Here is a 115,343-nt window from a genome sequence, read left to right as displayed (position 1 = left end):
CCAAATGAATATAAACCATTAAAAAATTTTCTATAAAATATCGAAAAAATAAATGCTCTCCCATCTCTGAAAATGCCGGAAAACCAGCAAAAATAAGGGCAAAAAAACTTTTTTAAAAAAAATTCAAAAAAGTGTTGACAATTACCACAATTTATCATATACTGTACAAGCAGTCGCGAGTGAGACAAAAACAAACAAGCGACACGCTGGATACGGGGTCTTAGCTCAGCTGGGAGAGCATCTGCCTTACAAGCAGAGGGTCACAGGTTCGAGCCCTGTAGGCCCCATCCATTTCAATTAAATATGGCGGAATAGCTCAGTTGGCTAGAGCACACGGTTCATACCCGTGGTGTCGAGAGTTCGAATCTCCCTTCCGCTACTCTGAAACCCTTGAAGAATCAAGGGTTTCTTTGTTTTTGGTTTGAGTACCTCAAATCATTCGTAGACTTTCCTGCCTCCCCGTGGTATACTTTTGCTATACCATGAAAGCAGGAGGATTTAAGCCATGTATGCAGAATTTACAGATGACCTGATCACAGGAAATGAAATGATCGACAGCCAGCACAGAGAGCTGATCAGCCGGATCAATGACCTCTTAGTCAGCTGTGAGAACCGTTCCAACCAGAGCGGAGCTGCCAGATTATTAAATTATCTGGCAGACTATACGGATTTCCATTTCAAAGAGGAAGAAGCATTCCAGAAGGAAATCGGATATCCGGGCCTGAAGGAGCACCTTGAAAAGCATGAGGAGCTGCGCCGTACCGTACAGGAGCTTCACGATATGCTTACAGACGAAGAAGGCCCTTCTGATGCCTTTGTTTCCAAGGTGGCAGAAAATGTAAGAGACTGGCTCTACTACCACATCAAAGGCTTTGACCGTTCTGTGGCAGAGTACAAGTATATGCGCGACAGCGCCGACCGCATCTAACTGAATTTTTGCACAGCAAAAGCCCGGCCATACCTGATCAGCCGGGCTTGTTTCTATCTGTTATTCTTCTATATTTTTCTTAAGAAGTCCAAGAATCAGGCATCCTGCGACAGCTCCTCCCATCACAGCAGCCAGATACATAAGAGGATTTCCAATGGTAGGTAGTACGAAGATGCCGCCGTGAGGCGCCCTTAAGGTACAGCCGAATGCCATGGAAAGGCCTCCTGCAGCCGCCGCTCCGATCCCACAGGCAGGAATCACGCGAAGGGGATCCTGTGCTGCAAAGGGAATCGCTCCCTCTGTGATAAAGGATAGTCCCATAATATAATTTACAACGCCGGACTGGCGTTCTTTTTCTGTAAACTTCTTCTTAAAAAATGTGGTGCACAGGGCAATCGCGATCGGCGGAACCATACCACCGGCCATCACTGCAGCCATTACCTCAAAATTCCCCTCTGCCAGCTGGGCAGTACCAAATACATAGGCCGCTTTATTAAAGGGACCTCCCATATCAATAGACATCATAGCCCCCAGTACCATTCCAAGCACAATACGGCTGGCACCGCCCATTCCATTTAAGAAATGTGTCAGTCCATCATTGATCATACCCATATATGGGTTGATCAGTGTAGTCATTACAGCAGCCACAAAAATTCCAAGCACCGGATAAAGAAGCACCGGCTTGATACCTTCTAAGGATTTGGGCAGTCTGGAAAAAATCTTTTTAAGCCCCAGCACCAGATAACCGCCAGCAAAGCCTGCAAAGAGAGCTCCGAGAAAGCCTGCATTTACATCACCGCCCGCAGGATTTGCAAAGGTACAGCCCATTTTCGCCACCATACCAGCTACCATACCTACTGCAAGTCCCGGACGGTCTGCGATACTCATGGCAATGAAGCCTGCAAGGATCGGGAGCATCATTCCAAAGGCCTGTTCGCCGATGGTCTTTAAATATGCAGCCAGAGGGGTATTTTTTCCAAAATTGGACGGATCAATGGAATAATCGTCAAGCAGAAACGCTAACGCAATGAGGATGCCGCCACCGATCACAAAGGGAAGCATATGGGATACGCCGTTCATCAGATGCTTGTAAATGGTTCTTCCAATACTTTTATCTCCTTCCGCTTCTGCCTCGGAGGTTCCGCCCTCATGGTGATATACCGGCACTGTACCGCTGACTGCTCTCCGGATCAGCTCTTCTGCCTTGTGGATGCCGTCTGCCACCGGAACCATGATAACGGGCTTTCCGTCAAAACGCGCCATTTCCACATTCTTATCTGCCGCAACAATGATTGCTTCTGCCTCCCTGATTTCCTCTTTCGTAAGAATATTCTGAGCGCCGCCGGAACCATCCGTTTCTGCTTTCAGGGAAATCCCCAGTTTTTTCCCTGTATTTTCCAGATTTTCAGCAGCCATATAGGTATGGGCAATTCCTGTGGGACAAGCAGTGACTGCCAGCACGCGAAAGCCTGTTTTTTCCGGTTCTGCTGCCTTTTCCGGTTCATCCATTTCTTCTTTCTTCCCAAACCGCTCCGTTTCCGCCTGATCGATAACCTCCAGGAACTCCTCCTTTGATCCTGCATGGATCAGAGCTTCCTTAAAACCAGGATTCATCAGCAGGGTGGAAAGCCGGGATAATGCCTCCAGATGTACATCTTCTCCTCCTGCCGGAGCTGCGATCATAAAAATCAAATTGGACAGAGAGCCGTCAAACGCCTCATAATCCACACCCTCAGGCACTGTTATGGCTGCCAGCCCCGGTTCCTTTACTGCTTCTACCTTTGCGTGGGGAATGGCAATCCCTTCCCCGATTGCTGTGCTCCCCAGGCTTTCTCTTGCAAGAATCCCTTCCTTATAACCGGCTCTGTCATTCAGCCTCCCCCCTGCATCCATAAGGGCGACGAGACGATCAATAGCCTCCTCCTTGGAAGCTGCCTTCACTCCCAGTTCAATGCTTTGCTTTTTCAACAATTCTGTGATCCGCATCCTCTACTTCCCTCCATTTTCTGTAAGCTGTGCAAACAGCTCCATGATCATTTTTCTGCTTCCCATACCATCTGAAAATGCCGTCGCTCCTCCGCTGGCCGTTCCCAGACGCAGCGCATAATCGTAATCTCCTGTTTTTAAATATCCTGCCAGAAATCCCGCCACCATGGAATCGCCTGCTCCTACGGAATTTTTCACCGTTCCGCGGCACACTCCCAGTCTGTGGACTTTTCCATTTTCATCGACCAGGATTGCTCCGTCCTTTGCCATGGACACCAGCACATTGACCGCTCCCCGGTCTTTTAGGCTCATGGCGCCATCGATGATCTCCTTCTCCGTCTTTAGTTCCTTTCCAAAGATCTGCCCCAGCTCATGGTTATTAGGTTTGATCAAAAAAGGCTTTAATGGAAGTACCTCTGTCAGCAGATCCCGTTCTGCGTCTACAGCAATGCACACGCCCCGATCCTTTAACTGTTCCATGATCCTACGGTAAATATCATTTCCCACAGCAGCCGGTATGCTTCCGGAAAGCACCAGCACATCCCCGCTCCCTAAACGGTTCAGCTTTTCAAACAGCGCTTCCACATCCTCAGGCCGGATATCCGGGCCCATCCCGTTAATCTCCGTTTCTTCCTCCGATTTCAGTTTCACATTGATACGTGACATTCCACTTTTTACATGGATAAAATCGGATGAGATCCCAAATGCTTTTAACCCCCTTTCAATTTCTTTTCCCGTAAATCCGGCCACAAACCCCAGAGCTGTGCTCTCAACTCCCAGATTTGCCAGCAGCACAGAAACATTGATCCCTTTTCCTCCACAGAAAATATCTTCCTTTACTGTACGGTTGACCTTTCCCTGAGCAAAATGATCCACAGCGATCACATAGTCCAGAGCCGGATTAAAGGTAACTGTGTAAATCATATGTCATCTCCCCTTGTTTATAAGAAATTTAATTTCACATCTATACTATAGTACGATATTTATTTTTCGTCAATATTATTTCTTACGAAATTTTATTTCTCTTATATTTTCATCACTTCAAACAAAAAGACGGCCTCTGCCTGTCAGATACCGTCTCTTTTTTGTACATTTTACCTATATTTCGTTTTTATCCGAGGAAATAGCTTCCTCATGGCGGCGGATATGTTCCATAGCATCCTTCTTTCCCGCCCGCAAAAGAAGATATAAAATTTCAATCACCGCCGTGGCTGTGACCCGTGAAAACCAGAATTCTTCTGTAAGAAGCTTCTCTCTGGTGGCCGTAATAATTTTATGATCACAGATCGAAGCCAGAGGCGAATCCGGGTTATTCGTGATCAGCACCAGCGTACTCCCATTTTCTTTTGCTCCCTGAGCCAGTGTGTTTAACCGCCTGGAAAAACCGGAATTGGAAATAAGGAGCACCACATCCTCCGGCCCCAGATTAAAGGTATAAGCTGCCTGCGTTTCCCAGATGTCTCCGGCCACAGACGGAATACCCAGCTGATTAAACTTAAAAGCGCCGTCCAGAGCCACAGGGATCGTATTTCCCACTGCAGCCAGCTGAACCATACGGGCCTTTTCCAGCTTTTTAAGGATTTCTTCCAGGCTGTGTATATCCATCATACGGACCGTTTCTGTCAGCTCCGCAACCTTATTTGCCAGAATATTGTTAAGTGACTGGGACAGATTCTCCCGGTCAATATCATTTGTCACCTTCCGGCTGTCCTGTTCTTCCCTGAGCACCTCTCTGGCCAAAGCCAGCTTTAGGCTCTGGAATCCCTTAAACCCGCATCTGCGACAAAATCTGGATACCGTAGCGTCGCTTGTGCCGCTGGCTCTTGCCAGCTCCCCCACCGTCATATCTACTGCCTGGGCCTTGTGCTCCATGATATAATCCGCAATCTTCTTTTCCGCCTCAAAAAAGCTGTCATAGAAAGAACAGATCACGCCTAATACGCTTCGTGCTTCACTCATGCCATGTCCTTTCATTTACATGTAAATTTATTTCATATAATAATGATAACACAAGATACATAAAATGAAAAGACGCAGTTTGCAGGGCAACTTCTTAAAGCTCTCGAAACTTTATTAAGATTTCTGTCCAGCTCTTGTTTTTCCATTTTTACCGTGCTATAATTTTGCACATCTACAAATTTTAACAGTTCCTTTACATTCGTTTTAAACTCTTAGAAAGGGAAACAGTTCTATGAAACGAGTTTGTGATTTCTTCCGCAAATACAGCCATATATGGCTTTTAAGTTATTTTTTTATCTATATTCCCTGGTTCTGTTATCTGGAAAAAACAGTGACACGCGATTATCATCTCATGCACGCCCCTCTGGATGATCTGATTCCTTTTAATGAATATTTTATCATTCCCTATCTTCTCTGGTTTGCTTTTGTAGGAGTGACGCTGATTTACTTCCTTATTAAAAGCAAAGAGGATTATTACCGGATGTGCACCTTTCTGTTTTCAGGCATGACCATCAGCCTGATCATCTGTACCTTTTTTGAAAATGGTACCAGTCTGCGTCCGATTCTTGACCCCGATAAAAATATTTTTACTGCTGCCGTGGCTGCTCTGTACCGTACCGATACCTGTACAAACGTATTTCCGAGCATCCATGTATACAATTCCATCGGTACCTATATTGCCATCCATAAAAGCCCTCTGTTTCAGGGAAAAACTGCCTTAAAGGCAGGCGCAGCCATTTTAACCGCAGCGATCTGTCTTTCTACTGTATTTTTAAAGCAGCATTCCGTGATCGACGGAGTCGGCGCAGGAATTATGGCTGCTATGATGTATCATCTTGTTTATGCCTGCAGCCCTGTGGAAGAAGAAAAAAAGATTGTGGAAAAAATTTTAGAATAAGGATCATGGCTGCAAATAAACCAAATAAGCCGCCGGGAAAGCATATCATTTCGCTTCCCCGGCGGCTCTTTTACTTTAGTTAGTTAAATCCATAAAACTTCTGTGTGATCTTGTATCCCAGGATCAGCAGCTCTCTTCCGCCCTTTCCCGGCAGGTTACAGCCCTGTCCCAGAAATCCCCAGCGCAGACGCAGCCACAGAGGGAAATTCTGCTTTTTGAGCCCATTCCACAACTCCTTCTTTTTAGCCAGATTCTCCGCAGTCCCTGACTTGATCGCCAAAACGGAGCAGACAGTCATCATAATTTCCAGATACTGGATCATGTAATGGCGCAGCTTTGGATTGGATATTTTAGTGGCATCATAGTAACCGAGCATGAGCCTCGTAACCCTGAGCTGCTGGTCAATGCGGCCGATCATCACGGATTCATTGACAGACTGATCCGTTCTTCCGATAAAATAGCGGTAAAAATTCACATCCAGATAGTACATATTTTTTACATGGGGAAGGGGCTGGTAGACGAAAATATTGTCTACATAAAAGGTATGCTTGGGAAGCTCCAGCCCGCATTCCTTTAAAAGCTGTGTCCGGTAAATTACGGAATGCATGAGTATGTACTGACCGATCATGAAAAATTTTACATCCTTCCATCCAAAGACGCAGTCCTTTGGAAAGGCGGTATGGTATTTCATCACCTTTTTACGTCTTGCTCCCTCTTTTTCGTATACGAAATTGGTCACCAACATATCCAGAGCTTCCCCCCGGTAAACGAACCGACGCAGGGTTTCCAGAACCTTCTGATATGCTTCCTCATTTACCCAGTCGTCGCTGTCTACGACTTTGAAAAATACGCCCGTTGCATTTCTCAATCCCGCATTGACAGCTTCGCCATGACCGCCATTTTCCTGATGGATCGCGCGGCAGATACCGGGATAGCGCTTTTCATATTCATCTGCGATCTCAGCCGTCCGGTCCTTTGTGGAACCGTCATCTACGATCAGAATCTCCACCTCATCCCCTCCAGTGAGAAGAGAACGGATGCAGTGCTCCATATAAGCTTCTGAATTATAACAGGGTATCGCTACTGAAAGTAATTTCACGTTTTTTCCTCCTTGCATGTATACAGATAAGGACGGCAGGCAGCTTTAGCCGAAGGCCAGCAGGGCTGCCCCATTGGCAGCCGCGTGCATCAGCACCGCCATCCTGTATTTTCCCCAGGGACATTTCTCATATCCCCATGCCAAAACAAAGCCCAGTAAAAAAGCGTAAAGGCCCTGAATCATGTTTCCGTGGTAAAAGCCAAAGGCCAAAGCCGAAAGAAAAGCTGCTGCTTTCGGCCTAAGCTTTCTTCTTAGAAGTCCATAAATACCCAGCCGGAATACCGCCTCCTCCATCATGGGAGCCGCCGCCAGGGTAAGCGCCAGATAATAGGACCGGCTCATACGCTCTGCTGTCTGTACTTCCCCATAAGAAATCATCCATCTCTCGGGCCAGGGGATCAGACGGACCAGTATATTTCCTGCCAAAGCAGCAAGCACCGTCCCAAGGAGCAGCCTCTGCCACCCCGGAGGGAGAAATGATTTCTTTTCCACCATCTGTGTATTCCTCAGTATGTCTGTATTTTGCTGCATGATGCCAGTATATCACGGGTGCATTTCTTTTTCCAGTATCTTTTTTCGTTGCATTTTCAGAGATAATAAATTAAAATAGATATAACAACACCGCATACAAAGAGAGGGACTGAATATGGCAAAAAAACGCATTGTAATGGCTATTGGCCACAAGGATATGGGAACTAATCTTCCGGAACAGAAGGAAGCAGTACAGCGCACTGCAAAGGTGATCGCCGACTTTATCCAGGAGGGCTGGCAGGTCGCTATCGTGCACAGCAACGCCCCGCAGGTCGGCATGATCCACACTGCAATGAACGAGTTCGGACGCCAGCATGACGGCTACAGTTCTGCCCCCATGTCTGTCTGCTCCGCCATGAGCCAGGGCTATATCGGCTATGATCTGCAGAACGGCATCCGCGCCGAGCTGATCCGCCGGGGCATCTATAAGCCTGTAAGCACTGTTTTAACTCAGGTAACGGTAGATCCTTATGATGAAGCCTTCTATACTCCTGTAAAGGTGATCGGAAGAGTGATGAACCGTGAAGAAGCAGATGAGGAAGAGGCAAAGGGAAATCATGTGAAGGAGGTGGAAGGAGGCTTCCGCCGTATCGTGGCATCTCCCCATCCTGTAGCCATTGTAGAGATCGACGCCATCAAGGCTCTTTTAGATGCTGATCAGATTGTCATCGCCTGCGGCGGCGGCGGTATTCCGGTTATGGAACAGGGGTACAATCTCCGGGGTGCCAGCGCGATCATTGAAAAAGATCTGGCAACAGGCCTTCTGGCAAAGGAAACCGATGCCGATGTAATGATGATCCTTACCAGCGTGGACAATGTTACCTTAAATTACGGTACAGACCATGAAGAGCCCATCAAAAACATGACCATCGACCAGGCGAAGGATTACATCAGCCAGGGACAGTTTGAATTTGCCTCCATGCTTCCAAAAATCTCCGCATCCGTAGACTTTTTAGAGTGCGGAAAGGGACGCAAGGCAATTATCACCTCTCTTGACAAGGCCGAAGATGCTTTGAAGGGCGAGGCAGGAACGACTATAAACGGATAACTGGATATACTGTCAATTCTGAGGGAGCCCATAGGGCTCCCTTTATTTTCTGCTTTAGAATTTTACCATACAACAAAAGGATGCTGCAAAACAAAACTTATATGTTCTATTTCTGCAGCATCCTTTGAAAATTTTAAGCGTTCTTCACTGTTGCAATATCAATCAGTGTCAGATCCTTGGCCCGGTTCTCCAGACTGGTCACAAGTGCTCTTGCCGTATCCAGGGCAGTCAGGACATTTACGCCTGTCTCAATGGCATTGCGGCGGATGATAAAGCCGTCATGGCTGCGCTCTGCTCCCTGAGCCGGGATATCCACGATCAGGTCGATCTGATGGCCCAGTACAAGATCCAGGATGTTCGGAGATTCCTGCTCCAGCTTGCGGATCTCATATGCCTTTACTCCGTGGGCATTTAAGGTGCGGGCGGTGCCTCTGGTAGCGAAAATCTGATATCCCACTGCAATAAAGCGGCGTGCGATCTCTACAGCCTCTTCCTGCTCGCTCTCACGGATAGTCATGATCATCTTCTTATACTTAGGCAGGCGGATTCCTGCACCCTCAAATGCCTTATACAGAGCCTCGTTAAAGGTCTTTGCAATACCGAGGCACTCTCCGGTGGACTTCATCTCAGGTCCCAGGCTGATATCTGCGCCCCGGATCTTCTCAAAGGAGAATACAGGCATCTTGATGGCGATATAATCGGCTGCAGGCTGCAGGCCCGGCGTATAGCCCAGTTCTCTAATGGTATGTCCGCAGATGATCTGGGTTGCCAGAGGAACAATGGGGATACCTGTTACCTTACTGATATAAGGCACCGTACGGGAGGAACGTGGATTTACCTCGATGATATATACATCCTCGCCGTCTACAATAAACTGGATATTGATCATTCCCTTTACATGAAGGGCTCTTGCCAGCTTGGCTGTGTAGTCCACAATGGTTTCCACATTTTTCTCTGTAATATCCTGTGCCGGGTAAACAGAGATACTGTCGCCGGAATGGATACCGGTACGCTCGATATGCTGCATGATGCCGGGGATCAGGATGTCTGTACCGTCACAGATAGCGTCTACCTCAATCTCCTTACCCATGATATATTTGTCTACCAGGATCGGATGCTCCTGAGCAATCTGGTTGATGATGCCGATAAATTCATCAATATCCTCATCATTGATGGCAATCTGCATTCCCTGTCCGCCAAGCACATAGGAGGGACGGACCAGAACTGGATACCCCAGCTTATGAGCAGCCTCTTTTGCCTCCTCGGCAGTAAATACCGTATGGCCAGCAGGTCTCGGGATACCGCACTGCTCCAGGATGGCGTCAAAGCGTTCTCTATCCTCAGCCGCATCTACATCCTCAGCCGCTGTTCCAAGGATCGGAACGCCCATTTTCATCAGGGCTTCTGTGAGCTTGATGGCTGTCTGTCCGCCAAACTGAACCACTGCTCCGTCTGGCTTTTCGATATCAACAATGCTCTCCACATCTTCCGGTGTCAGAGGCTCAAAATACAGCTTATCCGCAATATCAAAGTCCGTACTTACGGTTTCAGGGTTATTGTTGATGATGATGGTCTCATAGCCTTCTTTGCTGAACGCCCAGGTGCTGTGTACGGAACAGAAGTCGAACTCGATTCCCTGTCCGATACGGATGGGACCAGAGCCTAAAACGAGAACCTTTTTTCTGCCCTCTGTTCTCTCTGCCTCATTGAAGCTTCCAAAGCAGGAATAGTAGTATGGAGTTTCTGCGGCAAACTCTGCGGCACAGGTATCTACCATCTTATAGGCAGCACGGATATTATTGTCATAGCGCAGCTTCTTGACAGCGCTCTGCTCCATCTTTGTTAGTCTGGCAATCACATTGTCAGGATACTCAATGCGCTTTGCCTCAGCAAGCAGCTCAGGAGTCAGCTCCTTCTTTCCTTCTCCTACTGCCTGAAGCTCCTTCTCCATCTCTACCAGGATCGCCAGCTTGTCAATAAACCAGAAGTCAATGCGGGTGATCTCATGGATCAGGCCGTATGGGAAGCCACGGCGCAGCGCCTCGGCAATTCGCCAGATCCGCATATCATCCACTTTATAGAGGTCATTTACCAGCTCCGTATAGGAAAGCTCTGTAAAATCATAGGACAGAAGGCAGTCTACATGCTGCTCCAGGGAGCGGATGGCCTTCATCAGGGCGCCCTCAAAGTTGGTGCAGATACTCATAACCTCGCCCGTTGCCTTCATCTGGGTTCCCAGAGCACGCTTAGCGCTGATAAACTTATCAAATGGAAGTCTCGGCATCTTTACTACGCAGTAGTCCAGCATAGGTTCAAAGCTTGCGTAGGTTTTCTTTGTAACGGCATTTTTGATCTCATCCAGAGTATAACCCAGAGCTATCTTTGCAGCCACCTTTGCGATGGGATATCCGGTCGCCTTGGAAGCCAGGGCAGAAGAACGGCTCACACGGGGATTTACCTCGATGACGCAGTATTCAAAGCTGTCGGGATTTAAGGCATACTGTACATTACAGCCGCCGGTGATCCCCAGCTCGCTGATGATGTTTAAAGCAGAGGTACGAAGCATCTGGTACTCCTTATCTCCCAGTGTCTGGGAAGGAGCCACAACGATACTGTCTCCGGTGTGTACGCCTACCGGGTCAATGTTTTCCATGTTGCAGACAGTAATCACATTTCCGGCTCCGTCGCGCATAACCTCATACTCGATTTCCTTCCAGCCTGCGATGCAGCGCTCTACCAGCACCTGTCCCACGCGGGAAAGGCGGAGGCCGTTTTCAAGGATTTCCGCACATTGCTCCGGATTGTGGGCAATACCGCCGCCGGATCCGCCCAGGGTATAAGCCGGACGAAGCACTACCGGATAGCCGATCTTTGCTGCGATCTCAAGACCTGTCTTTACATCCTCCACGATATCAGAAGGAGCCACCGGCTCACCGATCTTTTCCATGGTTTCCTTAAACATCTCACGGTCCTCGGCCTTTTTGATGGTCAGGGCTGTAGTTCCGATCAGGCGCACATTGTGCTCTTTAAGGAAGCCTGCGTCTTCCAGCTCCATGGCAAGATTTAAGCCTGCCTGGCCACCCAGAGTAGGAAGAATACTATCCGGCTGCTCCTTTAAGATTAACTGCTCTACCACCTCTACAGTCAGGGGTTCAATATATACCCGGTCTGCAATATCCTTATCTGTCATAATAGTCGCGGGATTGGAGTTTAAGAGCACAACCTCAATGCCCTCTTCTTTTAAAGAGCGGCAGGCCTGTGTGCCTGCGTAGTCAAATTCAGCCGCCTGGCCGATTACGATAGGGCCGGAGCCCAGCACCAGAACTTTTTTGATCTCAGGATTCTTTGGCATCAGTCATTTACCTCCATCATTTTCAGGAAACGGTCGAACAGGTATCCGGAATCCAGGGGGCCTGGGCAGGCCTCCGGATGGTACTGCACGGTGAAAATGTTCTTTCCTGTGTATTTTAAGCCTTCGTTTGTTCCGTCATTGACATTGATAAATGCAGGTTCTGCGATTTCAGGGGAAATAGTTGCATTATCAACCGCATAGCCGTGATTCTGGGAAGAAATGTAAACTCGTCCTGTCTCCAAATCCTTCACCGGATGGTTTCCGCCTCTGTGGCCGTATTTTAATTTATAGGTGTCCATGCCGTTTGCAAGGGCCATGAGCTGATGTCCCAGACAGATGGCAAAAATCGGCACATTGGAGTCATAAAGTTTCTTTACTTCCTTAATAATAGCCGTATTTTCCTTTGGATCGCCGGGGCCGTTGGAAAGCATGATGCCATCCGGGTTTGCTGCCAGCACCTCCTCTGCCGGTGTGTCCGCCGGGTAAACCGTTACCTCACAGCCTCTCTCATTTAAGGAACGGGCAATATTTTTCTTTGCTCCAAAATCCATGAGAGCCACTTTTTTTCCGGTTCCGGGAAGAACGTATTTTTCCTTTGTGGTAGTCTTTAAAACAACACCTTCTACGGAGTAATTTCTGATCCGCTTTAAAACCTCAGAGTGGTCTGTATACTCTTTAGTCGTGATCATGCCGTTCATGGTTCCTTTTTCTCTCAAAAGCTTTGTAAGTGCTCTTGTATCAATGCCGCTGATACCTGGGATATCCTGCTCCTTTAAGAAATTCTGAATGGTGTCTTCGCTGCGGAAGTTACTTGGGATCCTGGATAATTCCCGGACAATGTAAGCGTCCGGCCATGCTCTCTCTGATTCCATGTCTTCACGGCAGATTCCGTAGTTTCCAATAAGTGGATAGGTCATAACTACTGCCTGGCCTGCGTAAGACGGGTCAGTGAGCACTTCCAGATAACCGGTCATAGAAGTGTTGAACACGATCTCACTGATCACTTCACGCTCTGCTCCAATGCTGGTGCCGGTGAACACAGTGCCGTCTTCCAATATAAGGTATGCTTTCATATGGGGGTACCTGTCCTTTCTTATGTGTGTTTGTTGGGGATTGGAAATGTGTTAAGCATCTCCAGGGACCGTATTTCTGCGTCAGCCCAAATTGTAAAGATTATACTTTATTTCATTTTATTTTTCAATGGCTTGGAATCCTAAATTTTTTTGTGGTAATCTAATCTTTTTTTGCATGAAACTTGCTTGTACAGATCAAGGCAGAAAAACAGGGCAGAACGCACTGTTTTAACGTCTCTGCCCTGTTTTGGATTTCTTATGAAAATTTCAGAATATTCTCCTCAGCCTTTGCAACGATTCCATCCTTTTTGTTCATAGTAAATGCGGCTCCGCTTGGGAAGATCACCGGAGTCACCAGAGATTTGCCCTTTGCCTTTACTGCCTCTAAATCTACCACTACCAGAGTCTGGCCCTGCTTTACCTTGGCGCCCTGCTCTACCTTTACGTCAAAGCCCTCGCCGTTTAACTCTACTGTATCCATACCGATATGGATCAGGCACTCTACCCCGTCCTTTCTTCTGAGGCCATATGCATGACCGGTTGGAAAAGCTGCCGTTACCTCTGCGTCAAATGGTGCAACTACCTCGCCCTCTGTCAACTCAATGGCAAAGCCGTCTCCCATCATCTTGGAAGAAAATGCCGGATCTGCCACTGCTGTGATATCCATCAGTGTTCCTCCTGCCGGTGATACAAACTCCGATTTCTTTTTTCCAAATAAAAATCCCATATTGCTCCCTTTCCTGATCTCCTGCTCCAACGGATGCAGCGCACCCTGCAGGAATCATTTCCCTTTATTCGTTCCTTAACAGTATAACTCATTTTGGGAGGAATGGGTAGTTAATTTTTCCTAAACTATTCACATGCTCAACTGCCCCTACACCAGCTCCGCCATCCTTGTAATCCCTACATAGATATGGGATATCCGGTACCAGGTGGCAAAATCCACCACTCCCGTCTGGGGAAGGCCGAAAATGCTCTGAAATTCCCGCACCGCAGCCGCTGTGCGCGGGCCGTAGATGCCGTCGGGCGCTACTCTGGGGATCGCTGTATAAACAGTTGCTATGACGTCCAGCTGTTCCTGAAGCTGGCGCACCTTAGGGCCGGAGCTTCCCTGGCTTAAATCAGAGCCGGGCCATGAGGCAGGAATGCCTGAGATCTGCTCGGCAGTATTGATATAAATAGAATCACCATAGAAATAGCGTAAGATCTCTATGGGACTGTAGCCCTGCTTTCCCAGGTCACAGGATCCCCATTGCGTCATCCAGCCTTCACAGCTGACCTGCCTTCCGTCGCAGTACTGGGTCAGAATCGGCTGACGGACGCCGGGACGGGACAGATAGGCGTCAAAAATTTCATCCACTACCTGAGAAATGCTCTGGAAAATATTTCTGCCGTAAATCCATTTATGGTCAAAGGCTGTAGATGAGGTGATGGTAAAATCATAGCCCTGATTTCTGTACCACTCGGTGTACACACGATTTAGGGTAAAGGACATAATCGCCAGTACATTAGCGGTAATGGAGCTTTCCGGCCAGGTAGAGTAAATTTCACTGCAGGCTACATTTTTAATATAGTCCCGATAGGGAACGTAATAGTTTTTAGCGGTAGAGTCCGTGGGAACGCCATCATGAACCACTATGGTCTGGGGAATTACCACACGGCTTAATACGATTTCTCCGCTTTCATTGACCGGTTTGACCTCATCCTCCGCAATCTTGGGCGGATAATTACCGTAAAGGGTATGATCCGGAATCACTACAGGATCTTCGGGAGGCTGCTCCTGCGCCAAGGGTGTCATAGCCGCAGGCTGGATCGCATTGGAATCTGCTAAAATCTCTGTGCCGGAAATCGCCAGAGGCTCAAATCCCTCTGCGCGGACGATGAGATCGTACTCTGAATAGGGCTGGATGATTCCTGGATTCAGGCTGTATTCCACCGGAGGCGCAGGAAGGGAGAGCTGTTCTGTCTGTCCGGAGGAATTGGTGCTTACTTCCTCCATCACCCGATCCGGCTCTCCCTTTGTGCTGATACTTATGGTTGCATTTTTAATTGGAAAGTTGTTCTGAATATTGACTACATTGACCTGTAAGAAACCTCTGGAATTTGTTTCCTGAGCTTTTACCATTTGAAACCTCAAAAAATCCTTGCTTACTTACAATATAAGCAAATTTTTCCTGATTATGACTGCAAATAAGAAAAACCGCTCTGTTTTTCTGTCCTGTCCTCATTTCAACTCCAAGATTCCTTCTTCCCAGATGACGGCATCCATTAAAAGATCATGGGCTTCCCAGGGGATTTCCGCCTCCATCAGACGCCCTCTGCAAAGCACGGCCCAGGGGCCGGGAACGGATCGCAGAAACCTATCGTAAAAACCGCCTCCATATCCCAGACGCCGGCCGTCCTCAGAGCAGGTCAGACACGGAACAAGTGCCAGCGAAATTTCTTCCGGCTCTATGATCTCGGCAGCTTTCTCCGGCTCCTCAATGCCATAGCTTCCGGGATACAATTCGCCAAGAGAACGGATCTGCCGTGCCTCCATGATCCCCTTTGAAATGCATTTTGGCACAGCCACCCGCTTTCCCTGATCCAAAGCAGCCTGAATCAGCGGTTTGGTATGAATCTCCCCGGCAGTTCCCACAAAGCAGAATATCGTTTCTGCCTTTTGAAAATATTTCCAGTTTAAAATCCATTCCCGGATACGCTTATCTGCCCAAAGGCAGTACTCCGGATCCAGATGAGCGTTTTTTTCTCTGATCTGTTTGCGCAGAATCTGTTTTTTGGTATTTATCTTCTGAGTTTCCATTGGCTGAAACCCCTTTTTATTTTTACGTGAATGTATGCCGGAAGCCCCCGCGTTATAACAGGATCTCCTTTATCCATTTATTTAGTTATTATATGGAAGAAATCCAGATGTGTCAATTCATCCGCCTTTTTAGTAACAAAGAACCGTTCCCCCCACGCTTCCCTCTGCTTTATCAAAGACAATTACATTTCCATATCCCATGCAGCCCGCTGCCTCCGTAAGATCTGTGGGGGAATTAACCTCCTGATGGCAGAGGATGACTACAAGCGTTCTGCTTCCGTCAACAATCTCCACAGCCTCAGCCATAGACGGCGGATAGGTGATTCCCTTAAGAACAGACGTTACCGGAACCAGGGATGCGTGAAGCTGTCTTTCCTTTCCCTTCTTTCCGCCTCCGATTACAGTAATCATGGACTGAAAGCCCTGTCCTTTCTTTTGCAGACAGAGGCGGTCTCTGGTTTCATACCGGTTATAATGGCGAGCGATCTTTCCCTGCTTCATTTCTCCTTCGCAGTCCGGGCTGATAAAGAGAAGCTTTACCTGTGCCTTTTCTCCTGTGAAGCAGGCACAGCCATTTTCATAAACTGCCTTTCCTGTCTCACTGAAATTCCAGAACTGCTCAAAGGTATGTTTTCCCTGTCCATAGAGCTCGTCTGCTATCACAAAAAGGCCGTCTTTTAAAGAAATCACTTTGCGGTTTACAAATACGCCCTTGTGCATATATCCCAGATTTCCGCCCTGAACCAGGCTGTATCCGTTTTTCTGCTTATACTGCTGCTTGACCGGCTGAGAAAGCTTAGAGCATTCCCAGGAATCCTTACACTGTGTAAAAAATTCGCCATCTACCGTAACTGTATTGTGCGCATCCGGATCTTTAAATTCAAATCTTCCCCGATCCATCACATAGGTATAACGGCCGGAATCGGTCAGGATATCCTCGCCTCCCAGAATAAGATCCACATGAAGCTTATCAGAATGTCCATGGCCTGCTCCCATGGTTCCGCAGTGAAAATGGAGCAGATCTCCGTCCTCATTCCAGGAACTCCGGATATAATAATTTCCGCTGTCCTCCAAAGCCGCTGATACAAAATCCGGTTTCCGGCATTCCATACGGCTGTATTCCGCTGCGCCGTTCACCCCTACATCCCAGAGACTTTCAAAATCCAGCTCCTTAAAACCTCCGAATTTCAGTACCGGATCTTTTAACAGGTAGGCTGCAATACTCATATAATCTCTTAAATCCATATCATCACTGTCACCCATGATGATCTGGCGGTGATCCGGCCTCATCCATGCCAGATTTGCATAAGCCATCCTTCTTACGGCGTCGCAGATCCGTTCTGAAACAGCAATCCCATTCCGTTTTGCCAAAAGGAGCACATCCTCATAGCAGTGAAAAACCTCGTTGTGATACATAGGAGATTGCTCCCACTGTACGCCGTCGTCAAAAATCTGCATTGCTGCCTCTGTTTCCAGACGTTCCAATGCAATAGAGGTAAAACGATCCCTTGTTTCCTGATCCGGCATCTGGATTCCGATCTCAAACAGGCCGTGGTTTTCCATCACTCCCCAGTTACTGATATAGCGGTAGGGCGAATGCATCTGTATAATATACTCCCCGTGCTCCCTGAGACAGCATTCAATCTTTTCCGCCCTTTCATCCGTCATTAAAGGACTGTCTTTAAAATACCGCAGCGCCTTAACCCAGTTTTCGCCCCGGATCCCCACCTCTAAAATCCGCCATGTAGTCTGCTCTGTTTCCGATGTGCGCTTTACATGGTCAATGAAATCCATAAGGAGACGGAAAAAATGATGCTCATATTTTGAGTCTCCTGTAAGCCAGTACGCCTGTCCCAGACAGATCAGAAAACGGTGCCTGTTAAACTGAAAGGTAAATTCCGGGTCATTTCCCGGGCGGTACTCCCAATCAATGGGGCGATCCTCCGGAAATGTCACTGGCTCCCAGGTACGCTCTAAGTCATGATCCAGATCAAACAGAAAATAATTCCTGCAGACCTCATCTGCCACCCGTATAATATGGGCGCAGTCCTCCGGATATCTTTCCCGGCAGACTGCAGCTGTTTTTTCAGGATCATCAAAGAAAAAGTATTCATTTCCTCTCTCAAAAAGTTTCTTTGCTGTCATCCTTATTCCTTTCCGGCCGTTTCATGCCGTATATGATATTTTACCAGTATACGTTCCAGTCCTTATACATCCTTGTCAGCGCTTCCATATAGAAGTAATCACCCCACAGGTTGCACTCATCCACTCCATAGTGGTTACAGGTATTGTAAGGCGAGTGATTAGAATAGGTGCTGTGAAGCACTAGGCCGTTGGAGCTGTCAAAATCCTTTACTGCATACTTTTCCGTTAAGGACTTCATAAATCTGGCTGCCAGAGAGCGGCACAGAGCGCCCTTTTCCGGCTCTACATACTTTGCCATTTCAAGCAGGCCGCAGGCTGCAATCGAAGCAGAGGAGGAATCTCTTGGCTGGTCATCCCCATCACCAAATTCCAGATCCCAAAAGGGAACCAGATCCTCAGGAAGATGCTCCAGATAGTAATTCGTCACGCCCTCAAAAACGGGTATATAGCTCTCCCTTTTCGTATATTTATAGCCAATAGCCGTCCCGTAGATCCCCCATGCCTGCCCTCTGGCCCAGGCGGATCCGTCCCGGTATCCCTGACAGGTAGCGCCGTGATCCGGCTCTCCTGTTTCACGGTTAAAGAAAAACGTATGCCAGGTAGAAAAATCCGGACGGATTACATTGGAAAGGGCCGTATGGATGTGACGCTCCGCAATCTCCTTATATCTGGGATCTCCCGTTTCCTGAGAAGCCCAGTAAAGAAGCGGCAGATTTAAAAGGCAGTCAATGATCAGCCTGTAATTATCCGGAGCATCAAGAGGCCCCCATGCCTGAATAAACTGGCCCTTTTCGTGAAAGCGTGTAATCAGCTCCTCAGCTGCTTTCAAAGCGGCTTCCCGTCCCACTCTGCTTCCCGTAAGCTTGTAGCCTGCCACGCAGGAAGGGGAATACATAAAGCCCAGATCATGTGTTTCCACATCCTGTTTTTCATTGATCCGCTTTAAAAAGCTCGCCATCTGGAGCTCGCCCGCCTTTTTTAAAGCCTCATTGCCCGTATGTTCATAGGCAAGCCATATTTCCCCGGTCCAAAATCCCGGCGTCCAGTCCACATTTTCAGTAGGCGCATAAAAACCGTTTTCGCTGTACGCCTTCTGGAAATGGTCTGTAAACTGATCCAGATTTCTTATTACCTGACTGCAGGCCGCATCCAGAGCCCGGCCTGCCTCTTCTTTTGTAAGCTCCGGCATTTTTTCCAGAGCATCCCATGATATCCAGCTCATAATCTGTTTCCTTCCTGCTTTATGCATTATTTTAATCCCGTATCATCCCTTTACGCCGGAAGCTGCTACGCCCTCAACAAAATATTTCTGCAGAGACAGGAATACTATCAGCACAGGGATCAGACTCAGCACAGAAGCAGCCATGATCAGACCGTATTCAGAACCAAACTGGCTGATAAACATACGCAGTCCCAGCTGCAGGGTCTTTTTTGACTCTGTCGTCAGATAGATCAATGGTCCCAGGAAATCATTCCATGTATTTACAAAGGTAAAGATCGTCAGGGTTGACAGAGCAGGCTTTGCAAGTGGAAGCATCACCCGGTACCAGATCCGATACTCGCTCATGCCGTCAATTCTGGCTGCCTCGCAAAGTTCTGTGGGAATCCCTTCATAAAACTGCTTCATCATAAATACGCCAAAGGCGGAAAATGCCTGCAGACAGATAATTGCCAGATGCGTATCTGCCAGTCCCATGGAACGCATCATCATAAACTGCGGAACCATGTAAACCTGCCAGGGAACAGCGATAGTTGCAATATACGCCAGAAATAAAACGTGCTTTCCCTTAAAATTCAGCTTTGAAAAGGCATATGCCGCAAAGCTACTTGTAAGAAGCTGTAAAAAGGTTACGATCAGCGTCAGCTTCACCGTATTAAGCACAAATTTAAGCAGCGGGATCCTGGTCCAGATATCTACATAATTCTGCCATCTGGGATTAGTTGGAATCCACTGGATCGGGAAAATAAATACGTCCTTATCCAGCTTAAAGGAAGCTGAAAGCATCCAGGCAAAAGGTACCAGCATCAGAAATGCCAGAACAATAAGCACAATATAGAGAGCCGCCCTCATCATCCTTGTTTTTGTATTTTTTATCTTCATTTGAGGCCTCCTCCTTTAATTTGCATATTTCTTTTCCCCACGGAACTGTACCAGGGTAATAGCAAGAACAATAAGGAACAGTACCATGGCTACAGCGCTTGCGTAACCCAGATTCCAGTTGCGGAAGGCTTCCTCGTAAATGTGGTATACCAGGACAATGGCAGACTCATTTAATACGCCCGTGCTTCCTCCTGCCAGCATATATACAATGTCATATACTTTAAAGCAGTTGATGGTAAGGATAATGGTAACAAAAAAGGTGGTCGGCTGAAGCTGGGGCCAGGTGATATAGCGGAATCTCTGCCATGTATTGGCTCCATCCAAGCTGCATGCTTCGTAAAGCTCTCCGTTGATCCCCTGTAAGCCTGCCAGATAGATCACCATGTAGTATCCCATATTTTTCCATACAGAGAACAGGATTACGGTGAACATAACCCAGTCCTTGTCTGCAGACCATTTTGGCAGCTCCTTCGCCGCAACGCCCAGATTATAAAGGATCATATTTACAGGACCGCTTTTGGCAGGGGAAAACAGCATATTCCACACAGCTGCTACTGCAACCAGAGAAGCTACATAGGGGAAAAAGCTTACCGTACGGAAGAAGTTGCGTCCTTTTACCTTCTGATTTAAAAGAACTGCCAGCCCAAGGGCTACTGCCAGAGTAAAGGGAACCGTAGCCACGCAGTATACAACTGTATTTTTAAGGGAAGCAAGGAAACGCTTGTTTCCCACCATCTGCATAAAATTGTCCAGGCCCACAAAATCCATCGGGTTATTGCCATCCCATTTGAAAAATGCCAGTATAAAAGCAAACAGCACAGGGCCCAGAGTAAAAACGGCAAAGCCGATAAAGTTAGGAGCGATAAAGGAGTACGCGATCAAATCCCGCTTTGTCTGACGGCTGAACCGCTCTCCTGTCTTTGCCTGACGTATTTTATCACGGATCTGATCCGCCTTTTTTGCCAGCTTTACCTTTTTTTTCATATCCGTTTCTTCATCTGCCTGCTTCAAAAGAGCTGCAAGCCGCGGCTCCAGAATATCCAGTTTTTCCCTGACCCTTGCAGGATCAACGGCTTTTGTCTTTCCCATATTCATCTACCTTTCTTTAAATGAGGCAGGCGGTAAATCCCGTCTGCCTCGTTTTCAGCTCTGTCTGTCCGTATATGTTTTTCTTATTCACCCAGAACTGCAGCTACACGTTCATTCATATCTGCAATTCCTTCTTCTACGGTCATGTTGCCTGCCATGATATTGTCATGAGCCTCATTTAATACAGTTTCTACCTCAGGGCTCTTTACATCAACCGGCATCTCCAGATACAGGTTCACTGTTTCAAGAGCAGCCTTACTGTTTTCATCTTCCGGGAACCCTTCTGTGGATGCGATCGTATTCATGGTTTCCTCTGTCATAATCGCCGGGAAGTTTCCGGTAGAAGCTAAAACTGCCGCTCCCTCTTCACCGCAGACAAACTTCATGAAATCCCATGCAGCTTCCTTATTCGGTGCGCTTGTAGGAATGCTTAAAGAAGTGATCTGGGCAGCGGTAGAACCTGCCTCTACGCCTTCCGGATGAGGGTACTTTACAATACCCCAGTTTGCACAGTCTATATACTCGCCGGATTTTACCTTATCAATCAGAGTAGAGATAAACCAGGTACCCATATTCATCATACCTACATTACCCTGGGAGAATGCGCCTGAATAATGAAGATTTGAGGTCTTTAAGGTTGCATAATCCTGACATACGCCATTTTCCTGCTCGTCTAAAATAATATCATAGTATGGCTTTAAATAATCATAATTGCCGTCCAGGATCGTGTGCTCTCCGTCAATCATGCCAAACATCTGAACCGTACTTCTCCAAACATGATAGTGAGATCCATATACCTCCTGTCCCGGCTCTGTATTTGTAAGCTTCTTTGCAATCTCATCATACTGCTCCAGGGTCATATCATTGGTGGGATACTCTACCCCTGCATTGTCAAATACATCCTTGTTGTAATATACAACCCAAAAATCACTCTTAAATGGCAGCTCATACATCTTTCCGTCTACTTTTACCTGATCGGTCAACCCCTTGTAGCCGCTGAGATCCACGCCATCCTTTTCAATATAAGGATCCAGAGGCTCTAACACTCCCTTATTTACCAGAGCCATATATCCCGGTACATCCTTAATGGAAACCACATCGAAATCTGCTCCGTTTCCGGTCAGCTGTGTCGTAAGAACCGTACTGTAATCAGAGCTTCCCAGATCTACCAGTTCTACCGTCACATCCGGGTGCGCCTTTTCATAGGCTTCTACCAGAGCTTTGTAGTATACGGTCAGGTCTTTATCCCACATAGCCCATTTTAAATGTGTTTTTCCGTCTGCTGCCGCCTCTGTCTCCTCTGCCTTTGCTGCGGTTGTATCCGCTGCTGCCTCTGTCTCCTTGTTCTCTGTCTTTGCTGCTCCGCCCCCGCAGGCTGTAAGGCTACCCGCCATGGAAACTGCCAACGCTAAACTTACAATACGTTTTTTCATCATCTTCTCCTCCTTGATCCATCATATTTTTTGTTTATCCTGATGTTGTGCCTTTATTATACAGGCAGATTCCCTAAGACTGAATGTAAAAACAACCAAAAAAACTGTGATTTTTTCTGTAATTTTTCTCTTTTCCATTCTTCCCGTAAAAAAGCTGTACTTTTCTATGATTTGCAGTCTTTTCTTATAATTGTATTCATTTGACAAAAAATAGCTTTCCTATTATAGTATTTTATGAATAATACATACCAGAGGGGGGACTATTTTTCATGCTGCAATCCGTATTTCCAAAAACCATACGCGGAAAAATCATACTCTATACGGCTGCCGTAACCTGCTCCATTGCTGTATTTACGGTAACCATCTGTTCCTTTGTTTTTCAGTCCTTTCTCCAGAAAAATCAGATACAGACTTCCGAATACAGTCTTGAGGTTATCTGTAACAGTACAGCGGCCGATTTGGAAAATATCCTTTCCTTTTATAAATGGTGCTCCTTTAACACAGATATCGCCGCCTATCTGGACGGTTTTGAAAATCTGTCCCAGATGCCCTCGATCTCTTCCAAAAATTCCGGCCTACGCAGTGTGGCACTTCGTACCTATGACCGTCTGAAGGAAGAGTATTACAATACTCATTCTTCCTCCTACATAAACCGGGTTATCATATCTCCCTTAAACAGCTGCAATTATATGCAGATTTCTGATACCACCGCTGTGTCTTCCGCACATTCTTTATCTGACCTTACAGGCACGGACTGGTTTCAGACCATCCTTTCAGAAGATGGGATGGACAACAGCACCTTTATGGAGGATCCATTTCTTCCCGGAAGCGGTTTAATGGTCCTTCCAGCTGTCTCCGCCTTGTCCGGACGCTACAGCTCCCATCAGGCCGGCTGGATCTATATGTCGATCTCAGACCGGCTGATCCTTGACTACTTAAAATCTTTCCCCTTAAATCCGGATTCATTTCTCTGCCTTACCATCGGAGGCAGAACCTGGCTTTATGAAAATGACCGTTTAAAGTCCTGTGACTGGAAATTTGAGCCGGTAAAGGACTTAAGTGAAAATGCCTTTAACAGTGATACCTTCGTTTCGCTCTGCCGTCTTCCGGATGGATCCGAACGCGTACTGCTCTCCTGCCCCATTGGAAATTATGGCTGGAGCATCTCTCTGCTTTTATCCCAGAGCGCTATGAAGGCTCAGAGCACCCTTTATGCGGTCATTCTTTCCGGTATTGCTGTCTTCATCCTTTTCATCGGTCTCTTGCTTTTTGTACTGTTAAACCGTTCCATCGGACGTCCTGTAAAAAAACTGCAGCATCGGATCCAGGCCATTGCTGGAGGCGATTTTTCTCTGGATCCCTCCATACAGCGGGAGGATGAATTTGGAGCCATTGGTACCGGTATCAACCGTATGTCACAGGATCTGGCTGCTCTGATCCAGAAGCGGATACAGGACGAAAAGGAACGCAAGGATCTGGAATACCGGATTCTTCAAAGCCAGATTAACCCCCATTTTCTTTACAATACATTAAACTCCATCAAATGGATGGCTACCATCCAGGGCGCATCCGGTATCAGCGAGATGACTACGGCTCTGGCCCGGCTATTAAAAAGCATTTCCAAGGGTTCCCATAATAGGATTACCTTGAGGGAAGAGCTGAATCTGGTGAAGGACTATTTTCTGATCCAGCAGTACCGTTACGGCGGCAGTATCTCTCTGGAATGTGAAATTTCGGAAGAAGCCCTCTATGACTGCCTGATCCACCGTTTTACCTTGCAGCCTCTCATAGAAAATGCTCTTTTCCACGGAATTGAACCAAAGGGCTGTGCAGGAAAAATCCGCATCAGCGCTAATCTGGACAGAGAAGCTGCCAGACAGCCCCGTCTGATCATATCGGTATGGGATAACGGGATCGGCATGGATGCGGAAACCATAAAACGAGTTCTTTCCGGCACCCAAAAGCCCACTGCGGACTTTTTCCGGCAGGTGGGAATCAACAATGTAAACCAGCGGATCCGCTACGACTGCGGCCCGGAATACGGTATTTCCATTGAAAGCGTACCGGGAGAATACACATGTATGCATATTACGCTGCCATACGAAACGGCACAGGGAGAGATATTATGATAAAATTACTGATTGTTGACGATGAACCTCTGGTTCAGATCGGAATAAAATCCATGCTCCGCTGGGATGAGCTTGGCATAGAGGTCTGCGGCACTGCCATGAACGGAAAAGCCGCTCTGGAAATGATCCGGCAGTACCGGCCTGATATCGTGATTACCGATATCAAAATGCCTGTTATGAACGGACTGGAGCTGGTCAAAATATGCAGAGATGAGTTTGGCCCCATCCCTCTATTCATCATCCTTACAAGCTTTGAAGAATTTTCTTTGATCAAAGAAGCTATGAGCTATCAGGCAGTCGACTATCTGATCAAGCTGGAGCTGGATCCCGGATCGCTTAAATCGTCCATTGAAAAGGCATCCGAACGTCTGGAGGAGCTCAAAGCCAAGGAATCCTTCCGTCAAAATCAGGGGCGCCCTACTCTTTTAAGCTACCATGATAAATTTTTCATGCGTCTTCTTCATAACCTTTTTGAAAACAGGGATCAGTTTTCCATTCAGTCCAGGGATCTGGGACTGGATTTTTCTGCCAGACAGTATCTGGCCTGTCACGGCGAGCTGCTAAGCTGTGTTTCCGAGTCTCTGGATCCGGAAGGCCAGATAAACCTTTATTCCAGCAGCCTGCAGATGATGCGGGAAATCCTTACAAAATATGCGGGCTGTTATGCGATCGCCCTGGATAAAACACGTTTTGCCCTGATCTTTCATTTCCCCGATGAACAGCCGGAAATGGAAACCGTGCTGGAAGCGCTCAATAACGGCCGTTCCATGATCCGTAATTATTTTAATGTTGAACTAAGCGCCGGGATCGGAGAACCGGTGGATGATCCCTTAAAGATCAGCATTTCTTATCAGGAGGCCAGACAGGCCTTTAATCTCTGCTCTCCTGACGCCCCATTTGTACCTTTTACCCAGACTGCCTCTTCTTCCATAAGAGATTCCTTTAATCTGGCTGTTTTTAAAGAAGATCTGACCAGGGCCTTTGAAGAGTTTGATACAGACGCCCTGTATGACACCCTGACCGTGATCTCTCAGCTCTTTGCAGCGAATCCTCAAAAGCTGCTCCAGACTATGGACGGAGCCTGCAGCATTTTATATCTGGCTCTCTCTCTTCTTCCGGAAGGTGAGGAAATACTAAGCGGCATCTTTTCTGCCAGTCCTGACGGCTACCGCTCTATTTACCGGATGAAGGATGTGTTCCAGATTGTCCGGTGGTTAGAGCAGCTCAGAGATGGACTCTGCGAAGCGTTAAAAACCCGCCGAAAGACCTATAAAGACCATGTGATCTTAAATGTGCAGAAATATATTTTAAACCACATTGAGGAGCATCTTTCTCTTAATGAAATCGCCGCGGTCTTTGGGCTGAGTCCTAATTACCTGAGCACTCTTTTCAAAAAGACCTGCTCCATGGGTTTTTCCGAATATATCACCCAGCGCAAGATCTCCCGGGCCAAACCCCTGCTTTTAGAACAGGATTTAAAGATCTATGAGGTGGCTGACCGCCTCGGCTTTGAAAGCGCCTTTTACTTTAGCAAGGTATTTAAAAAGGTAGAAGGAATCTCTCCCAGAGAGTTTGTCCAGGCTCATATGAACGAACCAAACACCCACACCATTTTGGAGGAATAACACTATGTTTTATGAAATTGCCGCTTCACCCAAGCTGCCACTTACCCCCTTTATCCCCTTTTCCCCTGCACGCTGCCGGGAATTTTGGGAGGCTCTTCCTTCTTCCCTTAAAAACAGGGCCGTGGAAGACGCAAAGGCCCTCTGTCCGGTAGTATGGCCTCAAATCCTGGCCTGTGACTTTTTAGAATACACCCGTTCTGGAAACAGGATCCGGTTTGAGGATAAGCAGTTTGCCCGCCGGACTGCCCTCGGAACCCTGGTTCTGGCAGAAGCATGTGACTATAAGGGAACTTTTCTGGATGATATCATAAACGGAATTTATCTTATCTGCGAAGAAACTGCATGGCAGCTTCCCCCCCATAATTCCTACATCCGTGATACGCCTTCCCTTCCTCTGCCTGATCCCTCACGTCCTGTCATCGATCTTTTTGCTGCTGAAACAGGGGCCGTGCTGGCTGTAGCTGTATGGCTTTTGAGGGATGAACTTCGCGCCGTAAGTCCCCTGATTGAAAAACAAGTAGTACGCTGTCTGAAGGAACGCATCCTTGAGCCTTATTTAAAGGAGCATTTCTGGTGGATGGGCGATGGGGTAAGCCCTATGAACAACTGGACTATCTGGTGTACCCAGAATGTGCTTATGACAGCAGCTCTGTGGGAAGAGGATGAAGAAATCAGTCGGGCCATTCTTCAAAAAGCGGCCAAAAGCGCTGATTTTTTCCTTGCCGAATACGGAGACGACGGCTGCTGTGATGAAGGGCCTCAATATTACCGTCATGCAGGCCTCTGCCTCTTTAACACCATAGAAATCATGAACGGTATGACGGATCATTCCTTTTCCTCCCTTTACCGCGAACCCAAAATCTGCAATATAGCCGCCTACCTCTCCAACGTCCATGCCTGCGGACCCTACTACATCAATTTTTCAGACTGTGCCGCTGTCGCAGGCCTGTGCAGTGCCAGAGAATACCTCTTCGGAAAGCGCACCGAACAGAAGGAACTGATGGAACTGGCTGCTGGCGACTGCCGCATAACACAGGATCCCCTTTTAACGCAAGAGCATAATCTTTTTTACCGGATTCAAAATCTTTTTGCACTGCCTGAAATCCTTTCTATCCCTCAGGGCTGTAATACAGAAAAAAAAGATATTTTCTATCCCAGTACCGGCCTTTTTATTGCAAGAGACAGCCGTTTCTGTCTGGCTGTAAAAGCCGGGGATAATGATGACAGCCACAATCACAATGATACGGGAAGCTTCACCATTTATAAAGACGGAAAGCCGCTCTTTGCTGATATCGGAGTGGAAACCTATCAGGCCAAAACTTTCTCACCACAGCGATATGAAATCTGGACCATGCAGTCTGCTTACCATAACCTCCCCTCCTTTATCACCGCAGACGGCCATGAACAAATGGAACACAACGGTCCGGATTTTAAAGCGGAACATGTAGACTGGGGCTTTGAAGCACAGGAAGCCCATATTTCAATGGAGCTGAAAAACGCATACCCCAAGGGTTGTATCACCTCCTTTAAACGCAGCGTTGTGTTTAAACGCAGCCAGGAAATCCTTATTACCGATCAGGTCTGCTGTCCGGGGCTTACTCCTGTCCTGAACCTTATAACCGCAGAAAAACCTCTGTATAAAGAAAGCTGTCTGATCCTGGGAACTCTGGCCGTCTGCAAGATAACAGGAGCTTTGACGGATGTTTCTGTGGAATGTCTCCCCATTACAGATCCGCGGCTGAAACTGAGCTGGAAAAATGACCTATGGAGAACCCGCATCACATTTAACCCCAAAAAAGAACTGGCGCTTCGGATCATATGATCCTGAGCGCCAGCTCTTTTTTTATTCCTCATGATTACTGATAAAACCCATAGAAAACTCAAATATAATATCCCTGTCTCCCGGTATCTCATATTCCGGATATACAGGAGCTCCCCAGCTGTCATTTCCTCCCACGCCTCTTATGGCTCCTGCGATCACTGCCCAGGTATGGCTCTGTGCGGGCAGCTCTTCCCTGTGGAGAGCCGTTTCGAGCTCTATGGGACTGTATGGAAGCAGGCTGAAGTGAAACGGCTTTTTCTCCGCCTCAAACAAAAGTTTCTCTCCGTCTTTTGTTTCCAGAACCAACCTCCGGGTATCCATATGCATCCCGCATTCCTGAGGCTTTAAATACCGAGCAAGCTGCTCTTTTTTTGTGCTTTCGTAAACTCCCAGCCCTGCTCCGGCCCTGCGGTCAGGATAATTCTCCCACGGCCCTCTTCCATACCAGGAAAAACGGCTGACCTGCTCTGGAAGCTCAAAGGCCAGTCCAAATACAGGCAGGGACGGATATCCCTTCTTTCCATGGAAGTGCGCTCTCACCCCAAGCATACCGTCCTTTCGCATCCTGTATGTAACAGTAGTATCCTCCCATGTAAATGTAAGCTCTGCTTCCTTGTCTGTTTCTCTGATCTCTGCCTTTCCTTTGCAAATTTCCGGAAATAATGTCTTTGCCAGCCACAGCCTGCTTTCCTTTGCAAAACCGTTTCCCCGGTCATTGTCTGTAGACGCCCTCCAGTATACAGGCACAGGAGGACGGATCATCCACTGTATGCCATCCTTTCTCTTTAAAGATACCAGACCGCCGTCTTGATAGGAAAACATAAGCTGCATCTCTCCCAGGATAACGCCCAGGTTTACATCGCCGTCAATCATTCGGGCCGGAATGAACCGTTTTCTTTCCATTTTCCAGTTTCCTGGAAGAACTACTTCCGAAAAAGCAAGTTCATATCCTTTTTCTGCCCACAGCGTATCCTTTTCCAAATGGACGCTTACTCTTAGGATATATTCCTTTCCATCTTCCAACGCGGTATCGTTTGTAAAGCCTGTCTCATCAAAGGAATATACGGCGCACGTTCCCGGAGCAGCCTGTGCCTTAAACGGAAATGTTTTCCATTTTTTTCCATTTCTTAACACCGTCAGCACAAACGCAAGATCCGAAAGGTCTGAAAAAAGTTGCCGGTTCTCAATCTGTATCTGCCGTCTCTCCGGAGAAATCTTCAAACGCACCGCAGCATACTGAGCCTTTACCTCAGCAGCCTTTGGAGATATGGAACGATCCGGATACAAAATTCCGTTTCCGCAGAACTGCCAGTCTGTGGGACGGTCTCCAAAATCACCGCCGTATGCCGGATATTCCTTCCCGTCTTTTCCCTGTCTGGCAACCGCCTGATCGATCATATCCCAGATAAAGCCTCCCTGATAGGCAGGATATTCATATTCCAACGCCATATACCGATCCATGCCTCCCAGGGAATTTCCCATGGCATGCATATATTCACACATAATAAAAGGCTTTTTCGTGTTATTTTCCAGAAATTCCCTTACACGTTCCGGAGGCGTATACATCTGGCTTTCCATGTCACTGATATCCTCAAATTCCCGGTTCCAGAAAACGCCCTCATAATGGATTAGACGCCCCGGATCTCTCTCCTTAAACCAGCGGCTCATCGCACGGATATCCTCTCCGGCATAGGACTCATTTCCGCAGGACCAGATCAGCACAGACGGATGATTCTTATCCCGTTCCGCCATAGACTTTCCACGGTCTGTTACACAGGCTTTCCACTGTGGCAGGCTTCCCGGTACATTCCATGACGGCTCACAGGCTCCCATTTTCTGCCATGAACCATGACTTTCCAGATTTGCCTCATCCATAACATAAATACCATAACGGTCGCAGAGCTCATACCACAGGGACTGATTGGGGTAGTGGCAGGTACGGACGGCGTTGATATTATGCTGCTTTAAAAAACGAATATCATAAAGCATATCATCGGCTGTGACAGCCCTTCCCCTGTGCCAGTCAAATTCATGGCGGTTTATGCCGTGAAAAACAATGGGGCATCCGTTTAAGCACATCTGCCCGTTCTTCAGCTCAAAGCTTCGGAATCCAACTGGCTGCAAAAAAGACTCCTTACAGCCATCTTCTCCCCACAGTTCTATATGAAGCAGATATCGGAAGGGATCTTCTGCGCTCCATGGATGTACATTGGGGATTTTTCCCAGTGATACGGCGCAGCTTTTTTCCATCCTTCCTTTTAAAGCCCCTGTTTTTATGATCCGGCCTGCATCCTCCAGCGCAAGCCTTATTTCATAGCTGTATCCGTTTGGATTTTCCATGGTAAATTCTACATCCAGAAAGCCATCTCTGTAATCATCCGTCAAATACGCCTTTATAAACAGATCCTCCACATGGATTTCCGGTATACAGTAAAGATATACCGACCGGAAAATCCCTGTAAAACGGAAGAAATCCTGATCCTCAATCCAGCTGGCACTGCTGCGCTTGTAAACGCGCACCTCCAGCCGGTTTACGCCAGGATGAAGAACTCCCGTAAGCTCATACTCCGACGGTGTAAAGCCGTCCTCGCCATACCCTGCAAACTGACCGTTACACCACACATAAAAGGCTGTTTCCACTCCCTGGAACGACACAAACACCCGTTTTTCCAGAAAATCTTTCTCCTGATCTGTGATAATAAATTCCCTTACATAGCTCCCGGCCGGAGCATTCTCCCAGTCAATGGCCGGAGGACGGATCTCCGACCTTCCATCCCATGGATACATGGTATTGACATAATGGCAGTTGTCATACCCCTGAAGCTGGACATGGCCGGGAACCTGGATCGTTCCCCAGTCCTTTTCCTCAAAAGCAGCTTTATAAAAAACAACTCCGTCTGAATCCTCCGTTCCTCTGAGCGCATATTCCGGTGGCTGCTCCTCCCAGCAGAAATCCCAGACACCATCCAGAAGCATAAAACCGATTCCCTCTGATCCTGCCTCCTGAAAAAAAGGATATACATGATCTGAATGAGCATTGTTCCGGTTCACCTCAAAAACCTCCGGATTATCCAGCCAGGAAATCCTTGGATTTCTACTTTTCATCCGTATTTCCTCCTGCTTTATACTCAAAATTGGGAATGTTCTCCCAACGCTTTCTGAAATAGTGTGCTGCCAGCTTTGGCCGTCTTTCTCTTGTAAACAGGCCCTTCTTATTGCCGTCCACTCTCATGCAACCCTGAAATGCCGCAAAGTCCGCAAAATTCCAGACCTGCTCTCCCATAAAGAAAGACCTTTTATCAAATTCCTCATTCTGCCGCCTGTAATATTCCATCTGATATTCTTCACTGAACATTTCCGGTACACACTGATGGATGCCCGCCACAGCGTCTGCCCCATACTCTGTAATCATCACAGGTTTTCCTATTTTTTCCCAGAAGTCCAGCTCCATGTTCAGAGCATAGCAGGCTGCGTCCAGATCGCCCGACAAGTTATACCATCCGTAATACCGGTTGATGCATACTACATCCATCGTCCGGGTCACAAGATCCTTTTCATAATTATTCTGGCAGCACACAAAGGTCACAGGACGGTTCTGCGGATCCAGGGTGTGCGTATACTCATACAGGCTGTGCCAGTATTCATAGGCTGATTCCGGAAAATGCTCTGTATCTGGCTCATTTCCCATGGACCACATTACCACGCAGGGATGATTTTTATCCCTCTCGATCATATCCCGGAGCACAGCCTCGTGGTGCTCCCGAATGGGAAATATCTGATAAGGATCGCAGTGCTCGCCAGCTCCGATTCCTACAGCCGGCGTTTCATCAATGATCACAATTCCCTCTCTGTCACAGAGCTGATACATCTCCTCCGCATAGGGATAATGGCTGGTGCGGAAGGAATTAGCATGAAGCCAGTGGATCAGGTTCACATCCTTTACATCCAGACACAGATCCAGTCCTCTTCCATGAAAGGGAGAATCCTCATGCTTTCCAAAGCCCTTAAAATAAAACGGCTTTCCATTGATCAGGAACTGGGTTCCTTCTACCTTCACTGTACGGATGCCAAAGGTTTCCTCATAGATATCTTCTCCAAAGGTAAATACAGCCCGGTACAGATAAGGCGTTCCCGGCCAGGGCCACCACAATCTGGCATCAGGTATGGTAATGATTCCAGAAGCTCCCTCTGCCTCTGCTGCCTTATTCCCCTCCACATCAAAAATTTCCACATGAACGGCGCCTTCTCCCTCTGTCTCAGCCTCATATTGAAGAATCCCATCGGTGCCGTCTATGTCCGGTATCAGGGTCAGACCGCAGATGCGAGAAACAGGTGTTGTATACAGCCGTACCGGACGGTTGATTCCTGCATAGTTAAAAAAGTCAAAATTGGGAAGATTGCCCTGTTTTCGCCATACCTTGGCTGCTTCAACCGAAGGCACACCTGGATTATCGGAGCCAAAAAAAGCGGTTCCACCTTCATTTCCCACTGGAAGCGTGCTGTGGCTGATCCGGTTGTCCGCCGCAACGGTAAGCAGCAGCGTTTCTCCCGGAACCACAAGCTCCGTAAGCTCCAGCTCAAAAGGAAGAAATCCTCCCTTATGTTCCATTACAAAGGTTCCGTTTATATAGATCCTTGCCCTGTGTGTCACGGCATCAAAACGCAGAAACAGCCTCTGCCCCTTAAAAAAGGCAGGAACCGTGACCTCTCTTTCATACCAGGCCCATCCATAGTGATTCTTATAAGCCGGATCATCCTTCTGATCATTATAGGATGCAGGGACAGCAATCCGTTCCCCTCCTGCAAGACGCTCACAGTTATCCCCCGGCGTCTCATAATCTCCAAGCTTAAATTCCCACAGGCCGGAAAGATCCATCACGGTCCTTGCTCTGTTCATCTTCGGATATAACATATCACTCTTCTCCTTCCTCTATACCGCCATACGCAAATCCCACTGCCACCAAAAGGCACAAAAAGGTGTTTGCTCTTATAGCATCATTATACAGGAAGAATTTCTCACATTACATATACTTTATCTCAAATAATCTGCAATCTTTTACACTTCCTCTTTCCTCACCAGCATGGTAGGATATCCGGCCTGTCTTACTCTCTGCTCCATCCGGACTCCATTGTCCATCTGCAAAAAAGCGCCGACCCGCACCTTATAAAGCCCGTCATCATATACAAGAAAAGCCGGAAATCCCTTGGCTGCAAGCTCCCTTACCAGAAACTCTGCCCGCGGTCGTTCCCTGTATGCTCCCACCTGAACCTGATAGTACCGCTTCTCTTCCGTCTCTTTCTTCAGCTGGGAAAAGGTGGTCAATATCCCGTCTGCAATCCCCTGGGCGATCTGATCAAATTGTTCATCAAAAATCCTGTTGTCCTCCGGGTGATCTAAAAATCCCGCCTCCACCAGCACAGCCGGCATCTTAGTCCGCCTGAGCACAATGATTCCGGGACGTTCCTGAACTCCCAGATCGTCAAATCCGGCTTTCACAAGATTTTTCTGGATATTTTCTGCCATCAATGCTCCCGGACCGGTATTTTCGTATACCAGGTTCAATGCTCCCTTTCCTGTTCCCGGAACAGGCATGGCATTCCGGTGAATGGATACGAAAAAATCAGCTCCCGATCCATTCGCAATCATGGCTTTTTCCAGAGGCGTGTCATATACGTCCGTGGTACGGGTATACATCACACGAATCCCATTATTTTCCAGTATCTCGCCTACAGCCAATGCCAGACGGAGCGTATCATCCTTCTCCTTGCGCCCCTCAAACATGGCTCCCGGCTCTGCCCCGCCGTGTCCGGCGTCTATGATCACACTTGTTTGCTGTTCCATAAGCAGCTCCTTTTACATACTTCATTTCCTTATACCATATGTAAAAATGAGACGGATGTTTCCTTGGCGCCGGCGGATAAACGGCCAGGATACCGTCTATATCTGATATGCGTGATCCACATCCACACCTCTTGGCCCAACATGAGTGGAAAATACAATCTGGGTACTGGTCTTTCCAAACTTCTAAAGCTGTCCGATAAAGCCGTCCAGTTCCATCGTACTCTTAACGGCTGCCTTCTTCCCCGTCCTCCCAAAAAGGCTCTATGGCTCCGTTAAACACCTCCACTGCAGGCCCTGTCATAAACAGATGGCCGCTTTCCCGGTCCAGACGGATCCTTAAATCGCCGCCCTTAAGGCTTACAAGCACCTCATCCTCTGTTAATCCCAGCAAAATAGCTGCCATGGCGCTGGCCGTAGCTCCTGTGCCGCAGGCCCAGGTTTCTCCGCTGCCCCTCTCCCATACCCGCATCTGGATATGTGTACGGTCAATCACGCGGATAAACTCTGAATTTACACGATCCGGCACAAAACGCTCATGGAACTCAAAAGACGGTCCCATCTTCTCCAGATCCAGGCTGTCTATTTCATCCATAAAATACACTGCATGGGGATTTCCTACATCAATTCCCGTAAACTCCCATTGTTTTCCATCTACCAAAATCGTTTCCGGAAGCTGGGAAGTGAGAACTGCCTCTCCCATGTCAACAGTGAGCATCACTGCCCTGCCGTTTTCGACCTCCAGTTTTAACTCCTTAATCCCAGCCGGAGTCTCTACGGTCAGGCTTCTCCGATCCGGGGAAATAATCCCATGGTCATAGGCATACTTTCCCACACAACGGATGCCGTTTCCGCACATTTTCCCCTGTGAACCGTCTGTATTGTACATTTCCATACGGCAGTCTGCCACATCAGAAGGGCAGATCAGGATCAGGCCGTCTGAACCGATGCCAAACCTCCGGTCGCTGACAAATCGGGCTGCTGCACTTGGATTTTTTACGTTCTCCTTAAAACAGTCTACATATACATAGTCATTTCCAATTCCCTGCATTTTTACAAAATTCATGGTTCTACCTCACATGTGTATTAAGCTGATGATCATCTGAGCAGTTTCGGTCAGGCTGGTGCCATTATCCATACTGCATTTTTGTATATATCGGTAGGCTTCCGGCTCGGTCATCGTATTTCGATCCATCAGGAGAGCTTTTGCCTTTAAAATCAGTTCCTTTTCCTCGGCGCTTCTCTCCTGAGGACGGGTCCTCTTTCTGCGCTTTCGCCGTTTTCTGGCCTCAAGCATCATTTCTATGGTGCTTAAAAGCTCATGTACCTTTAAGGGCATGGAAAGGCAGATCATTCCCTCCGTATCCCGTTTGCTCCATTTTGCCGGGGAAGCAATGAGAAGCATATCAAAGGAAGATGGGAGCAGGCGGCGCAGCTCCTCGCAGACCATATCTTCAAAGCGGAAGCCGCAGACTACGATCCCGCCGTTTAAACTCTCTGCCGCTGCCAGAACCTGAGCCCCGGAGGTGCACGCAAAAACTGGTTCATAGCCATTCTTCCTGAGTATGGCCCGGATATTTCCGGCATCCTGTGGCTTTGAAAATGCCGCGATTATACTTGCCATCCTTCCCACCTCCTCCTGCCAGGCTGCACACTAATATTGATACAGATATTGGGCGATCTCCCAGTCCGTCACCTGAATGCCGAACTCTCCCCATTCCTTCTCTTTGGCCTCCAGATATTTAATATAAATCGGTTCTCCGAGAACATTTTTCACAAAAAGACTGCCTGCATATGCCTCAATGGCAGCTCCAAGAGTGTTTGGGATCCGGTCAATCCCGCAGTTATTAAGTTCCTCCTGATCAGCCAACGATATCGGTTCTTTTGCACAGAGAGGCAGCTCCAGCTCCTTTTCAATCCCCTCCAGTCCCGCCTGAAGGCAGGCTGCAAGTGCCAGGTATGGATTCATGGCCCCATCCGGACAGCGCAGCTCAATCCCCTCTCCTCCCGGAGACGGAATGCGGATCAGGCAGCTTTTGCTGTTTGAAGGCGACCAGGCACTATAAACCGGGGCATCATATCCAGGAACCAGCCGCTTATAGGAATTAACCGTCGGATTGGTAAGAAGCGTCATTTCTTTCATATGGTTTAAAATTCCTGCCATAAAATGACGGGCCGTAAGACTTAGTCCCAAAGGATCTGCCGGGTCTGCAAACAGGTTCTTTCCCTGTGAGTCTTTCAGCGACAAAACAAGATGCATCCCTGAACCATTAACTCCCTCTTTGGGCTTTGGCATAAAGGTGGCGTGAAGCCCGTGGCTCTTTGCAATCGTTTTGGCTGTCATCTTGAAGGTGAGAAGCTGATCTGCAGCCCTCAAGGCATCCATGGACCCCAGATCGATCTCATGCTGCCCCGGAGCAATCTCATGATGACTGGACTCCACCTGAAAATCCATTTCCTCCAGATTTGTCACAATATCCCTGCATACATTCTCTCCCAGATCCATAGGGAACGTATCAAAATATCCTGCCCGCTCATGAGTCTGGATCGTGGGCCGTCCCTCCTCGTCTGAATGAAAAAGGAAAAACTCACACTCCGGCTTTACCTCCATCACATATCCCATATCTGCCGCCCGCTTAACGGCCTTTTTAAGCACAAAGCGCGGATCTCCCTGGAAAGGCGTTCCGTCGGGATGGCACACATCACAGATCAGCCTTGCTGCCCGCCCCTGTCTGGAACGCCAGGGAAATATCTCAAAGGTATCCGTGTCCGGATAAAGATACATATCCGATTCCTGAAGCCTCACATAGCCCTGAGTAGCAGAACCGTCAAACATGCATCGGTTGTCCAGGGCTTTTTCCACCTGTCCGGCTGTAATGGTCACAGACTTCATTATTCCAAACAGATCCGTAAACTGCAGGCAGATAAACTCCACATCCTCCTCCCGGACGATCCTGAGGATATCCTCTCTGCTGTATTTGTTCATGGTTTAACCACCCTCTCCCAGGGATGGCAAAAACCCTTTCCAATCCCTGTAAAATGTATCAGGGCGGGGATCTGATGCGATACCCCGCCCTTTTGCCTGTATCTGTAAAAAACTATAAACGCAGTTTTTTTATTTGTCAAGCGCCCGAAGCTGCTCTGTAAAATGATTTCCCAGCTTTATGCTTCCCACATATCCCACATCTCCGGTCATCAGAACATTTCCATCCTCCCGGATTTCCAGTTCCAGAGTTCCTCCCGGCATCTGGACGATCATTTTCGGATCCGTAAGGCCCAGACGGTAGGCAGCCGCAGCAGCCGCACAGCAGCCGCTTCCCGAAGCCAGCGTATAGCCTGCGCCCCTCTCATACACCTCAGTCTGAATATGGGTTCGGTCTAATACCTTCATAATCTGTGTGTTGATCTTTTCCGGGAACTGTCTGGCATTCTCCGAATACTTTCCGATCCGGCACACCAGCTCCTTTGAAATCTCATCCATAAGGATTACCAGATGGGGATTTCCTACCGATAAGCAGGTAACAGGATAGGGAATCCGTCCAAAGACCATGGTTTCATTGATAATCTCCCTCCTTGGCCCTGTTACCGGAACCTCATCGCTCCAGAAAGACGCCTTTCCCATAGAGGCCTTTAACCTTGTTCCTTCTTCATTCAGATAGTGGATGTCGATTTCTCCGCCTTCTGAATGGATGGTAAAATCCTTTTTCTGCACATAGCCTGCATCCTTTAAATATTTTGCAAAAATACGCACGCCGTTTCCGCTGTTCTCCGTCCGGCTTCCATCCGAATTCCAGATCACCATGGAAATCCTGTCATTCTCCATCACAGGCCCCTCCAAAATGCCGTCCGCTCCCACGCCGAAATTTCGGTTACATAAAAGCTGAACCCGCGAAGGGGTCAGGGCCAGTTTATTTTTATTGGGATCATATACCAGATAGTCATTTCCAAGTCCGTGATATTTTTCAATGGTCAGTCTCATAGCTTACCCTCTTTCCCCACAGATACTTTTCTGCGGTTTTGCCGTATTCATGTTATAATTCTATTTTATCAGGCATTATTTTATAATAATATTAATTTTATGCTGTTTTATATTGCAAATAATGCTATATTAAAAGAAAGAATTCCATCCGTCAAAAAGGAGGATACCAACCGTGACTTCTCAAACTCAGCCGTCATCCCAGACTTCCCGCCCCCAGGGATATTTAAAGGAAGAATTCCGCTTTTTCCACCTTAAGGATCTGGGAAAAGGACCTTATGAATACCACCACCACGATTTTCTGAAAATACTGATCCTGATAAACGGAAACGTTTCATACTCCATCGAGGGCCGCTCCTATCGCCTCATGCCCTGGGATATGGTGTTGGTGGACCGGGGCCAGATCCACCGTCCTGAACCGGATCCTTCCTGTCCCTATGAACGCCTGATCCTATATCTCTCGCCTGCCTTTTTAGAAGCTCATAAACACGCAGACAGCGATCTGGCCCTATGCTTCAGCACAGCCAGCTACCGCCACTCTCAGGTTCTGCGGTTTGCAAAAGAAGAGCTCCGCCCTATGGCTGTCCTTTTAAAACAGCTTGAAAATGAAACAAACAGCCAAAAAGGAGACTTTGCATCTCCCCTTTTTTCCCGGCTTCTGTGCCTGGAATTTCTTATTTTACTCAACCGGTCCTGCCTCTCCTCCTCCGGCCCCTATGTCACCACCAGTTCTCTGGACTACCGGGTTTCCGGACTTATGGCCCATATCAACAACCATCTGGAAGAAGACCTCTCCATCCCTGCCCTGGCCTCTGTGTGCAGCTTAAGCCCCTACCACATGATGCGTGTTTTTAAGGAGGAAACCGGCTTTACGATTGGGAGCTATATCACAGAAAAGAGACTGGCCCGAGCAAGAGAACTTCTGGCTCTGGGCGTAAATGCCACCACCGCCTGTTATCAGTGCGGATTTCAAAATTATTCTACCTTTCTGCGGGCTTACAAGCGGCGGTATGGGCAGCTTCCGAAGGATTTTCAGTAGGATAACGATTGTTTTTTAATATGCAGCTATGGCTCGCAGCCGAAAGGATAAATGATGGAGTTTCCCAGAATGGAGGATGAGCTGCTCAGTCCCATGATATTACTGGTCAAGGCGCTGAAAATTGAAAAGCTGCTCCAAAGCCATTCCCCTCATAAGGGGATTACGGCTTAAAAGCAGCTTTTTTCCTTTTGCACAGAATCTTCATCCTGTCGCATATTATGTTTTATTCCTGAGATGGGGTATCCTCTGCCTGTTTTTCCTCTGCAGGCTCTGTAACATCCATTGCCTCTGATTCAGACGAATGTTCCGGTCTGGCTTCAGGCTCACTTTCCCTTACTGCCCCAGCCGCATCATCCTCAGCCTTCAGATGCTCCGTATCCGGCAGTCCATTCTCCTCCTCCGGCGTTTCCTCAGGCTCCGGGATTCCCTTTACCTTGCGGAATATCTTCATAAACTCTTTTCCGGTGATGGTTTCCTTTTCAATCAGGAAGTCTGCGATCTGATCCATGGCGTCACGGTTCTCATTGAGCAGGCTCTTTGCCGCTTCATAAGCGTCCTTTAAGACCTTCATCACTTCCTTGTCAATCTCAGCCGCTGTGGCGTCACCGCAATTTAATATGGCACGGCCGGTCAGATACTGGTTCTCCTGGCTTTCTAAGGCCATGAGGCCGAATTTCTCAGACATACCATACTGGGTTACCATGGCTCTTGCCAGATTGGTGGCCTGCTGGATATCATTGGAAGCCCCGGTAGTAACAGTCTCAAATACAATCTCCTCTGCCGCGCGGCCGCCCATGAGCTCTACCAGACGGGCCTCCAGCTCCTTCTTGGTATTTAAGAACTTCTCTTCTTCCGGAACATTCATTACATATCCCAATGCACCCATGGTTCTTGGAACAATGGTGATCTTCTGTACAGGCTCCGAATGCTTCTGCAGGGCGCTTACCAGAGCGTGTCCTACCTCGTGATACGATACGATCCGCCGCTCCTCCTTGCTCATGATCCGGTCTTTCTTTTCCTTACCGACCAGAACCACCTCCACAGCCTCAAAGAGATCCTTCTGTGAAACAGCGCTTCTGCCGTTTTTAACTGCATTGATAGCAGCTTCATTCATCATGTTTGCAAGATCAGCGCCCACAGCGCCAGAAGTGGCCAGAGCAATTTCCTTGAAATCAACGGTTTCATCCAAAAGCACTTCCTTGGAATGTACCTTTAAAATATTGATTCTTCCGTTCAGATCCGGCTTATCTACTACTACCCGGCGGTCAAAACGTCCGGGACGAAGGAGCGCGGGATCCAGGATCTCAGGCCGGTTGGTAGCTCCTAAAACAAGAAGTCCCTTTGTAGAATCAAAGCCATCCATCTCAGAAAGAAGCTGGTTTAAGGTCTGCTCCCTCTCATCATTTCCGCCCATGCGGCTATCGCGGCTGCGGCCGATAGCGTCAATCTCGTCGATAAAGATGATACACGGCGCATTTTCTGTCGCATTTTTAAACAGGTCACGGACACGGGACGCACCCACGCCCACAAACATTTCCACAAAATCGGAACCGGACAGGGAGTAAAAGGGCACATGTGCTTCTCCTGCCACCGCCTTTGCCAGAAGGGTTTTACCCGTTCCTGGAGGCCCCACCAGCAGTGCTCCCTTTGGAAGCTTTGCACCGATCTTTGTGTACTTTCCGGGATTGTGAAGGAAATCTACAATTTCTGTCAGGGACTCCTTCGCCTCGTCCTCTCCGGCCACATCCTTAAAGGTAATGCCGGTTTCCTTCTGGACATACATCTTGGCATTACTCTTTCCAACGCCCATAATGCCGCCTCCGCCCATGCGCTTCATGGTGAAGTTCATAAGGAACAAAAGGATCAGGAACGGTACTGCATAGTTAAGCAGAGCGATAAGAAGTGCGTTGGTACTGCCATTTTCCCGATTGGTTATAACATTGTTCTCCAGCACACGATTTAAAAACTGGTAATCCCCTTCTATACGGACTACATAGTATTTCATCTGCTGGGAATATTCCGTTGCCTCTGCCTTTGGCATTACTTCAATAACAGCATCCTTTACCCGGATGGATTCCACTTTGCCGTCTTCCACCATCTGTACAAATTCATTGTATGACAGTTCCTTGCGCTGTCTGGATTCCACTGCGGAATTCATCCAGCTCACGATCATGATCGTCAGCAGAGCAGCCACCACCAGCATGGCAATAGTCTGCCAGTTACTGTTCATATTCTGGTTTTGCTTCTTGTTATTATCCATACTGTGCTATTTCTCCCTCTGAACAGGCTGCCTTCACACGCATAAAACGTGCCAAAACCCATTCTTTTCTATTATAGTGGCAGTCCATCCATAAATCAAGGAGCAGAAGTATAAAATTTCCCTTAAGATGGGTCATTTTCCTCATCCATATCCATTTCCCCGCTCTACCAGTTCCGGTCAAACCCCAGATATCTCGTTCCCTGAAAATGAAGCTTTCCCTTATCTCCCTCTGCCAAAAGCCCATACTCTCTTCCGCCCAGCCTGAGTTCCATCCGGTCTCCGCTTTCCACCTGAAAGGTAACATAGTAGCTGGAAGAGCTTGTATGGTTTTGATTTCTCATAATATGTGTACGTTTGGAAACAACCGTTGCAGATACGTCCAGCCTGGGAGACCGGTTATTCTTCCCCCACTCTCCGATTCCACGCACGATCACCACAAGGATCATCCCGAAAATAAGCACAAATACCATCAAAAACATGATCTCAAATCCGCCCATAAAAAAATATTCCATCATATGCCGTACCTCCCCATGTATTCCTACTCTTACTATATCATAAAATCCCCCTGTCTTTTTTACATTTTGCTTACGCTTCCATAAACATTTTTCCCCGTTTCTTCCCCATTTTTCCACCTTATCTTTCTGCCTTTCCGCATAAAAACCGCTCTTAAATCCACACTATCAAAAGAACATGGTGATGCGTGTCAGGAGGTGACAAGAAATGGCGCAAACAAGACATCCAGCCGGCAGACATTCAGAAACTCAGGTCCATAAAAACAATTATGACATTGATATTCAGGCCTGTTCTTCCATGGACTGTACGGGTCTGATCCCGGCTCTTCCTGAGGATGAGGCCCAGAGAGAGGCTTATGAAGAGATTTATCCCTACATCACAAAGGCCAGGTAATTTCCATAGGGATGACAGCCAAAAAGCCCGGACGAACAGACAGCCTAAGGCTGCCCTTCATCCGGGCTTTCTCTTTACTATTCAGTTATAAAGCGGCTCTCTCATGCATAAACCGCCCCAGAAACTCTTTCGTCTGATGCTCCTTCGGAGCTCCGAAAATCTGGGCCGGTTCGCCTTCCTCCACGATTACGCCTCCCGCCATAAATACGACCTGGCTGGAAACATCTCTTGCAAAGGCCATCTCATGGGTCACGATGATCATAGTCAGTCCCTCAGAGGCCAGCTTTCTCATAACCTCCAAAACCTCTCCTACCATCTGCGGATCCAGAGCTGAGGTGGGCTCATCAAACAGCAGAAGTTCCGGCTCCATAGCCAGCGCTCTGGCAATGGCGACTCTCTGCTTCTGTCCGCCGGACAGCTGCTTTGGCTTTGCATTAATATAGGGAGCCATTCCAACCTTTTCCAGATAGGAAAGAGCATTCTTTCTGGCGGTTTCCTTATCCTTTTTCAGTACCTTTACCTGTCCTACCACGCAGTTTTCCAGAACTGTCATGTTGTTAAACAGGTTAAAGCTCTGAAATACCATTCCCACTCTTGATCTGTATTTGGCTGCATTTACCTTTGGGTCTGCAATGTTATTTCCATGGTACAGAATCTCTCCCGTGGTTGGCGTTTCAAGAAGGTTCAGACACCGCAAGAGGGTGGATTTTCCGGAACCGGAGGCTCCGATAATACAGGTTACATCGCCTTTATTGACGGTAAAATCAATATCCTTTAAGACCAGATTCGTGCCGAAGGTCTTGCTTAAATGGCGGATTTCAAGTATCTTCTCGCTCATTATACCCCCTCCTTTTTATCTCTGTCGTCGGGATAACGGTACATACCGCTGGTATATGCCAGCGTATCCGTTGTTGCCAGATCAAAGTTGTCTGCGCCGTCCATCTTCTTTTCCCACAGGCGCAGCAGACGGGAGCATGCAAAGGTCATGATAAAGTACATAACCATAGTAATGGTGTACGTTTCAAAGTTCATATACAGCGCACCTGCTGCGGCCTTTGTCTTATAAAGCAGCTCTGCTACACCGATCACGGAAAGAACGCAGCTGTCCTTGATATTGATGATCAGGTTATTTCCAATCTGGGGCATCAGGTTTCTCAGCGCCTGAGGCAGGATCACATACAGCATAGTCTGCACATGGGTCATTCCGATGGACATGGCTCCCTCGGTCTGTCCCTTATCAATCGAAAGGATACCTCCGCGGACAGTCTCCGCCATATATGCTCCGGTGTTAATGGAAAGGATAAAATAAGCGGCATTTAAAATAGAGCTGTTGATATTTAACAGGGGCATCAGTCCATAGTAAATAAACATGGCCTGAGCCATCATGGGAGTACCTCTGAAAAACTCCACATATATATTTAAAATAAGCTTCACGATCCACAGGATTCCCCGTTTGATCGGATTATCTCCCTTTTCTGAGGGTATGGTCTGGACAATGCCCACTGCAAAGCCAATGACACAGCCTGCAATGGTTCCCACCAAGGCAATCTGTAAGCTGACGCCTGCGCCCTGAAGCATGGATACGCCGTAACGGCTGAACACAGCCATCACACGGCCAAAAAAATCGGTTGGCATAATATTCTCCTTATTTGTAAAGCTGCCGGGATCTGCCGGCAGAGATCATCAGTTTACAAGAGGCTGTACGGAAATGGCCTCATCCATCATTTTGGAGAAATCCTCTTTTGTCATCTTTGAAAGCACGCTGTCAATGGCTTCCTTCAGTTCAGTATTTCCCTTCTTTAGAGAAATTCCGATGTTGATATCCTCATCTGTTACCTGGAAATCATTCTCTCCACCGCCAAACTCTATGAGCTTGAAGTCAGGGTATGCGATCAGAGCGCCCTTGCCGGTAGGCTGATCCGTCACTACCAGATCGCACTTGTCCGCGTTAAGAGACATCAGCATATCAGGAGCATTGGCAGTGGCTGCCAGAATATTGGCATCCTGGATCTGGGGCAGGCAGGTGTTGTACCAGATGGTGCTCTGCTGGGAGGTACAGGTAGCGCCTGCCAGATCGTCTACGCTCTTGGCATTTTCATATTTGCTTCCTTTTTTTACCAGGGTAACAATACTTGCATAATAATAGGGAACGGTAAAATCAACGGCCTGAAGACGCTCGGAAGTAATGGACTGTCCTGCGATCACACAGTCTGCCTGTCCGGTCGTAACGGCTGGAATCAGAGAATCCCAATCCAGACGCACAATCTCAAGGTCATATCCCAGCTCCTCACAGATTTTCTTTGCCATCATAACATCGTAACCGTAAGCATACTCATTGCTTCCGGAAATCGGAACTGCGCCGTTGGAATCATCAGGCTGTGTCCAGTTGTAGGGAGCATAGGCGCACTCCATAGCCACTTTAAGGGTTTTCTTTTCACCAGAAGCTGCTGCGCCTTCTGTCTTTGCCGTATCTGCTCCGCCGCCGCAGCTGGTCAGCGCCCCTGCTGCAAGAATGCCTGCTGCTGCAAGTGCCATCATTCTCTTTACATTCTTTTTCATATTTTCTCTCCTCATTGTTTTCTTTCTTCTAAAGCATGATCAAATCTGATGCATATACCAAAAAATGGAAAACAGACAAAAAAGTCACACCCATCCCTTCAGGTATGACTTCTTTGTCACGAACCATTTTTAATACTGCACACATACTTCTGCATGTTTCTGATGCGTAGTATATCATAACATTTCCGGTTTTCCAATACCTTATTTTCCATTTTCATCGGAAATATTTTCCGCTGCCTTAAGCTTTTTTTCCAGAACAGCCTCCATCTTTTCTTTATATTCCTCATCCATGGGGATCTGATCGCCCTCCTCATCCACCTCTACGGCAAAAAGAAAGGTTCTGGCATCATTGATCTCATAGCTGCAGGTTACCAGAGTGAAAATACTTCTGGCCGGATATTCCACCTCTTCCTTATAGGAACAGGGTTCCACCATTGTCCTTACAAATTCATCAAATGTCTCCTGGGTTTTAAAGCCCGTCATGCGTACAATGGGCTTGGCTTCTCCATAGTAGCAGGACACAGCTTTTAAGCGGATCTCACGCTCCGGCGTGTAGATGCTGAAATACTGATGCTCCTTAAAATACTCCGGATCCTTGTAGCGGTTGATATCCTTAAACATGCTTCCATTCTTCATATTGTGGCCGTAGAGGATCTGATTGCGTCCCTGCAGATCCGCTTCGCTTTCAAAATCCAGATAAATGGAGCCTGCCGCACTTTCCTTCCCATAAAAATCGTGATCCAGATAAAAATCATTATCCGTTCCCTGCACGATGGGATAATCCACATTTGTATCAGGAATCCTGATCCATCCTATGGTGTCCGGATTTTCCACAGTCAGCGCCTCAAAATCAATAGGAGAGACATACGCTTCCTCTAACGGCTCTGTTTCCTCCGTTTCAGGCTCTGTAGGAGCTTCTGTTGTCTGTCTGGCCGCTTCCTCTGCCAGTCGTTCATATTCTTCCTGGATCCGCTTATCCTCTAAATACTGATGTACGGTCAAAGCGCCGCTTATAAGAAATACAGCCAGCAGAATAAACATCAGCACCCGCCGCTTTCCGCCGCTTTTCCTTTCATTCTCGTTCATACTGAAATGTTCCTTTCCTGCTGTTTCCATTCACCAGTACGCCCCACGGCCTCCTGCATCAGCAAAAGAAGCTCCATAAAGCTTCTGAAATTTACCTGTGAACGCTTTTCCCTCCAGCTGACAGTTCCCTGCCAGGTAGCATTGCGCCGGAACAGAATACGGATCACAAACGTTGCAGGGCCGTAATTTCCAACTGCCACATGAAAGCTTCGGGGGATAATGATGCCATCCGGCCGGCTTCCCTCCGGAAGCGGATCCAGCATGGCCGCGATCTCCTCCTTCAGATCAAATTCGTTGATAAAGGTTCTGCGGTCTGCTACTGCCGGGTGTGATACATCGCCTCCCATCTGACAGCCCTCATAATTTCGTACCGTTACCTCACACATCCGCTTTCCAAGACCGGTTCCTCCGGGACGGATCTGACTGCCTAAGGAAACTGCCAGAATATCCATAAGCTCCATCAGGCTTAAAAACGACTTCCGTTCCCCTGTTCCCATATTGGTAATGCTCCCCTGCCAGGTAGCATTGTATCTGTATTTTACATGCAGCGTAAAATCAGCTTTTTTTCCCTTTCGCTCCGGCAAAAGCTGTGAAGCCTCCATTTCTCCGGTCTCGGCCTTCAGCTCCCGGCTTTTTCCTGAAAAATTTCTATAGTCAACGCTCTTTATTGGATAGTGGATCTCATCGAATAATTCCTCCAGGATCAGTATCATCTCCGAAAGGCCGATGAAAGGCATACCGCCTTCCCGGCTGTCATGATAGAGTCTCCCCTTCAGTATACGGTCTTCAAATCCGTCTGCTGCAATATGGATAAACCGGTATGCATTCGGCAATAAACCTTTTTTGGTCATTGGCATTTTTCATCCCCTTTTTCTGTCACTTTTTTCTAGTATATCAGTTTCCGGTTACAATCCGGTTACAAATCGGGCTATTTTCTCATTTTTCTTTTTCTTTCCGGCAGAAGATGTAGACATTTTCCCCTTATATGGTTATACTTAACATATATTAGTATGAAGGAGTTACAAAAGATGCCATCAGCATTTGACTTAAATCCTACAATTTATATACATACCTTGGGAGGCTTTTCAATCGAAGCCGGGGGGAAGGTAATCAACGACAGCAGCAATCAGTCAAAAAAGCCATGGGTTCTTTTAGAATATCTGGCAATCTTCCAGAAAAAGGATATCAGTCCGGCAGAACTGATCCAGGTAATATGGCCGGATGATCCGGGTGTTAATCCTGCAGGAGCGCTTAAAACCCTGATGTTCCGCTCAAGAAAGCTTTTAGAGCCTCTGGATATTCCGCCTCAGAAGCTTTTAGTCCAACAGCGCGGAACTTATGCCTGGACCAAAGAATATACTACTGTTTTAGATATTGATGAATTTGAAACGATCTGTACCCGTGTGTTAAATGAATCTCTGCCGGAGGAGGAAGCCCTTTCCCTCTGTTTTGCCGGCGTTGAACTTTACAGGGGAGATTTTCTTCCAAAAGCGGAGTACGAATCCTGGGTCATCCCGATCAGCACCTATTACCATACGCTGTATCAAAAGCTGATCCACTATACCATTCATCTTCTGACTGCAAAGAAAGCCTTTTCCCAGATCACCGCCCTGTGTCAGACCGCTATTGCCATTGAACCCTTTGACGAAGAATTCCGCTATCAGCTGGTTTATTCTCTGTATCGGGACGGCCACACCCATCAGGCGCTGGAAGAATACAACAACACTCTGGATCTCTTTTACAGTGAGTTTTCCATCTCCCCCTCTGATCATTTTAAGGATCTTTATAAGATCATCCGCGATGACGAACAGGGTGTCAACCTGAACCTGGATCATATCCAGCACGCCCTCAGCGAAGAAAGCTCCGGCGGTGCCTTTTACTGCGAATACCCTGTATTCCGTGATCTGTTTCAGCTGGAGCGGCGGGCCATTGACCGCACCGGCGATTCCATCTATCTGTGTATGCTTACCGTAACCGGTCTGAATGGAAAATCACTTAAAACCCTGATCTTAAACAAAGCAATGGAGCATCTGGAAGCATCCATCCGAGGTTCCCTAAGATGCAGTGATGTATTTACCCGTTACAGCATCAGCCAATATCTGATCCTTCTTCCTACGATTACTTCAGAAATGGCTGAGATGGTGCTGAAACGGATCATCACCAATTTCCGAAAAGTTTACAACCGAAAGGACATGACTGTTGAATTCCGTTTACAGCCCTTAAAGCCCTTGAATCGGGATGAAGGGTTCTGATCCTGCCTTCCATACAATTTTTATCACCCGCCCGGAGAGTGCTTCTGATCTCCGGGCGGGTCATTTTATGGAGTACAGAGTACCGGGATCCCCTTATACACCAGATCATACAGCGCCGGAGCCTTTTGGGGAGGAAGATTGATGCAGCCGTGGCTGCCTCCGGTCTGATAAAGCGTTCCGCCAAACTTGCTTCTCCAAGATGCGTCATGAAGGCCGATCCCGCCGTTAAAAGGCATCCAGTAATCTACATGGCTCTCATACTCATAGGTTCCGTCAGGCTTTTTCTTTCCTCTGAGTATCCGATCCTCTTCCTTATAGGTCAGGCTGTAGATTCCTGAAGGAGTGGTATAATCCTTTGACACATTTCCTGTGACACAGGGAGCATCCCATACGATCTGGCCCTCTTTGAACATATAAACGTGCTGGCCTCCCAGATCGACCTCAACATAGGTAGTTCCCCAATCCATTCCCTCTCTGGACGCAGCCTTCTGGCTGTAAACAGGCTCTCTGTCGGCCTGAGCCTGTCCTTCGCTCCAGCAGCTTCCCGAAGAAACCAGCTCCATAAGGGCTGCCGTCTCTGCTGCCTGATCGATCTTCCAGCCATAGGGGCCTGTGATCTCTGCCTGACCTCCTGCTGCCTTTGTTACGGTTCTGGCTGTTCCAGCTGTGTCATATCGGGAAGCCAGATCCCTTACGAAAGCCGCTGCCTTTTCCTGATCAACCGTAATCTTTCCCTCTGATACCCCCGTGATCCAGCTGGCCATGGTTTCTCCTGTCAAAAACTCCTCTGCCTCTCCGAATACATAACGGAGCTTTTTTTCTCTCCGGCTGTTCATGGCATCACAGAGATTCTTCAAATGTTCATCACTTTCCCACAGGCTGACGGTTCGGTAGCAGCCTTCTGCCTCCAGATCCAATTCATTTCTTCCTGCCTTTACAGCCTCATTTACTGCCAAAATCGTTTTTTCCCGATCCACATCATTTCCCTGTACTGCGGGAACAATGGAAAATGGCTTTCCTTCCTCATAGGGTGAAATCGAAGCGTCCTTTGTAACTGTAACAGCGCTGCTGTTTAATACGGAAAGTGCTTCAATGGCCTGATCCAGCTTTTCCTGGCTGTAGGAGGGAGCAAGCGCTGCCTGATGTGAATTGTCTACCGAGGGGCCGGATTGCCTCCCCCCTTCGTTCTGAGCCTTCAGGATAGCATCCAGATCATCTGTCAACGCAACCTGATAATCAATTGCTTCTCCCCGGATCACCTCCCTGCTCCCGTCCTTTTTTATGACAGAAAGCTCGTATTCGCCGGCATAAAATCCCTGGATCCGTTCTCTGGCCTCCTCCGGTGTGAGTCCTCCCACACCTACGCTGTTGATCCTGGTACCGTCCACAAACCGCGAAGCGTCTTCCTGAGCTCCCGGGGAAGAAACGGCAAAAAAAGCAGACAAAGAAACGGCTGCCAGAAAAAGAGCAGTTTTATTTTTACGCATAAAAACATCCTTTCTGATATAAAATCTCATATTTTATTCTAGCATACTTTTCCTTCTGTGCATCTTACAATTGCCTACAATTTTTATTAAAAAATGTAAAAGAGACCCCCCTTCCCGAAAGATCTCCTTTGAACTTGATCAGTCAATGACCTTAATGCTGTCGATCACCGGCTGATTATCCTTTGCAACTGTACCATTATTATCCTCTACCTGAGTATCCTTACAGATTGCGTCCACAACCTCCATACCATCGGTTACATAGCCAAAGCAGGCGTATTCACCGTCCAGGAACGTACTGTCCTCATGTACAATAAAAAACTGGGAGCTTGCACTGTCCTTCATCTGGGAACGTGCCATGGAAATGGCGCCTCTTGTGTGAGATAAGTCATTCTCTACACCATTGGAGGAAAATTCGCCTTTGATTTCCCGTTCTGAGCCTCCCATACCATTTCCCATGGGATCTCCTCCCTGAATCATAAATCCGCTGATGATCCGATGGAAGGTAAGTCCGTCATAAAATCCCTGTTCTGCCAGATCCATGAAATTTGCCACTGTGATCGGGGCGCTGTCTCCGTCCAGCTCTACGAAAATGGTGCCATAATCCTTTACATTGATCTCTATATGGTGCTTTCCGGCTGCAGCCTGCAGATCCAGACTCCCCTTATGACCTGCTGTACTCTTTTCATCTGCCTGGGCTGTTCCGTCTTCCGCTGCTGTCTCTTTCTCAGACTCTGCTGCTGTTTCTGCCTTTGTGGTTTCTACCTCTGAAGAAGCCGCTGCTGTCTCCTTTGCTGTTTCCTTTGCATCTGATGTACTGCCGCATCCGGCCATAAATACTGCTGCTGTCACTGCGGCCAGACAGACTGTCATCCATTTTTTCATCCTGTATTCCTTCCTTTCCCGTCCGTTCATCTGCCCCTTTTTTCTGATAAGAGGCAGCCAGATCATTGTACCATTCCGGATATCCACAAGTAAAGGACTTTATAAAAATATCACAGTTTAGTCACAATTTGCCTAAAGCACTGTGCTTAATATTCTCCCCTGACAGCAAAGCCGTGATCCATGGGGCCGCTTCCCCTTCCCAGATCAAGCTGTGCTTCCAGGGCAGCAGAAAGATACCGCTTCGCCTGAGCGACTGCAGCCTCCAGTTCCATTCCCTTTGCCAGGTTGGAAGCAATGGCGCTGGACAGGGTACAGCCGGTACCATGGGTATTGGGATTGTTGATCCTTTTTCCGTAAAGCCAGATTCCATGGCCCATTCTGTATAAATAATCATTGGCATCATTGATCCGGTGCCCTCCCTTTAAGAGTACACTGCAGCCATATGTCTGTGAAATGATCCTGGCCGCTGTTTCCATGTCCTCTTCAGACCGGATTTCACAGCCGGAAAGCACCTCTGCCTCCGGTATATTGGGCGTCGCCAAAGCTGCCAGAGGCAGCAGCCGCTCTTTCAGCATCTCCACCGCATCTTCTCCTATGAGTCTGGCTCCGCTGGTGGCTACCATCACCGGATCTGCTACAATATGTTCCGCCTGATAAAAGCTCAGGCGCTCTGCGATCACCTTGATCAGCTGTGCAGAAGATACCATGCCGATTTTTACCGCATCCGGCCGTATATCCGTAAATACTGCATCCAGCTGCTTCTCCAGAAATTCCGGCGCCACCTCCATGATAGCGCTTACACCGGTTGTATTCTGTGCTGTGAGAGCCGTGATGGCGCTCATTCCATATACTCCATTTGCCAGCATAGTCTTTAAATCCGCCTGGATTCCTGCTCCTCCGCTGCTGTCGCTGCCTGCTATCGTCAATACCGTTTTCATTTGAATCTCCTTTCTGTTTACAAAAAGGGAACGATCAAGACTCACAGCGATAAAACATACTTCGGCTGCCATAAAAACGAATCTCGCAAGCAGGATTCTCCGCCTGCGGCGGGTCGCATCAGCGACATAATCCCACCCCGGCAGGTGCACTCTCTCTTTAAAAGCTTCCCTACGTTGGCATTATCCAAATCAGGTTCACGGGTCTAAGCGCTGTCAGCTTACTCTCAGCCCGCTTGCGCGAGCTCCCCTTTTTATATTACTTTTTATTATAATCCTTCTGTCCTAAAAAGCAAGAGGGATAACCGGCCTTAAACCAGTTATCCCTCTCTCATATCACATCATTTCAGCAGTCAGCGGAGAGTTTTCCAAATCCTCCTAAACTATTTTATCCGCAACAGCTTCCCAGAATCTCTGTTAAACCATTTTTACTGCCGGTATGACAGCGGATCACATTTGTTTAAACTTCTTCTATTTCCGAAAGATTTTGCATACTTTGCAAACTGATTGCTATCGTAGACATATTATGGAACATTGCAGTAGTCGTAGGCTGTATCATTCCTCCCACTCCTAAAAGAATGAGTAATGTGTTAATACCCACTATTTCTTTATAGTTCCTGTTTATTCTTCTCATCAATGCCTGACTGAGATACTTCAATCGCACAATCTGATATAAATTATCAGCCGGAATCGTAATGTCTGCAATTTCTCTGGCAAGTTCTGACCCATCGCTGACTGCAATCCCTGCGTCCGCCGCTGAAAGTGCCGGAGAATCGTTGATCCCGTCGCCTACCATGAGTACCTTCTTTCCTTTGGATTTTTCCTTCTCAATAAACATGGCTTTGTCTTCCGGCAATACCTCTGAGTAGTACTCATCAACACCTGCCTTTCGGGCAATGAACGCTGCTGTACGCTCATTGTCTCCCGTCATCATAACAACCTTCTGAAATCCTGCCTCTTTCAATGCTCTCACTACGCTCGCGCTTTCCTCCCGCAACGGATCTTCAATACAGATCACTGCTGCAAGAACTCCGTCTATCGCCAGATATAAATGAGAGTATTCTTCCGGGAGGCTTTCAAACTGTTTCTGATATTCCTTCGGAACAGTACATTTTTCATCATCGAAAATAAAATGTGCACTGCCTATAAAGACACGTTTTCCCTCTATACTGGAAGAAATACCATGAGCTACAATATACTCCACTTTCGAGTGCATTTCCTCATGTTCAAGTCCTGCTTTTTTTGCCGCAGATACTACTGCCTTCGCCATAGAGTGCGGAAAATGCTCTTCCAGACAGGCCGCTATACGAAGCAGTTCATTTTCACCTGCTTCACAAAATGGAACAATCATTTTCACGGTAGGCATAGCTTTTGTAAGCGTGCCTGTTTTGTCCAGTACGATCGTTTCCGCTTCTGCAACCGCTTCTAAAAATTTTCCGCCCTTTACCGTAATATCATAAGAGCCTGCCTGACGAATTGCAGACAATACCGCAATCGGCATTGTGAGTTTTAACGCACAGGAAAAATCTACCATAAGCACAGCTAAAGCCTTCGTGATATTTCGCGTAAAGAGCCATGTAAGAGCTGTTCCTGCGAAGGTCACCGGAACTAATCGATCTGCAAGTCGTTCTGCTTTTCCTTCCAACGAAGATTTCAGCTTTTCAGACTCCTCGATCATCTCAACAATCTTCTCATACCGAGAAGAACCCCCGGCTTTTTTTACAGTAAAAGTAAGTTCCCCTTCTTCCAGAACGCTTCCGGCATATACATATCCTCCTGCCTTTTTCAAAACCGGGAGCGGTTCACCGGTCAGAGAAGACTGATTTACCATTCCTTCGCCTTCGCATACCACCCCGTCAAAAGGAATAACATTCCCCATGTGAACTACGATATTATCCCCTTCTTTGATTTTTCTGGAATCAACAAGTACTTCCTGTTCTTCACTTTTCAGCCAAACCTTCGACACATTCAAAGACATACTGCGTGCCAGATCTCCTACCGATTTCTTATGTGTCCACTCCTCCAAGGTCTCTCCAACTCCCAACAGGAACATAACGGAAGCAGCCGTATTAAAATCACCTCGCAAAACAGAAATGCCAATAGCTGATGCATCCAACACTGCGACTTCCAGCTTCCGCCTTGCAAGACTCTTCCAGCCTTCTTTTAAATAATGTACAGCCTTCCATAAAACTACTGCTTTTCTGACCGGATATGGCAGAAAAATTTTACCGGCATAATGAAAAAGAACTTTACCAATCAGTTTCTCCTGATAAATATCATTCAACTGTCTTCCAGAATTTGTTAACACTTCATCCGGAACTTTTACAGACGTATATCGGAATTTTCTTAAAGCCTGAATCAACAGCTCTCGTTTTCCTGAAAAGCAAACGCAGGCATCGGCCGTCCTTCTATAAACCTTTGCCTGCGTGACATATTCCAGCGTATCCAAATAATACAGTAATGTATCGGCCTCTTTATAAGACATTTGTTTCTGTTCCATATGAATACGGATTCTTCCCGGAATCTCATGCTTTATAGTGAATTTCAATTACGCTTCCTCTGTTTCAGGATCAGCATGATCCTCTACTGTATCTTCCTGTACAGAGGCAGCTTCTTCCGCGGCGCGCCTCTCATTGATCTGCTTTGCTTCTGCCAGGATATCTTCTGCATTTTCCTGAACGGTCTCAGCGGTCTTCATCACACAATCTCTTGCTCGAAGAACTGCTGCTGTTCCTTCCACATATACTTTTTTCACATCCTTACTGGAAAGGATTTTCACACCTGCCGTTCCAAATAATACTCCGCCTGCAAACAATGCAAGGTTCTTTAATTTTAAACTATCCATAAATATCCTCCATTTCTGTCTTGTGCGATTTTATTTGTGTTTTTTTCCGGTATAGAATAACATGACGAGACAAACAATCATTGCCCATGCCCATAACCTATGCTGTTTCATTCTGTCACCTCTTCTCTGGTTTGTTATTATATTCTCTCATATATATACAGTCAAAGTATTTTTCTTTTAATGAAATATTTTCTCAACAAATGGCGTGCCGCAATCATATCACCGTATTTGTATTACCTTATACCCCGCCTGCTCAACCGCTTTCTGGAGCTGCATATCTTCTACCTCTTTTTCCATAGATACAACTGCCGTTTTTTTCTTCAGATTCACTTTTGCAGATACCCCTTCCAAACGGTTCAATGCGTTTTCAACCCGATTTTTGCACTGTTCACAGGTCATGCCTTCGATCTGTACCCTCTTCTGACCTATGATATTTTTCAATTTTTTCTTTTTGTCCTGATTTGCGAAGAACCGCCACAGCATCCTCCCTGCCCCTTAAAGTGCTTTGTGCCGGAACGGATTCCTGTAAATACCAGAATCAAAAGTACAGCAATTATAATCTCATTTACCATTTTCCCACGTTCCTTTCTCCATATATACTTTCAGTTTATCAAAACTTTCATCCGACAAGATATACTCCAGCATACTGGCCTCTTTTTCTGCCTGCTGTTGATCAACTCCCGCCTCTACCAGGATTTTTAGAAAAAAAGAGTGTCTGGCAAGTATTTTGTCCGCCAATGCATTTTCTTCAATCCTCTCCTTTCCATACTGGATCTCATACATTTTGTTTCTTCGAATCGCCCCTATATCTTCCAGCGACCTGACCATTCTATAGACTGTCGCTATTCCGATCGCAGGGTCTTTTTTTATCGCTTTATAATAAATTTCTTTACAGCAGACACATTCTTCTTCCAAAATAATATCCAGAAGAATTTTCCTTTGTGCCGTAATACGGCCTCCACACGCTCTTAACTTACGGAAAATTGTTTCTTTTTCCATTTGTGTCCTGGAAAAATCCGGATTTTCATTTTTCTGGCAGCTTTTCACAGACCTCACTCCATTTCCTGTGTTTTATATAAAAGGCCCACACCTTTTCCAAAGTGCGGGCTTTCCCTGAAATTTCCTATTTTTCTGCACTATGGCATCCGCAGCTGCACACTGTATGTCCTTCTTTTCCCGAACATTTTCCTGCAGATGGGCAGCCTATACATTTAACGCCTCTCTTCTTTGCTTTCCATATATAAACAGCCGCAGCGCCTATAATCAACAGCAGGATACCTGTTACCAACAAATCTGCCATACGTCGCTATCCTTTCTTTTTTATGCGTGGAGACGATACTCGGCGCTGAAAGCTTTCTCATTTCTCTGGATCAGCACAAGCAATGCCCCGGCAAATGCAGCCACTGCGATCAGTCCCGGAACAAAACCGTTTCCAAGGGTTCCTGTTGTTATCAGCGTACCTACCTGATATACGAAAAATGCAACTGTATAACCGGTAGCTAACTGCAATGCAATTCCTCCCCACAGCCATCTTTTATCCTGCATTTCAGAATTCATCGCACCAAGGGCTGCAAAACAAGGCGGCGTGAAAAGATTAAACATCAGATAAGCAAGTGCCGCGACTTTCGTAAGTCCCATAACCATTGCCACTTCATTTGCTCCGCCAACTAACGCCAGCTCATCCGTATCAATAAAATTCGTAAGTCCATAAACAACTGCCAGGGTGCCGACCACGTTCTCTTTTGCAATAAAACCTGTGATTGCTGCCGCTGCAAGCTGCCATACGCCAAATCCAAGCGGGATCAGAAGTACTGCAAAAGGAGAAGCAATCGAGGCAAGGATAGACGTATGTTCCATTCCCTCTTCCACTACCTGGAACTGCCAGTTAAAACTCTGCATAATCTGCACTGCAGTGTTACATACCAAAATGATCGTTCCTGCTTTCACAATGTATGCCTTACCGCGGGAAAGCATAGAAAGGGTTGCCCGTTTTAAACTCGGAATTTTGTATTCCGGAAGTTCAATGATAAAGAACGATTTACGGAATTTATATCCGGTAATCTTTTTTACCAATAATGCGCCCAGGAAAATCAACACAGCTCCAGCCAGATACATGGTCGGCCCTACCCATGAAGCGTCTGCGAAGAACGCCCCTGCAAATAACGCGATCACCGGGAGCTTTGCTCCGCACGGCATAAACGGCGTCAGCATGGCGGTTGCTCTTCTTTCTCTTTCGTTCCGGATGGTACGGCATGCCATGATACCCGGAATAGCGCATCCTGTTCCGATCACCATAGGGATTACAGACTTTCCTGATAAACCAACTCTCTTAAAAATCGGATCTAAAACCACAGTAGCGCGAGCCATATATCCACAGTCTTCCAAAAGAGCAATCAGGAAATACATCACCATTACCAGAGGCAGGAAACCGACTACTGCGCCTACGCCTCCAATGATGCCATCCACCAAAAGCGCCTGAAGGAATGGATTTGCTCCTTCCACCAAACCTGCAACCCAGCCCTGAAAAGCTTCAATACAGCCAACTAACCAGTCCGCAATCCATGTTCCAACCGTAGACTGGGATATGTAAAACACGCCAAACATAACCACTGCAAAGATTGGGATTCCAACAAATTTATTGGTAAGCACCGCATCGATGCTGTCCTGCTTATTTTTATCCTTTGTTAAAACTTTTCTTTTTTCTACTGCTTTTACAATCCCATTTACAAATTCAAAGCGCTTCCTGTCGGCTGCCTCAACCTGCGCTTTGTCTTGCAGATCAATATCCGCCTGCACATATGGCGCTTTCTGCACACGTCCTTTTAATGCTGCTGCATGATTTACAACCTCTTTTAATCCTTCATGTCCTGAGGTTATAGATACAGTCTGAATAACTGGACAGCCTAATTTATCCGCTAATTTCTTTACATCAATTTCTGTTTTTTTCTTCTCCGTAATATCGCTTTTATTAAGAGCAACTACCACCGGGATTCCCAGTTCCAGAAGCTGCGTTGTAAAAAACAAACTTCTGCTCAAATTAGTTGCATCCACAATATTAATAATCGCATCCGGATTTTCGTTTTTTACATAACTGCTGGTAATACTCTCCTCCGATGTAAACGGAGACATAGAATAGGCTCCCGGTAAATCTACCGCAATCAGTTCCTCCGAACCGCCGTAATATCCTTTCTTGATCGGACTCTCTTTTTTCTCTACTGTAACTCCAGCCCAGTTTCCCACACGTTCATTTCTTCCTGTGAGCGCATTGTACATGGTTGTTTTTCCGCTATTGGGATTTCCTGTCAACGCAATTCTCATTGATGTTTCCTCCTTCATACTCAGATTAGCGTGAGCTAACCCATCATTTTAAAAAAACAGTGATCAAAATCACCATTTTTATATTGAAATAGCCTGCGCTAAATCAGTATCAATATTATATCTGCCATCTTTGATAGATACCACGCAGCCGCCTTTTCGATGCGTGATCACAGTAATCGGCTCTCCGCTGTAACATCCCAGAGAAAACAAAAACTCATTTAATTCTTCATCATCTGTCAATATATCTTTGACAATATATTCTTTTCCTTCTTTAGCCTCTGATAAATTCATAAACCTTTGGCACACTCCATTCCTTTTATATCTATATATTTATTTTATGTATCAGATAAGTTATTCTTCATTCACACAAGTTAGCTTATCCTAATTTTTATATTTTGTCAAGTCCATTATTGAGTTTTTTTATCGTCAAGCATTTAATTTTTTGCATATAAAAAGGACTAAGTCCTTTAAAGCCATAGCTTTTAGGATTTAGCCCTTTTTGAGATATAAGGAAAGGGAAGCCAAAACAATGCTTCATATATTCCTGCACATCTTTCCTTGTAACAACCAGCGTTGTGAAGTAGAATTACTTGTGGTTCTCTATTTTCCTGCATTGGCAATCGCTGCCTGAGCTGCTGCCAGTCTTGCGATTGGAACGCGGAATGGTGAGCAGGATACATAATCCAGACCAATCTTGTGGCAGAATTCTACAGAAGTAGGATCGCCGCCATGCTCGCCGCAGATACCTACATGCATATCAGGACGGGTGCTCTTGCCTAACTTGATCGCCATTTCCATCAGTTTTCCTACGCCGGTCTGATCCAGTCTTGCGAATGGGTCGTTCTCAAAGATCTTTGTATCATAGTAAGCATTTAAGAACTTGCCTGCATCATCACGGGAGAAGCCGTAGGTCATCTGTGTCAGGTCATTGGTACCAAAGCAGAAGAACTCAGCTTCCTTTGCGATCTCGTCAGCTGTCAGAGCTGCTCTTGGGATCTCGATCATGGTACCTACTTCATACTTTAAGTCAATGTCGGATGCTGCGATCTCAGCATCAGCTGTCTCAACAACTACCTTCTTAACAAACTTTAACTCTTTGATATCGCAGATCAGAGGGATCATGATCTCCGGGCAAACGTTCCAGTCAGCGTGAGCCTTCTTTACGTTGATTGCTGCACGGATGACAGCCTTTGTCTGCATCTTTGCGATTTCAGGATAGGTAACAGCCAGACGACAGCCGCGATGTCCCATCATCGGGTTGAACTCATGGAGAGAATCACAGATTGCCTTGATGGTCTCAACGCTCTTGCCCTGTGCTTCTGCCAGCTTCTTGATATCCTCTTCCTCGGTAGGAACAAACTCATGCAGAGGCGGATCCAGGAAACGGATGGTAACAGGATTGCCCTCTAAAGCCTCGTAAAGCTTCTCAAAGTCTCCCTGCTGCTCAGGAAGGATCTTCTCTAAGGCTGCTTCTCTCTCTTCTACTGTCTCGGAGCAGATCATCTCGCGGAATGCGTCGATACGGTTGCCCTCGAAGAACATATGCTCCGTACGGCAAAGGCCGATACCCTCTGCGCCCAGTTCTCTTGCCTTTGCAGCGTCTCTTGGAGTATCTGCATTGGTGCGGACTCTCAGTCTTCTATATTTGTCAGCCCATGCCATGATGCGGCCGAACTCGCCTGCGATGGTAGCATCTACCGTAGGAATAATGCCGTCATAGATCTTACCGGTAGAACCGTCGATAGACAGCCAGTCGCCCTCATGGTACTCTTTTCCGGCCAGAACGAACTTCTTGTTTGCCTCGTCCATGATAATCTCGGAACAGCCGGATACACAGCAGGTACCCATACCGCGGGCAACTACAGCTGCGTGGCTGGTCATACCGCCGCGGACTGTCAGGATACCCTGAGAAGCCTTCATTCCTTCGATATCTTCAGGAGATGTCTCAAGACGTACTAATACGACCTTTTCGCCTCTTTCCTTCCACTCTTTTGCATCCTCAGCAGTAAATACAATCTTGCCGCAGGCAGCGCCTGGGGATGCAGCCAGAGCCTTTGCAACCGGCTCAGCCTTCTTTAATGCCTCTGCATCAAACTGTGGGTGAAGCAGGGTATCCAGATTACGGGGATCGATCATCTGAACTGCCTTCTTCTCATCGATCATGCCCTCATCTACCAGATCACAGGCAATCTTTAAAGCAGCCTTAGCTGTTCTCTTTCCGTTTCTGGTCTGCAGCATATAAAGCTTCTTATCCTCAATGGTGAACTCCATATCCTGCATATCTCTGTAATGATCCTCCAGAGTATGGCAGATGCCTACGAACTGCTCATAAACCTCCGGCATAACTTCCTTTAACTGGTCAATCTTCTGAGGGGTACGGACACCTGCAACTACGTCCTCACCCTGAGCATTCATTAAGAACTCGCCCATCAGGTGCTTCTCGCCGGTAGCTGGGTCACGGGTAAATGCAACGCCTGTACCAGAAGTCTCGCCCATGTTTCCGAATGCCATCATCTGTACGTTTACAGCAGTACCCCAGGAATAAGGGATATCATTATCGCGGCGGTATACGTTTGCTCTTGGGTTATCCCAGGAACGGAATACAGCCTTGATGGCCTCCATCAGCTGCTCCTTAGGATCGGTTGGGAAATCCTTTCCGATCTTTTCTTTATATTCAGCCTTGAACTGATTTGCCAGCTCGTGAAGATCCTCAGCGGTCAGCTCCACGTCCTGGGTTACTCCCTTCTCAGCCTTCATCTTATCGATCAACTCTTCAAAATACTTCTTTCCAACTTCCATAACAACGTCGGAAAACATCTGGATGAATCTTCTGTAGCAGTCCCATGCCCAGCGCGGATTACCGGACTTTGCAGCCAGAACCTCTACTACTTCCTCATTCAGACCCAGGTTTAAGATGGTATCCATCATACCCGGCATGGAAGCTCTTGCACCGGAACGAACGGAAACCAACAGAGGATTCTCCTTATCGCCGAACTTCTTGCCGGTGATCTCCTCCATCTTTCCAATATGCTCCATGATCTGGCCCATGATCTCGTCATTGATCTTTCTGCCATCTTCATAATACTGGGTGCAGGCCTCTGTTGTAATCGTAAATCCCTGTGGTACAGGTAATCCCAGATTTGTCATCTCCGCAAGGTTAGCGCCCTTACCACCTAACAGGTTTCTCATGGTCGCATTGCCTTCGCTGAATAAATAAACCCACTTTGTAGCCATAAGTTTCTTCCTCCTCATTCTGGCAGATTCCCTCAGGACTCTGCCGCTCTTTAACCGGACATACCGGGAAATTTCCTGTGCCCGCCTATCAGACGGAATCAATGGTTCTCCTTATCCGTCCACCTCGTTTATTATATCACAAAGATTGGGGGAGTAAAGTCCTTTACCGACAAAATTTTGAAAAAATTTGGTTATTTTACAGCAAAATTTACTGTAAGCGTTTTCATTTTCTGTCATTTTCGTATATTCATTTATTGTTCGTATATGCGAACAAATATTTTATAGTAACTATTAACAAAAAAATGTGCCATTCCTTTCTGCATATGAAAAATCCCCCGCACAAGCGGAGGATTTTCCCTATACCTTAAACCGATACCCAACTCCCCAGATGGTCTCAATGTACTGAGGCTTGGCTGTATTAAATTCAATTTTTTCCCGGATCTTCTTAATATGCACTGTAACGGTGGCAATATCGCCGATGGATTCCATATCCCAGATTTTGCTGAACAGTTCCTCCTTTGTAAATACATGGTTGGGATTCTGGGCTAAAAAGGTTAACAGATCAAATTCCTTGGTTGTAAAGGTCTTTTCCTCTCCTGCCACCCATACTCTGCGGGCTGTTTTGTCGATCTTTAAACCGCGGATTTCAATAATCTCATTGGCGGGCTGGCCGCTTCCGATCAGACGCTCATAGCGGGCCATGTGGGCTTTCACTCTGGCAACCATCTCGCTGGGACTGAACGGCTTTGTAATATAATCATCTGCTCCAAGGCCCAGACCGCGGATTTTGTCAATGTCCTCCTTTTTGGCAGAAACCATAATAATAGGGGTATTTTTAATCTCCCTTACCCTGCGGCAGATCTCAAATCCGTCCGTTCCCGGAAGCATCAGATCCAGGATCAGGAGATCGTAGTCTTCCTTTAAAGCACGGTCCAGACCATCGGTTCCGTTATTTTCGATCTCAACCTCAAAGCCGGACAGCTCCAGATAATCCTTTTCCAGCTCTGCGATGCTTTCTTCATCCTCTACAATCAGTATTTTGCTCATTCCTGCATAACCTCCTGATATTTTCTTAATACAAAATGGATCTCCGTTCCGATGCCTTCCTTGCTGGTGGCCCAGATGCGTCCTCCGTGATCCTCAATGATCTTGCGTACAATGGACAGTCCGATCCCGCTGCCGCCCTGAGAAGAGTTTCGTGAGGAATCTGTACGGTAAAAACGGTCAAATATGTTGGGAAGATCCTTTGCCGCAATGCCTTTTCCATTGTCCTCAATCTCAATCTGGATAAAGTCTCCCACATCCTTGATCCTAATATTGATGATCCCTTTTTTCTTGTCCAGATATTTGACGGAATTGCTGATAATGTTATTGATCACACGCTTCATCTGCTCTGCATCTGCAATGACCATCACATCCTCATCCGCATAATTGAAATATCCCAGCTCAATGCCCCTTGCTTCCATATCCAGACCCACCTCTTCCAGACAGTCCTTAAAATACTGGGATACATTGATCTTTGCAAAGGTATAAGGAATCTTATTTGTGTCAATCTTGGAGTAAAAGGTCAGCTCATCGATCAGTCGGTCCATATCATTGGCTTTATTATAAATCGTGCGGATATATCTGTCCAGCTTCTCAGGTGAGGAAGCAACCCCGTCCAGAATCCCTTCTACATACCCCTTAATGGCTGTAATGGGAGTCTTAAGATCATGGGAAATATTACTGATCAGCTCCTTGCTTTCCTTATCATACTGAAGCTTTTCCTCTGCATTTTCCTTTAAACGGATCCGCATTTCTTCAAAATCCTGGCAAAGCTGGCCTATCTCATCATCTGCATCTACATCCAGGGTAAACTCCAGATTGCCGTCCCGGATCTGCTTGGTAGCCTCCTGAAGCTTGTTTAATGGACTTAAAATCGAATGGTATACCCAGACCGTAAGGGCAAACCCCGCTACCACCAGAATCGCCACGCCCAAAAACAACATTTCCCGAAACATGGACTTTACTTCAGGAAGCAGATCGTCTACATTGGAAACAATAAACACACTTCCCTCGGCACCGTCCGAAAACTGAAAATCCATCTGCTTGATCAGATGCTGACTCTCGCCGTCCAGATAGATCCCACCTTCCATGCGTCCCTTCATCACATCAAAATCCGGAAGCTGAGCGCAGAGAGACGCATCCTGCGGTTCTCCGTTCGCCCCGTAATAAATGATCGTATCCTCACGGCGGACAATCAGATAGGCATACTGTTCATTTAATTTTGCATTCACTTTATCCAGATATGCCGGATCCTTGTAATTATCCGGGTTTTCATCCAACACCTTTCGGATATCTTTCTGCGACTGTCTGGTCAAACGGTTAAATACCTGAAGGGAATTGCCGTTTAACAGTTCAATCTGCTCTGTAAGACCATATGCTTCTTTAAAGGACTTTTCCTGATAATCGCTGAGGGCGATCACAGAAAGGTAGATCATAAGCATCGGAAAAACGGTTATGATAATAAATGCTACCGCAAGCCGTGTCCTTATCTTCACCTTTTCATCCTCCTTCCACTGCCCTCGGCGCAGCACGCAGACAGGCAATTTACATATAGTTTAAGTATACCATACTTATGGCGGGGCGTTTATAAAATCATTCTAAACTTTTCTACGCGCCGCTTGGAAAAGGCATATGAAAAAAGCACCCGGAAATACCGCTTTTAACGGTTTCCCAGATGCTGTTTTCTTTCATTTTACATATTCCCTAGAAACGGAACTTATCCTCAAAGTAAGCCTTCAACTCAGCAATCGGTACGCGTACCTGCTCCATGGTGTCGCGGTCGCGGACAGTAACTGCCTGATCGTTCTCAGAATCAAAATCATATGTTACACAGAACGGAGTACCGATCTCATCCTGTCTTCTGTAGCGCTTTCCAATATTTCCTCTGTCATCAAACTCACAGTTATAGTATTTTGAAAGCTCTGCAAATACCTTCTCAGCGCCCTCGTTAAGCTTCTTGGAAAGAGGCAGAACACCAATCTTTACAGGAGCCAGCGCCGGATGGAAATGAAGAACAGTTCTCACATCGCCCTCTCCGATCTCTTCCTCATCATAAGCAGCACATAAGAATGCCAGTGTAACACGGTCTGCACCCAGTGAAGGCTCGATTACATAAGGAATGTATTTTTCCTTGCTCTCGTCATCAAAGTATGCCATATCCTGTCCGGATACATTCTGATGCTGGGTCAGGTCATAATCGGTTCTGTCTGCAATACCCCACAGCTCACCCCAGCCAAAGGGGAATAAGAACTCAAGGTCTGTGGTAGCCTTGCTGTAGAAGCACAGTTCCTCCGGTGAGTGATCTCTTGCACGCATCTCCTCCGGCTTGATGCCAAGGGTCTGAAGCCAGTCAATACAGAACTGCTTCCAGTATGCAAACCACTCCAGATCGGTGCCCGGCTTGCAGAAAAATTCAAGCTCCATCTGCTCAAACTCTCTGGTACGGAAGGTAAAGTTTCCGGGAGTGATCTCATTTCTGAAGGACTTTCCAACCTGTCCGATACCGAAGGGAACTTTCTTTCTGGAGGTTCTCTGAACATTCTTAAAGTTTACGAAAATACCCTGTGCAGTCTCGGGTCTTAAGTATACGGTATTCTTAGCATCCTCAGTTACGCCCTGGAAGGTCTTAAACATCAGGTTGAACTGACGGATATCTGTAAAATCGTGAGCGCCGCAGCTTGGACAGCAGATGTGCTTATCCTCAATATACTGCTTCATCTCTTCCTGAGACCAGCCGTCTACAGAGCCTTCGATCTCGATACCGTGCTCATCATTATAATCCTCAATCAGCTTGTCTGCGCGGAAACGCTCCTTACACTGTTTACAGTCCATCAATGGATCAGAAAATCCGCCCAGATGGCCGCTGGCTACCCATGTCTGGGAATTCATCAGAATCGCACAGTCCACTCCTACGTTGTATGGGCTTTCCTGAACAAACTTCTGCCACCAGGCTTTCTTTACATTGTTTTTAAGCTCAACACCCAGATTGCCGTAATCCCAGGTATTTGCAAGACCGCCGTAGATCTCAGAACCAGGGTATACAAAACCTCTGTTCTTGGCAAGAGCTACGATTTTTTCCATTGTCTTTTCCATGATCCATGTCCTCTCTTTTTATATACTTACTGTCAGCAAGCCCCTTTCAGGGCATCACTCCAATATAATGCAGCTTACTCCCTCAGACGCGGTTTCCACTGTATGAACATCCCGAAGGGTACAGCCCTCACTTATATAGCGGATCTTTTTTTCCGCGGAAATGACCCCCTGGCCCGAAACACGAACCGCAAGACCTGTTTCCTTTAAAATTTCCTGCTGATCTGCCGCTTTTCCCTCTGTATCCAGATAAGAAGTCTGTTCTTTCAAAGCCAGGGACGCAGGACTGCCTATATCAATCGAATCAAAGGGCATCCCCTCATCTCCTATGTCCTGTGAAAACTCCACCAGCCGGGAAGGGGTATCGTATTCCGTCACCAGAACTGCCCTTCCATCCTTCATACTCACTGTATCAAGAGCAACCGGAAGCTTTTCTGCCCCCTTCTCATTTTCAAAGGCTGGCTCTTCGCCCTGAGACTGGTTAAACTGGCTGATTCTCTCTCCGGCAAAGGCTTTTAACTCCTCTTCTTTGTAATCGCCTTCCCCGAAGCTTTCGACAGAAGCCCAGGAAACGCTTCCATCGCCGGCTACATAAAGGGTATTTTCCGTAAAGGCTTCCCAGCTCCCTTTGGATCTGGCACAGCCGGCAAAAAAGACGGTGCAGGCTGCAAGAAGCAGGATTCCTCTTATGCTTTTCTTCATATTTCTTCCTTTCTTCCAGGCTTCTCCTGCATCCGCGGGAGCAATATACCGCTTATTATATCTTCTGATGCGTATAATTTCAAGCCTTATCGGCAAGTATTTGTTGTGGTCGCCAATGGCCATAGGTTGTTTCTATAGGTAAAACCAAAACATTTCCATCTGTTCTACCTGGTCATCAGTTCCAGAATTTCCAGAGAACGGAAGTTGTGGCGGATGAAGGTGGTTCTGGCGTTTTCTACCTGGTGCTCGAATTCGGCCTGGACTTCGGGTTTTAGTACGAAGGTATAGAGGCTTCCTACAGGGGAATAAATGACATATTGCCAGGCGTAGGTACAGGACTCGGATACCTTTCCCTGGGGATTTTCTGTGTATTCTCCGTTTATAACCATGACTTTCAGCTCAAAGATCCGCCGGATCAGGCGGTTTGGAAGGGACGGATTTAAAAGGGCCTTTAATGTCTGGTAAACCAGTGTTAAAAGTTCGGTTCCGTCCATGTTTTCCTGAGCCAGATAGGAGGCCATTTCCAGAAAATAAGCTCCGTAACAGGCCCCCTCCATATCTGCAGAAAGCTCGTCAAAATAGCATACCGGCTGGGCGCTCTGAAGGGTATAGGCGCTGCGGCCCTCAAAGACGTTAAAAGTGCCGAACACAAAGGGTCTGGTAACTGCCATCAGGGCGCTTCCCGGCCTTCTTGCTCCGTGAGCAAAGGCTGTGATCTTCCCCCGTTCTCTGGTCAAAAGCACCACTCTCCGGTCTGCTTCCCCAAAGGATGCAGCCAAAAGCACCATGCCCGTGAGGCTAACTGCTTCTCTCACCCTGCTCGCTCCCCTTATACGTCTTTTTTGTCATAGCCGTAATTTTTCATATACAGCTCACTGTCTCTCCATTCCTTGCGTACCTTTACCCACAGCTGCAGATTGACCTGCATCTCCAGCATATTTTCAATTTCCCTGCGGGCATTGGTGCCGATGCGCTTTAACATAGAGCCGCCCTTTCCGATAATGATTCCCTTGTGGGACTCGCGTTCGCAGACAATGCTGGCTTCAATGTCCATGATGCCGTTTTTCCTTTCGCGCATCTTTTCGATAGTAACTGCTATCCCGTGGGGAATCTCATCATCCAGAAGGCGAAGCGCTTTTTCTCTGATAAGCTCTGCCGCAATCTGGCGCATGGGCTGATCCGTAACTGTGTCCTCATCATAAAACATGGGGCCGCAGGGCAGATATTTAAAAAGAAGCTCCAGCAAAAGATCGGTATTTTTTTCCTTCAGTGCGGAAAGAGGCACAATTTCTGCAAACTTGCACACATCCTTGTAGGCATCTATAAATGTTAAAATTTCTTCCTGCTTTTTTAAGGTATCAATTTTGTTGATCACCAGAATCACCGGTGTTTTCACATTGGAAAGCTGCTCTGCAATGTGGCGTTCCCCGGCCCCGATAAAGGTGGTGGGTTCCACCAGCCAGAGGATCACATCCACTTCCTTTAAGGTGTGCTCTGCCACATCTACCATATATTCGCCCAGCTTGTTTTTCGCCTTGTGGATTCCCGGAGTATCCAGGAAAATGATCTGGCCTCTTTCATCTGTATACACCGTCTGGATCCTGTTTCTGGTGGTCTGGGGCTTATCAGAGGTAATGGCGATCTTCTGGCCGATCAGATGATTCATCAGCGTAGATTTTCCTACGTTGGGACGGCCGATCAGTGTGACAAAGCCTGATTTCTTCTGTACATTTTCTTCCATCATTTCTGCTCCTGCTCATTTAGTGGTAAAGATGCTTTATTTCGTTAAAGAGTTCCTGTTCATTCACAATCTGCTGGTCATTTCCAATGGCACAGAGAGCGCCTGTGTTTAACACAGACTCTAACAGTCCGGCCAGTGCCCGGATATCCTCCTGGGTCACATTCAGAACCTGATCCCGCTCTCTCTGGATCATCTCGTCCGTAACGCCGGAAAGCCATGCTCCCAGGTTTCTGGCTCCTTTTGCCGCAGGATTTAAGGGAGCATCCAGCTCACTGAAGGCGCCGATAACGTATTTTGTCATATCTCTGTCGTCAATGGAAAAGGTTCTCAAATACTCCGGGATTCCCTCATAAACCCGGTTTGTCTCGCCCAGCTTGGGATCCCGGTAAGATACTAACATTGTTTCCCCATTTCGCCCAAAGCTGCTCATACAGCCGTAGGCTCCGCCTTTTACACGCAGGTTTACCCAGAGATATTCGTAATTTAAAATCACCTTTAATACCTTTAATGCGCCTGTATAAGCACTCTCTCCGAAGGTGCCGCAGCAGGCCACATAGTTGACCTGCGATGCAGTCCGAAAGCCTTCATTTTTAAGCTCTGGCTTAAATTCATAGGGGTAACGGATCCCATTCCCTTCCGGAAGAACCGCCTTAAAGGCAGCCAGAGCAGCCGGAAGCCTGCCATAGCCCTCTTCATCCGCCGTGTAGCTTACGGTCATATTGGAAGCAGTAAAGAGCGTTTTTGCAACTTCCATAAGCTTTTTCCCCAGTTTGAGACGATATCCCTCTTCCTTGCTGCAGCGCTCTGTAATTTTCTCCAAAAACTGATAAAAGCCAATACCGCCGGTGCGGTCATAGAAAGAAGACAGGGGCGAATAATAGGAAGCAGCTCTCATGGCAGCGGAGCTGTGAGAACTGTTCTCCAGACGCATTCTGGCTCTGGACATAGTCTCATCTAAAATCTCTCCCAGACGTTTTTCGTCTGTAAGCTTAGAGCGCAGGAGGATCTCTTCCAGCATCTCAAAAGCAAAATCCAGCTTTTCATAGAGCACCTTTACGCTGGCTGTAAAGGTACCGGTAAAGTTTCCAGGCTCTCCCATTTTCTGGCTGCCGCCTACGGAAAAATCCAGGCCGCCGCTGTTTAAATAAATCTCGCTGGTAAGATCGCTGTAGCTGTAATGCTCCGTATCCACATAGCCCAGCACGGACTTTAAAAGAGCTCCGTAGGGAATATCCTCATCCGGCAGGACAGAAAAGTCAAAGAGCACCTTCAGGTAGCCGATCCCAGAGGTAAATAACGGGCTGTGGATGACAGGAATCCCGCTCTCCTCCTTTACCTCATAAGAAAAGCCTTCTGCCTTTTTCTCAATATCGGATCTCTGGAGCATGGGAATCTTTTCCAGATCCTCCTGAGAGGACGGCTCCTCCTGATATGCCTTTAATTCCTTTGTCTTTCGGACAATCTCGCTCCTCTCTTCTTCTGAAAGGGAATTCCTGTAAGCCTTAAGCCGCTCTGCCAGAGCCTCATCCTCTCTGGCGGTCTGATCTGTACAGGGGCTTACGATCACAAAAGCCTCATGGGGATTGTCCAGAAGATATCCGCGGATCAGATTCTCAAAATATCCTTCGGATACTGCCTTCTTTAAAAAGTCAAAGGTCTTCTGATACTGGAGATGGAGCATAGGATCTCCGTCATAAAGCCAGCTGTCCATAGACCAGAGACCGTACATAAGTCCCTTGGGCGCAGAGCCGTAATCTGCTTCCCTGTAGCGGAATTCGTAGTAGTTTAAGCCTGCAAGAAGGCTCTTTCTGTCAATGCCCTGATCTGCCAGACGGCGCAGGGTTCCCTTAACCACAGCAAGAAATTCCCCCTTCTGCTCCCGCTCTGCATTTTTGGCGATTACGGAAAAGCAGGGCTGAAGGATCCCGTTGTCGTAGCCTCCCAGAATATCCTGACCAATATGGGCGTCAATAAGCGCCTGCTTTAAGGGTGCTCCCGGAGCATCGATCAGCGCATATTCCAAAATCTGGAAAGCCACATAAAGCTCCGGATCCAGATCCGTTCCCACTACGGTATTTAAAGACAGATAGGTTCGCCCCTTTGTCCCTTCTTCCGCTGTTACAGAGTAGGTAGTTTCCCTCTCAATGGGCTCCTTAAAGGGCTCCTGCATGGGAATCCGGGAATCCAGGGTAAAATCTGTCCTGTCATATTGGGATAAATACGCTCTGTCCAGCCACTCTAATTTTTCAGCCATATCCATATCTCCATAAAGGTAGATAAAGCTGTTGGCCGGATGATAGTAATTTTTATGGAAGGCAATAAACTGCTCATAGGTCAGATCCGGAATACAGGCGGGATCGCCGCCGGATTCATGGCGGTATGGGGTATCCGGAAAGAGAACCGCCTTTGTATACCGGTCCAGCACGCTTTCCGGTGAGGAAAAAGCGCCCTTCATTTCATTGTAAACCACACCATTGATGATTAAGGGGCTGTCCGTCTCCTCCATCTCATAGTGCCAGCCCTCCTGTAAAAAAATCTTCGGTTCACGGTAAATGGAAGGATGGAGCACGCCGTCTAAATACACATCCATCAGGTTCTGAAAATCCCTGTCATTGCAGCTGGCGACCGGATAAACCGTCTTATCCGGATAGGTCATTGCATTTAAAAATGTGTTTAAAGAACCCTTTACCAGCTCTACAAAGGGATCTTTTACGGGAAACTTCTCAGACCCCTCCAAAACACTGTGTTCCAGAATATGGGGAAGTCCTGTGCTGTCCTGGGGCGGGGTGCGGAATCCAATGGAAAATACTTTATTGTCATCCTCACAGCTCATTAAAAAAATCCTGGCTCCGCTCTTTTTATGCTCCAGCACCATTCCATATGAGTTCATCTCCTCAACAGGTCTTTCATCTACAAGACGGTACTGTGAAAGCTCTTTTACGCGGTCTAACATTTTTTTGTCAATCATTTCAGTCCTCCTTTAAGCAGTCATTCTATCCTACATATTTCCCATAAGCCGGTCTTTTATAATCGACGCACATTCCCTAACGCACAGATGGATAAAAAGCACAGGATCCGACTGGGCGCTGATGCCATAAACATGCTCAAAGCCCCATTTGCGGGCAATCATCCTGGCTCTGAATACATGGAAATTGCTGGTGAGAACACCGATTTCCACAGGCTTGTCATCTACCATAAGGTAAGGTTCCCTGCGTTTTTTCTCCTGCTGCTCCCGTTCCAGACGCAGCCGTTCCCGATGGCCTTCGATCACAAGTCTGCTGTAGGCAATATTTTCCACCGTACTGGCAGACCGATCCTCAAGGAGCAGCTGCTCTGGACGGACACCGTTATAGACCAGATATTTGTACATGGCCTGAGCCTCGCTTATGGGTTCATCCGCTCCCTTTCCCCCTGAAAGCACCAGATAGGTTTCCGGATTTTTCTGGGCATAGTCAATGGCCTTATCCAGCCGTTTTTTCAGTGAATTGCTCACCGTATGTTCCTTTACCTTAGCTCCCAGAACGATCACATAATCAAGTCCGGGTTCTTCCTCGGAAGCGACGCCCAAAAACACCAGAGTACATATCATTGCCATGACGGTCACTCCCATCACACAGGTGGTAACGATACTCACAGGCACCCACTTGGGAATGTCAAACATATGACGGCTGTAATACCATTTTCCATAAACAAGAAATACGCAAAGAGCCGCAAAAAACAGCCATATAAAGGCAAAAGAAGTGCCGATTCCCCCATAGATCACAATGATCACAAAGTAAACCGCACACAATGCTGCCAGGATCAGCAGGATACCATCCACCAAACTTACCGCCTCCTGTCTTTTACTGCTCCGCTTTCTTTCTCAGTATATCATACACATCTGCCGGCGCATCCAGCTCCACCCACAAGATCTGCTTGGGATGGGGAGCGCTCTCCTGAGCATTGCCCTCTTCATCGCAGATACTCTTTACAAGGGCCTGTACGTTTCGTCCATCGGGCTTCATGATCTCAATGGTTTCTCCCACAGAGAACTTATTCTTCTGCTCGATTCTGAACCGGCAGCCTTCGGACTCCTCTACCGTTCCCAGATAGGTGTAATTTTTTACATAGGTATTGCTGTCGTAAATCTGCGCATCTGCTCCCGGCTTTCCAAAATAAAAGCCTGTGGTAAACTCTCTGTAGGTACATTTTCCAATTTCTTCCTTATACCACTCCATATTCTGCTCATAGAGGGCAGGATCCTTTTTATAATCATCAATGGCTTTTCGATAGGTTCTTGCCACCGTTGCCACATAAAGAGCTGTCTTCATACGGCCTTCGATCTTAAAGCTGTCAACTCCCGCATCGATCAGCTCCGGAATATGCTCGATCATGCACAGATCTCTGGAATTAAAGATATAGGTGCCGCGCTCATTTTCATAAACAGGCATATATTCTCCCGGTCTGGTCTCCTCTACGATCGAATATTTCCAACGGCATGGATGGGTGCAGGCCCCCTGGTTGGCGTCCCGTCCGGTAAAGAAATTGCTCAAAAGGCATCTTCCGGAATAAGAAATGCACATAGCTCCGTGGATAAAGCTCTCGATCTCCATATCCTCCGGAATATGGGCCCGGATCTCCTTAATCTCCTCTAAGGACAGCTCTCTTGCAGAAACTACCCGTTTCGCTCCCAGCTGATGCCAGAATAAATAGGTGCCGTAATTGGTATTATTCGCCTGAGTGCTCACATGGAGCTCCATCTGGGGAAGAACTCTCTTTGCAATGGCAAAGATGCCGGGATCTGAAATGATCAGGGCATCCGGCCCCACTTCTTTTAATTCTTCAAAATAAGCCTCTACCCCCGGCAGATCGTCATTGTGCGCCAGAATATTGGCAGTCACATAGACTTTGACCCCGCGCTCATGGGCAAAGGCAATTCCCTCTTTCATTTCTTCTTTGGAAAAATTGTGCGCTTTAGCTCTGAGGCCAAAGACCTCTCCGCCGATGTATACGGCATCTGCTCCGTAAACCACAGCAGTCTTTAATACGTCCAGACTGCCTGCCGGTATCAGCAGCTCTGTTTCTCTCATATCGTTCTCCTATCTAACCTTTGTACTGACTGTCACTCCGTCTCCAATGGGAATCACGGAGGTTTCCAGTTCCTCTGTGTGCTTTAACTCATACAGGTACTCTCTCATGCGGCTGTGGATGGTGCGGTTTCTGCGCTCCACGGCAAACCGTGACTGGATGATATCGCCGTCCTGAAGCACATTGTCGGAAATGAGCACCGCGCCTTTGGGCATAAGATCAAGCACCATGGGAAGCCAGTTTAGATACTGCCCCTTGGCTGCATCCATAAACACAAGATCAAACTGACAGCCTTTTTTTGCCAGCTCCTTCAGATGCACGTCTGCATCGCCCTCTAAAAGTGTGATCCGTCCGCTTTCTCCTGCCCGATGAAAATTCTCTCTGGCGATGGGAAGGCGTTTCTCATACTTTTCAATGGTAGTAATGCGGCAGTGCTCCGGCATCACCCGGCACATCTGCAAAGCAGAATACCCGACGGCCGTGCCGATCTCCAGTATGGCCGACGGCTTAAGGGCTGCCGTCATGGTTCTTAAAAAAGCTGCCGTCTCCTTTCTGATGATAGGCACAAACTGATCCAGAGCCTCTTTTTCTATTTCATCCAAAACCGGTCCCTGACTGGTTTCCAGGGACTGGATATAGTCTGTGATTCTGTCATTTACAACCATGTCTTATTCCTCTACCTCTTCGATCCAGCCGCCGGATTCCTCTTCCTCCATATAGATATCCTCTCCGTCCAGCTCTGCCTGAACCGCTCTGGTCTTCCTGTTCTCTGAGGAATCTGCATCTTTTGAGAGATCCGCCTCCCCGCTCACCGTGCGGGCTTCGGGGGACGCTTCGCTTTCCTCCTCAGGTTTTACATTCAGCTCTCTTAAAATCTCCTTGGAAGTCATGGAGGTGTTAAGCGTATAGATCCCGGGATAAATGTCCTGGTAATCATAGAAAATACTCTGAAACCAGAATGCGAAATCATTCGTGATCAGTCCCTTTTTCTTTAGTTCTCCCGCGGCCTCTTTTGCTGTCTCTCCCTCTTTTATCTCGACCGTGATTTCTCTCCCCGGAGCCACCTCTGCCGCTTCTGCATAAAAAATCTCATGGCCAAAGGCAAATCCCCGGACTACGGCCTCGTATAAAAGCAGGATAAGAAGAGCCAGCACCATAAGCCTAATGGAAATGGTGATAATGGCTGTGGTTATTCGATTGATCTCCCTTGTCCGTCTGCTCATGGCCTGTCACTCCTCCTGCTGTATATCAAAGGCTATACTTCCATAATAATCGGAAGAATCATGGGATTGCGCTTCATGCGCTTCCATAAAAACTCGCTTAAGCTGTCCTTGATGATATTCTTGATCTTGCCCCAGTCGCTTACATGGCGGTCTAAGCAGTCCTCTACTGCGCTCGCCACGATATTGTGGGCCTCCTCTAAAAGATCCTCAGACTCCCGTACATAGACAAAGCCTCTGGATACGATATCCGGCCCCGAAAGCAGCTGGTTGGAATGTTTCTCCAGCGTAAGCACTACCACGATAATACCATTCTGAGCCAGATTCTGACGGTCACGCAGGACAATATTTCCCACATCGCCTACACCCAGACCGTCTACCAGAATACCGCCTGCTGTCACATGGTCGATCACCTGACAGCTGTCCTCATCCAGAGCCACTACATCGCCTGAATTAACCAGGATCGCGTTATCCTTGGCAACGCCCATATACTCTGCCAGTTCCTTCTGCGCAACCCTGTGACGGAACTCGCCGTGTACGGGAATGGCAAACTTGGGATGTACCAGAGAGTAGATCAGCTTTAAATCCTCCTGGCATGCATGGCCGGATACATGAGTATCCTGACAGATCACCTTGGCTCCCTTGGTGGAAAGCTCATTGATCACATTTGCCACTGCTTTTTCATTTCCCGGAATAGGGCTGGAACTTAATACAACCACATCTCCCGGCATAATGGACACCTTCTTATGGATGCTGGCTGCCATGCGGGACAGAGCGGCCATGGACTCGCCCTGGCTTCCTGTGGTGATCAGCACGGTGGACTCAGGCGGATAGTTTTTCAGCTGGTCAATGTCAATGAGCGTTCCGTCGGGAATATTGATATATCCCAGCTCACTGGCAATATCAATGATCGTTACCATGCTGCGGCCTTCCACTACTACCTTTCTGCCATATTTATAAGCCGTATTTACTACCTGCTGCACACGGTCTACATTGGAAGCAAAGGTAGCCACGATAATGCGGTGATTCGTATGCTCTGCGAAAATCGCATCAAAGGTCTTTCCCACGCTGCGCTCGGACATGGTAAAGCCGGGACGGGTGGCATTGGTACTGTCTGCCATCATGGCAAGGACGCCCTTCTTTCCCAGCTCTGCAAAGCGCTGCAGGTCAATGGGATCGCCAAATACAGGCGTATAATCAATCTTAAAGTCGCCGGTGTGGAGCACAATGCCGACCGGTGAGAAAATCGCCAGAGCAGACGCATCCTGAATACTGTGGTTTGTCTTTATAAATTCCACCCGGAAGCAGCCCAGATTCACAGACTGGCCATGCTTCATCACACGGCGCCTGGTGGTCTTTAACAGATTGTGCTCTTTTAACTTGTGTTCAATGAGCGCAATGGTCAGCTTGGTTCCGTAAACCGGCACGTTTACCTGCTGTAAAATATAAGGAAGAGCACCGATATGGTCCTCATGTCCATGGGTGATCACAAAGCCCTTTACACGGTCAATATTCTGTTTTAAATAGGTCACATCCGGGATTACCAGATCGATTCCCAGCATATCATCCCCCGGGAAGGCAAGTCCGCAGTCTACTACGATAATAGAATCCTCATATTCAAAGGCTGTAATATTCATGCCGATCTGCTCTAAGCCGCCTAAGGGGATCACCTTTAACTTGCCTTTTCCGTCCTTTTTTGTTCCCCGTGTGCTGCGCTTTGCAGGAAGAGCTGCCGCTGTCTCATCTGTATTTCTTAAAGGAGCCGGAACCTGTCTTCTGCCGGTACCCTGTCCCTGTCTGGGAGCCGGAGTGCGGCGTCTGGGAGCCCGTCTGTTCTGTTCCTTCTTTTCTGCGGCCTCCGGTGCGCCTTCTGTCTGTACCGTACTTTCCGCTCCCTCAGCCTTCCTTCCTTCTTCAGATGTATTTTTCGGTCTCGCCGTTCTTCTCTGAACCGGCCGGCGGTTCTGAGGGCGTCTTTTTACCGGCGCACTGTTTTCTGAACCGGCTTCTCCTGTATGCCCTGCTGGTTCAGGCGTATTATTTTCCTGCTCGATTCCATTTTCTTTTTCTTCTAAACTCAAACTGATTCCTCCAATCTTTCTTCCTTATTTTTACTTTTCAATTTCCACATCTGCATCAGACAAAAGGGCTTCAAAAATCCCCATTACACTGTCAAGTTCTCTGTCGTCTTCCACAAACTCATAAACCGCATCCGGCTCCTGTTCTCCGGATACATCCTTTAAAATATAACATTCTCCATCCTCATCCTCAGGGGCGTCTGTGACAAGAAGGTAATCCTTCCCATGGATCCTGGTCTCCTCCAGTACGGAAAACACCACCTCGTCTCCATCCTCTGTCACCATGGTAATGCAGTCTGTTCTTTCTTCCATCTTATTCTCCGCTCTCCGGCATATCACCGGCTGTTTCTTCCTTTTTCTGTTCCATCGCCATGCGGTCTAAATATCCCTGTAAGATCATGGCAGCTGCGATCTGATCCACAGATTCCTTTCTGTGCTCTCTGCGCACGCCGCTTTCCATCAGCACGCGCTCTGCAGCCACTGTGGTAAGACGTTCATCCCAAAGCACCACAGGAAGGCCTGTCCTGCGCTCTAAGGCTTCTTTTAATTCCTCGGATTTTTTAGCCCGGTCTCCCAGCGTATTGTTCATATTCTTAGGATAACCAAGAACGATCCGTTCTACCCCGTACTCTAAAGCCAGAGCTTCAATTCTGGCCAGGGTCTGGCGCAGCTTATTCTCATCCTTGCGGGTGATCGTTTCCACGGTCTGGGCTGTGATACCTAAAGGATCGCAGACTGCTACTCCCACAGTCTTAGAGCCGTAATCAAGACCCATGATTCTCATATTCAATTCCTCCACATCTATACGGCAGCTGCCGGATTCCGGCTTTGGCAGCCGCCATTTTTAAGCAGGAGCGGACTTAAAAAGCGTCCTCCTCTGCTTTATTTCCATATACAATACAACGTCCATCAGGCTCCCCATTTTAGAAGACCTCAATGGACGTTGCAGCAGGAAAATGACCGTTTCATATTCCTGTATTATACTGTACCGTCATCAAACAAAGAGACCGTTCCCAGTCTCCTGACGGTATTTTATCCGAAGCAGCAAAGTGCTGCCTGTATCCGCCTGCAGCCACAGTCTGACCGGCACTGTTATTTCAGACGGGCATCAATGTAAACAGCCATCAGCTCTTCCAGGATCTCATCTCTTTCCACCTTCATGATCAGGCTTCTGGCGCCCTTATGACTGGTGATATAAGTGGGATCTCCGGACATAATATAACCCACGATTTGATTTACAGGGTTATAGCCCTTTTCCGTCAAGGCAATATACACCTGCTCCAGCACATCGCTCACTTCCATCTTTTTGTCCTGAACAGCCTGAAAATATTGTGTTTCTCTTATATTGCCCATATTATCACGTCCTTTAAGTATTCTTCTATATTCTACCCTATATTTCCCCATTCGGCAATAGAGTATTTTTGATTTGCCCTGTTTTTTGTTTAATTTATACAGTTATTTCCTGCAATTTTACCCGCAGAACCTCATCTGTTACAAAGCCTTCCGCCTGTACTTCAAAGATATTTCCTGCCATGCGGCTGCAGATTTCCCTGTCCGTTACAGGCAGGGCAGCCCTCACATACTGAGGCGTATAGCCGGTCAGATATTCCTTTCCGTCTATGACTGTAATCTCCTCAAACAGTACGGAAAGTACAGAATCCCCGTAATGCTTTCTGTATTCCTCAGACATCTTCGTTTCCAGAGAAAGGAGCACGTCGCTGCGCTCTGCCTTCACAGATTCAGGGATCTGATCCTTCATCACAGCTGCCTTTGTACCCTCTCTTCTGGAATATTTGAAAATATGCATCTCATAGAAATGGATCCGTTCCAGATACTCTTTTGTGAGAGCAAATTCTTCCTCCGTTTCCCCCGGAAAGCCCACGATTACATCGGTTGTAATGGCCGGATGGTCAAAGACCTCTCTTAACAGACGGCATCTGGCCTCATAATCCTCTGTGGTATAATGGCGGTTCATGCGTTTTAAGGTCTCATCACAGCCGCTCTGGAGAGACAGATGGAAATGAGGGCAGAACTTGGGAAGCTTTGCCAGCTCCTCTGCAAATTCTCTGGTAATGATCCTTGGCTCCAAAGATCCCAGACGGATGCGCTCCAGCCCCTCGATGGCGTGAACTTCCTTTATCAGCGCCAGCAGCTCCCTGTGGTTCCAGTCGCCATGGCTCACCGGATTTTCCTCCATGCGCTCAATGCCGTAGGAACTTAAGTGGATTCCCGTGAGGACCACTTCCTTATACCCTCCTGCTACCAGTCCTTTTACCTCCTCTGCCACATCCTCATGGCTGCGGCTGCGGACTCTTCCTCTGGCGTAGGGGATGATGCAGTAGCTGCAGAACTGGTTGCAGCCGTCCTGTACCTTGATAAAAGCCCTGGTATGGCCTCCCAGACGATCCAGATGAAGGCGCTCATACTCGTGGGTATGGGCAATATCCAGCACATACACCCTGTTTTCCTCATTTTTTTCTGCCAGACGGGCATCCAGAATATCTGCCAGCTCTGCTTTTCTGTTGTTTCCAATGATCAGATCCACACTGGCATCCTTTTTAAGCTCCTCTGAGGCCACCTGGACATAACATCCCGCTGCCACCACAAGTGCCTGAGGATTGAGCTTTTTTGCCCGGTGGAGCATCTGGCGTGATTTCCGGTCCGCGATATTGGTGACAGAGCAGGTATTGATAATATATACATCTGCCTTCTCATCAAAGGGGACAATTTCATAGCCCCTCTGTGCCAGCTGCTGCTGCATGGCCTCTGTCTCATAGGCATTTACCTTGCAGCCCAAATTGTGAAACGCCGCTTTCGGCATAACTTAATCTCCTTTCCTGCCGTTTAAACTTTTTACAGTTTGTTCCGGTTTTTTTCATACAAACTCACTATTGACTTTTATGAGTCTCTCCTTTAGTATAAAATCAGATTATACATACCGCAAGGAGGGTTCTTCAATATGAAAACTGTTCGTATTTCCTTAAATTCCATTGACAAGGTCAAATCCTTTGTAAATGACCTGGCAAAATTTGATGTTGACTTTGATCTTGTATCCGGAAGATATGTGATCGATGCAAAGTCCATCATGGGCATCTTCAGCCTGGATCTTTCCAAGCCCATCGACTTAAATATCCACGCTGAAAATAGTGTTGAGGACATCTTATCTACACTGGCTCCCTACATCATCGACTGATGAAACAGCGCTTTTAACAGGATACGCCGTCTGCTTTGGCAGGCGGCGTTTTTTCGTCCTTTTTTACTGACAGCGGATTACCTCTGTTGTCTCCAGCGCTGTTTTTACAAGCTCGTCTATCTTCTCCTCCAGATGGCGCTCGGAATTGCGGATCACGTTGATATTTGGCTTTGTCACCGGATGCTTTGCCACAAAGATGGTGCAGCAGTCCTCAAAGGGCTGGATGGATGTTTCATATGTTCCGATCTTTTCTGACACGTCCACGATCTCCTGCTTGTCAAAGCCGATCACCGGACGGTATACGGGCATAGTGCAGACCTCATTGGTAGCTGCCAGTGACTGTAGGGTCTGAGAAGCTACCTGCCCGATGCTCTCTCCCGTGATCAGGCCGATGGCTCCGTTCTTTTCCGCAATAGCCTGAGCAATCCGCATCATATAGCGGCGCATGATGATGGTAAGCTCCTCATGGGGGCATTTCTCATAAATATACAGCTGAATATCCGTAAAATTCACCACATGAAGATCCATGGGGCCTGAATAGCGGGCTACCAGCTTGGCCAGATCTACTACCTTCTGCTTTGCACGGTCGCTGGTGTAAGGCGGTGCATGGAAATAAACCGCATCGATCTTTACGCCTCTCTTTGCGATCATATAGCCTGCCACCGGGCTGTCGATGCCGCCAGAAAGAAGAAGCATGGCCTTTCCGTTGGTGCCGACAGGCATACCACCCGGCCCCGGGATCATCAGGGAAAAGATATTTACCTTCTGGCGGATCTCCACTCTCAGGAGCACATCCGGGTTGTGCACGTCCACGCGCATCTGAGGAAACGCCTCAAGAATGGCCTCTCCCATATCACGGTTAATCTGGTCGGAGGACACAGGATAACGCTTGTCGCCTCTTCTTGCCACCACCTTAAAGGTAAGGTTCTTATCAGGGTAGACCTTATCCATATACTCTACCACATGTTTTTTCAGGTTCTCATAATCCCTGTCGTCAATCTGCACCATGGGGCAGATATCTGCGATACCGAATACCCGCTTTAAGGCCTCAATGGTGTCATCATAGTCATAATCGCCCTCAGCGGTTACATAGATGCGTCCTGATTCCTTTGTCACCTCAAAGCTTCCGTCTACCTCCCGGAGGGCGAAACGGATCTGCTTGATCAGGGCGTCTTCAAACATAAAGCGGTTCTTGCCCTTGGTGCCGATCTCCGCATATTTAATTAAAAATGACTGATACTGCATATATACCTCTTTCTAAACAACGAACAAACTGACAGCTACGCTCTGTAATAGCGTCTCAAAACCGGAAGCAGCTCCTTTAATACATCCATGCAATAGTCGATCTCTTCCTTTGTGTTAAAAAGGCCGAAGCTGAACCGGAGGGTAGAATCCAAAAGCTCCTTTTTTACTCCCACAGCCTTTAAGGTGCCGCTGATAGCGGGGTGATTGGAGGAGCAGGCAGAGCCTGAGGATACATAGATTTCCTTATCCTCCAGGGCGTGGAGAAGCACCTCACTGCGGACGCCCTTAAAGCTTAGGCTGACGATCTGGGGAGCGCTTAAACCGCCCTTCTGGCTGTTTACGGTTACATCCTCAAGCTCCAACGCACGGTCAATGAAATAATCCTTTAAACCGGTGATTTTCCCAATTTTAGCCTCATGATCCCGGTACATCTCCTGAGCGGCAAGCCCCAGACCCGCAATACCCGGAACATTTTCCGTGCCGGAGCGCAGATCCCTCTGCTGGCCGCCGCCGTAAAGAAGGGGCTTAATCTTTACCTTTTCATCTATATAGAGAAAACCTACGCCCTTTGGCCCGTGGATCTTGTGGCCGCTGACGCTTAAAAGGTCAATTCCCTGCTTCTTGGGCCGGATTACTATTTTACCATAAGCCTGGATAGCGTCCACATGGAAAATAATGTTTTTTCCCTTTCCGTGTACCAGAGATGCGATCTCTTCTACGGGCTCAATAGCCCCGATTTCATTGTTTACATACATCACAGATACAAGAATCGTATCGGGACGGATGGACTGCTCCAGTTCCTCTAAGGAAATGTGTCCCTCACTGTCCACGGAAAGATAAGTCACCTCAAAGCCAAGAGATTCTAAAAATGCCAGGGGCTGATACACGGAAGCATGCTCGATCCGTGTACTGATGATGTGTTTTCCCGCCCTCTGGTTGGCAAGGGCTGTGCCGATCAGAGCCATATTGTTGGACTCCGTACCGCCGGAGGTAAAAAGGATTTCCTTTTCCTTTACCTTCAGGGTCTTTGCGATCTGGGAAGCGGCATTTTTTACATACTGCTCTGCCTCCATTCCCTTTCTGTGGCGGGCAGATGGATTTCCGTAATCCTCTGTCATAAGCTTCACCGTCAGGTCCTTTACTTCATCTAAAACCCTGGTGGTGGCTGAATTGTCAAAATATACTTCCATACTGCTGATCCTTTCTCAAAATGCCCCTTCCAGCTTCATCATAAGCACCGAAAGAATGGCAAGCCCTGCTGTCTCTGTCCTCAAAATCCTGCTTCCAAGGCTCACCGGACAGACGCCCATTTCAAGAGCCTGACGGATCTCCCCTTCGTCAAATCCCCCCTCCGGACCGATAAATACTGCAATTTTCTGGCCGGGAGCTATCTTCTCCAAAGCCTGCTTCATGGCGTCCATCCCCTTTTCCTGCTCATATGGGATCAGGCACAGGCCAAATTCCCTGTCATGAACAAAGGAAAATGCCTCTTTTAAGGTCATCACCAGCTCCACCTGGGGGATCCGGCTGCGCTTTGACTGCTTGGCTGCACTTTCCGCAATGGCCTGCCAGCGCTTTTTCTTGGCCTGCGCCTTCTTTTCATCCAGCCGCACCACCGCATTTTTCGTGGCAACAGGAACCACGGCAGAAGCTCCCAGCTCCACTGCCTTCTGGATGATAAGTTCCATCTTATCTGCTTTTGGAAGGCCCTGAAAGAGCCAAATCTCGGCAGGAAGCTCCATCCGGCTGTCACAGACAGAATGGATTCTCACCACAGCCCGGTCCGGCTCAAAGGCCTCTACCTCACAGGTATAGTCGCGGCCTGTGCCGTCGCTGATCAAAACTTCTTCCCCCGGCTTCATGCGGAGCACATGTTTCATATGGTTTACATCCGGCCCGGTAATGAAGATGGTATCCTCTGCCACCTGGGTCGGATCGGCAAAAAAATGATGCATCTCTTACTTCTTTCTGGCTGTGACAGACACCCACTCGCCCTGATATGTGATCTCGGTTACTTCCAGCTCCTGATTTGCCTCAAAGGCCGCCTTTACTGCCTCTTCCTTCATATTGATAATTCCTGAGGTGATAAAATATCCGCCTTTTTTCAGATGAGCCGGAATCTCATCTACAAGGAGAATAATTACATCTGCAAGGATATTTGCAACCACGATATCGTATTTCTCATATCCGGCCCAGTCCTTTACCGCCTGATCGTCAATGATATTTCCCTGAAGCACATGGAAGCTGTCGCTGGAAATGGAGTTAGCCTCCAGATTCTCTCCCACTGCCGTAATGGCATTTTCATCCAGATCTGTTCCCCAGACCTCCTTTGCTCCCAGCTTTAAGGCTGTAATGCCTAAAATGCCGCTGCCTGTTCCCACGTCCAGAATCTCAGCCTGTCCGTGAACGTGCTTTTCCAGCTGGCGGATACAAAGCTGGGTGGTTTCGTGCATCCCCGTGCCGAAGGCTGTGCCGGGATCGATCTGAACCAGAAGCTTGTCTTTATGCTCCTCAGGGATAGGCTCCCAGGTGGGTTTGATCAGGATATGGTCTACGGTAAAGGGCTTAAAATACTGCTTCCAGTTATTGATCCAGTCCTTGTCCTCTGTTTCAGAAGCCTCAATGGTGCGTGCTCCCAGATCGGTAAATAAAGCCAGCTCGTCCAGTCCCTCATTGACCTTTTTCAGCATTTCCGCCACATCCGCATCATCATCCAGATAGAAGCTTACTTTGGCAATGCCCTCGTCCGGCGGAAGCTCCGGAAGGATATCGATGAACATTCCCTTTGTCTCTTTTTCTGTAAGCGGAATATTATCCTCGATCTCAATTCCTTCGATCCCGATGTCATCAAACATACTGCTGACCAGATCTACGGCCTCTGTGGTAGTTGTAAGTGTAAATTTCTTCCATTTCATAAGCATTTCTCCTGATTCAAATAAGGTTTTCAGTTACAGTTTTCCGGCCTTCCTCTTTATGCTCCGGCAATGATCTTAAGGAACAAAATTCCTAACACAACAAGTACCATGGGGCGGACAATCTTCTGGCCGTCATGGACCACCAGTCCTGCTCCCAGATAATGGCCTGCTACCGAACAGACAGAAGCGGCTGCTCCCAATGTATAATACACATTTCCCGTAAGGATAAATGTGACAAGTGCGGAGATATTGGACGACAGATTGATCACCTTGGTCTGGGCTGCGGCTGTGCGCATATCCATCCGGGCTGCTCCCGTAAGCACCAGGATCAGAAAGGTTCCCGTACCTGGGCCGTAAAAGCCGTCATAGGTTCCGATCACAAAGGAGGCTGCCAGTGAGATCACACAGACGCGCCTTTTGGAAATGGTTCCCGTCCGTTCACTGTCTCCCATATTTTTATTGCGAAGCACATAGTAGGCTACAATGGGAAGGATCACGATCATCATGCTCCGGATCACCGAATCCGGTACCCGGAGGGCAATCTGCGCTCCCAGCACAGAGCCTGTCATGGCAAACACAGCCGAAACAGCGGCAACAGCAATCTTTCCTTTCAGATATCCGTGCTTTAAAAGACGGGCTGTGGAAACCAGAGTACCAATGGTAGAGCTCATCTTATTCGTTCCCAGAGCCATGTGGGCCGGCACCCCTGCGATCATATAGCCGGGCAGGGAGATCAGTCCGCCTCCCCCTGCAATGGAGTCTACCAGACCTGCTAAAAATACCAGGGGGCAGACAATTAAATACTGCATCACGTTTTTATTCCTCTTTTCCTGCAATAAAGCAACCTATATATTAGCACAGAAACATAGGACTGGCAATAAGAGGCAAATTTTTTTTGCAATAAAACAGGCTGCCTGTGCATTAACCTTATGAACGGATGAAACAGAAGAAAAACCATTCCCCTGCTGCGTTACCCGGCAGAGAAATCACAAAACAAAGTATGAAATTCCCTGATTGCATTACACTCCATCACACATACAGGCCCTGCGGGGCCACGGGGATGGCAGAGGGGAAAGGTGAGATACAAAAGAGCCGCAGCCTGTAGGATTCCCATCGGAATCGCTTACAGGCTGCGGCATTTTTTATAAGTCTCTGCTCGAAACAGCTAGTTTTTAAATATGAAATGTGGCTCCCTGCCTTGCATTTCCCACCATTGCTGCATATCTTCCAAGAAGGCCCTTTTCTTTTTTCTTTTCGCCATGCTCCCATGCATTGCGGCGCGAAATCAGCTCTTCGTCAGAAACATCCAAATGAATCATTCCCTTATATAAATCCACCTGAATCCTGTCACCATTCTTTACAAGAGCGATTGGACCTCCTTCCTCTGCCTCCGGACAGAGATAGCCGATGCTTAAGCCTCCGCTCGCTCCGGAAAAACGTCCGTCCGTGATCACAGCTGTCCGGGGGATTCCCTTTATAATCTCCGTAATTCGATGCAGTTCCTTCATTCCAGGGCCTCCCTTGGGGCCCTCATAACGCACGATCACCGCATCTCCCTCATGGATAGCATGATCTCTGAATGCAGCATAACAGGCATCCTCTCCATCAAAGACCTTCGCAGTGCCTTCAAATACCCTTACATTTTCAGGCACAGCCGATGTTTTTACCAAAGCTCCCTGAGGCGCCAGATTTCCATATAAAACCTGGATTCCATTTGCCTTTTCCAAGGGTTCTCCGGCCGTATGGATCACGGTTCTGTCTCCGTCCTTGGTCTGCTCCAGAATCTCTCCTAAGGACAGGCCGCACACATTCAGGCACTCCCCGTGAAGTTTGTCCCGCAGTTCCTTCATAACAGCTGGTATTCCTCCTGCATAGTGAAGATCTACAGCTGTCAGATTCCCATTTGGGACGATTCCGCAAAGCACCGGTGTTTTGGAAGTGATCTTTGCTATATCATCCCAATCCAGCTCCAGCCCCAGTTCTGCTGCCAGAGCCGGAAGATGAATCATGGCATTTAAGGATCCGCCGATTGCGCTTAAAAGCGTCACGGTGTTTTCCAGAGCTTCTTTTGTTATAATCTGTGAAGGACGTATCTGCTGTTCTACCAGCTTCATAACCGTACTTCCTGATTCTCTGGCTGAAAATCTTCTCATGCTGGTACTGGATGGAATCAGGCTGCTTCCGGGAAGCATCATTCCCAGAGATTCACACAGAGCCCCCATTGTATTGGCAGTTCCCAGGAATGGGCAGACTCCCGGCCCTGTATAATATTTCAGCGTTCCCTCGATGAGCTGGCGTTCCGTAATCTCTCCCCTTAAGAAGCGCTGTCTTAATTCCTTTGACTCATTGGGTTTTATTTGAGCAAAACAGGGGCCTGCGGTAACGATCACGGACGGAAGATCAATACGTGCCGCTGCATTCAGCATGGCTGGTATGATTTTGTCACAGGACGCCATGTAAACAACACCGTCAAACACTCCTTCTCCTACTACCATTGCTTCAATGGAATCTGTAACAATCTCTCTGTGGGGCAGACAGTAACGCATCCCTGAATGTCCCTGCGCAATCCCGTCGCACATCGCAATTGTATTAAATTCTACAGGCTCTCCCCCAGCCTCTAAAATCCCTTTTTTTACCTCTTCTGCCAGCTTCTTTAATGGTTCATGTCCCGGACAGATCTCATTCCAGCTGTTTGCAATGGCAATCAGCGGTTTTTTTTCCAGCGCATCAACAGAAACACCGGCTGCTGCTAAATGTGCTTTTGATATGGCCCGCTGAAATGGCTCTAATCGGTCAATGGCTCTCTGCATTACTTATTTCCTCCCTGTTTTTATTGTGATATTCAGGCCTGTTCTCCCTGTGCTGCCATCTCTGCTTTCTTTTTATTGATACGGCTCATAACCATCCAGGTACCTCCCACAACAAGCACAAGAAGAGGAACACTGATATACAAATTGCTGATAAATGCTTTGTAGACAAGAAAGCTTACAGTCAGGCTGGTTGCAGCAAAGGACGTAATCAGTCCTTCTCCAAGATCAAGTCCCACGCTGAGAGCCAGCTCAGTTAAAACCGGTGCAGTTGCTGTTCCTGCAAGCAGGATAGCTCCCGTACAGACAAGGCCCATAATGATATTTTTGAAAAGATTTCCTCTTGTGACAGCTACAACAAGGGCTACACGGAATGTCACCACAGCCAGATCCGCAAAAGGAAGAACACGGTTGCCCGGAAGAACGGCTGCCATTAAAATAGTCATCGGAATCACGATTAAGGAAGTTGTAATTACATCCGGATTTCCTACTACAACAGCAGCATCCAGACCAATGAGGAACTTTCTTCCCTTAAATTTCTTCTGCGTAAAGTTTTTGGCTGCCGCTGAAATCGGCATAAGTCCTTCCATAAACAGAGAAGTCATCTTTGGAATGAGAACCATAACAGCCGCCATATTTACGCCCAGAGAAAGGATGGAGGCAAGATTATATTTTGCAAGTACACCGATGATACAGCCTAAAATCAGGCCCATCATGGTTGGCTCACCGAAAAAGCCAAGGTATTTCTGGGCGTCCTTAATCTCAAAATCAATTTTATTGATTCCGGGAATCCGGTCTAAAATCCAGTTTAACGGTGCTGCAATTACGATGGATGACAATGCAGACATAGTTGGAAGGGACACTCCGGGAATCCCGAAATATTCTTCTACTAAAGGTGCAGTCCAGTCGGACATTTTAAATGTGACGATAGCCATTACAACGGTAGCAGCAATTCCCAAAGCCACATTTTTTGTCACAAAATAAACCATGATTCCCACAATCGCCATGTGGTGGTAGTTCCAGATATCTACATCCAACGTATCTGTAGCCTTTAATGCCAGCATAATGATATTGGTAGCCAGAATACAGAAAATTAAAATTGCAATAATCGGAGAAGACCATGTAACTGCCGCGATCGCTCCCCATCCCACATCCAGGATATCCAGCTTAATGCCGAAATTTTCTACCATTGCCTGAGCAGCAGGACCCAGATTGCTTTTTAGCATATTGATAACCAGATTGATGCCTGCAAAACCAATTCCGATTGTCAAACCAGAACGGAACGCTTTTGATAATTTTACCTGAAAAATCAGTCCTACGATTGTGATGATAATCGGCAGCATTACAACCGCCCCTGCATCCAGAATCACATTAAATATATTGTAAATAATCTGCATAACTGCATTCCTCTTTTTCTATCTGTAATACTCCCCAGTATGTTTTTTATCGAACATAGTCAAGAATTTGATCCAGAGTTTCCTCTTCTCCGATTCCCGTTAATAAAGAAATAGCGCCTACAACGGGAATATTTACATTTCCTCCTGTGAACTTTCCTGTTGTTACTAAAAGGTCAAAATTATCTGCCTTGGCATTTACCTCTAAAAGCTTACACTGTGTGACTGTAACAGCAATGCCGTTTTCCTCACATTTCTCACGGATCTTTGTTGCTACTACGGTTGATGTTGCGATCCCATTTCCACATGCCACTAATATTCTCTTCATCTCTTAATTCTCCTTTTCCTCTAATAAAAATCTGCTGATCAACTCTCCTGCTTTTTCTGAATCATCTGTTTCTGTAATCTCTTTTACTGCTGCCTGATCCTGAATCAGGCCAACGATCTTCTGAAGCATTTCAATATGTCCGTGAGCTTCTGTAAGAGCCAGCATAATAACCAGCTTTACCGGAACATCATAATCCGGCTCATCCATTGCATGAAAGGCTGCGGGCTCCTTTAAAATACCGACGCAGATTGCCGCTTTATTTACATGGCTGATATCTGCATGAGGAATTGCCACGTTAATTCCCCCTGTATTAAGCCCTGTTGGAAACTCCTGTTCCCGGTCTAAAATTGCCTTTTTATATGTTTCTTTTACAATTCCCCTTTTGCAGAGATTATCGGCCATAGCCGATAATACCTCTGTATTCGTTAAATGGGTGTCGAATCTTAAAATAAACGATTCATCAAATATAATTGCACTCATTTCATTCCTCCTGTGCTTCCCTTAACTGCCTGATTTTCTTTTCTGCTTCCCTGATTGATGTTCTTAAGTGTTCTTCTCTCTGCTCAATGATATCCTGACGGTTAAAAATACCGGAAGCGATTCCCGCAAATGATGCTCCTGCATTAAAAAATTCTTCCAGATTTTCCACATTTACTCCTCCTACTGCCATCAGAGGCAGTCTGCCAAGAGGCGCCTGGATATCTGAAAAGAACCTGCTTCCCAGTCGTCCTGCCGGGAATACCTTTACGATATCTGCTCCATCCTGAATGCTTTTCCATATTTCCGATGGTGAGAATGCTCCCGGAACTGATATAACACCTCTTTCTCTGCACAAATCCAGTATTTCCTTATCAAATACAGTTGGAGAAAGTAAAAAGGCTGCACCTGCATCAATTGCCTGCTGCGCTTCCGTGTATGTAAGAACCGTTCCAGCTCCTACCAGAATGGAATCTCCAAATTCCTCACGGATTTTCCGAATCGTTTCCAAAGCTCCAGGCGTGTTCATGGTAATTTCAACCGCCTTAAGCTCTGTCCCTATCAGATTTTTTACAACGGTATGTATTTGATCGTAGGTATAGCCTCTTAAGATAACAGTTACTTTGGGAAAATCATTTACTTTCATTTAATCAGCTCCTTTCCTGCTCGTTATACCTTATATATGAGCAAGAATGATGCCAACTTATTTGACTGTTTTTGTATAATTACACAAAATTCCATATATCTCATCTGGGGTATGGCATGAGCGTATTCTGGAAACCATGATTTCATCAGAAATAACCTGATAAAACTGCTCAAAATATTTTGTCGATTTTTCATTTAAAGCCAGAACACATACAAGATCTACCGTATTAAATCCATCCCAGACAATGGGTTTGTCCAATTTTGTAATGCATATGACTGGTTTTGTAACCAGATTTCCCGCACCGTGGGGAATTGCGATCCCTCCCTTCAAAAATGTAGGCATCATGCCCTCTCTTTTATAAACGCTTAAAAGAAACTCCGACTGAACCAATCCCTTTTCAGTCATTGCTTCCACACACTGATCTAAAATCTGCTCCTTGTAAGCAAAATCTTCCTGTATAAAAATGAGATCTCTAAAAATCACATCCTGAAGGCAATTCTGCTCTTTGAAGAAATGGCGTTTCAAAATCTGACGCAGTGTCCTGATTCCCTCTTTTGCATAAATTTCTGAAACCGATAAAAACGGGTACTGCGTCTGCTTTGGGTCAATGGTTCCCGCAATGGCTAAAATTTCATATTCTTCTTCGGATGCGCGGATCAGCTCTGTAATATCCGTATTTTCAATATATCCTTTTGTAATGATCCTCACGTTCCCCAGAGTGCTTTTTAAACGCTCTTCCAGATAGCTCTTTAACATTCTGGCAGCTCCCTCGCCCGTAATACACAAACAGAGAACTGCTTTTTCTCTGGGTTTACGCGTCTGACGCTTTGCAGGTGAGAACTGCTTCCAGTCAAGTACCTTTGCAATTGTTTCCAAGCTTTCATCTGTCCAGTAGGTTCTTCGGATTGCTTCAATAACCATCATTGTATCCGTTCTTCCTACAATTTTTACAGTAATTCCTGTTTCCTTTTTCACCTTTTCTTCCATATCTAAAAGGGAACCCATATCCGCCAGAATCAAAACGCCTTTTCCCTGGTCGATCCGGCGCACGGCTTCCATTGTTCGTTCCGCCATCTGAACCGGCGTATCTTTGATCCCCATATCCACTCCTACCGCATGACTGACTCCCATAATAGAGTTGGCTACCTCTGCCATGGCGCTGGCTACAGGTCCATGGGAAACTACCGCAACACCCACACAGCCTTCCTTCCTGTGCTTTTCCTGAAAGCGGTGAAAATACATTGCTAAAAATCCGGCTTCTTCTTTGTAAAAACAAACATAGTATTTTTTGCAGATATAATTCAGGATTTCTTTTGCAGCCTCATATTCATCCCTGTAAAGTTCTCCCAGATTCTTAATTCCCTTCTCTACGATCCGCTCCTGCTGTTTTAACCGTTCACAGGCCATTTTCAGATGGATTGCCAGCGGAATAATCATCTCCCGCTTCAGATACGGAAGCCTTTGACTGGCCAGTTCATACACTTCTTTTGCCATCTCCATTACGTCGCTTCCTGTAATGTGAGAAAGTTCTTCCAGGCTTAAGCTCGCTTCCTCCACCTGGCGGATATGGAGCTGAAAACTGCTCTCAATTTCTCTCAAAAGCTTTTCTTCAATTTCATTTTCTTTTAATCCCTCTTTTGTCAAAGCACTGTAGCGTTCCTCCAGATCACGGTAAATATCCCAGCCATTATCCGTTTCAGCTGTCGTAACTGCCGGCATATCCGGTGTAAATATCTCATCTTCCGGTACCAGCTCCGCCAGACGGGAATGTTCTCCAGAAGATATAGGCTCCGTTTTGTTTCCAGAAAGAGCCTCCATTCCCACAATCATCTTTGATCTTCTTTTTGTTCTGCCGTCCAGAAAAGCTCTTGCACAGCAGACTTGTATATCTGCCTTTAACTGCCCCACATTTCCCTGGTATTCCTCATCTGCCATATAGCGGATCACTTCTGCCCGAACCAGCACAGGCGCATTCAAACGTCTCGATTCTATCCAGAAAAACAGACGGATAAACTGCAGCTTTTCCTTTAATGGCCGTTCTTTCAGGGATGGAATTTCAATCATCATGGGAATACGTCTCCTGAATGTAAGAAGCAGGGAGCTTCTTGGATCTTCCGTTGTTGCTGCAATAATCATCAGATGACTTTCCCGCTGTGCCTCTGTCTCTCCCAGGCGGCGGAATTTCCCCTTATCCATCAAATAAAACAAAATTTCCTGTCCTTCTGGTGGAAGCCGGTGAACCTCATCCAAAAAGAGGATTCCCCCGTCACACTGTTCCACGATTCCTTTTTTATTCTCAGATGCACCTGTAAAGGCACCTTTGGAATAACCGAACAGCTGTGACAAAAGAAGCTGGGGATTGTCTGCATAATCTGCACAGTTAAATGCAAAATATGGGGCATCCGAAGCAAAATTGTCCGTTGTCACTGCATATTCATGCATGATTTCTGCCAGATAGCTCTTTCCTACGCCGGAAGGACCGTAAAGAAGACAATGAAGACCTTTAGGCGGATACAAGATTGCTGCCTGTACCTGCTTGATCTGGCTTTTCATACTTCCCGCATAACCGATCACCTTTGAAAAAAAGCGGCTCCCATCCTGAATTTCTTCTCCTGTTTTCCCATATTCCGGTTCAGGCTGCCACTCCTTTAAAAGCTCTTCCTTTAATTTTCCCACTGCGTATTTTCCAATTACATACCCCCGTTCAGCCAAACATCGTGTTAATCCCCGCTCTGTAAGATCCGGATCCATATTGAGAAGCTCCTTCATATCCTGAAACACTGCCGCTTTTCTTCGTTCCCTTGAATCTCCCAGTCCTGCCTCTTTTCTTATATTTGTAACTGTTTCTCTAAAAATTCCCAAAGTCTCCGCTATTTCCTCATCTGTCATGGGATTTCTGCTGTCTTCTGATGCAATCAGATGAATGATCTTGTCTTTCATATTGGAACTCTCCACTTCTGTAATTTATGCTGTCACTATCGCCCTTTGTACGCCTGTCTTTTATAAAAGTATACCATATCCCCGGTCTTTTTCACATTAGATTTCATTTATGCTTTCATATATTTCCTTACTTTCCCAAATAATCTTGACCTTTCCCATCCTCAGCCTTACAATAGTTGTATATGCAACTATTGCTATTACCCATAAACAGGAGGCTTACGATTTATGAAAGAATTTATGTCTTATCTGCGCCCTTACCGCCGGGATGGGATTCTGGCTGCGTTCTGCATTGTCACAGAAACCATTTTTGAGCTGGTGATCCCTCTTGTAATGGCTTCGATCGTGGATGTAGGCGTGGCGAACGGAGACCGGCGTTATATTCTGGCAAAAGGCGCACAGATGATCCTTTTTGCTCTGATCGCCCTGATCCTGGGCCAGGGTTCTGCCATTTTTTCCGCCCGGTTCGGCCATGGGCTGGGAGCCGAACTGCGCCGGGCGGAGTTTGCCCGTCTGCAGGAATTTTCCTTTGCAAACACCGACCATTTTACCACCTCTTCTCTGGTGACCCGCCTTACGGGCGATGTGACTGCCATCCAGAACTCGGTCGCTACAGGACTGAGGCCGGGACTGCGCTCCCCTATCATGATGCTCACAGCCATGACCGCTTCCTTTCTGATCAATCCCAGGCTGGCTATGGTCTTTTTAGTGGCTGCCCCTATTTTGGGCATTATGCTGTTTTTCATCATCAGCCATGTACGGCCGCTCTACTCCCGGATGCAGGGTGCCATGGATCAGGTCAACCGGATCATCCAGGAAAATCTGACTGCCATCCGGGTAGTAAAATCCTATGTACGCGGAGATTACGAAACCGCCAAATTCGAGCAGGTAAACACCGAGCTCCGGACCGCCTCTGAACAGGCCTTCCGGCTGGCAGCCTTAAATATGCCTGCCATGCAGTTTGTAATGTACGGCACCATTCTTTCCATCCTATGGTTCGGTGGAAATATCCTTACCATCGGAGGCATCGGCGTTGGCGAACTGACCGGTTTTTTAAGCTACGTGCTTCAGGTTTTAAATTCCCTGATGATGTTTTCCAATGTGTTTTTAATGGTTACGAGAGCCATGGCGTCCTGGTACCGGATCATGGAAGTGATGCATGAAGACATTGATATCAAAGAAGACCGGGCAACAGACATCCGGGTAGAACGGGGAGAAATTGAATTTAACCATGTGTCATTTAAATACAATAAGGAAAGCTCTGAGGATGTGCTTTCTGACATTTCCCTGCATATTAAAGCAGGGCAGACCGTGGGGATCATCGGACAGACCGGCGCTGCCAAAAGCACACTGGTACAGCTGATCCCAAGGCTTTATGAGGCTACAAAAGGAACGGTGCTGGTAGACGGCCATCCCGTATGGGAATATCCTCTCAGAGAGCTGCGTGACTCCATTTCTGTGGTGCTGCAGAAAAACACGCTTTTTTCCGGCACCGTAAAGGATAACCTGCGATGGGGAAAGGAAACAGCCACAGATGAAGAAATTGATGCCGCCTGCCGGATCGCCTGTGCGGATGAATTTATCGGACGGCTGGCAAAGGGCTACGAAACCGAGCTGGGCCAGGGAGGCGTCAATGTGTCCGGCGGACAGAAACAGCGCCTGTGCATTGCCAGAGCTATTTTAAAAGCCCCCAAAGTTCTGATCCTGGACGATTCCACCAGCGCTGTGGATACTGCCACTGAGGCAAAGATCCGGGAAGGGCTGGCAAAAAGCCTTCCGGACACCACCAAGATCATCATTGCCCAGCGCATCTCCTCGGTACTCCACGCAGACCAGATTTTTATCCTGGAGGACGGCCGGCTGGCCGGGTGCGGAACCCATGAGGAGCTTTTGAAACACAACTCCATTTATCAGGAAATCTATTATTCACAGCAGGAAGGAGCGAATCTGTAATGGCAAGAATAGCAAATTTCAGCCGTCCCAAAAACACCAGACGGGCAATCAGGCAGATGTTTGGATATCTGGGACGCCACAAATGGTATATGTTTGCCATTGCCCTTTTAGTAGCTGCAAGCGCCATGGCAAATATCATGGGTACCTACCTTCTAAAGCCTGTGATCAACAACTACATTCTCCCCGGAGATATTCCGGGACTCATCCGCATGATCGCCCTCATGGGGCTTATGTATGCACTCGGCGCCTCAGCCTGTCTGGCCTATAACCAGCTCATGGTCCATATGTCCCAGCAGGTAGTAAGCGAAATCCGTTCGGATCTGTTTGAGCATACCCAAAAGCTTCCCCTGTCCTACTTTGACGCCCATACCCACGGCGAGCTCATGAGCCGCTTTACCAATGACGTGGACACTCTGACAGAGGCCTTAAACGGCAGCTTTGCCATGATGATCCAGAGCTTTATTACCATTACCGGTACCATTACCATGCTCCTTATTTTAAGCTGGCGTCTTTCTTTGATCGTCATTTTCTTCCTTGCCTGCATGACCCTGTTCATCCGGTACAACAGCCGCCGCAACCGGAAATATTTTATCCGGCAGCAGCAGTGTCTTGGAAGCATCAACGGCTTTGTAGAGGAAATGGTGGCAGGCCAGAAGGTGGAAAAGGTCTTTAACCATGAGCCTCAGGATTTTGAAGAATTCTGCTGCAGAAATGAAGCCCTCCGGGATGCCGGAACAAAAGCTTTAGCCTATTCCGGCATGACGATCCCCACCATCGTTTCCCTTTCCTATTTTAATTACGCCGTTTCTGCCTGTGTGGGAGGCCTCTTTGCACTGGCCGGCCTGACGGATCTGGGAACACTGGCCTCCTATCTGGTCTATGTGCGCCAAAGCGCCATGCCCATGAACCAGTTTACCCAGCAGATTAACTTTCTTTTGTCTGCCCTTTCGGGTGCAGAACGAATTTTTGACATGATGGATGAAATACCGGAAATCGACGAGGGAAACGTACGCTTATGCCAGGTTCGGGAAAATCCGATGGGACAGCTTAAGGAATGCAGCGAATTTACCGGCCGCTTTGCCTGGAAGGTTCCTGAGGAAATGGTAAAACGAACCAGACTGGATGCTCCTGTTTCCGATGGCTTTGCCTTTATTCCCCTGAAAGGAGATGTCCGTTTCCATGATGTTGTCTTTGGATATGTGCCTGAAAAGACCATCTTAAACGGCATCAGCCTGTATGCCAAGCCCGGACAGAAAATCGCCTTTGTGGGATCTACAGGAGCAGGAAAAACTACCATTATTAACCTGGTAAACCGTTTTTATGAGATAAATGGCGGTTCTATCACCTATGACGGCATTGATATAAGGGAAATCCGAAAGGATGATCTGCGCCGTTCCATGTCCATGGTCATCCAGGATACCCATTTATTTACAGGCACTATCGCCGACAACATCCGCTACGGACGTCTGGATGCCAGCGACGAGGATGTACGGGCCGCTGCCCAGGTGGCGAACGCCCACTCCTTTATCCGCCGTCTGCCCCAGGGCTATGACACGGTGCTCCACAGCGACGGTGCCAATCTGTCTCAGGGGCAGAGACAGCTCTTAGCCATTGCCAAGGCCGCCATCTCACGGCCTCCGGTTCTGATTCTGGATGAAGCTACCAGCTCCATTGACACCCGTACAGAAAAGCTCATCGAGCAGGGTATGGACGCCCTGATGGAGGGCAGAACTGTATTTGTAATCGCCCATCGTCTCTCAACGGTGCGCCGCAGCGAGGCGATCATAGTATTAGAGCACGGGGAAATCATGGAACGGGGAGATCACGACGAGCTGCTGGAACAGAAGGGACGGTACTATCAGCTTTATACCGGACAATTTGAATTGGATTGACAGAAAGGACCCTCTATTATGAATGGAAATACAGATATAAGAGATCTGATGATACAGATTGAAAAGGCCCGAAAACGGCTGGTACAGCCATTTTTACAGAATCTGGGACTTACTTTGGGCCAGGGACATGCCAGGATTTTAAACTGCCTTCTGGAGGAAGACCATCTGACCCAGACAGAGCTGGCGGGGCGCTGCCGTATGGATACAACCACCATGTCCCGGAGTCTGGATAAGCTGGAAAAATCCGGATATTTGGTACGGGAACGTGATCCGGACTGCCGAAGATCCTTTCTCATCTGCCTCACCAAGGCAGGACGTGAAGAGGCGGCCCAGGTTCATCAGGGCTTTGACCGTCTTAATGATGTAATCTGTGAGGGAATGGATCCGGAAGAACAAGAGCTTCTTAAAAAAAATCTGGAACGTATCCTGAAAAATTTAAAGGAGTGTCCGGGGCTTTAATGCTCCGACACTCCTTTATTTCTCCACTGTTTGATCCGTTCCATTCTGTCCTTTATGACCTTTTCATCCCCCTGAATTCCCGGCCTGTAATAGACACGGTTCTTTACGCTGTCTGGCAGGCACTGCATCCGCACGATTTTTTCCTTTGTATCATGGGCATACACATAGCCGTCTCCGTAATGCAGCTCCTTCATCAGGTCTGTAGGCGCATTGCGGATCACAAGAGGAACCGGCTCTGCCAGCATCTCCTTTGCATCCTCTTTGGCTGCCTCATAGGCCATATAGGAAGAATTGCTCTTGGGCGCGGTGGACAGGTAGATGACCGCATGACTTAAATGGACATTGCACTCCGGCATTCCCAGAAAATGGCAGGCCTGATAAGCAGCCACTGCCAGAGGAAGGGCGCTGCTGTCTGCCATCCCGATATCCTCGCTGGCAAACCGAACCAGCCTTCTTGCCACGTAAAGGGGATCCTCTCCTGCCTCCAGCATCCGGGCCAGCCAGTATACCGCAGCATCCGGGTCAGAATTGCGCATGGATTTGTGAAGAGCCGAGATCAGATTATAATGCTCTTCTCCCTTTTTATCATAAAGCAGGCTCTTTTTCCCGATACACTGCATCAGAGTATCCATGGTCACAATGGTCTTTTCCCCGGTAATTTCCCCATTTGCCACTGCCATCTCCAGAACATTTAAGGCAGTTCTTGCATCCCCGTTTGCAAAGGCAGCAATTTTCTCGATCATCTCACTGCTTATATCCACCTCCAGGTATCCAAGCCCCTTTGGGGACGTGAGAGCCCTTCGGATCAACTGCACCAGTTCTTCATTTGAAAGGCTGTGAAGGACAAATACACGGCACCGTGACAAAAGAGCGCTGTTGATCTCAAAGGAAGGATTTTCCGTGGTTGCCCCGATCAGGATAATACTTCCCTTCTCCACAAAAGGAAGAAAGGCATCCTGCTGTGCCTTGTTGAAGCGGTGGATCTCGTCTACGAAAAGCACGGTTTTTCCGCCCATGCGCCGTCTGCCCTCTGCCTGGGCCATCACCTCGCGGATTTCCTTGATTCCACTGGTGACAGCGCTGAAATTCACAAATTCTGCATGGGTTCTCTTTGCAATAATCCCTGCCAGCGTGGTTTTTCCCACCCCCGGAGGCCCCCAGAAAATCATAGACGGGATGCGGTCCTGCTCAATGAGCTGGCGCAAAAGCTTCCCCTTTCCCAAAAGATTCGTCTGGCCTGCAAACTCATCCAGATTTTCCGGACGCATCCGGCTTGCCAGAGGATCGTAAACATGTTCCGTATCAAACAGCGACAGCTGTTCCATATCCATTTTGCATGCCTCCCTTCTCCTTCTGCAAAAACCTCCCACTGTCGATTGATCCGTATAAAACCTTATCCCCGGATCGCCCAGCGGAGCTTGGTAGAGCGGGCCCGTCCGTTCTTTATGCACTCCTCTGCCGATGGGCGGATCACATCAGAGGAAATCTCACTGTAAACCCCTGCTTTCTTTCCGTCTTTAAATGCCCTTTTTACCAGTCTGTCTTCTCCGGAATGGAAGGTTAAAATCGCGGCCCTTCCTCCGGGCTTTAAGGCTCCCGGCAGTTTATCCAAAAAGGAATACAGCACCTCAAATTCACTGTTAATGTCAATACGCAGTGCCTGAAAGCATCTCTGGCAGGACTTTTTCACTGCCTCCTTCCGATCAGCCACCGGTAGAAATACCAGCGCTTCCTCAATCAGTTCCCGAAGGCGGGTAGTTGTGTCAACGGCATTTCCATTTCGCAGCTCACGCATCACCTTTCTGGCAATTTCTTTCGCATAAGGTTCATCCGAGTTTTCCACAAGCATCCCCACAAGTTCCTCCTCGTCCAGCTCCTTTAACCGTTCCGCTGCCGTCATCCCTCTGGAAGAATCCAGGCGCAGATCCAGAGGACCGTCTGTTTTATAGGAAAAGCCCCGCTCCGGGTTGTCAATCTGCATGGAAGAAACTCCCAGATCTGCCAGTATAAAATCAAAGCCTCCTGCTTCCTCTGCCACCTGGTCAATATTTGCAAAGTTTAAATGCTTTATGGTTAAAATATCCGGCCCGAATCCCCTTTCTGCCAGCCGCTTTCTGGTTTTTTCCATCTCGATGGTATCTACATCCAGAGCCCACATATGGCCCTGTCCCTTTAACTGCTCCAGCATATGGCCTGTGTGGCCTCCGTAGCCCAAAGTAGCGTCCAGCCCGGTCTGTCCCGGCTGGATCTGAAGGAAATCCAGGATTTCATTTACCATAATGGAAATGTGCATACCTGCAGGAGTGCTGCCCTTACTGATGACCTTTTCAATGGTATCCCGGTACTTTTCCGGCTGATGTTCCTTATACTTTTCCTCAAATTTCCTCGGGTGGGTACCCTTGTAGCGGACACGGCGTTTGTGAGGAACGGCGGATTCACTCTGTATACCGGACTCCTGTACACCTGTCACCTGTACGCCATCCTCCCGTACACCCAAATCCTCCTGTGTCTCTGAACTGTTTATGATCTCTTTTCTCTTATCCTGATCCATTTTATGCTTCTTTCTCCTTCCATTCTCTGATGCAGGCCAGAAAACGCTCTCCATACTTTTCATACTTAAATTCGCCCACGCCGGAAACAGACAGCATTTCCTCCCTGTCCTCAGGCTTTAAAACGCACATATGAGCCAGAGTCTTATCGGAAAATACAATATAGGGCGGTACCTTTTCCTCCCTTGCCGTCTGGGCGCGGAGCTCCCTGAGCCGCTCAAATAAGGGCATATCTGCCTCTGCCATACCTGCCGAAACACCTTTGGCCTTCTTCTTTCTGCTTCTCGTATCGGTCTTTGTGTGCTCCTGCTCCTTTGCCATCTTCATCATAACCGTCTCTTCTCCTGCAAGAATCCTTCCAGAGCTTTCTGTAAGATGCACAATGGCATATTCATCATTGGTAACGGTGAGAAAACCGGACAGCTGCAGATGGTTCATCACTTGACGCAGCCTGTATACGGGAACTTTTGCCAGCTTTCCGTAGCAGATATTTCCATCCATGCGGTAATTGCGGATCTTTGCCGTGTTGGCTCCGTGAACCGTATCTATAATCACATTGGTCCCATAGCGCTGTCCGCTGGTCTGCACACAGCGGATGAGCGTCTCTGCAATCTCCGTCACATCTACAGTTTCAAACTGAGTCAGGCAGTTGGAACAGTTTCCACAGTAATTGCTGCCGTATTCTCCAAAATACCGCAGGATATAATCCCTGAGACAATCATTTGTAAAGCAGTAAAATGTCATTTTCCGCAGGCGCTCCCGGTCTCTCTCCATCACGATCTGCCGCGTCATGGGATCTAAGGCATCATTTTCCTGATTATGGTCAATAAAAAACTGATTGGTAATCACATCCTGACCTCCATAGAGAAGGATACACTCCGCCGGTTCTCCGTCACGGCCCGCGCGTCCCGCCTCCTGATAATAGGATTCCATATTTTTCGGCATATTATAGTGAACCACAAAGCGCACATTGGACTTATCAATGCCCATTCCAAAGGCATTCGTCGCCACCATAATAGGGGAATGATCGTAAATAAACTCCTCCTGATTGTGCCTGCGCTCTTCATCGCCAAGCCCTGCGTGATACCGTGTCACATGAAAGCCCTCCCGGATCAGGTTGGCGCAGACTTCCTCCACTACCTTGCGGGTAATACAGTAAATAATACCGCTTTCCCCCTTATGGCGCTCCAGATAATTCACCAGAGCCGCATACTTGTCCTTAGGGGACAGCACGCCAAAATACAGGTTCCCGCGGTCAAAGCCTGTGGTAAGGATCTCCGGCTGGCGAAGCATCAGAATATCCATGATGTCATCCCGTACCTCCGCCGTAGCCGTAGCTGTAAAAGCGCTGACCACCGGGCGCACCGGAAGCTGCCGGATAAAATCCACGATTTTTAAATAGCTTGGCCTGAAATCCTGTCCCCACTGGGATACGCAGTGGGCTTCATCCACAGCCACCATGGCAATCTTTACCTGAGGATCCAGTGCAAACTGTAAAAATTCCTCTGTCATCAGCCGCTCCGGAGCCACATAGATAATAGGATACCGCCCTGCTCTGGCAAACTCCAGCGCTTTTCTGTACTGGCCGTAGGTTAAGGAACTGTTTAAGTAAGCTGCCAGGATTCCCGCCTGATTTAAGTTGCTCACCTGATCCTTCATCAGAGAAATAAGAGGCGAGATCACCAGGGTAATCCCGTCCATCATAAGGGCAGGAATCTGGTAGCAAAGAGACTTTCCGGCCCCCGTAGGCATGATTCCCAATACGTCCCTGCCTTCTAAGATTGCTTCAATTAAACGCTCCTGCCCTTCCCTGAAGCTGTCGTAGCCAAAATAATGCTTTAAAATTTCCTGTTGTGTCATTTATGTTATGTACCTTCCTGCTCTCCCTCATTAGCCTCGTCTACGGAAACACTGCTCTCCGCCCTGCCGTCCGCATAGGTCAGGCGAATCACCGCCTGAGGCCAGTTAAGCGCAATCCGCGCTGTCCTTTCCCGTTCTTCTCCTGCTTTTTTCATTAAATCTAAAAGTTCCTCCAGCACAGCCCTGGTAAGATAACCGCCTCTCCAATGAAAAGTAAGGGGCTTTCCCTTTTTCGCTGCCTGACAGGCTCTCTTATAGACATCCTCTGCCTTTGTAAATGACAGCTTCTTTTCTTTATAATAAAAATGATCCCCGTCTGTACAGGACGGCGCCGGAGCGATTAACGGCTCATGATCTCGAAATACTGCCTTGTCATCCAGATTAAAATAGTCATACCGGATCCCGCCTTCTGCGCAGTTATGCTTTCCCAGCGTATTGTCAAAGGTAGTGTCCAGATGATAATACACGCCTCCGATCTGCACAATATTCCAGGTATGACGGTACTTGATGCCTTTTTCCGGATTATTTCCGCAGATTGCAATCATGCACCAGATCCCAAGGCCATCGCAGAGCACCTTCACTGCCTTTGCAATCCCCTCACATACTCCCACACCCTGGCCCAAAGGACCGATGATCTCATGGGAATAGGCCTTTTTCAGCTTATCGTAGCGGACATTTTCACAGATAAAATCGTGAATATACTTCTCCTTTTCCCACTCGGAAAGCTTTGCCGCCGGCCGGATCAGCTTCTCCACCCGGGACGCCAGTGCCTTTTTATGCTCCTTTATCTTTCCCTTTTCAAACAGATACTCCGGTTCAAAAATCAGATTGGGCGAATCCTGATAATATTTATAATGAAATCCACTGGCCCAGAATATCTCCGGATGATCCAGACGCAGACGGAAAAACAGGTCTGTCAGCTCCCTGCCGTCAATTCTGGGGACTAAAAAGGAATCCTCCAGATTCATAAGCCCCTGGAAAATGGCATGGTAGACGGACTGATGGTGTTTGGGTAGTTTTGTGTAGTAATATGGTTCCATTTTCGAGTTTTATATGGCCTTTCTGTTCTTATAATGGTCCAACGTCATCCCCCTGCCGGGGAATCAGGCCGACATGACATCACCGGTCTGCAGCCCTTTGCCGCTTATTTTACCGTACGGCCTGTCAAATGAGTTCAGTACCCCTATTATAACACTGAATTGCAGATTTTTGATATATTTTATTTGTTAAAAGCACCCTTCCTGCATCATAAATAAATACTCACACCTCTGCCAGCTGAATCCGCGACAAACGGAAAAACAGCTTCCCAAGCGCATATCTTTGTAAATCCATATATTCCTCCTGCGAAACAGTTCCTCCGTAATTTAAAACTTCCATGTCTCCGCCTGCACCCGTTATAAAAATGCCGGAAGAAGTGAAACCATTTTTCAGATAAAACCTCCGGCGGGCAGTCCGCTGCTGACAATTCTCTGCCATATCGTCCACACGTTCAATTAACAGCACGATTTTTTTATCCGGAAACTGCCCGCATATATGTTCCAGAATCCGGCTTCCCGTTCCTCTGCTCCGTATTTTCGATGACACTGCCAGATAATCTATCATAACCATATCTTTATATACAACAAAAACTGTAAATCCCAGAAGCTGATTTCCCTCTGCTGCCACCGCCAGCACGGCTTTTTTTCTCTTAATTGACTGGCGCAGTAAAAAAAAGGGCTTTCTTTCGCATTTTGGAAATGCTTCCATATAAATTTCTTTTATTTCCGACCACTGCTGCTTTTTAACTGATGTAAATTCCATACAATCTCCTTCTTCCTATTGACATTATTCTTATATGCCCTATCATATAATGTACAGTAAGTGTACAGTCAAGGAGTTTTTATGGAGCAAAAACACTATCTATACTCCTCCGGAGAATTTGCCAAACGTGCCGGAGTCAACAAACGAACTCTTCATTACTACAACGATATCGGCTTATTCTGTCCTGAGGTCATTGAAGAAAATGGCTATCACTATTACACCTGCTTTCAGTTCGCACAGCTGGAAATGATCCTGACACTGCGAAAAATCGGCCTGTCCATTGAAGAAATCCGGGAATATGCTTCCAGTCCATCGGACGATTCCTTTTCCCGGATAATGGAGAAAAGGAAATTATGGATTGAAGAATCCATTCAGCAGCTTTTATCTGAACAGTCATTTTTAGAACAAAAAGCGGAACGTCTTAAAATTGCTATGAACGCAAAACACGGCTCCATTCAGCTGTGCTCGCTTCCTCAGCAAAAAATTCTTATTTCTTCTGCCATTACGGGAAAATATGATGAGGCGGATTTTTCAGTTGCTGCTGATTTTTCTCTCAGGCTGAAAGAGACATTTCATCTTTATGACAGCTTCGGAAGCCGTATTTCTATGGATTCTATCCGAAGAAAGCATTTTAACAGCTACAGTTCCTTTTTTGCTTACTGCCCTCATACCTCCGAGGCATACGACGAAATACTGCCGGCGGGAACCTATCTGCGCTCCTTCTGTATTGGGACATGGGATAAGCTTCCTCAGGTATACCGGTCAATCCTTTCCTATGCCAAAGAGCATCATCTGCTTCTTACCGGCTATGCCTATGAAGAGGGGCTAAATGAAATGGCACTTAAAAATCAGGCAGATTACATCACCATGATCACGATTCCATGCAGCGTTTCTGATTTAACAGAAAAAAGGTTGTGCTTCCCGGAAAAATAGGTTATAATGTACAGGTCATTTTAGTCATATAATAAAACAATTAAAAGTGAGGTGAGATCATGGACGGTAGTGATAGTCGAAGTACGGATAAGGTATTCCAACCATTTACATACACAGACAGCTTCCGACTGTCCATGGCCTGATTTCGTCTGTATATATGAGTGAATACCATTGTCTGTTCCAACACAGCACTACATAAGCAAAAGCGATTGCAGTCTGTTTTGTTTGCAGCCGGCAGTGGTTTTTTTATGCCCTTTTTGCTGCGAACAGAATTTCTGTACCCGCCTTTGCCCAAATCAGCTTGTAAAGGAGGACAATGAAATGGCAGCAAACACAACAGCAGCAGGATACAGCCTGGAAATCGCAGAGCTGATCCGCAGCAATCTGACTCCAAAGAGAATGCAGGAACAATTATCTTCCTACCATGAAAATGATATCGCATTGGCTCTGGATCTTTTAAATAAAACAGAACGCACAAAATTATATCAGATCCTGGATTCAGAAGCACTGGCGGATATATTAGAATATTCCGACCATATTGCAGAATACGTCCAGGAATTAAGCATCCGAAAAAAAGTCGATGTATTTTCCCGTATGGAAACCTCTGATGTAGTGGATGTACTCCGGCACCTGGAAAAAGGGGAACGGGAAACGCTCATCGACTTACTGGATCCTGAGGTACGCTCCGACGTAAAATTACTGAGTTCCTTTGATGAGGATGAAATCGGAAGCGTTATGTCTACTAATTACATCGTTGTTTCCGATCACGCCTCTGTCAAAGAAGCCATGTCTGAGCTGGTTCGTCAGGCAGCGGAAAATGACAATATCAGCACCATCTATGTTGTCGATCAATATAATATATTTTATGGAGCTATTGATTTAAAGGATCTGATCATAGCCAGAGAAGGAACGGATCTGAAAGGTATCATGACCTGTTCCTATCCATACATTTATGCGCGTGCATCCATCGAAGACTGTATCCCTCAGCTTAGAGATTACTCTGAAGATTCTATCCCGGTACTGGATAATGACAACAAACTGATCGGTGTTATCACTGCCAGCGATCTGGTAGAAGTCGTTGGAGACGAATTAAATGAGGATTACGCAAAGTTTGCCGGTCTTTCTGCTGAAGAGGATCTGGAGGAACCCATTTTTCTCAGCGTAAAAAAACGCCTTCCCTGGCTTTTTATCCTGCTTGGAATGGGCCTTGGCGTATCGGCAACCGTAGGCCTCTTTGAATCCATCGTCGCACAGCTTCCTGTTATTATGTGTTTTCAGTCCTTGATTCTGGACATGGCAGGTAATGTAGGAACCCAGTCTCTTGCTGTTGCGATCCGTGTACTTATGGATAAGCAGCTTTCAGGAAAGCAGAAACTGGCGCTGATCATAAAGGAATCACGGGTAGGATTGACCAACGGTTTAATCCTTGGTGCCCTGTCATTTCTCATAATCGGAGGTTATCTGGTTCTAAAGGGAAATACCGTCCCCTTTGCCTTTGCGGTTTCCGGATGCCTTGGCACAGCTATGGTACTTGCCATGCTTATCTCTTCTTTATCCGGTACAATCATTCCTATTTTCTTCCAGAAAATAGGAGTGGATCCGGCAGTAGCATCCGGCCCACTTATCACAACGGTAAACGATCTGGTGGCCGTCATTTCCTACTATGGATTGTCCTGGATTATTTTAATCAATATTATGCAGCTTCCATAGGAAAAACATAAGGCCGAAAATGTATGTCCGCATTTTCGGCCTTACCGTTTATTCCTAATCCAGATAAATCTCGATCATAGCCTCCTGATAAGCGGCTTTCTGCTCTTTCTGCATCCATTTTTTTATTTCCAGCAGTTCGGGTCTGTATACATGATCCAGCTTTTTGATCCGGCTGCCGCTTAACCTTACACCGGACAGATATCTTTTATACCACTCTGCCTCATATTTCCATAAATGCAGAGAATCTTCATACCGTTCTTTTAATCTCTGAGCAATCAGAAGTCCCTCCGGATCAAAATCCCCTGCATACAAGAATTGATGCGTTTCCTTCAGAAAATCCAGCAGCAGGAAGGATGCCAGTCTTGGCTGTCCATTGATGCAGACCGCCGCACAGGCTGGATTCCGGCTTGTCAAAACGGAAAATACGGACGGATTTTCTACCACATATATCTCCCACTGCTGTGCAGTAACGTTGCTGAGTTCTCCAAGGGTACGCAGGGTCAGGCGAACAGGCTCTTTTTCTTTTAAAAAACCTTCGATCCCTTCGTGTATGCATCCGTCCTGTTTCCATGCATGCAAACCATAAGCCAGTGTTTCATTGGACAGATCATCCTTTAAAAGTAAGCGCAAAATATTGCTACGCTGCCCATGAATCACGCTTGCACCAAAATGATAGATGCAAGCGTTTTGCTCTATGTTTAGTTTTGACAGTTCGCTTTCGCAGTCTCGCTCCATGGGGCAAGCTGTTCCAGCTGTTCATCTGACATTTTAGCGTCTGGTCGCTGTGATAAGAGGTATGTCAGATATTTGTAGGTATTCAGGTCATTCGCTTTTGCCATCTCAACCATTGTATACACAATAGCGCTAGAGGCAGCTCCCTTCGGACTGGCACTGAACAGCCAGTTTTTCCGCCCAACAGTGAATGGTCTGATTGCATTCTCGCTAAGATTATTGGATAAACTGCAATGACCGTCTTCCAGATAGGTCATCAGGGTGTCTTTCCGATTTTGGGCATAGTTCACCGCTTTCGCCAAACGGGTTCCCTTGTTTGGACGCTGTTGATCCAGCCAATTCCAGAATGCCTCCAGTATCGGCTTCTCCTTTTCAAGACGGAACTGTTTTCTCTGCTCCGCAGTATGATTTTTTGCTTTTGAGTACCGCTCACAATCAAACAGCTTGGAGCAGAATTGTACTCCCTGCACCGCCGGAAGGCTGTAATCATACTCCTTCCCTTTCGGTATGGCATCTGTGAAATAACGTCTCACATGTGCCCAGCAAGAGCAGCGTTTGATATCCGGCAGATTGTTATAACCCTGGTATCCGTCGGTCTCCAGATATCCACGGAACCCATTCAGGAAAGATGCTGCATGGAACTTTGCCCTCGTCTCTGTGTAATGATAGAGCAGGATCGGCGGAAGCCCATCTTCTCCACTGCGGAAGAGCCACATCCAGGAATCTGTTTCAGGATTGCGCTCCGGCTCATTCAGTACCTGAACTCGAGTTTCATCTGCCATCAGATATTTACGCATCCGTAAAGTACAGTTTACAAGGGACTACACAGGGTAGGTATCTGACGGGAGGGGTGCCGCCAGTCAGATTTTCCATGTGATGTTCAAGCTGTCGCTTGTGGCGGCTATGGTGGTGATCATCAAATCCACCACACGCCGCTTGTCATCAAAAGATACATTCTCCCAGGTATCGAGGTAGCCGGAAATCTGGCTGACCTGTTCCGGGCTGATGGCCTCCACAGTCAACTCCGCTATCCTTGCCAGAAGTTCCTGCTTGCGCCCGTCCAGTTCCGCTATCTTCACATTCACATAGGAGAACAGGACATTGTTTGCCCCCGTCAGACTGTCCACCAGCTTTTCAATCTCGCTGTCTACATGGGCAAGTTCCACTTGCAGGGCGGTGATTTTCGGGTTTGCCTTTGCCGCTTTCTTTTTTCCTGTCAGCGTCTTGTAGCTTGCCAGCTTCTTTACCATCTGCTGATAAACAACCGCTTCCAGTTCCGAAGTGATGATTTTCCCACAGCCAGGACAGCTTTTATTGTCCAGCCGTTTCGTGCAGCGGAGATACTGTTTGCCGGAGGGATTGTAGATACTCATAAGAGCATACCCGCAATTCCCGCACTTGATTTTTCCTGCCAGCCATGTGTGGGTGGCTTTCCGGGCAGACTGGATTTTCATGTTGTTCATCAGCTTCTTGCGGCAGGTCAGCCAGGTGTCGGAGGGGACGATACCCTCATGGGGAGCCAGTACCAGCATTTGGTCTTTTAAGTCGTTTTTCTTGCTGGCCTTTACATCTCGCCCTTGATACAGATAGCAGCCGTTCATGCCCGTAAAATCGGCAACGTCATTGACAATGACTGTACCTTGACTTTTGAAAAATTCGTACACATCAAGGTCTGCCTGCACATAGACAGGATTGCGTAACATCTGCGCCAGCGTGGGGCGTATCAGCTCTTTGCCATGGAACAAAATCCCCTGTTCGGCAAAGTACCGGGTAATGTCCCCGTAGGAAGTTGTGGGCTGGGCGTACATCTCAAACATCAGCCGGATATTGGCCGCTTCCTCCGGGTTTACCACCAGCTTCTTTGTGTTGATACCGTCCATCTTGATAGGCTCCGTATGGAAGCCGTAAGGGGCTTTCCCGCCCATCTTAAAGCCCCGCTGACTGCGGGAGTAGTAAGCGTCCGTTACCCGCTTCTGTATCGTTTCCCGTTCAAGCTGGGCGAACACGATACAGATATTCAGCATGGCCCGTCCCATCGGCGTGGAGGTATCAAACTTTTCCGTAGAGGACACAAACTCCACATTGTACTGCTGGAACAGCTCCATCATGTTGGCAAAGTCCAGAATGGAACGGCTGATACGGTCGAGCTTGTAAACCACGACCTTTGCAATCAAGCCCCGCTTGATGTCCCGCACCAGTTCTTGAAACTTCGGACGGTCTGTGTTCTTGCCGCTGTACCCTTTGTCTGTGTATTCCTTGCAGTTACCGCCTTTCAACTCGTATTTGCAAAATTCAATCTGGCTTTCAATGGAAATGCTGTCCTTTTTGTCTACCGATTGTCTTGCATAGATTGCGTCTATCCGATTGTTCATATTGTCGCTCCTTTTCTTAAAAAAGAAACGGAGCTGCTGACAGTTCTATTATACCGCCAGCAGCCCCGCAAATCAATGATGGGTTTGGAAAACCTTATGTCCCGGCTTCCTCACTCTCCCGCTTGTCGGCGTACTTGCGGAACACCTCATAAAGCTGCTGTTCCAGTTCCCGGCGTTTGGCTGCTTCCTGTTCCGGCGTGAACACCGGGGAGAGATTTTCCAGTGTGATTTCCTTTCCCTGAAAAGTCACGATTTCGATTTCCTTTTTGTATCTGATATTACTTATAAGATCACCTTTCCTTTCCATGCTGCCGCTGTTGCCGTTTCAGTTCCGCTAAAATCTCCGGCGGGATACGGTCAACCAGCCGCCGCATATCGTCCAGTTCGCTTTTTAACTTCGCCCGTTCCATCGTGTCATTCATCTTGCCTTTTTCGCTGGCCTTTGCCCTGACTTCCAGCTTTTCATTTTCCGCTAACAAGTCATTGATTGTGACCTTGTATTTTTTCAGTTGCCCGGAGAAGTTCTCCATCTGCGGAAACCACTTTTTCAGCATGGAGAGGGCTTCCTCTTTCTTCTTTCCGGCGTTCAGCGGGGTAATGCCGGAGAGAACCGCTTCAATGGCCCTCGCCTGTTTGGAGAGGTTGACCGCCTGTTTGAACAGCCGGGTGGGGATATGCTTCCGGCCCGTCTTGCTGGCGCTTTCCCCACGCTCCAGGTCGGGGTACTGCTCCACCATACAGGCGTGAAAATCGTCCTGCCACTTCGTCAGATTGGCCCGGTTGCCGATAATTTCTTTGGCGCACAGGCGGTTGTCCTTTGTCAGCGGCACAAAGACCAAGTGCAGATGGGGCGTTTTTTCATCCATGTGTACCATAGCCGAAACGATGTTCTCCCGGCCCACCCGGTCAATGAGGAAGTCCGCCGCCCTCTGGAAGTAGGCCGCTATCTCCTTTGGGGACTTGCCCTTGAAAAACTCCGGGCTGGCGGTAATCAGCGTGTCCACAAACCGAGTGCTGTCCTTGCGGGTGCGGCATCTGGCCTGCTCGATGCGGCTCTGAATGAAATGGTAGTAGCGGCCATCCGGCTTGACGATGTGGAAATTGTACTTGCTCCGGCTGGTGTCAATGTCCGGGTTGCTGGCGTACTGCTCCTTTTTCCGTTCATGGTGGGCTTCCAGCGGCCCCGCCGGGTGGCCCTTGTGCTTCTCAAATCGCAAAATTGCGTGTTGTGCCATTGAACTCCTTTCCCCATTCCATTCCTTTCCGGCGGGTTTTCCCGCCGAAAATATCTCTGATAGGATTGGAATGGAATGAATGTAAATAGATGGTTTTAATCTCTGTATTTCTATATACCGTCAGATTTCCGTACTTCAAGAGGATTGATTTTCGTACTCGCCAAGTACGGTTTTCAGCCCTCCGGCGTACCATAACCGGATTTCTTGAAGTCGGTGTTTGGAACCGCTTCATAGGATTTCGGGTAAATGCGGTTGGGTTTTCCACAGCCCTGTTTCTGGATTTCCACCAGCCCCGCATACTGCAACTCCCGCAGGGTGTTGACCGCTTTCTGCCGCCCGCAGCGGAGCAAAGCGACCACCTCGCAGATGGGGTAGTACAGGTAGACCCGCCCGTACTCGTCCGCCCAGCCGTTCTTCCGGGACAACTCCGCCCGGCGCAGGACAAAGGCATACAGCACCTTCGCTTCGTTGCTCAAGGGCTGGAATGTGGGTGCTTCAAAAAGGAAATTGGGGAGCCGGGTGAAACTGAACGCCTTTTCCGGCTGGTGAATATAAATCGTGTTTGTCATAGCGTGTTTTGTGGACGGTTAGAGGCCCGTTTTCCGGGGCGAATGATAAATGATACCAGCCGCCCCGGTTGAGGGCTTGCGGAGCCTTGCAAATCAAGGCTTTTCCCGCTCTTAACTGTCCACAGCAGACCTCCTTTTCCGTTCACTTTCTGTTTTCTGCCGCCTGTGAACTCTGGCGGCGCAGTCCGGGCAGTATTTGCCCCGGTTGGACTTCGGGACGAACACACCGCCGCACTCCGCACAGCGTTTCAAGTCCCTGTCCCGGTAAATCTCCGCTTCCAGCGTCCTGTCCAGCGGCAAGACCGCCCAGCGGAACCACTTGCAGCAGACGGAGAACGAAATCATCTGCGGACAGGCGCAGGTGTCGCCATCGTCCAGCGCAAGGCAGTTTCCGTCCTCGCAGTTGCAGCACTCCCGGCGTATCAGGCCGCTGGCTCGTCTCTTCTGGGGCGGGGTTATGCGGTAGGGGGAGCCGTCCGGCCTGTGTTCCAGCGGCGGCAGGTGTTGATAGGGTCTTTTGCTCATGCGTCCCTCCGTTTTCTTTGGCGTGTTCTGTTTCCAAGGTGCTTGTCCATCGATGAACTATCCCAAGTCTACACCTTTTTGACCGCCTGTGCCGTATATCCAAGAGGTAGGAAATCAGCCTGAAAAACTCCCTATTTCCACGCTCTCGGATTTGTGATATAATCAAAAAAAGATAAAAGACAAATTCAGGTTTCTGGTCTTCTTGCACAAAATAAAGGAGGAGCTATTATGCAAATTGTTTATATTCCAAGCGAATCAATGTCTGTTCAAGGTAAAAAAGATGAAATCTATAAAAGATATGGGAAAGACTGGAATATTAGAGAACAGGGAGGAGGTAACGGAAATTGGTTGTTGACCAGAAAAAGTGATGTGCTTGTAGATGGTAAAAGTTATCGTACTTTTGTACTTGAACACTACGGTAAATCCAAGCTGACAGCGAAGCTTGTTGATAAATTTCGTGAAGATGTAGCAAATGGTAAAATAAAACTGTAAATGCCTATGCCGTTATGCTATGAGCATAGTACATAGCATAACGGCTTCTCTTTCGTTGAGCTAGCAAGGAGGGTGAATATGTCTTTATCCATACAAGAGCGATTAAAAGACCTACGTGTGGAGCGTGGCTTGACGCTGGGGCAGCTTGCGGAGCAGACCGGGCTTTCCAAGTCTGCGCTGGGCAGTTACGAAACGGAAGACTTCAAGGACATCAGCCACTATGCCCTTATCCGGCTGGCGAAGTTTTACGGTGTGACCGCTGATTATCTGCTGGGGCTGTCTGAAATGAAAAATCACCCAAACGCCGATCTTGCAGACCTGCGTTTGAGTGATGAAATGATTGACCTGCTGAAAAGCGGGAGGATAGACAATACCCTGCTGTGTGAGCTGGCGGCGCACCCGGATTTCCCCCGGCTGATGGCTGACCTTGAAATCTATGTGAACGGAACGGCACTGAAACAGGCGCAGGGTGCAAACGCCATAGTGGACACGATGAGCGCAACTGTTATAAAAAAGCATAATCCTGGCATGAGTGATACGCAGTTAAGACAGCTTATCACCGCCCATATTGATGAGGACGAGTTTTGCCGCTATGTGATACAACGGGACATAAACGGGATTGCCCTTGCTCTGCGGGAAACACACAAGGACGATTTTTTCAGCGTCCCAGAGGATAACCCGCTAAAAGAAATGCTGGAAACTGCTGGTGAAATCGTCAGCCAGGACAGCGACACGGAACAAGCGTACTTGGCGTTTATCTGCAAACGGCTCAAGCTGAATTTTAGGAAGCTGTCAGTAGAAGAACGGAAGTGGCTGAAAAAGATTGCGGAAAAATCCGACTTGCTGAAGAATCCAAAACCGCAGAGAGGACGAAGATAAAAAATGCCTGAACGGCGGTTCTGGTTTTTCAGAACCACCATCCAGGCATTTTGTTTAGTAATAGAAAAAGGTGCAGTTGATTATTGCGTATTGTCAATCTCTCTCAAACCGGGTAGTAAAAATACGGCAAGCGCAACGATGATAATGCCAATTCCGCAAATGACAAACCATTTCTCAACTCCCAGCCGCTCCGCCAGAGGCCCGGAAATGACAAGGCCAAACGGCATGGCGAGGGAAGCGGCGCTTGTCAGTAGAGAAAAAACTCTCCCCAGATATTCTGGTTTGACCGTTTCTTGAAAAATCGCATTTTGCACACCGTAAAATGGAGCGGAAATTCCCATAACAGTACAGCACACAACAAAGACAAGAAATGCGTCTGGCGGCAAAAGCCCGGAGAGCATATTGCTAACGCCCATCAGGAGAACGGAAAGACCGATGGTGTACCGCCGTTTCTTAAAACCGCCCCAAATGCTCAGAATGACTCCGCCAAGCAGCATACCAACCGCAAAAGCAATTTCAGCGGCAGAGGCATGGGCCGGTGTTCCTTTGAAGTATGACATACAGATGAGAGGAAAAAGCGTACTGATTGGCATATAAAAGAACATATAAATTACACCAATCCAGAGCAGAGCAAAGAGGCCCCTGTTTTGCTTTAATACCACATACCCCTCTTTCATATCCTGTAAAAACTGTTGTCTTTTCGTTTCTGGACATAGTTCAGGCGTTGGTATGGACGAAATCGCAACAGTCACACAGGCAAGGATTGCACCCACAATATCTAACAATATAATTGCATTAAGAGGCCAAACAGCATATAAAAACGCTGCGGCAGCTGGACTGATAATCGCACTTACTGCTTGCATGGTCTGCGTGTAACCAGCGCATTTTGTAAGTTCCTCTTTTGGCACAATCATAGGTGTTGCTGCGCTGAATGCTGGAGAATGAAAAGCAGTTCCCGCACTTCGGATTAACAGGACAACCATAATAGACCATACGGGCAATTCCATGTAAAACGCCACCAGCGCCAGAATACCGCCAGCGGCGGCAATTATCAAATCCGCACCAATCATTACGCTTTTACGGCTGTGCCGGTCAACAAAAGCACCTGCAAACGGGCCTAAACAGGCTTGCGGCAAAAATCCAATCAGTGTTGCCGCCGTCAATATGATTGCAGAATTAGTTTTCGCAACCAAATAAAAGATAATGGCCATTTGCAAAATACCGCTGCTAATAAAGGATATTGCTTGTCCGGCAAGAAGTGTAAAATAAGTTTTTCTCCATGAATTGTTGTTTTGGGTCATAATGCGAACCTCCTTTTTTATTGCATTGTTCCTTTGTTTCTGCAATAAAAAGCAGGCGTTGTCCCACAGAGAGGGCAGACGCCTGCATAACAACAAAGCACGAAAAAACACCACGATACAGTTCAAAGACTGCTCGTGTCAAACCTACGTGTTCCTTTGCATACGCACGCAAAAAAAGCCCACCATCATGTGGAAAGGTACTTCTACTTTTTATTGCTTATTAGCGTACACAAATTAACACACGTAAGCCTCCTTCCAATCTCAAACTGTCGCACAGTATAACACACATCCGATAGACTTGTCAACCATTTTTAACCTTGTTTTCCATCTTGTTTTTCCATCTCTTACGGGCAGTAGCAAAGCCAGGCGAGCCAGTCAACGGTCAAGATGAACGGCGCTTTCAGCGCCGCCGTTGACAGTCTCGCCCGTCTTTGCTAATGGGTAATCAAGGCGGGAAAGCCATTTTAGGGCTTTCCCGCCCATTTCAATTTTGGGAGAAGAAAGGCCCCAAAATGAACGAGTGCGGCCAAACACTTTTAGGGATTGGCCACCTTGTCCACCCATCCAGCGGGGCGGCGGGGAACGGTCAAGGCCGGGCGTCAGCCCATTCATTTCAGCCTTGACGGTTTCCTGCCGTCCTGCTACTTTTCCCGGAGTGTGGCCACACATCTGGTCACGGTGTCCAGAGCTTTGGGACTTTTTGTCCCATAGGCCGGGGGCGGAGGACGAGGGACGGGGGCTTTCATAATACGCCCTGTCTGCTGCTGAAATCAGCCCTTTGTTTCCGGCTTACCAGCCCCAAACAAAGCCCTGCTTTCCTGCCGCGTCAAATGCCCTTGCCCTCCCCGGCGGCAACGGTATTTTCAGGGCAACGCCGACAGAGCGTATAACACACTACACTTTGCTCCGCAAAGTCGTGTGCCAAATGGGGCGCTGCCCCCTTTGGAAACCCCCGCAACAAACAGGTGCTATGCACCCAGCCGGGAGCATAGCGCCGTTTGTTGTCAGCAGCCCGTTTCACGGTCTGCGTGTAGTTCCTTGTAAACTGACCTAACTGACGGTGAAAATAATCATAAACATGACAGAGGTAATTCTCGGCACAGTAAATGATCCAGTTAGCAAGCGTAGCCCGGCTTAATGGGACACCCAGCTGCGTCCATTCCGATTTTTGCCGGTTTAATGGCAGACCATTCTGGTACTTCTGGTGCATTGCCCATCCTACAACAGATTCCGATGCATAACTTTCCGGGATCAATGGGTCCTGAACAGGCGCTTTGACAAATGTCTGCTCATCCGGGTGTTCCTCTGATATGGCACACTCCGGGCATTTATAGGTTTCACGATAGATATTTACTACTTTCCCTTTGACAGGGGTAAACCGGAATTCATGGCGGACGAATTCTTTCCCAATACATTCCATCTGCGTTCCGCAGGTTGGACAGTTTCGCTCCTCCTCTGGAAGAGAAATGATCTCGTCGCAGGAAGGGATATTTTTAAAGAGATCCGCATGTGTCCGTCGTGCTTTTCGCTTATGTTCCGGAACAGTGATGTCATCAGGAAGTTCCTGTTTCCATGTCGGATCTGCTTCCTGCTCGGCTTCATCAAAAAGATTCAGCTGACCATCGATATCTTTCCGTTTTTCACTGGAAGTACCAAAGAGCTTCTTCGTGAGATATTCAATCTGCTGACGAAGATTTTCTTTTTCCAGACGGCCTGCTTCCAATGTTTTTTGTAAAGACTGGATCAGTTCTGTCTGTGCGGAAATCGTTTTATTCAGTTGGTTGATCATGTCCTTGTACGCAAGGATTTTTGAATCTTTTGAATTACCAGCCATATGTTTTCTGCTCCTTTTTTACTGCTCTTATTATACCATAAAAAGCAATGAAAAAGAAGCAGGACACCCAGTATTTACAAGGGATTGCAGATATGATACAGGGTGTGGAAAGCTCTCCATTTTTGTTGGTTGGCATAGAGATTTTACACGATCATTCCGTAGGTTTGAATGCTTTTGGTTGTTCGATTTCAAGACCGGACATGAGCCAGTCGAATTGCTGCCAGGTCAGTTGCTTTACTTCCAACTGATTTCTGGGCCAGCGGAATCTGCCCTGGACTTCCATACGTTTATACAGCAACACAAATCCGTCCGATTCCCAGAGCAAAGCTTTGATCCTGTCACAACGTTTTCCACAGAAAAGATAAAGGGCGCTTCGCCTTGGCTCCATATGGAGTTGATCCTCTACAATAGCACACAGCCCGTCAATGGATTTCCGCATATCCGTTCTGCCTGTTACGATATAGATTTCATCGGCGGCTGTGATATCCCCTAACATTCCAACTCCTTCATAATGCGAAGTGTTTGAGCCAGAAGCTGAGGATCTGTTCCATTTGGTATTGTTAGATGAAAACTTCCTACAGACAGCTTCATTGGTTCTGTTACGGAAAGGTTATTTCTTTCCGTAGTTACTGGAATCACATTTAATGGCTGTTCATATGGGAGCGGGTCAGTATCATGAAAATCCACTCTGACAACTTCCTGGCTTTCCGGTGCACGATAGCTGC

At 47.5% G+C, this 115,343-nt stretch carries 97 protein-coding genes, 2 tRNA genes, 3 pseudogenes and 1 riboswitch; of the genes and pseudogenes, 19 read left to right on the top strand and 83 right to left on the bottom strand.

What is annotated here, in order from left to right:
• The first annotated feature begins 214 nt into the window (after nt 1-214).
• From BN3656_RS08330 to BN3656_RS08320, 3 genes are all read left to right on the top strand, one after another.
• A tRNA-Val gene (locus BN3656_RS08330) sits at nt 215-287 on the top strand.
• Between the two features lie 18 nt (nt 288-305).
• A tRNA-Met gene (locus BN3656_RS08325) sits at nt 306-379 on the top strand.
• A 126-nt stretch (nt 380-505) separates the two neighbouring features.
• Nucleotides 506-928, top strand: a complete 423-nt coding sequence (locus tag BN3656_RS08320; RefSeq protein WP_066546460.1) for a hemerythrin family protein — start codon at nt 506-508, stop codon at nt 926-928.
• A 60-nt stretch (nt 929-988) separates the two neighbouring features.
• Here BN3656_RS08320 and BN3656_RS08315 read toward each other — a convergent pair whose 3' ends face one another.
• The 3 genes from BN3656_RS08315 to BN3656_RS08305 all read right to left on the bottom strand — a co-directional run bounded on the left by BN3656_RS08315 (nt 989) and on the right by BN3656_RS08305 (nt 4,873).
• Nucleotides 989-2,914 (bottom strand): fructose-specific PTS transporter subunit EIIC, encoded by a 1,926-nt coding sequence (locus BN3656_RS08315; protein WP_066546456.1) that lies wholly within the window; start codon nt 2,912-2,914, stop codon nt 989-991.
• Between the two features lie 3 nt (nt 2,915-2,917).
• Entirely contained in the window at nt 2,918-3,838 is a 921-nt protein-coding gene (pfkB, locus tag BN3656_RS08310) for a 1-phosphofructokinase (protein WP_066546450.1), read from the bottom strand.
• A gap of 174 nt (nt 3,839-4,012) precedes the next feature.
• On the bottom strand, nt 4,013-4,873 hold the full coding sequence (locus BN3656_RS08305) for a MurR/RpiR family transcriptional regulator (protein ID WP_066546447.1): 861 nt from the start codon (nt 4,871-4,873) through the stop codon (nt 4,013-4,015).
• A gap of 232 nt (nt 4,874-5,105) precedes the next feature.
• Between BN3656_RS08305 and BN3656_RS08300 the strand changes: the two genes are divergently transcribed.
• A complete protein-coding gene (locus BN3656_RS08300) occupies nt 5,106-5,771 on the top strand; it encodes a phosphatase PAP2 family protein (RefSeq protein ID WP_066546445.1) in 666 nt (221 codons plus the stop codon).
• A 79-nt stretch (nt 5,772-5,850) separates the two neighbouring features.
• Here BN3656_RS08300 and BN3656_RS08295 read toward each other — a convergent pair whose 3' ends face one another.
• A complete protein-coding gene (locus BN3656_RS08295; protein WP_066546443.1) occupies nt 5,851-6,870 on the bottom strand; it encodes a glycosyltransferase family 2 protein in 1,020 nt (339 codons plus the stop codon).
• Nucleotides 6,871-6,915: 45 nt separating this feature from the next.
• Nucleotides 6,916-7,365, bottom strand: coding sequence for a CPBP family intramembrane glutamic endopeptidase (locus tag BN3656_RS08290; protein ID WP_066546440.1), 450 nt, complete (start codon nt 7,363-7,365; stop codon nt 6,916-6,918).
• A gap of 151 nt (nt 7,366-7,516) precedes the next feature.
• Here BN3656_RS08290 and arcC point away from each other — a divergent pair, with 151 nt between their 5' ends.
• On the top strand, nt 7,517-8,449 hold the full coding sequence (arcC, locus tag BN3656_RS08285; protein ID WP_066546437.1) for a carbamate kinase: 933 nt from the start codon (nt 7,517-7,519) through the stop codon (nt 8,447-8,449).
• A 133-nt stretch (nt 8,450-8,582) separates the two neighbouring features.
• Here arcC and carB read toward each other — a convergent pair whose 3' ends face one another.
• The 10 genes from carB to BN3656_RS08235 form a co-directional block, all read right to left on the bottom strand.
• Nucleotides 8,583-11,801 (bottom strand): carbamoyl-phosphate synthase large subunit, encoded by a 3,219-nt coding sequence (carB, locus tag BN3656_RS08280; protein ID WP_066546431.1) that lies wholly within the window; start codon nt 11,799-11,801, stop codon nt 8,583-8,585.
• Nucleotides 11,801-12,874 carry a carbamoyl phosphate synthase small subunit gene (locus tag BN3656_RS08275; protein ID WP_066546429.1) on the bottom strand — a complete coding sequence of 358 codons (1,074 nt, stop codon included), beginning with the start codon at nt 12,872-12,874 and terminating at the stop codon, nt 11,801-11,803. The genes carB and BN3656_RS08275 overlap by 1 nt, the downstream gene beginning before the upstream one ends.
• Before the next feature lie 256 nt (nt 12,875-13,130).
• On the bottom strand, nt 13,131-13,601 hold the full coding sequence (locus BN3656_RS08270) for a PTS glucose transporter subunit IIA (protein ID WP_066546427.1): 471 nt from the start codon (nt 13,599-13,601) through the stop codon (nt 13,131-13,133).
• Between the two features lie 147 nt (nt 13,602-13,748).
• Nucleotides 13,749-14,999, bottom strand: a complete 1,251-nt coding sequence (locus BN3656_RS08265) for a peptidoglycan-binding protein (RefSeq protein ID WP_066546424.1) — start codon at nt 14,997-14,999, stop codon at nt 13,749-13,751.
• Nucleotides 15,000-15,098: 99 nt separating this feature from the next.
• Entirely contained in the window at nt 15,099-15,677 is a 579-nt protein-coding gene (locus BN3656_RS08260) for a 5-formyltetrahydrofolate cyclo-ligase (protein WP_066546414.1), read from the bottom strand.
• 129 nt (nt 15,678-15,806) lie between these two features.
• Nucleotides 15,807-17,822, bottom strand: a complete 2,016-nt coding sequence (locus tag BN3656_RS08255) for a heparinase II/III family protein (RefSeq protein WP_066546412.1) — start codon at nt 17,820-17,822, stop codon at nt 15,807-15,809.
• Nucleotides 17,823-17,862: 40 nt separating this feature from the next.
• A complete protein-coding gene (locus BN3656_RS08250; RefSeq protein ID WP_066546410.1) occupies nt 17,863-19,044 on the bottom strand; it encodes a glycoside hydrolase family 88 protein in 1,182 nt (393 codons plus the stop codon).
• Nucleotides 19,045-19,086: 42 nt separating this feature from the next.
• Nucleotides 19,087-19,923, bottom strand: a complete 837-nt coding sequence (locus tag BN3656_RS08245) for a carbohydrate ABC transporter permease (RefSeq protein ID WP_066546408.1) — start codon at nt 19,921-19,923, stop codon at nt 19,087-19,089.
• A gap of 15 nt (nt 19,924-19,938) precedes the next feature.
• Nucleotides 19,939-21,012: a sugar ABC transporter permease gene (locus BN3656_RS08240; RefSeq protein ID WP_066550637.1), complete on the bottom strand. Its 1,074-nt coding sequence runs from the start codon at nt 21,010-21,012 to the stop codon at nt 19,939-19,941.
• An 83-nt stretch (nt 21,013-21,095) separates the two neighbouring features.
• Nucleotides 21,096-22,448 carry a sugar ABC transporter substrate-binding protein gene (locus BN3656_RS08235; protein ID WP_066546406.1) on the bottom strand — a complete coding sequence of 451 codons (1,353 nt, stop codon included), beginning with the start codon at nt 22,446-22,448 and terminating at the stop codon, nt 21,096-21,098.
• Between the two features lie 266 nt (nt 22,449-22,714).
• On the opposite strand from BN3656_RS08235, the gene BN3656_RS08225 reads away from it, so the two are divergent.
• Genes BN3656_RS08225 through BN3656_RS08215 form a run of 3 tightly spaced genes read left to right on the top strand, consistent with a single transcriptional unit; the run spans nt 22,715 to nt 28,021 of the window.
• Nucleotides 22,715-24,574, top strand: coding sequence for a sensor histidine kinase (locus BN3656_RS08225; RefSeq protein ID WP_242962974.1), 1,860 nt, complete (start codon nt 22,715-22,717; stop codon nt 24,572-24,574).
• Nucleotides 24,571-26,199 (top strand): response regulator, encoded by a 1,629-nt coding sequence (locus BN3656_RS08220; protein WP_066546394.1) that lies wholly within the window; start codon nt 24,571-24,573, stop codon nt 26,197-26,199. The genes BN3656_RS08225 and BN3656_RS08220 overlap by 4 nt, the downstream gene beginning before the upstream one ends.
• 4 nt (nt 26,200-26,203) lie before the next feature.
• Nucleotides 26,204-28,021, top strand: coding sequence for a heparinase II/III family protein (locus BN3656_RS08215; RefSeq protein ID WP_066546392.1), 1,818 nt, complete (start codon nt 26,204-26,206; stop codon nt 28,019-28,021).
• Nucleotides 28,022-28,042: 21 nt separating this feature from the next.
• Here the strand turns inward: BN3656_RS08215 and BN3656_RS08210 are convergent, their stop codons facing one another.
• The 7 genes from BN3656_RS08210 to dapF (BN3656_RS08180) form a co-directional block, all read right to left on the bottom strand.
• The gene (locus BN3656_RS08210; protein ID WP_066546390.1) at nt 28,043-31,126 is read right to left on the bottom strand and encodes a glycoside hydrolase family 2 TIM barrel-domain containing protein; all 3,084 of its coding nucleotides are present in this window, start codon (nt 31,124-31,126) and stop codon (nt 28,043-28,045) included.
• Nucleotides 31,116-32,933, bottom strand: coding sequence for a beta-glucuronidase (uidA, locus tag BN3656_RS08205; protein ID WP_066546381.1), 1,818 nt, complete (start codon nt 32,931-32,933; stop codon nt 31,116-31,118). The genes BN3656_RS08210 and uidA overlap by 11 nt, the downstream gene beginning before the upstream one ends.
• A 144-nt stretch (nt 32,934-33,077) precedes the next feature.
• A complete protein-coding gene (locus BN3656_RS08200; protein WP_066546379.1) occupies nt 33,078-33,863 on the bottom strand; it encodes an N-acetylmuramoyl-L-alanine amidase in 786 nt (261 codons plus the stop codon).
• 223 nt (nt 33,864-34,086) lie between these two features.
• Nucleotides 34,087-34,926, bottom strand: coding sequence for a diaminopimelate epimerase (gene dapF / locus BN3656_RS08195; protein WP_066546377.1), 840 nt, complete (start codon nt 34,924-34,926; stop codon nt 34,087-34,089).
• 9 nt (nt 34,927-34,935) lie between these two features.
• Complete coding sequence (locus BN3656_RS08190) at nt 34,936-35,484, bottom strand: ANTAR domain-containing protein (RefSeq protein WP_066546375.1); 549 nt, start codon at nt 35,482-35,484, stop codon at nt 34,936-34,938.
• Between the two features lie 30 nt (nt 35,485-35,514).
• Nucleotides 35,515-36,846, bottom strand: coding sequence for a type I glutamate--ammonia ligase (gene glnA, locus BN3656_RS08185; RefSeq protein ID WP_066546373.1), 1,332 nt, complete (start codon nt 36,844-36,846; stop codon nt 35,515-35,517).
• A gap of 129 nt (nt 36,847-36,975) precedes the next feature.
• Nucleotides 36,976-37,839, bottom strand: coding sequence for a diaminopimelate epimerase (gene dapF / locus BN3656_RS08180; RefSeq protein ID WP_066546372.1), 864 nt, complete (start codon nt 37,837-37,839; stop codon nt 36,976-36,978).
• Between the two features lie 172 nt (nt 37,840-38,011).
• Between dapF (BN3656_RS08180) and BN3656_RS08175 the strand changes: the two genes are divergently transcribed.
• A complete protein-coding gene (locus BN3656_RS08175; RefSeq protein ID WP_066546371.1) occupies nt 38,012-38,875 on the top strand; it encodes an AraC family transcriptional regulator in 864 nt (287 codons plus the stop codon).
• 223 nt (nt 38,876-39,098) lie between these two features.
• On the opposite strand, the gene ftsH is transcribed toward BN3656_RS08175, so the two are convergent.
• The 3 genes from ftsH to BN3656_RS08165 are packed head-to-tail and all read right to left on the bottom strand — an operon-like array spanning nt 39,099 to nt 41,647.
• Nucleotides 39,099-41,135, bottom strand: a complete 2,037-nt coding sequence (gene ftsH, locus BN3656_RS08170) for an ATP-dependent zinc metalloprotease FtsH (protein WP_081422908.1) — start codon at nt 41,133-41,135, stop codon at nt 39,099-39,101.
• Nucleotides 41,128-41,271, bottom strand: coding sequence for a hypothetical protein (locus BN3656_RS16660; protein ID WP_167544868.1), 144 nt, complete (start codon nt 41,269-41,271; stop codon nt 41,128-41,130). The genes ftsH and BN3656_RS16660 overlap by 8 nt, the downstream gene beginning before the upstream one ends.
• A gap of 28 nt (nt 41,272-41,299) precedes the next feature.
• A complete protein-coding gene (locus tag BN3656_RS08165; protein WP_066550633.1) occupies nt 41,300-41,647 on the bottom strand; it encodes a DUF2500 domain-containing protein in 348 nt (115 codons plus the stop codon).
• Nucleotides 41,648-41,855: 208 nt separating this feature from the next.
• Here BN3656_RS08165 and BN3656_RS08160 point away from each other — a divergent pair, with 208 nt between their 5' ends.
• Nucleotides 41,856-42,041: a hypothetical protein gene (locus BN3656_RS08160; RefSeq protein WP_066546367.1), complete on the top strand. Its 186-nt coding sequence runs from the start codon at nt 41,856-41,858 to the stop codon at nt 42,039-42,041.
• A gap of 85 nt (nt 42,042-42,126) precedes the next feature.
• Here BN3656_RS08160 and BN3656_RS08155 read toward each other — a convergent pair whose 3' ends face one another.
• The 5 genes from BN3656_RS08155 to BN3656_RS08135 all read right to left on the bottom strand — a co-directional run bounded on the left by BN3656_RS08155 (nt 42,127) and on the right by BN3656_RS08135 (nt 46,543).
• Nucleotides 42,127-42,882 carry an amino acid ABC transporter ATP-binding protein gene (locus BN3656_RS08155; RefSeq protein ID WP_096807412.1) on the bottom strand — a complete coding sequence of 252 codons (756 nt, stop codon included), beginning with the start codon at nt 42,880-42,882 and terminating at the stop codon, nt 42,127-42,129.
• Nucleotides 42,879-43,676 (bottom strand): amino acid ABC transporter permease, encoded by a 798-nt coding sequence (locus BN3656_RS08150; protein ID WP_066546361.1) that lies wholly within the window; start codon nt 43,674-43,676, stop codon nt 42,879-42,881. Before BN3656_RS08150 ends, BN3656_RS08155 begins: the two co-directional genes overlap by 4 nt.
• 48 nt (nt 43,677-43,724) lie before the next feature.
• Complete coding sequence (locus BN3656_RS08145; protein ID WP_066546358.1) at nt 43,725-44,600, bottom strand: transporter substrate-binding domain-containing protein; 876 nt, start codon at nt 44,598-44,600, stop codon at nt 43,725-43,727.
• 201 nt (nt 44,601-44,801) lie between these two features.
• The gene (srtB, locus tag BN3656_RS08140; protein ID WP_066550631.1) at nt 44,802-45,686 is read right to left on the bottom strand and encodes a class B sortase; all 885 of its coding nucleotides are present in this window, start codon (nt 45,684-45,686) and stop codon (nt 44,802-44,804) included.
• The gene (locus BN3656_RS08135) at nt 45,683-46,543 is read right to left on the bottom strand and encodes a hypothetical protein (protein ID WP_066546354.1); all 861 of its coding nucleotides are present in this window, start codon (nt 46,541-46,543) and stop codon (nt 45,683-45,685) included. Before BN3656_RS08135 ends, srtB begins: the two co-directional genes overlap by 4 nt.
• Nucleotides 46,544-46,714: 171 nt before the next feature.
• On the opposite strand from BN3656_RS08135, the gene BN3656_RS08130 reads away from it, so the two are divergent.
• Nucleotides 46,715-47,938: a BTAD domain-containing putative transcriptional regulator gene (locus tag BN3656_RS08130; RefSeq protein ID WP_066546350.1), complete on the top strand. Its 1,224-nt coding sequence runs from the start codon at nt 46,715-46,717 to the stop codon at nt 47,936-47,938.
• A 65-nt stretch (nt 47,939-48,003) separates the two neighbouring features.
• Here the strand turns inward: BN3656_RS08130 and BN3656_RS08125 are convergent, their stop codons facing one another.
• From BN3656_RS08125 to mtaB, 26 genes are all read right to left on the bottom strand, one after another.
• On the bottom strand, nt 48,004-49,425 hold the full coding sequence (locus BN3656_RS08125) for a L,D-transpeptidase family protein (protein WP_066550628.1): 1,422 nt from the start codon (nt 49,423-49,425) through the stop codon (nt 48,004-48,006).
• A gap of 138 nt (nt 49,426-49,563) precedes the next feature.
• Nucleotides 49,564-50,307, bottom strand: coding sequence for a peptidylprolyl isomerase (locus BN3656_RS08120; RefSeq protein WP_066550625.1), 744 nt, complete (start codon nt 50,305-50,307; stop codon nt 49,564-49,566).
• 146 nt (nt 50,308-50,453) lie between these two features.
• A complete protein-coding gene (gene thiD / locus BN3656_RS08115) occupies nt 50,454-51,245 on the bottom strand; it encodes a bifunctional hydroxymethylpyrimidine kinase/phosphomethylpyrimidine kinase (protein ID WP_066550623.1) in 792 nt (263 codons plus the stop codon).
• 148 nt (nt 51,246-51,393) lie between these two features.
• Nucleotides 51,394-51,504, bottom strand: a riboswitch (TPP riboswitch).
• A 198-nt stretch (nt 51,505-51,702) separates the two neighbouring features.
• Nucleotides 51,703-53,790, bottom strand: a complete 2,088-nt coding sequence (locus tag BN3656_RS08110) for a heavy metal translocating P-type ATPase (RefSeq protein ID WP_066546346.1) — start codon at nt 53,788-53,790, stop codon at nt 51,703-51,705.
• Nucleotides 53,791-54,093, bottom strand: a complete 303-nt coding sequence (locus tag BN3656_RS08105) for a DUF6110 family protein (RefSeq protein WP_081422907.1) — start codon at nt 54,091-54,093, stop codon at nt 53,791-53,793. It lies immediately after the preceding gene.
• A gap of 213 nt (nt 54,094-54,306) precedes the next feature.
• The gene (locus BN3656_RS08100) at nt 54,307-54,528 is read right to left on the bottom strand and encodes a heavy metal-associated domain-containing protein (protein ID WP_066546339.1); all 222 of its coding nucleotides are present in this window, start codon (nt 54,526-54,528) and stop codon (nt 54,307-54,309) included.
• A 120-nt stretch (nt 54,529-54,648) separates the two neighbouring features.
• The gene (locus BN3656_RS16655) at nt 54,649-55,086 is read right to left on the bottom strand and encodes a transcriptional repressor (protein ID WP_081422996.1); all 438 of its coding nucleotides are present in this window, start codon (nt 55,084-55,086) and stop codon (nt 54,649-54,651) included.
• A gap of 321 nt (nt 55,087-55,407) precedes the next feature.
• Entirely contained in the window at nt 55,408-57,405 is a 1,998-nt protein-coding gene (gene feoB / locus BN3656_RS08085; protein WP_066546332.1) for a ferrous iron transport protein B, read from the bottom strand.
• Between the two features lie 78 nt (nt 57,406-57,483).
• Nucleotides 57,484-57,696 carry a FeoA family protein gene (locus tag BN3656_RS08080; RefSeq protein WP_066546330.1) on the bottom strand — a complete coding sequence of 71 codons (213 nt, stop codon included), beginning with the start codon at nt 57,694-57,696 and terminating at the stop codon, nt 57,484-57,486.
• Nucleotides 57,697-58,005: 309 nt separating this feature from the next.
• Nucleotides 58,006-60,639, bottom strand: a complete 2,634-nt coding sequence (gene ppdK, locus BN3656_RS08075) for a pyruvate, phosphate dikinase (protein ID WP_066546328.1) — start codon at nt 60,637-60,639, stop codon at nt 58,006-58,008.
• A gap of 357 nt (nt 60,640-60,996) precedes the next feature.
• A complete protein-coding gene (locus tag BN3656_RS08070; RefSeq protein WP_066546324.1) occupies nt 60,997-61,686 on the bottom strand; it encodes a response regulator transcription factor in 690 nt (229 codons plus the stop codon).
• Nucleotides 61,683-63,179 carry a sensor histidine kinase gene (locus BN3656_RS08065; protein WP_066546319.1) on the bottom strand — a complete coding sequence of 499 codons (1,497 nt, stop codon included), beginning with the start codon at nt 63,177-63,179 and terminating at the stop codon, nt 61,683-61,685. The genes BN3656_RS08070 and BN3656_RS08065 overlap by 4 nt, the downstream gene beginning before the upstream one ends.
• Before the next feature lie 208 nt (nt 63,180-63,387).
• Nucleotides 63,388-64,776 (bottom strand): glycine--tRNA ligase, encoded by a 1,389-nt coding sequence (locus BN3656_RS08060; RefSeq protein WP_066546315.1) that lies wholly within the window; start codon nt 64,774-64,776, stop codon nt 63,388-63,390.
• Between the two features lie 54 nt (nt 64,777-64,830).
• Nucleotides 64,831-65,475: a hypothetical protein gene (locus tag BN3656_RS08055; RefSeq protein ID WP_143331338.1), complete on the bottom strand. Its 645-nt coding sequence runs from the start codon at nt 65,473-65,475 to the stop codon at nt 64,831-64,833.
• 164 nt (nt 65,476-65,639) lie between these two features.
• Nucleotides 65,640-66,290: a DNA repair protein RecO gene (gene recO, locus BN3656_RS08050; RefSeq protein WP_066546309.1), complete on the bottom strand. Its 651-nt coding sequence runs from the start codon at nt 66,288-66,290 to the stop codon at nt 65,640-65,642.
• 14 nt (nt 66,291-66,304) lie between these two features.
• Nucleotides 66,305-67,216: a GTPase Era gene (gene era, locus BN3656_RS08045; RefSeq protein ID WP_066546306.1), complete on the bottom strand. Its 912-nt coding sequence runs from the start codon at nt 67,214-67,216 to the stop codon at nt 66,305-66,307.
• Nucleotides 67,217-67,235: 19 nt separating this feature from the next.
• Nucleotides 67,236-70,184, bottom strand: coding sequence for an insulinase family protein (locus BN3656_RS08040; protein WP_066546304.1), 2,949 nt, complete (start codon nt 70,182-70,184; stop codon nt 67,236-67,238).
• A 30-nt stretch (nt 70,185-70,214) separates the two neighbouring features.
• Nucleotides 70,215-71,036, bottom strand: a complete 822-nt coding sequence (locus BN3656_RS08035; RefSeq protein WP_331467845.1) for a YdcF family protein — start codon at nt 71,034-71,036, stop codon at nt 70,215-70,217.
• 22 nt (nt 71,037-71,058) lie between these two features.
• Nucleotides 71,059-72,285 carry a U32 family peptidase gene (locus BN3656_RS08030; protein ID WP_066546297.1) on the bottom strand — a complete coding sequence of 409 codons (1,227 nt, stop codon included), beginning with the start codon at nt 72,283-72,285 and terminating at the stop codon, nt 71,059-71,061.
• A 9-nt stretch (nt 72,286-72,294) separates the two neighbouring features.
• Entirely contained in the window at nt 72,295-72,948 is a 654-nt protein-coding gene (locus BN3656_RS08025; RefSeq protein WP_066546293.1) for an O-methyltransferase, read from the bottom strand.
• Nucleotides 72,949-72,951: 3 nt separating this feature from the next.
• Nucleotides 72,952-73,506: an endolytic transglycosylase MltG gene (locus BN3656_RS08020; protein WP_081422905.1), complete on the bottom strand. Its 555-nt coding sequence runs from the start codon at nt 73,504-73,506 to the stop codon at nt 72,952-72,954.
• 32 nt (nt 73,507-73,538) lie between these two features.
• Nucleotides 73,539-75,173: a ribonuclease J gene (locus BN3656_RS08015; protein WP_066550620.1), complete on the bottom strand. Its 1,635-nt coding sequence runs from the start codon at nt 75,171-75,173 to the stop codon at nt 73,539-73,541.
• A gap of 441 nt (nt 75,174-75,614) precedes the next feature.
• Nucleotides 75,615-75,893, bottom strand: coding sequence for a DUF1292 domain-containing protein (locus BN3656_RS08010; RefSeq protein ID WP_066546290.1), 279 nt, complete (start codon nt 75,891-75,893; stop codon nt 75,615-75,617).
• Between the two features lies 1 nt (nt 75,894).
• Nucleotides 75,895-76,365 (bottom strand): Holliday junction resolvase RuvX, encoded by a 471-nt coding sequence (gene ruvX, locus BN3656_RS08005; RefSeq protein ID WP_066546287.1) that lies wholly within the window; start codon nt 76,363-76,365, stop codon nt 75,895-75,897.
• 308 nt (nt 76,366-76,673) lie between these two features.
• A complete protein-coding gene (locus BN3656_RS08000; RefSeq protein WP_066546281.1) occupies nt 76,674-76,934 on the bottom strand; it encodes an IreB family regulatory phosphoprotein in 261 nt (86 codons plus the stop codon).
• Between the two features lie 94 nt (nt 76,935-77,028).
• Nucleotides 77,029-78,402, bottom strand: a complete 1,374-nt coding sequence (mtaB, locus tag BN3656_RS07995) for a tRNA (N(6)-L-threonylcarbamoyladenosine(37)-C(2))-methylthiotransferase MtaB (protein WP_066546279.1) — start codon at nt 78,400-78,402, stop codon at nt 77,029-77,031.
• Between the two features lie 138 nt (nt 78,403-78,540).
• On the opposite strand from mtaB, the gene BN3656_RS07990 reads away from it, so the two are divergent.
• Nucleotides 78,541-78,774, top strand: coding sequence for an HPr family phosphocarrier protein (locus BN3656_RS07990; RefSeq protein WP_066546276.1), 234 nt, complete (start codon nt 78,541-78,543; stop codon nt 78,772-78,774).
• A 63-nt stretch (nt 78,775-78,837) separates the two neighbouring features.
• Here the strand turns inward: BN3656_RS07990 and thiI are convergent, their stop codons facing one another.
• From thiI to BN3656_RS07935, 11 genes are all read right to left on the bottom strand, one after another.
• Nucleotides 78,838-80,019, bottom strand: a complete 1,182-nt coding sequence (gene thiI, locus BN3656_RS07985) for a tRNA uracil 4-sulfurtransferase ThiI (RefSeq protein WP_066546274.1) — start codon at nt 80,017-80,019, stop codon at nt 78,838-78,840.
• A gap of 35 nt (nt 80,020-80,054) precedes the next feature.
• On the bottom strand, nt 80,055-81,209 hold the full coding sequence (locus tag BN3656_RS07980; RefSeq protein WP_066546272.1) for a cysteine desulfurase family protein: 1,155 nt from the start codon (nt 81,207-81,209) through the stop codon (nt 80,055-80,057).
• Between the two features lie 15 nt (nt 81,210-81,224).
• Complete coding sequence (locus BN3656_RS07975; RefSeq protein ID WP_066546269.1) at nt 81,225-81,974, bottom strand: 16S rRNA (uracil(1498)-N(3))-methyltransferase; 750 nt, start codon at nt 81,972-81,974, stop codon at nt 81,225-81,227.
• A 3-nt stretch (nt 81,975-81,977) separates the two neighbouring features.
• Nucleotides 81,978-82,934: a 50S ribosomal protein L11 methyltransferase gene (prmA, locus tag BN3656_RS07970; protein ID WP_066546267.1), complete on the bottom strand. Its 957-nt coding sequence runs from the start codon at nt 82,932-82,934 to the stop codon at nt 81,978-81,980.
• A gap of 56 nt (nt 82,935-82,990) precedes the next feature.
• On the bottom strand, nt 82,991-83,746 hold the full coding sequence (locus BN3656_RS07965; RefSeq protein ID WP_081422903.1) for a TSUP family transporter: 756 nt from the start codon (nt 83,744-83,746) through the stop codon (nt 82,991-82,993).
• 360 nt (nt 83,747-84,106) lie between these two features.
• Entirely contained in the window at nt 84,107-85,744 is a 1,638-nt protein-coding gene (gene ilvD, locus BN3656_RS07960) for a dihydroxy-acid dehydratase (RefSeq protein ID WP_066546255.1), read from the bottom strand.
• 32 nt (nt 85,745-85,776) lie between these two features.
• Nucleotides 85,777-87,138 carry a PTS transporter subunit IIC gene (locus BN3656_RS07955; RefSeq protein ID WP_066546251.1) on the bottom strand — a complete coding sequence of 454 codons (1,362 nt, stop codon included), beginning with the start codon at nt 87,136-87,138 and terminating at the stop codon, nt 85,777-85,779.
• A gap of 46 nt (nt 87,139-87,184) precedes the next feature.
• Nucleotides 87,185-87,463 carry a PTS sugar transporter subunit IIB gene (locus tag BN3656_RS07950; protein ID WP_066546250.1) on the bottom strand — a complete coding sequence of 93 codons (279 nt, stop codon included), beginning with the start codon at nt 87,461-87,463 and terminating at the stop codon, nt 87,185-87,187.
• 3 nt (nt 87,464-87,466) lie between these two features.
• Nucleotides 87,467-87,943 (bottom strand): PTS sugar transporter subunit IIA, encoded by a 477-nt coding sequence (locus tag BN3656_RS07945; RefSeq protein WP_066546246.1) that lies wholly within the window; start codon nt 87,941-87,943, stop codon nt 87,467-87,469.
• Nucleotide 87,944: 1 nt separating this feature from the next.
• Nucleotides 87,945-88,586 carry a bifunctional 4-hydroxy-2-oxoglutarate aldolase/2-dehydro-3-deoxy-phosphogluconate aldolase gene (locus BN3656_RS07940; protein WP_066546243.1) on the bottom strand — a complete coding sequence of 214 codons (642 nt, stop codon included), beginning with the start codon at nt 88,584-88,586 and terminating at the stop codon, nt 87,945-87,947.
• A 57-nt stretch (nt 88,587-88,643) separates the two neighbouring features.
• On the bottom strand, nt 88,644-91,526 hold the full coding sequence (locus BN3656_RS07935; protein ID WP_066546240.1) for a sigma 54-interacting transcriptional regulator: 2,883 nt from the start codon (nt 91,524-91,526) through the stop codon (nt 88,644-88,646).
• A 225-nt stretch (nt 91,527-91,751) separates the two neighbouring features.
• On the opposite strand from BN3656_RS07935, the gene BN3656_RS07930 reads away from it, so the two are divergent.
• The 3 genes from BN3656_RS07930 to BN3656_RS07920 are packed head-to-tail and all read left to right on the top strand — an operon-like array spanning nt 91,752 to nt 95,827.
• Nucleotides 91,752-93,476, top strand: a complete 1,725-nt coding sequence (locus BN3656_RS07930; protein ID WP_066546235.1) for an ABC transporter ATP-binding protein — start codon at nt 91,752-91,754, stop codon at nt 93,474-93,476.
• Entirely contained in the window at nt 93,476-95,368 is a 1,893-nt protein-coding gene (locus BN3656_RS07925) for an ABC transporter ATP-binding protein (RefSeq protein WP_066546219.1), read from the top strand. Before BN3656_RS07930 ends, BN3656_RS07925 begins: the two co-directional genes overlap by 1 nt.
• 18 nt (nt 95,369-95,386) lie before the next feature.
• A complete protein-coding gene (locus BN3656_RS07920) occupies nt 95,387-95,827 on the top strand; it encodes a MarR family transcriptional regulator (protein WP_066546218.1) in 441 nt (146 codons plus the stop codon).
• On the opposite strand, the gene BN3656_RS07915 is transcribed toward BN3656_RS07920, so the two are convergent.
• The 5 genes from BN3656_RS07915 to BN3656_RS07895 form a co-directional block, all read right to left on the bottom strand.
• Entirely contained in the window at nt 95,824-97,158 is a 1,335-nt protein-coding gene (locus tag BN3656_RS07915; RefSeq protein WP_347460822.1) for a replication-associated recombination protein A, read from the bottom strand. The two genes, BN3656_RS07920 and BN3656_RS07915, sit on opposite strands and share 4 nt — an antisense overlap.
• A 62-nt stretch (nt 97,159-97,220) precedes the next feature.
• Nucleotides 97,221-98,378: a 16S rRNA (cytosine(1402)-N(4))-methyltransferase RsmH gene (gene rsmH, locus BN3656_RS07910; protein WP_081422902.1), complete on the bottom strand. Its 1,158-nt coding sequence runs from the start codon at nt 98,376-98,378 to the stop codon at nt 97,221-97,223.
• A 1-nt stretch (nt 98,379) separates the two neighbouring features.
• Complete coding sequence (gene recQ, locus BN3656_RS07905) at nt 98,380-100,236, bottom strand: DNA helicase RecQ (protein ID WP_066546215.1); 1,857 nt, start codon at nt 100,234-100,236, stop codon at nt 98,380-98,382.
• A gap of 5 nt (nt 100,237-100,241) precedes the next feature.
• On the bottom strand, nt 100,242-101,276 hold the full coding sequence (locus BN3656_RS07900; protein WP_066546212.1) for a transglutaminase domain-containing protein: 1,035 nt from the start codon (nt 101,274-101,276) through the stop codon (nt 100,242-100,244).
• A gap of 220 nt (nt 101,277-101,496) precedes the next feature.
• Entirely contained in the window at nt 101,497-102,036 is a 540-nt protein-coding gene (locus tag BN3656_RS07895) for a GNAT family N-acetyltransferase (RefSeq protein WP_066546209.1), read from the bottom strand.
• An 81-nt stretch (nt 102,037-102,117) separates the two neighbouring features.
• Between BN3656_RS07895 and BN3656_RS07890 the strand changes: the two genes are divergently transcribed.
• Nucleotides 102,118-102,969, top strand: a complete 852-nt coding sequence (locus tag BN3656_RS07890) for a MerR family transcriptional regulator (RefSeq protein WP_066546206.1) — start codon at nt 102,118-102,120, stop codon at nt 102,967-102,969.
• Nucleotides 102,970-103,290: 321 nt separating this feature from the next.
• The gene (gene mgtE / locus BN3656_RS07885) at nt 103,291-104,679 is read left to right on the top strand and encodes a magnesium transporter (RefSeq protein WP_066546203.1); all 1,389 of its coding nucleotides are present in this window, start codon (nt 103,291-103,293) and stop codon (nt 104,677-104,679) included.
• A gap of 54 nt (nt 104,680-104,733) precedes the next feature.
• On the opposite strand, the gene BN3656_RS07880 is transcribed toward mgtE, so the two are convergent.
• From BN3656_RS07880 to BN3656_RS07840, 7 genes and pseudogenes are all read right to left on the bottom strand, one after another.
• Nucleotides 104,734-105,309 (bottom strand): DUF2399 domain-containing protein, encoded by a 576-nt coding sequence (locus BN3656_RS07880; protein ID WP_066546200.1) that lies wholly within the window; start codon nt 105,307-105,309, stop codon nt 104,734-104,736.
• A gap of 68 nt (nt 105,310-105,377) precedes the next feature.
• Nucleotides 105,378-106,214, bottom strand: a pseudogene (locus BN3656_RS07875) (IS66-like element ISRgn2 family transposase); the annotation flags it as partial.
• Between the two features lie 57 nt (nt 106,215-106,271).
• Nucleotides 106,272-107,783, bottom strand: coding sequence for a recombinase family protein (locus BN3656_RS07865; protein ID WP_002575864.1), 1,512 nt, complete (start codon nt 107,781-107,783; stop codon nt 106,272-106,274).
• A 94-nt stretch (nt 107,784-107,877) separates the two neighbouring features.
• Entirely contained in the window at nt 107,878-108,090 is a 213-nt protein-coding gene (locus BN3656_RS07860) for a hypothetical protein (RefSeq protein WP_002584948.1), read from the bottom strand.
• Nucleotides 108,074-109,018: a MobV family relaxase gene (gene mobV / locus BN3656_RS07855; protein WP_002575862.1), complete on the bottom strand. Its 945-nt coding sequence runs from the start codon at nt 109,016-109,018 to the stop codon at nt 108,074-108,076. The genes BN3656_RS07860 and mobV overlap by 17 nt, the downstream gene beginning before the upstream one ends.
• A gap of 173 nt (nt 109,019-109,191) precedes the next feature.
• Complete coding sequence (locus BN3656_RS07845) at nt 109,192-109,587, bottom strand: replication initiator protein A (protein WP_002575861.1); 396 nt, start codon at nt 109,585-109,587, stop codon at nt 109,192-109,194.
• Nucleotides 109,588-109,698: 111 nt separating this feature from the next.
• The gene (locus tag BN3656_RS07840) at nt 109,699-110,112 is read right to left on the bottom strand and encodes a cysteine-rich VLP domain-containing protein (RefSeq protein ID WP_002575860.1); all 414 of its coding nucleotides are present in this window, start codon (nt 110,110-110,112) and stop codon (nt 109,699-109,701) included.
• Between the two features lie 228 nt (nt 110,113-110,340).
• Here BN3656_RS07840 and BN3656_RS07835 point away from each other — a divergent pair, with 228 nt between their 5' ends.
• Both BN3656_RS07835 and BN3656_RS07830 read left to right on the top strand, forming a co-directional pair.
• Nucleotides 110,341-110,604 carry a hypothetical protein gene (locus BN3656_RS07835; RefSeq protein ID WP_002575859.1) on the top strand — a complete coding sequence of 88 codons (264 nt, stop codon included), beginning with the start codon at nt 110,341-110,343 and terminating at the stop codon, nt 110,602-110,604.
• 78 nt (nt 110,605-110,682) lie between these two features.
• Nucleotides 110,683-111,483, top strand: a complete 801-nt coding sequence (locus tag BN3656_RS07830; RefSeq protein WP_002575858.1) for a helix-turn-helix transcriptional regulator — start codon at nt 110,683-110,685, stop codon at nt 111,481-111,483.
• A gap of 80 nt (nt 111,484-111,563) precedes the next feature.
• Here BN3656_RS07830 and BN3656_RS07825 read toward each other — a convergent pair whose 3' ends face one another.
• The 4 genes and pseudogenes from BN3656_RS07825 to BN3656_RS16825 all read right to left on the bottom strand — a co-directional run.
• On the bottom strand, nt 111,564-112,784 hold the full coding sequence (locus BN3656_RS07825; protein ID WP_002584949.1) for an MFS transporter: 1,221 nt from the start codon (nt 112,782-112,784) through the stop codon (nt 111,564-111,566).
• A 1,051-nt stretch (nt 112,785-113,835) separates the two neighbouring features.
• A pseudogene (locus BN3656_RS07810) lies at nt 113,836-114,618 on the bottom strand (transposase); the annotation flags it as partial.
• A 151-nt stretch (nt 114,619-114,769) separates the two neighbouring features.
• The gene (gene tnpB, locus BN3656_RS07805) at nt 114,770-115,114 is read right to left on the bottom strand and encodes an IS66 family insertion sequence element accessory protein TnpB (protein ID WP_066546197.1); all 345 of its coding nucleotides are present in this window, start codon (nt 115,112-115,114) and stop codon (nt 114,770-114,772) included.
• Nucleotides 115,108-115,343 (bottom strand): annotated as a pseudogene (locus BN3656_RS16825) (IS66 family insertion sequence element accessory protein TnpB); the annotation flags it as partial. The gene tnpB and the pseudogene BN3656_RS16825, both read right to left, overlap by 7 nt.

Source organism: Clostridium sp. AT4 (genome assembly GCF_001517625.2).
In the GTDB taxonomy this organism is placed as follows: Bacteria; Bacillota; Clostridia; order Lachnospirales; family Lachnospiraceae; genus Enterocloster.
Note: the sequence above shows the minus strand (reverse complement) of the source record. Positions and strands in the feature narration are given on the sequence as shown.

What these genes read in the sequence shown, in the direction of transcription:
- BN3656_RS08245 (WP_066546408.1), bottom strand. Translation starts at nt 19,923, where the DNA reads ATGAAGATAAAAAATACAAAAACAAGGATGATGAGGGCGGCTCTCTAT.
- BN3656_RS07900 (WP_066546212.1), bottom strand. Translation starts at nt 101,276, where the DNA reads ATGGAACCATATTACTACACAAAACTACCCAAACACCATCAGTCCGTC.
- BN3656_RS07975 (WP_066546269.1), bottom strand. Translation starts at nt 81,974, where the DNA reads ATGCATCATTTTTTTGCCGATCCGACCCAGGTGGCAGAGGATACCATC.
- BN3656_RS08080 (WP_066546330.1), bottom strand. Translation starts at nt 57,696, where the DNA reads ATGAATTTATCAGAGGCTAAAGAAGGAAAAGAATATATTGTCAAAGAT.
- BN3656_RS07920 (WP_066546218.1), top strand. Translation starts at nt 95,387, where the DNA reads ATGAATGGAAATACAGATATAAGAGATCTGATGATACAGATTGAAAAG.
- BN3656_RS08210 (WP_066546390.1), bottom strand. Translation starts at nt 31,126, where the DNA reads ATGAAAAGTAGAAATCCAAGGATTTCCTGGCTGGATAATCCGGAGGTT.
- era (WP_066546306.1), bottom strand. Translation starts at nt 67,216, where the DNA reads ATGGAAGAAAATGTACAGAAGAAATCAGGCTTTGTCACACTGATCGGC.
- BN3656_RS08160 (WP_066546367.1), top strand. Translation starts at nt 41,856, where the DNA reads ATGGCGCAAACAAGACATCCAGCCGGCAGACATTCAGAAACTCAGGTC.
- carB (WP_066546431.1), bottom strand. Translation starts at nt 11,801, where the DNA reads ATGCCAAAGAATCCTGAGATCAAAAAAGTTCTGGTGCTGGGCTCCGGC.
- BN3656_RS08215 (WP_066546392.1), top strand. Translation starts at nt 26,204, where the DNA reads ATGTTTTATGAAATTGCCGCTTCACCCAAGCTGCCACTTACCCCCTTT.
- BN3656_RS08200 (WP_066546379.1), bottom strand. Translation starts at nt 33,863, where the DNA reads ATGGAACAGCAAACAAGTGTGATCATAGACGCCGGACACGGCGGGGCA.
- BN3656_RS07980 (WP_066546272.1), bottom strand. Translation starts at nt 81,209, where the DNA reads ATGGAAGTATATTTTGACAATTCAGCCACCACCAGGGTTTTAGATGAA.
- thiI (WP_066546274.1), bottom strand. Translation starts at nt 80,019, where the DNA reads ATGCAGTATCAGTCATTTTTAATTAAATATGCGGAGATCGGCACCAAG.
- BN3656_RS07865 (WP_002575864.1), bottom strand. Translation starts at nt 107,783, where the DNA reads ATGAACAATCGGATAGACGCAATCTATGCAAGACAATCGGTAGACAAA.
- BN3656_RS08265 (WP_066546424.1), bottom strand. Translation starts at nt 14,999, where the DNA reads ATGGTAAAAGCTCAGGAAACAAATTCCAGAGGTTTCTTACAGGTCAAT.
- BN3656_RS08070 (WP_066546324.1), bottom strand. Translation starts at nt 61,686, where the DNA reads ATGAGCAAAATACTGATTGTAGAGGATGAAGAAAGCATCGCAGAGCTG.
- BN3656_RS08315 (WP_066546456.1), bottom strand. Translation starts at nt 2,914, where the DNA reads ATGCGGATCACAGAATTGTTGAAAAAGCAAAGCATTGAACTGGGAGTG.
- BN3656_RS07895 (WP_066546209.1), bottom strand. Translation starts at nt 102,036, where the DNA reads ATGGAATTTACATCAGTTAAAAAGCAGCAGTGGTCGGAAATAAAAGAA.
- BN3656_RS08020 (WP_081422905.1), bottom strand. Translation starts at nt 73,506, where the DNA reads ATGAGCAGACGGACAAGGGAGATCAATCGAATAACCACAGCCATTATC.
- BN3656_RS08290 (WP_066546440.1), bottom strand. Translation starts at nt 7,365, where the DNA reads ATGGTGGAAAAGAAATCATTTCTCCCTCCGGGGTGGCAGAGGCTGCTC.
- BN3656_RS07945 (WP_066546246.1), bottom strand. Translation starts at nt 87,943, where the DNA reads ATGAGTGCAATTATATTTGATGAATCGTTTATTTTAAGATTCGACACC.
- BN3656_RS07955 (WP_066546251.1), bottom strand. Translation starts at nt 87,138, where the DNA reads ATGCAGATTATTTACAATATATTTAATGTGATTCTGGATGCAGGGGCG.
- BN3656_RS08260 (WP_066546414.1), bottom strand. Translation starts at nt 15,677, where the DNA reads ATGGAAACTCAGAAGATAAATACCAAAAAACAGATTCTGCGCAAACAG.
- BN3656_RS08190 (WP_066546375.1), bottom strand. Translation starts at nt 35,484, where the DNA reads ATGGCAAGTATAATCGCGGCATTTTCAAAGCCACAGGATGCCGGAAAT.
- feoB (WP_066546332.1), bottom strand. Translation starts at nt 57,405, where the DNA reads ATGAGAATTGCGTTGACAGGAAATCCCAATAGCGGAAAAACAACCATG.
- BN3656_RS07930 (WP_066546235.1), top strand. Translation starts at nt 91,752, where the DNA reads ATGAAAGAATTTATGTCTTATCTGCGCCCTTACCGCCGGGATGGGATT.
- BN3656_RS07915 (WP_347460822.1), bottom strand. Translation starts at nt 97,158, where the DNA reads ATGGATATGGAACAGCTGTCGCTGTTTGATACGGAACATGTTTACGAT.
- BN3656_RS07825 (WP_002584949.1), bottom strand. Translation starts at nt 112,784, where the DNA reads ATGACCCAAAACAACAATTCATGGAGAAAAACTTATTTTACACTTCTT.
- rsmH (WP_081422902.1), bottom strand. Translation starts at nt 98,378, where the DNA reads ATGGATCAGGATAAGAGAAAAGAGATCATAAACAGTTCAGAGACACAG.
- thiD (WP_066550623.1), bottom strand. Translation starts at nt 51,245, where the DNA reads ATGAAAACGGTATTGACGATAGCAGGCAGCGACAGCAGCGGAGGAGCA.
- mgtE (WP_066546203.1), top strand. Translation starts at nt 103,291, where the DNA reads ATGGCAGCAAACACAACAGCAGCAGGATACAGCCTGGAAATCGCAGAG.
- pfkB (WP_066546450.1), bottom strand. Translation starts at nt 3,838, where the DNA reads ATGATTTACACAGTTACCTTTAATCCGGCTCTGGACTATGTGATCGCT.
- BN3656_RS07835 (WP_002575859.1), top strand. Translation starts at nt 110,341, where the DNA reads ATGCAAATTGTTTATATTCCAAGCGAATCAATGTCTGTTCAAGGTAAA.
- BN3656_RS08145 (WP_066546358.1), bottom strand. Translation starts at nt 44,600, where the DNA reads ATGAAAAAGAATGTAAAGAGAATGATGGCACTTGCAGCAGCAGGCATT.
- BN3656_RS08275 (WP_066546429.1), bottom strand. Translation starts at nt 12,874, where the DNA reads ATGAAAGCATACCTTATATTGGAAGACGGCACTGTGTTCACCGGCACC.
- BN3656_RS08305 (WP_066546447.1), bottom strand. Translation starts at nt 4,873, where the DNA reads ATGAGTGAAGCACGAAGCGTATTAGGCGTGATCTGTTCTTTCTATGAC.
- BN3656_RS07845 (WP_002575861.1), bottom strand. Translation starts at nt 109,587, where the DNA reads ATGACAAACACGATTTATATTCACCAGCCGGAAAAGGCGTTCAGTTTC.
- BN3656_RS07830 (WP_002575858.1), top strand. Translation starts at nt 110,683, where the DNA reads ATGTCTTTATCCATACAAGAGCGATTAAAAGACCTACGTGTGGAGCGT.
- dapF (WP_066546377.1), bottom strand. Translation starts at nt 34,926, where the DNA reads ATGAATTTTGTAAAAATGCAGGGAATTGGAAATGACTATGTATATGTA.
- BN3656_RS07840 (WP_002575860.1), bottom strand. Translation starts at nt 110,112, where the DNA reads ATGAGCAAAAGACCCTATCAACACCTGCCGCCGCTGGAACACAGGCCG.
- prmA (WP_066546267.1), bottom strand. Translation starts at nt 82,934, where the DNA reads ATGAAATGGAAGAAATTTACACTTACAACTACCACAGAGGCCGTAGAT.
- BN3656_RS08255 (WP_066546412.1), bottom strand. Translation starts at nt 17,822, where the DNA reads ATGACAGCAAAGAAACTTTTTGAGAGAGGAAATGAATACTTTTTCTTT.
- BN3656_RS08300 (WP_066546445.1), top strand. Translation starts at nt 5,106, where the DNA reads ATGAAACGAGTTTGTGATTTCTTCCGCAAATACAGCCATATATGGCTT.
- ruvX (WP_066546287.1), bottom strand. Translation starts at nt 76,365, where the DNA reads ATGAGAATCATGGGTCTTGATTACGGCTCTAAGACTGTGGGAGTAGCA.
- BN3656_RS08040 (WP_066546304.1), bottom strand. Translation starts at nt 70,184, where the DNA reads ATGATTGACAAAAAAATGTTAGACCGCGTAAAAGAGCTTTCACAGTAC.
- BN3656_RS08250 (WP_066546410.1), bottom strand. Translation starts at nt 19,044, where the DNA reads ATGAGCTGGATATCATGGGATGCTCTGGAAAAAATGCCGGAGCTTACA.
- BN3656_RS07950 (WP_066546250.1), bottom strand. Translation starts at nt 87,463, where the DNA reads ATGAAGAGAATATTAGTGGCATGTGGAAATGGGATCGCAACATCAACC.
- BN3656_RS08150 (WP_066546361.1), bottom strand. Translation starts at nt 43,676, where the DNA reads ATGCCAACCGATTTTTTTGGCCGTGTGATGGCTGTGTTCAGCCGTTAC.
- ilvD (WP_066546255.1), bottom strand. Translation starts at nt 85,744, where the DNA reads ATGCAGAGAGCCATTGACCGATTAGAGCCATTTCAGCGGGCCATATCA.
- uidA (WP_066546381.1), bottom strand. Translation starts at nt 32,933, where the DNA reads ATGTTATATCCGAAGATGAACAGAGCAAGGACCGTGATGGATCTTTCC.
- BN3656_RS08120 (WP_066550625.1), bottom strand. Translation starts at nt 50,307, where the DNA reads ATGAAAAAATGGATGACAGTCTGTCTGGCCGCAGTGACAGCAGCAGTA.
- BN3656_RS08010 (WP_066546290.1), bottom strand. Translation starts at nt 75,893, where the DNA reads ATGGAAGAAAGAACAGACTGCATTACCATGGTGACAGAGGATGGAGAC.
- BN3656_RS08060 (WP_066546315.1), bottom strand. Translation starts at nt 64,776, where the DNA reads ATGGAAAAGACAATGGAAAAAATCGTAGCTCTTGCCAAGAACAGAGGT.
- tnpB (WP_066546197.1), bottom strand. Translation starts at nt 115,114, where the DNA reads ATGTTAGGGGATATCACAGCCGCCGATGAAATCTATATCGTAACAGGC.
- BN3656_RS16660 (WP_167544868.1), bottom strand. Translation starts at nt 41,271, where the DNA reads ATGACCCATCTTAAGGGAAATTTTATACTTCTGCTCCTTGATTTATGG.
- BN3656_RS07990 (WP_066546276.1), top strand. Translation starts at nt 78,541, where the DNA reads ATGAAAACTGTTCGTATTTCCTTAAATTCCATTGACAAGGTCAAATCC.
- BN3656_RS07925 (WP_066546219.1), top strand. Translation starts at nt 93,476, where the DNA reads ATGGCAAGAATAGCAAATTTCAGCCGTCCCAAAAACACCAGACGGGCA.
- BN3656_RS07940 (WP_066546243.1), bottom strand. Translation starts at nt 88,586, where the DNA reads ATGAAAGTAAATGATTTTCCCAAAGTAACTGTTATCTTAAGAGGCTAT.
- ppdK (WP_066546328.1), bottom strand. Translation starts at nt 60,639, where the DNA reads ATGGCTACAAAGTGGGTTTATTTATTCAGCGAAGGCAATGCGACCATG.
- BN3656_RS07890 (WP_066546206.1), top strand. Translation starts at nt 102,118, where the DNA reads ATGGAGCAAAAACACTATCTATACTCCTCCGGAGAATTTGCCAAACGT.
- recQ (WP_066546215.1), bottom strand. Translation starts at nt 100,236, where the DNA reads ATGACACAACAGGAAATTTTAAAGCATTATTTTGGCTACGACAGCTTC.
- BN3656_RS08025 (WP_066546293.1), bottom strand. Translation starts at nt 72,948, where the DNA reads ATGGTTGTAAATGACAGAATCACAGACTATATCCAGTCCCTGGAAACC.
- srtB (WP_066550631.1), bottom strand. Translation starts at nt 45,686, where the DNA reads ATGAACGAGAATGAAAGGAAAAGCGGCGGAAAGCGGCGGGTGCTGATG.
- BN3656_RS08030 (WP_066546297.1), bottom strand. Translation starts at nt 72,285, where the DNA reads ATGAGAGAAACAGAGCTGCTGATACCGGCAGGCAGTCTGGACGTATTA.
- dapF (WP_066546372.1), bottom strand. Translation starts at nt 37,839, where the DNA reads ATGAGACTGACCATTGAAAAATATCACGGACTTGGAAATGACTATCTG.
- ftsH (WP_081422908.1), bottom strand. Translation starts at nt 41,135, where the DNA reads ATGGATAATAACAAGAAGCAAAACCAGAATATGAACAGTAACTGGCAG.
- BN3656_RS08000 (WP_066546281.1), bottom strand. Translation starts at nt 76,934, where the DNA reads ATGGGCAATATAAGAGAAACACAATATTTTCAGGCTGTTCAGGACAAA.
- BN3656_RS08240 (WP_066550637.1), bottom strand. Translation starts at nt 21,012, where the DNA reads ATGGGAAAGACAAAAGCCGTTGATCCTGCAAGGGTCAGGGAAAAACTG.
- BN3656_RS08130 (WP_066546350.1), top strand. Translation starts at nt 46,715, where the DNA reads ATGCCATCAGCATTTGACTTAAATCCTACAATTTATATACATACCTTG.
- glnA (WP_066546373.1), bottom strand. Translation starts at nt 36,846, where the DNA reads ATGAACAAATACAGCAGAGAGGATATCCTCAGGATCGTCCGGGAGGAG.
- BN3656_RS08225 (WP_242962974.1), top strand. Translation starts at nt 22,715, where the DNA reads ATGCTGCAATCCGTATTTCCAAAAACCATACGCGGAAAAATCATACTC.
- BN3656_RS08220 (WP_066546394.1), top strand. Translation starts at nt 24,571, where the DNA reads ATGATAAAATTACTGATTGTTGACGATGAACCTCTGGTTCAGATCGGA.
- mtaB (WP_066546279.1), bottom strand. Translation starts at nt 78,402, where the DNA reads ATGCCGAAAGCGGCGTTTCACAATTTGGGCTGCAAGGTAAATGCCTAT.
- arcC (WP_066546437.1), top strand. Translation starts at nt 7,517, where the DNA reads ATGGCAAAAAAACGCATTGTAATGGCTATTGGCCACAAGGATATGGGA.
- BN3656_RS08320 (WP_066546460.1), top strand. Translation starts at nt 506, where the DNA reads ATGTATGCAGAATTTACAGATGACCTGATCACAGGAAATGAAATGATC.
- BN3656_RS08270 (WP_066546427.1), bottom strand. Translation starts at nt 13,601, where the DNA reads ATGGGATTTTTATTTGGAAAAAAGAAATCGGAGTTTGTATCACCGGCA.
- BN3656_RS16655 (WP_081422996.1), bottom strand. Translation starts at nt 55,086, where the DNA reads ATGGAAAAAGAAACAATTTTCCGTAAGTTAAGAGCGTGTGGAGGCCGT.
- BN3656_RS08235 (WP_066546406.1), bottom strand. Translation starts at nt 22,448, where the DNA reads ATGATGAAAAAACGTATTGTAAGTTTAGCGTTGGCAGTTTCCATGGCG.
- BN3656_RS07935 (WP_066546240.1), bottom strand. Translation starts at nt 91,526, where the DNA reads ATGAAAGACAAGATCATTCATCTGATTGCATCAGAAGACAGCAGAAAT.
- BN3656_RS08125 (WP_066550628.1), bottom strand. Translation starts at nt 49,425, where the DNA reads ATGCGTAAAAATAAAACTGCTCTTTTTCTGGCAGCCGTTTCTTTGTCT.
- BN3656_RS08055 (WP_143331338.1), bottom strand. Translation starts at nt 65,475, where the DNA reads ATGAAGAAAAGCATAAGAGGAATCCTGCTTCTTGCAGCCTGCACCGTC.
- BN3656_RS07860 (WP_002584948.1), bottom strand. Translation starts at nt 108,090, where the DNA reads ATGGAAAGGAAAGGTGATCTTATAAGTAATATCAGATACAAAAAGGAA.
- mobV (WP_002575862.1), bottom strand. Translation starts at nt 109,018, where the DNA reads ATGGCACAACACGCAATTTTGCGATTTGAGAAGCACAAGGGCCACCCG.
- BN3656_RS08165 (WP_066550633.1), bottom strand. Translation starts at nt 41,647, where the DNA reads ATGGAATATTTTTTTATGGGCGGATTTGAGATCATGTTTTTGATGGTA.
- BN3656_RS08135 (WP_066546354.1), bottom strand. Translation starts at nt 46,543, where the DNA reads ATGCCAATGACCAAAAAAGGTTTATTGCCGAATGCATACCGGTTTATC.